This window comes from Sulfitobacter albidus, assembly GCF_018200035.1.
In the GTDB taxonomy this organism is placed as follows: domain Bacteria; phylum Pseudomonadota; class Alphaproteobacteria; order Rhodobacterales; family Rhodobacteraceae; genus Sulfitobacter; species Sulfitobacter albidus.
In genome coordinates this window covers 2,052,845-2,164,661 of the sequence record NZ_CP073581.1, presented here as the reverse complement: position 1 = coordinate 2,164,661, position 111,817 = coordinate 2,052,845, and the positions used below count along the sequence as shown (strand labels likewise).

The window sequence follows — 111,817 nt, the reverse complement described above, 5'->3', positions numbered from 1 at the left end:
GCGACAGCGCCGCCATCGCCGAAAGCGGCACGATCAAAGGCGCCCACCGCGTCCCGCGCGGCATGATCGAATTCCGCGCCGACCCGGCGGTCGAGGCGCTCTATGACCCGGTGTTCCAGAAAGATGCCGAGATCTACCTGATCTGCGGTGCCGGCGGTCAGGCCGCGCTGGCGGGCAAAACGCTCAAGGACATGGGCTTCACCAACGTCACCAACATCGGCGGGTTTCCTGCGTGGAAAGACGCGGGCGGCCCGACTGAGGCGTGAGCGCGCGACCCTCAAAAGGCACGCCGCCCTCAAGAAAAAAGCCCCCGGCGCGATACGCCGGGGGCCTGCGGCCTCAGGGAAGCCTCTGGATCAGCTTGGGGTGTAGGGCAGGGAAGAATGGTGCAACACGATCTGCAGCTCACCGTCCTCCATCTGCTGAATGCCAAAGGTGTATTCGACCTTCACCTCTGATCCATCCGTTGTGGTGAAAAAGTAGTTCCCCATGGCCAGGGCCGTATCGCCGCTGATGGTTGTGCCTTCGTTTTCCCAACGGACATCGGTGTAGGGGGCGATGGCAAAACCGCCATCCTCGGAAATGCTCCCTCCGACAAAGTATGACAGCGCCTCGTCAAACGTGCCGCGGAACTGATCTTCGCTGGCGAGTGTCGGCTTGAACAGGACGGTTTCATCCCCGTAGGCGTAGAACTTTTCGATGTGTTCGCGTGCCGCTGCCTCATAGTCGCCCTCGGCGGTATAGACGGCGCCGATGTTGACGATCCCCTCGCCCCAGGCTTTCTTCAATTCGGTGACGCGGTCCTCGGTCAGCTCGGGCGCAGCGGCCGATGCCATACCGGCGGTTGCAACGAGGACAAGGGCGGCAGTGGTTGTCTTAAGCATTGGTGTGTTCTCCTGATGGGTGCTGTCTTCAGCGGTGTACTTGGGAAATGGGGTGGCCCCGTCGATAAAACCAATTGAAATATTCTTGGATAAACATAGTTTTTGACTATGAATTACAGTGACCCTGCGCGCCCCTCTTTCCGTCAGCTGCAATACTTTGTCGCTGTTGCCGAAACCGGGGCCTTCGGACGGGCGGCCGAGGCGCTTGCCGTGAGCCAGCCAAGCCTGTCATCGCAGGTGTCGAGCATGGAAGACGAATTGGGCGTCAAATTGTTTGAGCGGACGTCCCGAAAGGTCCGGCTGACGTCACAGGGGGAAAAGCTGCTGCCAAAGGCGCGGACGCTCTTGCATGAGTTGCGGGAGTTTCGGGCCGTAGCGCGCGGCACTGTCGGTCTTTTTGCGGATCGCCTGTCGATCGGTGTGCTGCCGTCCGTGGGCGCTTACTTTATGCCGATCGCAAACCGGCGATTGCACAGGTTGCACCCGGACCTGCGTCTGGCCGTGCAGGAAGGCGCGACGATCGAGCTGCTGGACAAGCTCAAGGCGGGCCGCGTTGACGTGGTGATCGGCACCCAGACGCAAGAGCCGGACGTCGAAAGTGTGCCGCTTTTCACCGAAACGCTCTGGGCCTGTGCGGCCCCCGACGACCCCCTTTTCGCAACGCAGGAGCCGGTGCTGTTGAGCGCGCTTGCCGGTAAGCCTCTTTTGTCGCTCAGCCCCGAGTTTCGGCTGGCGCGGATCGTCGAGACACTGGCGCAAAAGGCCGGCACATTCGTCAGCCGCGACTATGAAGGCGGAAGCCTGGACGCGGTGCGGCAGATGGCGGTGATGGGGGCAGGGGTGGCGGTGCTGCCGTCGCTCTATGCTCTCGCCGAAGCTGTGCGGGATCCGGAATTCGTCGTGCGCCGCATCGATGATCCCGATGCCGTGCACGATATCTTGCTGCACTGGCGCCGTGGATCCTCCATCAAGGCGGATTGTCTGGCGCTCGCCGAGCATCTGATCGCCGTGAAACGAGAAATCCGCGACGCGCGCGACGCACAGTTTCGCTAGGCTCTGCAAACGGGGGAGGCGTGTCGCCCCATGGCACGCGCGCGTCGTCTGCGCAAAGCGCCTTGCGTCGTTGCGGCCAATGTCCTATACGCGCGCTTGTCTAAGGAGCGGTCACAGCTCCGGGCGCGATATCTCGGGCGGGGTCGGTTTTGTACCGGCCCTCTTTCTTTATCGTGCACCGATGTGACCCGCTGCGAAGTCCAATTCACCCCCAAGACCGGCGGAGACAACCGCACGGCCCGAAAACAAACCTGAAGGATACAAAACGCTACATGGCGAATATGATGGATGAGTTTGAAGCACTCCTTGAAGAAAGCTTCGAAATGGACACGCCCGACGAGGGCTCTGTTGTCAAAGGCAAGGTGATCGCGATCGAAGCGGGCCAGGCCATTATCGACGTCGGCTACAAGATGGAAGGCCGTGTCGAGCTCAAGGAATTTGCGGAACCCGGCGAACAGCCCAACGTCAGCGTTGGCGATGAAGTCGAAGTGTTCCTGCGTCAGGTCGAAAACGCGCGTGGCGAAGCCGTCATCAGCCGTGAGATGGCCCGCCGCGAGGAAGCATGGGACCGTCTGGAAAAAGCCTACGCCGCCGAAGAGCGCGTCGAAGGTGCGATCTTTGGCCGGGTCAAGGGCGGTTTCACCGTCGATCTCGGCGGTGCCGTGGCCTTCCTGCCCGGCTCTCAGGTCGATGTGCGCCCCGTGCGCGATGCGGGCCCGCTCATGGGTCTCAAGCAGCCGTTCCAGATCCTCAAGATGGACCGTCGCCGCGGCAACATCGTGGTGTCGCGCCGTGCGATCCTCGAAGAAAGCCGGGCCGAACAGCGCGCCGAAGTCATCGGCAACCTCACCGAAGGTCAGACCGTCGATGGTGTGGTCAAGAACATCACCGAATACGGTGCGTTCGTTGATCTGGGCGGCGTTGACGGGCTGCTGCACGTCACCGACATGGCATGGCGCCGCGTGAACCACCCGTCCGAGATCCTCGCCATCGGCGAGACGATCAAGGTGCAGGTCATCAAGATCAACAAAGAGACGCACCGCATCTCCCTCGGCATGAAACAGCTGCAGGAAGATCCGTGGGATCTGGTTCAGGCGAAATACCCGCTGGAATCCTCGCACACCGGTCGCGTCACCAACATCACCGACTACGGTGCCTTTGTTGAGCTGGAGCCCGGCGTCGAAGGTCTGGTCCACGTCTCCGAGATGTCCTGGACAAAGAAAAACGTGCACCCCGGCAAGATCGTGTCGACCTCCCAGGAAGTCGAAGTCATGGTTCTGGAAATCGACGCCGCAAAACGCCGCGTGTCGCTTGGCCTGAAACAAACCATGCGCAACCCATGGGAAGTGTTCGCTGAAACACACCCCGAGGGCACGGAAGTCGAAGGCGAAGTCAAGAACATCACCGAATTCGGTCTGTTTGTGGGTCTGCCCGGCGACATCGACGGCATGGTGCACCTGTCGGATCTCTCGTGGGACCAGCGTGGCGAAGAGGCCATTCAGGACTACCGCAAGGGTGACATGGTTCAGGCCGTCGTGTCCGAAGTCGACGTCGAGAAAGAGCGTATCTCGCTCTCGATCAAGGGCGTGGGCGGTGACAAATTCGCGGAAGCGGTCGGCGGCGTGAAGCGCGGCTCGATCATTACGGTGACGGTGACCTCCATTGAGGACGGTGGCGTTGAGGTGGAATACGAGGGCATGAAATCCTTCATCCGCCGCTCCGACCTCAGCCGGGATCGTGCCGAACAGCGCCCCGAGCGTTTCTCGGTCGGTGACAAGGTTGACGTGCGCGTCACCAACGTGGACAGCAAATCGCACCGCCTTGGCGTGTCGATCAAAGCCCGCGAAATCGCTGAGGAAAAAGAAGCTGTGGAACAGTACGGCTCGTCCGACAGCGGCGCGTCGCTTGGCGACATCCTGGGTGCCGCGCTCAAGGGCGACGAATAATCCACCCCACCTTCGGGTGATGTAAAAAGACAGAGCCCCGCGCAGATTGCGCGGGGCTTTTTTATGTTTGGCGGGGTGTCAGCTGCGGATCAGTTCAGAACCTTTGGCCAGTTGGCATCGCCATTGGCGATCCGGCCCGGAATGTCGCGCTCCCACCGGCGCCGGATCCGGCGCGAGTAATTGAGGTACAGCTTGCCATCCACAATCGACCACGCGTCCGGGTCGGTCGCGGCGGTGTAGCCTTCGCTGACCGCATAGGCGCAATAGCCGCCGTACTGCGGGGCATAACGGGCGGGTTCGGCGGCAAAGGCATCGCGGTTGGCCTCGGTCGCGAACCGCCACGTTGCGCCATTCCAATCATGCGTGATCGCCGGATCGCCCGGCACGGGCCGATCTTGGGTGAAATAGGCAACGACATCGGTGCCGTCCACGGCCACGCCGCCCTCTGCATAGACGGGGGGCGTGCCGGCCCGTGCGCGCTGCGGCAATACACCGGCCAGCGGAAGCGCCGCGGCCAATCCTAGAAAGCTGCGTCGGGTCAGTGTCATCGGGATGCTCCTCTCCATAGCGTATGGGGCAAAGATGGCCGGACAGGGCGCAGACGTCCACTCCGCCCACGCGATTGTGAGCATTGCACGCCTCTCTGTGCCAAGAGCGAATCACCCACTGTCATCGGGTGATAGGGACAAATTGTCGCGCTGCAGCGCAGAAAGACTATCCCACCCGCCGCCAATTCCCGAAAAACACCCAAAAAGACGCGAAAACGACTGCCGAAGCCGTCTCCTGCGCTTTCCGATGATTGGGAATCTGCCTATAGTTTTGACCAATAAACAAACCTTGCTTGGGAGGTCCTATGATCCGCTCAGAACTCATCCAGAAGATCGCGGACGACAATCCGCACCTCTATCAGCGCGATGTAGAGCGGATCGTGAGTACCATTTTCGACGAAATCACCGGCGCCATGGCGGACGGGGATCGGGTCGAGCTGCGCGGTTTCGGGGCGTTTTCGGTAAAAAAGCGCGATGCGCGTGTCGGACGGAACCCACGCACCGGTGAGACTGTTCATGTGGAAGAGAAGCATGTACCCTTCTTCAAAACGGGGAAGCTTCTCCGGGATCGTCTGAACGGGAAAGCCTGATGCGTTACATTCGCTACTTCTGCATTGCCATCTTCGCGGTGGCCCTCATCGCCGTCGCCATGGCCAACCGCAACATGGTCTCGTTGCAAGTGTTGCCGGGGGAGATCTCCAGCCTCTTTGCGGTGAATCCCAGCGTGGAGTTGCCGCTGTTCATCGTGATTCTCGGCAGTATTCTGGCGGGTCTGCTGGTTGGCTTTGTCTGGGAATGGATCCGCGAGTACGGGGAGCGTGCAGAAGCCGCCAAACAGGCGCGTGAAATGCGCCGACTTGAGCGTGAGATCGCGCGGCTGAAAGCCGAAAAGCACGAGGGCAAGGACGAAGTTCTGGCTCTGCTCGACGAAGCGTCCTGACACCACCCGTGACCGCACCCATCGCTGTCAAGATCTGCGGCCTGCGCGACCGCGCGGGCATAGACGCGGCCGCACGCGCCGGGGCGCGCTACGTCGGTTTTGTGTTCTTTCCCAAATCTCCGCGCCACCTGACGCTGGAGGCCGCCGCACCGTTGGCAGGCGAGGTGCCCGTAGGCGTGGCCAAGGTCGCGCTGACGGTGAACGCCGATGATGCCTTCCTTGACGCCCTGACGGCCCGCGTTCCCCTCGACATGCTGCAACTTCACGGCGCTGAAAGCCCCGAACGCGTGGCCGAGGTCAAGGCGCGCTATGGCCTGCCGGTGATGAAGGCGGTGGGCGTGGGCGAGGCGTCCGATCTGGCCGCTCTCGATCTTTATACAGGCGTCGCCGATCAACTGCTCGTGGACGCCAAACCGCCCAGGGGCGTGGATCTGCCCGGCGGCAACGGGCTTGCGTTCGATTGGCGCCTGCTGGCCGGGGTGACCTGGAAATCGCCGTGGATGCTTGCCGGTGGGCTGACACCCGACAACGCCCGCGAAGCGGTCGCGCGCACCGGCACCCGCCAGCTTGATGTCTCCTCCGGCGTGGAAAGCGCGCCGGGGGTCAAGGATGCCGATCTGATCGACCGTTTTGTTGCGGCGGCCTTAACCGCGGATTAACCATGCGTGGCCCAGCATGACGGCATGCACACCGTCATCTTCAAATCCCTGCGCCCGCCACACCCGCCTGCCAATGCCGCCCAATGGTTCCGCCACCTCTTTCGCGCCAAATCAGCCCTCGACGGCGGCATCGTCCGCCGCAAGACCCGCGATATGGAACGCATGGTCGGCCGCCCCGCGTTCGAGGCGGAATTGCGCCGTCGGGGCTACTCGGCGGTGGAAAACGCGGGCCAGATCGTGATCTTCTGCAACCGGGACGCCATCCGTCTGACCGTGGCTCCCCCCAAATCCTCCTAGAGGATTTGTGCCCAAACTTTCGCACGAAAGTTTGCCCCCGCAGCCTGCGTTCCCGCGTCCCATTGCCCGCTTTACGAAGCCGCAACGGGGCGGTACTGCTAGCGCTCAGATGTATTTCGACAGGGGCGTGCGCAATGGCCAACGATCTTTTCAACAGCTTCATGACCGGCCCGGACGAGAATGGGCGCTTTGGCGAATTCGGCGGGCGTTTCGTGTCCGAGACGCTGATGCCGCTGATCCTCGATCTGCAGGCCGAATACGACCGCGCCAAGGACGATCCGACCTTCTGGGCCGAGATGGACGATCTGTGGACGCATTACGTCGGCCGCCCCAGCCCGCTCTATTTCGCCGAGCGTCTGACCGAGGAACTCGGCGGCGCCAAGGTCTACATGAAGCGTGACGAGCTCAACCACACCGGCGCGCATAAGATCAACAACGTGCTGGGCCAGATCATCCTCGCCCGCCGCATGGGCAAGAAACGCATCATCGCCGAGACGGGCGCGGGCCAACACGGCGTGGCGACGGCCACCGTCTGTGCCAAATTCGGGCTGAAATGCGTGGTCTACATGGGCGCCCACGATGTAGAGCGTCAGGCGCCCAACGTCTTCCGCATGCGCCTGCTGGGCGCCGAAATCGTGCCCGTCACCTCCGGTCGCGGCACGCTCAAGGACGCGATGAACGACGCGCTGCGCGACTGGGTGACCAACGTGCGCGATACCTTCTACTGCATCGGCACCGTTGCAGGCCCGCACCCCTATCCGGCCATGGTGCGTGATTTCCAATCCATCATCGGCAAGGAAGTCCGCACCCAGATGGAGGCCGCCGAGGGCCGTCTGCCTGACACGCTGATCGCCGCCATTGGCGGTGGCTCCAATGCGATGGGCCTCTTCTATCCCTTCCTCGACGATACCGACGTCAACATCATCGGTGTCGAGGCGGGTGGCAAGGGCGTCAACGCCAAGATGGAGCATTGCGCCTCCCTCACCGGCGGGCGCCCCGGCGTGCTGCACGGCAACCGCACGTATCTGTTGCAGGACGACGACGGCCAGATCCTCGAAGGGTTCTCAATCTCCGCCGGTCTCGACTATCCCGGCATCGGGCCGGAGCACGCGTGGCTGCATGACATCGGCCGCGCCAAATACGTCTCGATCACCGATACCGAAGCGCTCGCCGCCTTCCAGAAATGTTGTGAGCTCGAAGGGATCATTCCCGCGCTTGAGCCCTCCCACGCGCTGGCCCACGTGATGAAAATCGCACCGGAACTGCCAAAGGACCACATCATCTGCATGAACATGTGCGGTCGCGGCGACAAGGATATCTTTACCGTCGCCCGCGCGCTCGGCTTTGAGATGGGCGAATTCGCCTGACCCCGTTGCCCCGCCGTCGGGCGGGGGAGATCAGCGCCGCAGCTCCAGGATGTCGAAATCGCTCTCGTTCACGGGGGCGGGAAACATCAGCCGCGCGCGGGTGTTGCTGACCCGTTCAAACACCGCCACATCCGGGTAGCGCGTCGCGGTCCCCGCAAAATCCGGCGGCAGATCGGCGTAGGGCAGGGGCTCTCTGAAGACACATAGCCGACGCCCAAGTAAACGGCGCGCCCGTCGCGCAGGGTAATCTTGCCCTTTGTGCGTTGCGATCCGGTGAGTTTTTCGAACGCCAGCCCATCGATCAGCACCGTGATGCGACAGTCAAAATCGCTGTAGACCGTCAGCGGCGCGATGCCGCCCAGCTTCATTGTGCGACAGCGCCAATCGCCGTCCAGACCGGGGTCAAACGCCACCTGCGGCGTGCCGGCCAGCGCCGCCGTAAGCGCGTCCACGTCGCCTGCCGCGCCGCCGCCCATCGCCTGCAACAATGATGTGCCCGCAACCCGTTCGAACCGGTCCAGCCGGGCCTGCTCTTGCGGGCGGATCTCCTGTGCCGCCGCCGCCCCGGCGAGGAGCGCGCAAAGGGCCGCAAGGAGTCTGCTCTTCATGCTCCGCCCTCCGCGTGCGCATGCAATACCTCCAGCGGAACAATCTCCAGCGCCGCGCGGTGCGTCGCGCTGAGATCCACGCGTGGCGCACAGCCCTCGTCGGCGGCCTGCAGGAACCGCCCCGCACACAGGCACCAGCGATCCCCGGGCTTGAGCCCGGCAAAGCCGAATACCGGGTTGGGGGTCGACAGATCGTTGCCCACGTATTTCGAGAACGCCAGAAACTCCTCCGTCATCACCGCGCAAACGGTGTGGCTGCCCTGATCGGCGGCACAGGTATTGCAATGGCCATCGCGGAAAAACCCCGTCACTGGATCCATGCCGCAGACCGTCAGCGGCCCGCCCTCGACGTTGATGCTTTCCTCCGGCTCCATGATCTTGTCTCCCCCTCAAATCCCGTTGGCGATGGCGCGAAACACCGCGATGTTGCGCGCACTGGCGCCATCCGCGCGAAAGCCCCGGTGCGCCGCGTTGCTCGCGATCACCACGCCACGTGCACGGTTGATATAGATGTATTGTCCGTAAACGCCACGGGCCATGAACTCTCCCTCGGGCGCGTCGGCGGGGATCCACCATTGATAGCCGTACCCGATTGCTCCCGGCGCCGTCGGCGCGGAGGGTACGGTTGATGCCGCGACCCAATCGGCGGGCACGATCTGCTGCCCGTTCCAGCGTCCGTTTTGCAGATACATCTGACCGAACCGGGCGTAGTCGCGGGCAATCAGGTTCAGCCCGCCCAGCACAAAGGCGGTCCCGACCCCGTCGGTGAGGTAGTACGGCTCTGCCTCCAGCCCCATGGGCCGCACGATTCGGTCGCTCAGCAGATCCGCGATCGAGCGGCCGGTGGCGCCGCGCACCACCATCGACAGCACATGCGTGTCGATGCTGACGTATTGCCACTGCGCGCCGGGGGCGGCGAAAGTCTCGCTCAGATCCGCGGCAAATCCGTCCATCTCGCCGCCCAGCGCCAGCACGCGGCCCATGCGGTTGATGTCGGACTGCGGGTCCAGATAATCCTCGTCGAACACCACACCGCTGGCCATGTTCAGCACGTGGCGTACGCTCGCCCCGTCGTAGGCGCCGCCCACCAGCGCGGGCGCGTATTGTGTCACCGGATCGTCAATCGACGCGATGGTGCCGTCTGCCAGCAACTGCCCGATCAGCGCCGAGAGATAGCTTTTTGCCACCGACCAGCTGATCCGGCGATCCTCCGGCCCCGTGCCCAGATGATAACTCTCGTGCACCAGCGCGCCGTCCTTCAGCACCACCAGCGCCGTGACCGCGTGATCCGCAATCCAGGGTGCCACCTGAGGCGGCAAATCCGCCGCTGGCCCCTCCGGAAGCGCGCTTACGGGGCCATCGCCGCGCGGCACCGGCACGCTCAAAAATGCCGCATCCATGTTCGAGAAGTTGGTGATGATCTTTTCTTCGGAAAAGAGCGAATTCACCGCCAAGAGCCGCGTGATCTCTTCGCGTTTCCACAGGCCCACGGCCACGGCGGCCAGCACCAGCACAAGGACGATCCGCCCGATCCATTTCAGAAGCCCGCGCATGATACCCTCCCCGATCCGCACTGGATGCAGTCAATCACGGCGCGCAGCTGCGCAAAACCCTGCCGCTGCGTCAGCCGGTATAGCGCCAGTCGATCCAGCGTCCGTGGAAATCCGCGCGCCCCAGATCGAGCGTGATATCGCCCGGCCACAGCCGCAGCACCAGCGCCGCCCCCTTGCCCCCGGTGGTGTCGCCGTCGCTCTCCATCGACAGCCAGGCGAGGGGACGGTCCTTGGTGGCCGTGGCCCCGCCGCCTCGATCAGCGCGCGACCGTGGGATTGGGCGGCGGCGGGAAAATACTGCCAGGCGACGGAGTGCTGGATCAGATGCAGACGCCCCTGCGGCGCCGCCGCCAGCCGCGCCGACAGCCATTCAATCGCATCGCCCTTTACCAGCGGTGCGGTCATCACCGATCCGGCGGCGCGGGTCATCGACAACCGCTCGGGCTGGTCGGGCCACAGGAACGCGGTCAGGCGCAGCATGTCCTCCCCGTCGCCGGGGGAGAGCGGGTTGAGATCGACGCCAGCCCGTGCCGCGATCTGCGGCGCCGCGTCGGGGGGCGGCGCGCCCGTCCATTCCGGCGTCAGCGTCAGCGCCGGCACCGGCGGGCCGAACCGCGCCTTGCCAATGTCGAGCGTGTAGTGATCCCACATCAGGTTCAGCCCGCCGCTCGCGCCCAGCTCGCTCAGATGCAGGGGCAGCGGGAAATGCGATACCGCCACCCGCGCGCCCGCGATCATCGCGGCAGAGCGGCGCACCTCGTTGGTCTGGGGCGGGCTTTTGCACCAATCGATCAGGAAATCACCGTGGGCTGTGATCGCGGCGAGGACGGCGGCGCGCAGATCCCGGTCGGCCACATCGGCGGGCGGGTAGGCGGCGATCAGATCGGCATCGCGCCGGGTCAGCACCAGCGCGTGCAGCCCGCCGCAGATGCGCAGCGGCAGCGAATGGCCCGCCGGTCCGATATTGCCGCCAAAGCTGGCGATGAACCGCGCCAGCGCGCTGTCAGTCGGCCAATCCTCGGCCAATATGCGCAACAGACGCCCCATGAAGGGGCTACCCAGCGCCTCGCAGCTGTCTGCCTGATGGCGGAACGCCGCCTCCAGCGCGCTCACTTGAAACGGTCCAATAATCTTTGCATCGGGGATCTGGCCTCCTCGGCCGGGGGGTCTTGTTTCGGGGGAGCGGCCTGAGGCGCCCTTGCGGGCCCCTTGGTGCCGGTCGAGGGGCGCGATGGCGCGATCCGCTGCGCCACCGCGTTCATGAATTTGGCACCGTCGCCCGCCGCCAGATGCGGCGCCCCGTCAGAGACCCCGCGCAGCACGTCGTCCAGCCAATCCTCATCGGCCTTCGCAAAATCATGCAGCACGTAGCCCGGCACGCGGTCCTTGTGGCCCGGATGGCCGACGCCCAGCCGCACGCGCGCGTACTCCGCGCCCAGATGCCCGTGAATCGAGCGCAGCCCGTTGTGGCCCGCGTGCCCGCCGCCCTGCTTGAACTTGACCTTGCCGGGCGCCAGATCAATCTCGTCGTGCAGCACGATGATGTCCTCCGGCCCGATCTTGAAGAACGCCGCCGCCGCCTGCACGCTGTCGCCCGAGCGGTTCATGAATGTCTCGGGCTTCAGGAGCGCACAGCGGTCCGCGCCAAAGCGCCCCTCGCTGATGCTGCCCTGATGCTTGCCCTTCCACGGGGCAAAGCCGTGATCCGCCGCGATGCGGTCCAGCGCCATGAAGCCGATGTTGTGACGGTGGCGGGCGTATTTCGCGCCCGGATTGCCCAGCCCGACAATCAGTTTCATGGCCATTCCTTTGATCGCTAACCCTTGGGTTGCAATATAGTGCGCGCGCGCGGCAGGGTCCAGATCACGTCGGCCCCTGCACGAAAAAGGGCCGCCCAACCGGGCGACCCTTTGCATCTCGTGCCGTCGAGGACGGCAGGATCAATCGTCGGCTTGCTCGCCGTTGGGGGGATCCATCTCGGTTGTGGGCACTTCGTCGGCGGCCACATCCTCGTCCTCGTCGTCCGATTGCGAGGCCAGACCGGACGGCGCCGAGATCTGGGCGATCACGAAATCACGGTCGATCGTCGGCTTGGCCCCTGCGGGCAGCTTCACGTTGGCGATGGTCGCGCTGTCGCCGATCTCCAGACCCGAAATATCGACGGTGATCGATTCGGGGATGTCGGCGGCGGTCACGACCAGCTCAACCTCGGGACGCACCAGCGTCAGAACACCGCCCGCCTTCAGGCCGGGGCATTCCTCTTCGCCGGAAACCTCGACGTTGATGAACAGGTTGATCTTTGTGGTGCGGCGCAGGCGCAGGAAATCGACATGCGTCGGCAGGTCCTTGACCACGTGGCGCTGAACGTCGCGGCAGATGACCCGCACGTCCTCGTGGCCTTCGACCTTCATGTTGAACAGGGTGGATTTGAATCGACCCTTGCGCAGCATTGTCAGCAGCTTGTTGAACGGGATGTTGATCGGCAGCGGCTCTTTGTCACCACCAAAAACGATCCCCGGAACCATGCCGTCACGGCGTGCCTGACGAGCGGCGCCCTTGCCTGTCCCCGTCCGTTCCTGGGCTTCAAGATCTGGAATCTCTCCGGCCATTTGTCTCTCCAATATAGTAAGGTGGGACGCCTCCAAGGCTGTCGTCCCGTATGAGCCTCGGCCTATAGACCGGATGCGCCATCTTGGAAAGGCAAAAAAGGGCGCGGGCGCTTGTGCGGATGCGGCCCGCGTGCCAAGCCTCCGGCATGAGCCTGATCCATGATCTTTCCCTGTCGCGCAAGCCTCTCGCGGGCTTTGTCGCCATTGGCCTCGCGTGGTCGGCGTATTTTGCCCAGATGCCGGTGATCAAGGCGGGCGTGGACGCCTCCGATGGCGCCTACGGTGTTGCGGTCCTCTGGGCGTCGTTCGGGGCCATCGCGGCCATGTGGCTGGCGCCATTGGCGCACGCGCGTCTCGGCGGTGCGGCCGTTGCGCTGAGCATCTGCGTGATTGCGCTGTCGATCCTGGGCACGGGTCTGGTGGGCACGCTCTGGGCGCTGGCGCTGATGCTGTTGCTGCTCTCGGCAGGCTCGGGTGTGGTGGACGTGCTGATCAACGCGCAGGTGGCGCAGGCCGAAGAGAGCAGCGGGCGCGCGTTGATGAACCTCAATCACGGGCTTTATTCGCTCAGCTACGCGGCCTCTGCCGTGGGGGTGGGCGCGCTGCGCGAAGCGGGGTGGGCCCCGCCGCAGATCTTTGCGCTGCTGCTGGTGCTTTTTGCGGCGCTCGGCTGGGCGAGCCTTGGCCGCACGGCAGCCCCTGACGACGTGACCCCAGAGGCGAAAACGCCCCTGCCCACCGCCCTGATCTGGATCGCGGGCACGGTCGTGTTCTTCGGCTTTCTGATCGAGGCGGCGTCGGAGGGCTGGTCGGCCCTGCACCTAGAACGCGGTCTGGGCGGATCGGCGCAGCAGGGCGCGCTGGGGCCCGCGCTGCTGGGTCTGATGATGGGGGTGGGGCGGTTGTCGGGCCACGCGCTCGCGCGGTTTGTGCCCGAACTGGTGCTGATGTCGGCGGCGTGTTTGCTGACCGCGGTGGGGCTCATCGCGGCGGCGCTGGCCCCCACGGTGGGCGTGGCGCTCGCGGGCTTTGCCACCGCCGGGCTGGGCGTGTCGGTGATCGCACCCTTGACGCTCGCCATCGCGGGCCGCTCCGCGCCTGCGCACATCCGGCTGGTCGTAATCGCGCGGGTGTCGGTGCTGGGCTACGGCGCGTTCTTCATGGGGCCGCCGCTGATGGGGCTGATCGCGCAGGGCTACAGCCTCAGCACGGCGTTCCTGACCGTCGCGGTGCTGAGCGTGGGGGTTGGCATTGGGGTCGTGCCGCTGCTGGCGCGCGTGGCGCGTTAGGAGATATCCGTCTCCAGATACCCGCCCGCGTCGCGCAACCGGGCGTAGAGCGCAAAATCCTCGGGCCGCGCGGCCTCCAGCAACGCCCGCGCCTCGGCGCTGACGCGCGTATCGGCGGGGGGCGAGACGTTCTTGGGCTTGAGCTTCAGCTCCATGTCCAACTGCCGCTCCAGAAATCCCCGGAACGCAGGCTGCGCCTCGTAGGCAAAGAGGTGATGCACCATCAGATCGCCCCGGTCGGTCAGAAAGCTGTGCTGGCTGCCGATGCGCGCGCGGGGCGGGGCATCCTCGCCCATGGCGACCTCGCGCACGTAGGCATCGAAACTCATCCCGTCGGTGCTCAACTCTGAGCCTTTCAGCCGCGCGCCGTTACGATAGCGATACCAGCTGCCGACCTGATCCACCGGATCGCGCATCACCGCCACGGCAGCGGGCGCCTTGCCAAAGGTATCCTGCAAAAACGGCAGCACCTTGCGGATATAGCGCTGCGCGGTCAGATGCTTGCGCCGCTTGGCAAACACGATCTCCGCACGCGGCTTCAGCGCCATCTCGACGGCGGTTGTCCCGGTTTTGGGGTTCGCCAGAAACGCTAGCTCATGGCGCAGGAAAATCAGCATCAGCTTTGCCAGCGCCCCTCGAAATCCTGCGGGATCAGCAGGTTGTGCTTGCCCAGGTTGGCCACATTGGTCTCGCCGCACAGCGCCATGGTGGTATCCAGCTCGCGGTGAATAACCTCCAGCGCGCGTGTGACGCCCTCCTGACCCATCGCGCCGAGACCGTAGATGTAGGCCCGCCCGATGTAGGTGCCCTTGGCCCCCATCGCCAGCGCCTTGAGCACGTCCTGACCCGAGCGGATGCCGCTGTCGAGGTGCACCTCGACCTCATCGCCCACCGCCTCAAGGATCGACGGCAGCGCCCGGATCGAGCTGAGCGCACCGTCCAGCTGCCGCCCGCCGTGGTTGCTCACGATGATCGCATCGGCGCCGACCTTGAGCGCCATCTTGGCGTCCTCGGCATCGAGGATCCCCTTGAGGATCACCTTGCCGCCCCATTGCTCCTTGATCCGGGCGATCTTGTCCCAATCGAGCGTCGGGTCGAACTGCTCCGCCGTCCAGGCGCCCAGATCGGCATTGTCCGAAATATTCTCCACATGGCCAACGATATTGCCGAACTCGCGCCGCTGCGCGCCCAGCATCCCGATGCCCCAGCGCCATTTCGTGGCAAGGTTCGCGATGGAACTCAGCGTGAGTTTCGGCGGGGCGCTCAGCCCGTTCTTGATGTCCTTGTGCCGCTGGCCAAGGATCTGAAGATCCAGCGTGATGACAAGGGCCGAGCATTTAGCCGCCCGGGCCCGTTCGATCAGGCGGCTGACATAGTCCTGATCGCGCATCGTATACAGCTGGAACCAGAACGGTTTGGTCGTGGCCTGTGCCACATCCTCGATCGAATTGATCGACATGGTCGAGAGGGTGAAGGGCACGCCAAAGGCCTCCGCCGCGCGGGCGGCCTTGATCTCCCCGTCGGCGTGCTGCATGCCAGTCAGCCCCACGGGGGCCAGCGCCACGGGCATCGCGACGGTCTGGCCGATCATCTCGGCGGCGGTGCTGCGGCCCGACATATCGACGGCCACACGCTGGCGCAGGCGGATCTGGTCAAAATCGGTGGTGTTCTCGCGGAACGTCTGCTCGGTCCAGCTGCCGCTTTCGGCGTAGTCATAGAACATGCGCGGCGCCCGGCGTCGGTGCAGTTTTTTCAGATCGTCGATATTGGTGATGACGGGCATCGGGGGCGCCTCCGCAAAGATTGGTCATGTTTGTTTACCAATCTCCCGCGCGGCGATCAATCACTGATGCGCGGCAGGTCCGTCAATTTGTCGCAGCCGTTCCGCCTCTGGTCGCCTTTAAGTTGAGAGCGGAATACCCATTTCCATCGCATCACAATCAAGCAAGAGGCCAAAAATGACCCGAGCTACCCTTTCAGACTGGCGTGAGGAGCAAACCGAAAAAGCGCAACCCGCCCTGCGCGCCCGCAAGCTTCTCAAGGAACTCGACGCCAAGCCATCCGTCGATATCGCAGCCAAGGCACGCCAGCAGATCCTTGCCGCCAAGCTTGAGATCGACTGACCTCAGGCGCCATGCGCCCCATCGGCCAGCGTTTTGACGAATGCCAGCACGTCGGCGGTGCTGTCGCCCGCGGCGATCTTGCTCACGATGGCGGAGCCGACGACGACCCCATCGGCGACCTCGGCGATGGCGCGTGATTTTTCCGGCGTATTGACGCCAAAACCCACCACGACCGGCAGGCCAACCGTCTCGCGGATGCGCGTGACCTCGGGGCCGACATCGCCCGCATCGGCCTCCGCCGAGCCGGTGATGCCGGTGATCGAGACATAGTAGACAAACCCGGACGTGTTGCGCGCCACCGTCGGCAGGCGCCGGTCATCCGTGGTGGGCGTGGCAAGGCGAATGAAATTCAGCCCGGCCTCCTGCGCGGGCAGGCACAGCTCGTCGTCTTCCTCGGGCGGCAGATCCACCACGATCAGCCCGTCGATGCCCGCCTCCTTGGCCGCCGTCAGAAACGCCGCAACACCCATCGAATAGATCGGATTGTAATAGCCCATCAGCACGATGGGCGTGGTGTCGTCGCCTTCCCGAAACGCGCGCGCCAGATCAAGGGTGCGCTTGAGGGTCATCCCGCCCTCCAGCGCGCGTTGCCCCGCCAGCTGGATCGTGGGGCCATCGGCCATCGGATCGGTAAAGGGCAGGCCCAGTTCGATAATGTCTACACCTGCCCCCGGCAAGCCGCGCACGATCTCGAGGCTGCGGTCGTAATCGGGATCGCCCGCCATCACGTAGGAAACGAACGCTTTGCGGCCTTCGGATTTCAGCCGGGCGAAGGTGTCGTCGATACGGGTCATGGCGGTGCCTTTGCGGTTGAGGTGGTAACGCCCCCTTTGCCCAATCGCGCGGGTGAAATCAATCCGCTCCGTTCCGACCGGGTATCGGAATTTTTCGAAAATTCCGGTCCGGAAAATTCCAAATTTTCCGATCCCCGCCGCGGATGTCGTTTGAAACGGGCAGGGGAGTGCTTATTTCCTGTGCTATGAATTACCTGCTCGCTATCCTGCTGCCGCCCCTGTCGATCTTTCTGACGGGGCATCCGATCCTCGGGATCCTTGTGTTTTTCATCTGGGTTCCGGCGCTGTTGTTCACCGGCGGGTTGACCCATCCGATGTTCATCCTGCTGGCGTGGTTCCTGATTTTCTCCGCCCGTGAACGTCGCGCGCGGGCGCAGGACTTGCGCCGCCCCGACTGACCTTTTAGGACAGCGCAACCAAACCGCAGCAAGGGGCGCATCATGGGTTTCAAAATGGGTATCGTCGGTCTGCCGAACGTCGGCAAATCCACGCTTTTCAACGCGCTTACCCGCACCGCCGCCGCACAGGCCGCGAACTTCCCCTTCTGCACGATCGAGCCGAACGTGGGCGAGGTCGCCGTGCCCGACGCGCGCCTCGATAAGCTCGCCGCCATCGCGCAATCCAAATCCATCATCCCCACCCGCATGACCTTTGTCGACATCGCGGGTCTGGTCAAAGGCGCCTCCAAGGGGGAAGGGCTGGGCAATCAATTCCTCGCCAACATCCGCGAGGTCGATGCCATCGCCCACGTGTTGCGCTGTTTCGAGGACGGCGATGTAACCCACGTCGAGGGCCGTGTCGATCCCATCGCTGACGCGGAAACTATCGACACCGAACTCATGCTCGCCGATCTTGAAAGCATCGAAAAACGCCGCGCGGGCCTCGTGCGCAAGATCAAGGGCAACGACAAGGACGCCGCCCAGCAGGACCGCCTGCTCGCCGCCGCCCAAACCGCAATCGAAAACGGCCAGCCCGCCCGCACGGTCGAAGTGGACGCCGACGACCTCAAGGCGTGGCGCATGCTGCAGCTGCTGACCACCAAACCCGTGCTCTACGTCTGCAACGTCGGCGAGGCCGAGAGTGCCACCGGCAACGCCCACTCCGCCAAGGTGGCGCAGATGGCCGCCGCGCAGGGCAACGCCCACGTCATCATCTCCGCCCAGATCGAGGAAGAGATCAGCCAGCTGGAACCCGAAGAGGCGCAGATGTTCCTGTCGGAAATGGACCTCGAAGAGCCCGGCCTCGACCGCCTGATCCGCGCGGGCTACGAGTTGCTGCACCTCGAGACCTACTTCACCGTCGGCCCCAAGGAAGCGCGCGCCTGGACCATCAAAACCGGCACCACCGCCCCCAAGGCCGCCGGCGTCATCCACGGTGACTTTGAAAAAGGGTTCATCCGCGCTGAGACCATCGCCTACGACGATTTCGTGACCCTGGGCGGCGAAGGCCCCGCAAAAGAAGCCGGCAAGATGCGCGCCGAGGGCAAAGGCTACACCGTCAAGGACGGCGATGTGCTGCACTTCCTGTTCAATACCTAGGTGCGGCGGGCGTCGATTTTCGCCAACAAGACGTCGGCCATCTCGATATAGCGTGAAGCGCCTGCCTCAACGAAGACCTCGTGGGCGTTTGCGACGTAGTCTTTTGCCCGGTCAAGATGCGTGGCATTGCCCGTTATGTCGAAGAAAGCGATTTCGACGGCGCCCAAGTTCCCGTTTGTAAACGCCCAGTTGAGCGGCACGCGGTCGCGGGTCCATTCCAGCAAAGCGTTTTCATAGGCCGTCACCGCCTGCTCCAACCGCGCGGTATCGCTTTCGCGTTCGCCGAGCGAGCGCAGCACGTTGCCAAGGTTGTTCTGCGTCATAGCCCAGTCAAGCGGCACGCGGTCGCGGGTGTATTCCAGCAAGGCATTTTCATTGGCCGTGACCGCCTGCTCCAATCGCACGGTATTGCTTTCGCGGTTCCCAAGTGTTTGGAGGGCCCTGCCAAGGTTGTTCTGCGTCATGGCCCAGTCAAGCGGTAATCGGTCGCGGGTGTGTTCCAGCAAGGCACTTTCAAAGGCCGTGACCGCCTGCTCCAACCGGGCGGTATCGCTTTCGCGTTCCCCGAGTGACCATAGCGCGTTGCCAAGGTTGTTCTGCGTCATGGCCCAGTCAAGCGGCACGCGGTCGCGGGTGCGTTCGAATAAGGCGTTTTCATAGGCCTTGACCGCCTGTTCCAGTCGCATGGTATCGCTTTCGCGTTCCCCGAGTGACCGTAGCGCGTTGCCAAGGTTGTTCTGTGTTATTGCCCAGTCAAGCGTCGCGCGGTCGCGAGTAAATTCCAGCAATGCGTTTTCATAAGCCGCAACCGCCTGTTCCAATCGCGCGGTATCGCTGTCACGCCCTCCCAAGATGGCCAGCGCAATACCAAGGTCGTTCCAAGCCGCGCCGCGCGTGTCCGGGGTGCCGGCGTGCTCCAGACTGATCTGGGCCAGATGGATCGCCACCGTGGCCTCAAACGTCACCCCCCGATCCCGGCCTTTTACGTACCATTCATCTTGAAGCGCACGCAGCGCGTCAAACACCCCTTTTGGCGCGTCGCGCATCACTTGCTCGGTCAGCAGCGTGGCGGTCGCCTCTGCATCACCGGCCAGTGTCGCCATGTCCACCGCCCGCGCCAACAGGCGCGCATCGCGGGCCTTGCCCTCTTCGCGCGCCGCGTGGATGGCATCGAGCGCCTGCGCATAGTTCCCCTCCGCCGCCAGCTGTGCCGTCCGCGCAAACACCTCATCCACAAAATCGCGGTGGTTCGACGGCGCGTGCCCCTCCTGCTGCACGCGGATCGCGATGGCCACCGCATCCTCAATCGCCGTCCACGCCGCGCCCAGATCGGTCGCGTCCTGCACGATCCGGGTGGCAAGCCGCAGGATCGCCCGCTCGGTGATCCCCTCGTCGCGCATGCGCTGCGCGCCGCCGCTGGCGTCGAGCCTTTGCAGCAGCGTCGCCGTATCCGCCGATTGCTGGTCACTGGGCGCCACGATCGGCGCCAGTGCTGCGGCCAGCACGGCCTCGAATGTGTTCAGCACGGAGGGATTCTGCCGGGCGGGGTCTTTGGCCGTCGCCGCCACGCCATCGCGGATGTTCTTCGCGATCCGCGCGGCGATATAGCTGCCTTCGGAAATATCCTCGAACGTGGGCGCGTTGGTTTTCAGCAGATCCAGCACGACTTTCTTGTGATCCGCGGGCAGGGGGGAGCGTTCGAGCTCTGCCTGCAGGATCGGCGCCATCAGCTTCGCCGCTTCCCGCGTCTGGCGGTCCGACCCCCTGAACAGCGACAGCCCCGACAAGGCCGCCCCAATCGCCATCCCCGCCCGCCAAAGAGCGTGATATCCGCCGCCGTCGCCGCCGCCCCAAAGGCCGTAGCCACATTCAACCCATGCAGTGATTTTTCAAACATACGCCACCCCTTGCACAAGGATGCCGCACGACCCGGCGGATTGCAAACGCACGTCGGACCATGGTGTTTTGACCTGAACAGGCTGTGGGAATCGACGCAGACGGGCATGTGTCGGGTGATGCCTGCGGGAAGGGTGACACGTCCAAATCGGGCTTCGCCCCCAAAAGCCGGGCCAAGGTGTGCGCGGCTGTGGTCCGGGGCGCGTTGAGCGACAGCCGCGCGTTTCCCGCAGGGTTCTGCAATACCCGCTGGTCGCTGGTCGACACGAACGGCGGGAGCGCGTCACGGTGAGCCGTTTCAGAACGGCTCCGCCATCGGCGTCGGTCCGCCCGGACGGGGGGGAGAGGCCAGTCCACCCTCCAGCAGACCGAAGTCCGATAGCATCGCCCCGACCCGCGCCTCACACCGCCCCCGATCGGGGTCCGTCCCGACGGAATACCCGCACCCGGTAGCTTTCGCGCACCCGATCCCAGCAAGCCGACTGCGCTGCTTTTCCGCACGAGCGCCAGCCTCCTTTGCGAACGCACCCCGTCAACGGCGCATGCAACCGCGCCCTCAATGCGCACACGGCAGTGTACGGCCGGTGCACACCCGGTGTACGTCCTGTGCATGCCGGTAAATTGACCCAGACAAACCACTTGCCCTCCCAAACCCCGCCCGCTAAACGGGTCAGCGGAGACGTGGCCGAGTGGTCGAAGGCGCTCCCCTGCTAAGGGAGTAGGCCCGGAAGGGTCTCGAGGGTTCGAATCCCTTCGTCTCCGCCATTACCCATTGGTTTATTGGATAAATTGGCGCTCAACCAGACCTACCCACGAACTACCCACGGCGCGAACCCGGCTTTTATCGGCCCTTACGGGCGTTGGGCGCTCACGAAGACGTTATCTGCACACAACGTACGGTGCGTCCGCAAAACTCTACCGCTTGACGTTTTGTTAATCCGATTGCACATACTTGGGACGAATAGCCCCCGTCGGACCTGGCCGTAACTGGTCCCCGGCGGGGTTTTCGTTTCTGAGGTACTGCATGGCGGAAAAACCTGTCACAAAATAAGCGACGGGTTTCTTTGACGCTCAAAACCTCTACCGGCACGCGAAAGACGCGTTCGGCCACATACATCCCAACTTTGATCCTAAGAAGCTTCACGCTGCGGTTTGCGCGGCGCACGGTTGGACGCCAAACCTGACGCACTTCTATACTGGTGTGCTGGAAATGTCGCGCAGTGAAATGTGGACCGGCTACTGGAACAACCGCGTTATGGCGCTCAAACGTGCGGGTGTGAATGTCACCACGCGGAAACTACGATACCACGACGACCACGTTGAGTTGCCCGACGGAACTTTTGAAACGGTCACTTCGGTGCAAGAAAAGGGGGTAGACGTTCGATTGGCTCTGGACGTTGTGAAGCTGGCACGCCTCAGAAACTACGACGTCGCAGTGATTTACAGCCAAGATCAAGACTTGTGCGAAGTCGTCGAAGAAGTACGAGAGATTGCCAAGGAACAAGACCGCGCCAGTGAAATATGCTGTGCGTTTCCTTCGGGTGGAGGGGCAACGTCCCGGCGTGGCATTGATCGCACCTAATGGTTCAAAATGGATCAAACCTTCTACGATGCGTACCGTGATCCACACGACTATCGACCCGCCAAGAAATAGGAAGGCCGCGCCTCATTGAGACGCGGCCCCGGCGCGGTCCATGTCGCGCCTAAGCACCGGGGAATAGGCCGCAAGCTATTCCGCGCCGATGCTGTCTGGAAACCCGCTAGGGATGCTGGCAGAGGGCTGCGACGGCCTGACGATCTGCGACAGGGATTGCCCACAGTGGGACGCACAGGCACGCCACGGCGTCTAGGTCGATATCGCCCAACCCTCCCCCGGCCAGCGCGTCCGCAATCGACTGTGAGGGCGACGACAGGGCCAGTGTCAGCACGTCGGGCAACTCAACTCCCAGCTTGTACCAGAATAGGTGCCCCAGCCGCCTGACAAGCGCCGGGTGGCCGTGCGGTTCCATTTCCAGCCGGGCCTTCGGCGTGGCGGCGGGCATCTGGCCTGTGGGCACCAATAGGGCAAGCCCGTTTTCGGCCAACTCCGAAAGGTCCGGCCAATCGGTTGACGACGGTTCGACGAGAAGCAACGTCGCGTACGGCCCGACAAGGATTTGGTCCTTGCCAAGCGGTGTACGGCGCATACGCGACGACTGCGTTAGCCAATCCGATATGGCCTTAATGTCCGATTGGGCCGGGGTCATGGCTACGCGACTTCGACGTGCGACGCGGCTTGGTCCGCAATCGTCGGGTTGTAGAAGCTGGAATGGATACCGGCGATTGCCTTGTCGTAGCGCGGCAGAAGCCCTTGCAGTTCAACGCCTTGGTCCATTGCCTTGTACGCGGACGGTGCGTGTTTCTCTACGACGTCCAGCCGCAACTTGCTGTGCGACTTTTCATTGATCCCCAACAGGAAGTTGGGCGCGTTGTACAACACGGCGGCAAGCTGCGGTTCGTCCATCGCGGTCTTGCGGATTTGCGCAACGCCGCCGTCTGTGGCCGCTTGTTCCTTCACCCAATTCATAATCTGCGCGTCGATTGCGCTGCGTTCGCCCCGCATTTCAAAAAACGCGTCGGCAACGGCCTGCCCGTCTTGCATCAGGTCTTCGGCCTTCGCTGCGAGTTGGTTGCGGGTGAAGGCCAGTTGCTTCGCCGTGCTTTCGGCAATCTGCTTTGCGGCGGCGTGCTTGGCGACGTCCGTACGGGTACGATCCTGCACAAGTGCCACGGCACGTTCGACGCCCTTGCGCAGTACCTCTTGCGCGTCGGTGATTGTCTGGCCCATGCCCTTGAACTTTTCGGCGTCTGCGTCGCCAAGCATGGCGCGACGTCCCGCGCCCGTATTGGCAAGGGTCAAGAATTTCTCTGCGGTGGGTGTATTCACGAGATAGAGCGGCATTGGTTTGTTCCTTCTATGCGGCGGAGTTAATCAGTTTCGTTTGTTAGGCGATTGCGGCTTCGGCCCATGCGTCTTCGGGCGGCCAATGCGGCACGAGCATGATGTTCTTTGCGTGCGGTAGCGGCGTCAGAATGCGGTCTGTTTTCGGATCGAAGTACACGACCGAATTGTGCATCGGTTTGGGCGGGCGATTGCGTGTTTCAAGTTTCGCAAACCGGCTCTTGAGAAAACGCGTCATTGAACTTCGCCTTTCTCAAGGGCTTCAATCCGTGCTTCCAAGTCACCCGTTTCCATGATCCGGGCAATCATCACCAGAATGTTTGAAAGCTTCGACGCTTCGGACACGTCCAGTTTCTTCGCCCGTGCCAGTCTGTAAAGCTTGGACAATTCGCGCTGCACGTCTGCGACGGTATTCAGCTTCACCCGCACTTGGACAGGGCGGGGGTATCCGTCGTTTCGCTTTGTGTGGAAGGCCAAGACATGTGTGAAAGGTGCGCTCTGATTTCCGTTACAGGCACCTAAGACGGGTCTATTTCGAGCGGTCAAACGAATTCAGGCGTCGAATTGAAACTAGACGAATATGGACAAGTTATTGATTTTGAATGCGAAGGTTGGCTACGCTCAATAGCTTCGCTGGCTCAATAGCAACCCGAAGCGCAGCGATAATTAGGGGTAGAAAGTGGGTAGATTGCACGAAGGCTGAATTTTGTGTGTAACTTCAAGATCACGCGGCGGATAAATACTCCGCCTAACTATGGCGAAGCTACGAAGCGATGCGCTTTCGTGTAGTGCCCACAGGTGGCAATCCCTTCGCAGCCCGCGTGCGGCGGTTCATCACTTCGTCGGATACCAGCGTAGGGAAATAGTCCTCTGCCCCGTCAATACCCTTGCGGCGAAGAACACGGCGCATATCGCTTCGTGCGCCCGGCAGGTGTGCGACGGCGAACAAGACCGTAACACTGAAACGTAGTTTCGCCGGATCGTCTACGACCCGTAGCGTGGTCAGGTATTCACGGGTCAACAGTTCCCCGAAATTCGGGAAGTAGAAACGAGGTCGCGCCATAAGTTGTTCTGCCATGCGTCGTCTGTGCTTGAGATAGCGCCGACGATTGAGTTGTTCACACATTTCCGTCACGAAGCTTTCGCCTGCGCAGCGTTCTTCAGCGTCAAGATATTGCAGACAATTGGCGAGGTACGATAAAACCTTGTCGATATACGCCTTGAATATGTAAATCTCTACGTCTTCGCGTTCGCAATAACCTTTCGCTAGAATTGCGTCTTCGGCCAAATCGAACAATTCGGTAAGCCGACTGTGTGTTAGTTCGTCATGTACGTACATGCCTTCGATCCTTTCTACGTCGTCTCTTTTCTCTTGGTCAGACAAACCCTCGACCGTGCCGGACATTTGGACACCCCCTAAAGGGGGATGTCCTGTCCGTCCGGGTAACTCACGGTCTCGCAAGTTGGACATGTCCGGCAATGTCCGTGTCCTGTCCGGTTGTCCGGCTTGCCGTAACCGCCTGATTTTTCACCCAAGCGAAGGTGCCTACGTACCGGAATACGTCGTCGGCTACGTCCAGTTCGCCAATCTCAACAAGGTCAGTGCAGGCGCGTCGGAAAGCCTTGCTCTTGCTATCGTCATTGTCCTGTGTCGCGATGCGATAGAACGCCTTGCGCCATTCGTTGCGGTGTACGCCAATAACCGACCCGTCGTCGGCAAACAGCCCATGTTCCTTAGCCGCGTCTTCGTACGCCTTCATTGCGCGTTGCTGCGACGGCGTAAGCTTCGTGGCCTTCACTGTCTGGGCTTCGCGTTCGATCAATACCGCCGACGTGAACGGTTCGCCGTTGGCGCGGGTGCCAAGTTCGACGCTTTCCAAGCTGAATCGTACAGGGGCGCTTTCGGGTGCGTCTTTGGCCTTCGTGTGGGAAAGGGTCACTGTGCTGTGTTCCTTTTCAACGCGGAATTCGGCGTCGGCTGCGGCCCGCAATGCGCTGGACCCGCGACCGCGTGAATTGTCGCCATGCCCGCTGTGGTGGACCACGACGACCGTGCAGCTAAAGCGTTCGATCATACGCCCTACAGCCGACACAAAGCGGTTCATATCGCCCGTGCTGTTTTCGTCGCCGTCTCCGAAGTTTCTTGCGAGTGTATCCAGCACGATAAGCTTGATATCGAATTCGCCGGTTGCTTCGGCAATGGCGTCGCAAGCCGCGCTAACGTCCACTGCGTTGAGCATTTCGATTGGCGATTGAATGACGAATAGCGGCTTGCTCTTGTCCAGTTCTTCGCCCGTGTGTTTGCTCCACGTCTGCAATCGCCGCTTGATACCCGCGCCGCCTTCGCCTGCGACGTAGACTGCGCAACCTTGCTGCACTTCCTTGCTGTGAAAATCGCGCCCTGTGGCGACACAGGCTGCGACGTCCAGTGTGACAAAAGACTTGCCGGACCCCGGCGAACCGAAAACGACGACGCAGCTTCGGGCTTCGATCAAGTCGCCAACTATGAAGTCGGGTTCGCGGGCTTCAATATCTGACACATGCTGCGCCCGGAACCGGGGGCGCTGCGCCGCGCCGTCCTGGGGGATCCAGCCGGTCAAGAGGGTCTGCGCAACCTGTCGGCCATGATCGACCCCCAGCGCCCGTTCCTGTCGCTCCGCAGCGTCCCTTTGGGCGGCTTTCCGGTATTCCCGTGCCCAAAGGCGTTCGGCCTTCTGTGCCCGCGTCTCACGGCCCTTGGGCGGGGCGTGCTGGACAAGGGGGCTTGCCATGACCACCCGCCGCACTTGCCCTTCGTCGCTGGAAAACAGACAGGCCGCGCAGATCAACGCGAAATACGCGTCGGACCAATCCGACACTTGGCCTTCGTAGTTGCGTCGGTTCGCTGTGCATTCCCGAATGCGGCCAACAAGTTCGTCGTCGGATACCTGCGGCGCTGCGTGGGCGGTACTGTGGGTATCGGATTGGGCTTTGTCCCGGAGAAGCACTCTGGGTCGTCGAACAGCGGGAACAGGGCATTGTGTGTATGATGAGCGGCCTCACCGGGCAGAAAGTCCAGCTTTACGACTATACGATCAATGAAGAGGCGGGGAGTGTACCCCTTTCCATACTTTACTGTGATCATTTCTGAGCAGGGTTTGGGTCTTGTAAAGGAACACCATCCCATTTTGCACGACCAAAATACGTCAGACTTACATGCTCATACGTTGCGCTGGTACGCGAAACCATCCAGCCCCAACGGCGCTTATGAGTATATACTATTGCGGTCATTTTGACCACGCTCCATTTTTCAAATGTGACAAATCCAATCCCTTATATTCCACCTTCTCAATTTCTTGTTTCAGCCGTGCCATGGATGCGCCTTTGCCATAGCCCCAGTGCGCAGCATCATCCGCGTGGCCGCAGAGTTGCAGAGGTGGCCCGAGAAATCTGAACAGTTGAGCTAGGTGGATTTTCCGCTCCTGATCCGGCAGCGTGCCGGGATGAAAGAGCGAAGATGGCAAGACGACCAAGACGGAACCACAGCCCTGCATTCAAGGCGAAAGTCGCGTTAGCGGCGTTGAAGGGCGATAAGACGATGAGCGAATTGGCAGCGCAGTTCGATGTGCATCCCAACCAGATCAAGCAGTGGAAGGATCAGCTTCTCGACGGCGTGACAGATGTCTTTGATGACAAGCCGAAGGCGTCAAAAGAACCTGAGATCGATGTGAAATCGTTGCACGCGAAGATTGGCCAGTTGACGCTGGAGAATGATTTTTTGGAAGGAGCGCTCGACAAGGCCGGTCTGTTGCCGAGCGCAAAGAAATGACGGATCGCGACCACAAGCTGAGCCTGGCCCGCCAGGCCGATCTGCTCGGGATCAGCCGGGGGAGCTTATACTATGAGCCGCGCCCGGTCGGCGCGGGCGATCTGAAGCTGATGCGTCGGATCGACGAGTTGCACATGGAGTATCCGTTCGCGGGCAGCCGCATGATGAAGGGTTTCTTGCGCCAGGAAGGCTTCACCGCCGGACGATTGCATGTGGCCACCTGCATGAAGCGCATGGGCATTCAGGCGCTCTATCGCAGGCCAAACACGTCGAAACCGGCACCGGGTCACAAGGTATATCCCTATCTGCTGAGAAAGCTGGCTGTGACCCGCCCGAACCAGGTTTGGGCCATGGATATCACCTACATCCCAATGGCGCGCGGATTCGTCTATCTGGTTGCCGTGCTGGACTGGTTCAGCCGAAAAGTCCTGGCCTGGCGACTATCGACAACGCTGGAAACCGGCCCGTGCATAGAAGCTCTGAAAGAGGCGATGCGCCACCATGGCAAGCCCGAGATCATGAACACGGATCAGGGCAGCCAGTTCACATCCATCGACTTTATCAAGACGCTGAAAGAGGCGGACATCCAGATCAGCATGGATGGCAAGGGCGCATGGCGGGACAACGTCTTCGTCGAACGTCTGTGGCGAACGATCAAATATGAGGAGGTCTATCTGCGCGCCTATGACAGCGTGTCGAAGGCTCGCGAAAGCCTGCGCCGATATCTGAAGTTCTACAACACGTGGAGACCGTGACCTGCCCGCCGAGGCTCCCTCGTTCATAACGAGAGTTTGCGGGTCCGGTTTTCATATTCTTCGTCGTCAGTTTGGGCAAGCGCGTCGTGCGGGGAGTGACCTGCTCCCCTGAAATGTCCGGCGTTTTTGGTTAGCCTGTACTCCAAGAAGGAGACAGACGATGAAGAGAAGCCGTTTCAGTGAAGAACAGATAATCGGGATACTGAAGGAGCATCAGGCTGGTGCGACCGCTGCTGATCTGTGCCGCAAGCATGGTGTGAGCGATGCGACGTTTTACAAATGGCGATCCAAGTATGGCGGGATGGAAGTGTCTGACGCGAAGAAGCTGAAGGCGCTTGAGGCAGAGAATGCCAAGTTGAAGAAGCTGCTGGCTGAACAGATGATGGACGTGTCGACGCTCAAGGAAATGTTGGGAAAAAACTTTTGAAGCCCGGTTCACGCAGGAAAGCTGTGACCTGGGCCATGACAGAAAGGCGATACAATCAGAAGCGGGCCTGTGCCTTGGCCGGGATCGATCCGCGTGTCTATCGGCGTGTGTCAAAGCGACCCGCGGACATTGAGTTGCGTGGGCGGCTGAAGGAACTGTCGTCCGAGCGGCGACGTTTTGAATATCGCCGCTTGCACATCCTGCTCAAGCGGGAAGGCTGGCCCCCTCTCGGCAGATTTGCCTTGCAAATCGCCTGCCGGGCAATGGGTGAACTGGAAGAAGCTGTACCGGATTTACCGCGAAGAAGGGCTAACAGTCCGTAAACGGGGCGGTCGCAAGCGCGCAGTGGGCACCAGAACGCCCATGGCGATCCCTCAGGGGCCGAACCAGCGGTGGAGCCTGGACTTCGTGTCTGACAGCCTGTCCTGTGGTCGGCGCTTCCGCATCCTGAACGTGATTGATGACTTCAGCCGCGAATGTCTGGCTGCTGTGGTCGACACATCACTCTCAGGCGACCGTGTCGCGCGGGAGCTGGACCGGATTGCCGAGATGCGTGGCTATCCCTGCATGGTGGTCTCGGACAACGGCACCGAACTGACATCAAACGCCATCCTGAAATGGCAAGAGGATCGCAAGGTTGATTGGCACTACATCGCCCCTGGCAAGCCAATGCAAAACGGCTTTGTGGAGTCTTTCAACGGACGCTTGAGGGATGAGTGCCTGAACGAAAACCTGTTCGACAGCCTCAGACATGCGCGTCATCTGATCGAGGCATGGCGTATCGATTTTAATCATCACCGCCCACACACAAGCCTCGCTGACCTGACGCCAGCAGAATATGCTAAGCGGTCATGTGAAGACCAAAACCTGCACAGAGCTAACCTAAATTAGCGGACTCAATGGGGAGCAGGTTCCGCCCATTATAGGATAGAGTGTCAAAACGTAGAGGGTTCTCCGTAGAAATACAGAAACCCAGTTACCTTCATTCCCACGAGAATGGCATTTCGACGGACTCTTTAGCCGAAATACCTCGTCAGAAGTTCGCCATCGCAAGTTTTACCAACACTTTGAGAGCTTCCGAGGCGTTGTCGACACGGTGCCAGTTCTGGCCGTTGATGATACGCCCATTCAGCACTCGTACACCATCGACATTCTGGAGGCGGATAAACCACTGATTCGAATTATTGGTTACATTCACATACACACGACCGCTTCTGAGGCGATACATTAGTTGCAGTCGACCTACTGTAAATCCATCCCCTACAGCATTGGCAAGCCTTGCACTTTGACCATGAAGATGGCCCTGCATGATAAACTGTTGGTTGGGAACGCGTAAGACGCGAACAGTTCCGCCGAGCGAGACGACAATGTTCGCAACGATAAACGCATTCCTCGCCAGATCCTCTCCGGTGTTCCCTCCTACAAGCGTGCCGATAGCGGCAAATCCCTCCGCCAGAAAATTATAGCCAGCACCGCTGTTAAGTCCGAGAACCATTGTGGCCCCTTCACCAAGCGTCGCAATCCCGACACCTGCGAGCACAATTCCTGCCCCGGTTGTAGCGGGTTCAGGCGTTACAATCCCGACAACGCCAATTGCTGTTTCGCCCGCACCAAGAATTACCAGACCGGTTCCCAAGGCAATACGCCCAAAGGCCTGCCAAAAGGTTTCATTCTGATACGCAATGTGTGCTGCAATATCCTCGAGCGCCTCATGCAGGGCATCTGCGGCTTCGTCATTCGTAAAGTTCGACCAAAACTGATCGTCATCCAGCGCGATGATCTTGTTTTCAAAATCCACGTCATATCTATGGATGATGTGGCTGCGACTCAGAATCCGGTAACCAAGCCCGCCGCCAAAGCCTTCCGGTGTCAAAACCGCAAAGAGCTGGGCGAGCAGTTGGTCCCCGTACTTCCTCTGAAAGGCATCGACAATCCCGCCTGTATCTACCTTATCGCTACCCGGAATGTTGGACGACGGCAGAATAATCGCATCGCGATAGTCTTCAACTTCAGCATCGATCGAGCTTCCGTTCGGGTCGAAGTAGACGGCCACATTCCGGTCAGGACAAGTCGGGCAATCTCTGCCGATTGGGCTGTTGTCAAGCTGCGTCAAGGCAGCCTCAGCCTCGGCTAACCCATCGTCGCTAAAGTCTTGCATCTATATCGGTTCCTTCTGTCGAAAGCGCTTCAATCTCATTCGCAAATCCGTCAGGTCAGTCGCATCCCTTAACGAGGTGACCCACACACGACGCGATGGATCAGTTAGAAAGCATGCGCCCAGAAGGCAGGCTAGCGCGCAGATGACCCCCTCGGGCCAAGGTGGCAGTTTCGGGTCCATTTCCATCCGGCCTGACACAAAGTTACAAAATTCAAAGTGTGCATCGTGTGATAATTTATGATCGACCAAGCGGCAGGCATCGAGCGGCGCAAATTTATCTGAATCCCTTTCAATGTGGTGTGCAATGACTCGTTCTACCATCTTGAGACGTTCGGCAAAGGGCGATGTGTCATGTAAATACTCCGCTGCCTTCTCCTGCAGCGCCAGAGTTCTGATGTTCGCAGGCACGTTCATATTTCCGAGTGCGGCGATCCATACTGAGAAGCGCGGGTCCATATCAAACCTGCAGCCGATCCGAAGAGCCACATTCACCAAGCGGCCGAGGTCTCTTTTTCCTGAGATGCCATAGCCCGCCGCCCAATTCGCCACTATCGCAGTGGTTCGTTCAACGTCGATTTGGGATGCGTTCGACCACTGCGGCTGACTGACGGATTTCGCAATCTCATTCACGCCCTGAAGCCATGCGACGTCTGAAAACCTCCTTCGATCTTCCTCCTCGACAATCTTGATCACCTTGCCATGCTGCCCGGTCGTCGAAGGCGCCGTCAACATCCATACGGGATCGCAATAGACCATCACCCACCGCTCAATGACCCGCTGATTGGAATCATAGCACCAGCGGGCAAAAAGTTCGTGGCGTCCAGGCAAAGACCCAAAATACACGGCGGCAATTTTCGGCTCCCAGAACCGGAATAATGCCCAGCGTTCTTCGTCAATTCGTACCCGGGTAAAATGGCGCAGGTGCTTGGCTATGGGCTCTATTGGCAGATACGAGCGGAAAAATATCCCGGGTCGCTTATTCCAGTAATGAGACGGACCGTCCCCAACTGTGAGCAAATTTCTTGCGAACGAATTGTCTTCCGACAACTCAACAAGCCATGGGCCAACGTCGCTCAGCTCTTCTCCAGCAGCGCCGGAGTAGAGAAACTGATGGGATAGACCCGATGAGTGAAGAATTTCTGCCAATCCAAAAATGACGGTTGCATCCAAAACTGCATAAGTGCGGAGCTTGGGCCCTTGGTTTTGAGTGAGTTGCCCAAACAGGGCGTTCTTCAACTCCTCCGGAATTGGTCCATGAAGTGCGTCACCATCAAGTGGTCTAATGCCTTCCAGTTCAGTTAGCTCTTTGGCTGTGGGCAGCGGATACCCGAACCCCGCGTTCTCCGATACATCAGCATGCATGTCTCTCCCGTTTTCACGCATTCAGAGAGAAAATTTTATGGTGCGCCACGTACTCCGGCTGGCGAAACAAGACTTTCGGATTCCGCTCGCCCGCCATCCTTTCAAGGAATTTCCGCGCCTCATCAATCCAGAGGTTGTCTGGCGTTTTGTGCTCGTGAAATTTGATCGGGTGCGGACGAAGCGCCAACGAGGAAAGAGCTACGATGTCTTTTGCGTAAGCGCAGAAATCAGGATAAATCGCACAATCAATCAAATCACTCTGTAAGTAATACCGGTGATGAAGCCTTAGCGGAAGCTCGTCATAATGATAGCCCGCAAGTTCTTCGGCATGCTCCATAAATGCGACGACGGGAGTGTTGATATCCAATGCGGAAATTTTGGACATACGGGCTGCCAATGCTTTGATCGCGAGGGCTGCTTCCGCGTCTTCATGCGAAGAAGTGCCGTTTGGAAAATCATCTCGAATTTCTGAACCGCTGGTCATTGGTAAGTCATATTTTTTTACATTGCTGACTGAGGTGTAATAGGCCCGCTAATTCCGCAAAATCTGTCTTCCTCTCACAGTAGGATCAGTTTTGGGTGTAGTTGCAAGATTTTTTGTGCAGGATCTCCAACCTCCTTTGAACCAGAGCGCGAAGCTTAGTCGAGCGTCTCTGAAGCGAGGGCTTGATTGCGCCGTGATGCTGACTTCGCTGATACGGCATTTATTTTGGCGGTGGTCTGATTTGCGAGGATCACGGCCAGTTCCGGTGTCCGTAGCACATGCTTGGCTCACAACACCGGATTTTTCAGGGGAGCAGGTCAGCGGTCTTCGTCTCCGCCATCAACCTTCCACATCTGATCCTTCAACCGCATTTTTTGGTGGGAGCATTCCCAGATGTGCTTTTGCGGTGCTTCAATAGCCCGTCATCTCGAGGTAGCCGATGCCTTCGTGGCTGCCGGTGACGCGGACAGGGCCTTCCCAGTAAGGTACCGAGACATCCATGTAGGCGTCAGGGTTGATTGCCTCGACCGTGATGTCGACGCCGTGGGGGGGCAGGGTGATCTGCCATAGGGTGGGGATCTCGCGTCCGTTGACACTGTGCAGGGTGCCAGGCACGGCCTTGAATACATTGGGCGGAAGGGGGGTCGCGCCGCCTTCACGGTCGATCCACGTGCCGGAGCTGAAGGTCTCCCCGTCGCTTTCGCGCAATCGGAAGCCCATCAGCTTGTCTCCATCGTCGAATGACAGCGAAAACCAGTCCCATCCGGTCTGATCGGCTGCAAGCGGCTGGCTGGACCATTCGCGGTCGAGCCAGGCCGTGCCGGTCACGGCAACCTCACCCTGCGGCAGCGACAGCGTGCCGGATAGTGCAAAAGAAGGCTGCGAATAGTAATAGCTCGCCTGTCCCTGCGCGGATTTCACTGAATAGCCTTCATCGCCGTGAAAAACCAACGGCCCGGTGGCGCGCAGATCGACGTTATAGGCGAAATCAGCCCCGGCGGCGGTTAGGGTCAGCCGGTCGAAATCCGGGCCGGCAAGCTGCCATTCATCGATCCAGGCGGCGAAAGGGGCCGCGCGCACACCCGCCTGTCCGATCCCGCCCCGGGCAAAGCGTTCGGCCACGTGATGCGCCTGCGGGGTTGTTACGGCGGCATGGGCAAACCAGACCTGCGGGCTCTCCCATCCCGGCCGCTCCTCGGGGGCGAGGGCGGAGCGGAAAAGCGTCCATTGCAATCCGTACGCCGTACCGTCCGGGCCGGTCATATTGGCTGTCAGGTACCACCATTCAATGCGGTAATCCGGGTGCGCGCCGTGATCGGCGGGAAAGCGGAACTGCGGCGCGGGTTGCGGCACGCTGAACCCTTCCGCCTCACTGCCCATCCCGGCAAAGCCTTGGGCCAGCGCGCCCTGTACAAGCATCAGCACGGCGACAAGCGCGTGCGGGACAGCGCGGAGCAGATCAACGTTCATTGGCAAAGACCTTCAGCAAAGCGGTGGGGGGGATCCGCATCAGGCGCCGCGCGGGCAGGGCGGCGGCCAGCACGGCGGCCCCCAGCGCAAAGCCCGCCAGCCGCAGATAGTCGAGCGGAAACAGATACATCGGCAAGCGCCAGCCGAAAGCCTCGACATTGACGACCGCCAGCAAAATCCAGGCCAACGCCAGCCCGAGGGGGAGTGCCAGCACCGCCGTCAGCACGCTCAGCAGCACCGCGCGCAGCATTTCGAGCAGACCCAGCTTGCGGCGCGTAATGCCCAGCGCCCAGGCGGGGGCAAGCTGCGGCAGGCGCATGGCGGCGAGGGTCAGAAGGCTCATGAATATCGCGAAACCCGCGACGGCCAGTGTCAGCACATTCAGCGCGGTGGTGACGGTGAAGGTGCGCTCGAACACCTGGAGCGAGAACGCCTTGATCTGTGCTTGATCGGTGATTGCGCTCCCGGGCAGGCCAAAATCATCGACAAGTGCCGCGCGCAGCGCCGCGGGGTCTTGCGTGCGCAGGCCAAAGCGGGTGGCGCGGACCTGCGGGTGCAGGCTGCGAAAGAGATCCTCGCCCACGATCGCCTCCCCGATGGGATTGCCGTAGTCGCCAAAGACACCCCCGATGGGCAGCGCCGTGCCGCCCCCGATCGCCAGCGTATCGCCGACCCACAGATCCGCGCGGCGGGCGAGTTGTTCGTTGATCAGCAGCGCCTCACCGGCCGCGACCCTGTCCCAGACATCCGCGCGCCCATCGAGCAGTTGCCAGCTGTCGCGGTAGGTGGCGCCGATCCGGGCGCCGTAGAGCTCGGCGGGCAGCCCGGCAAGCGGGGTCTCGACCGACAGCAGCGGCAGCACCTCGCGCGCCCGCGCGGTGGCGAAAGGCTCAAGCCGTGCGGCCTCTTCAACGCTCTGCGCCGAGACATAGAGCTCGGAGGCGAGCCGTTGATCCAGAAAGCCGACAAAGGTCAGCCGGAAACTCGACACCATGGTCGAGACGCCGACGTTCGCCGCCATGGCCAGCAGCAACGCCATCAGCGCCAGGCTCAGCCCCGGAACCTGCTGGCGTGTGTCGGCCCAGAACCATGCGCGTACCGGGCCACTCTCGCCCCGCGCCGCAAGGGCGAGAATGGCGTCGAGCAGGGCGGGCAGGGCAAGCGCGGCGCCGATCAGCAGGCAGCCCAGCAGCCCAAAGCCCATCACCAGCCCCTCCGAAAAGCTCCAGAGCGCAAGCGCCACGAGCGCCAGCACCAGCGCTGCACCGACCTGCAACCGCCGCATCCCGCCGCGCGCCAGCGACCACGCGCGGGGACGCGCGCTGGTCAAAAGCGGCAACCGCGCAATCCCCCACAGCGCGCCCGCCGCCGCCACGCCCGTGCCCGCCACCGCAATTGCCAGACCGGACAGCCACCACGCCGGGCGCAGCTGCAACGTGCCCGAGACCTGCGCACCGTACAGCCCTTCGAGGGTCGCAGCCACATCCGGCAGCAGCGCTGCCGCCACGGTATAGCCCAGCAAGACGCCCACGCCGCCGCCCACGAGCGCCAGCACCAACAGCTCTGCCGCCATGAGGGCGATCAACCGACCCAGCGGCAGACCCAGCGCGCGCAGGGTGCGCACCATGCCGCGCCGCTGCTCGAAGGCGAGACCGATGGCGCCGTGCACGATGAAAATGCCCACGGCAAAGCTCAGCAACCCGAAGGCGGTGAGGTTGAGGTGGAAGCTGTCCGTCAGCCGCGCCACATCGCTGCCGCCCTGCGCGGGCTGTCGGACGAGCCCCGGGGCGATCTCTGCCAGCGGCGGACGCCCGATGGGCTGGGTCTGGGCCACGATCAAGCGGCTGAGGCGACCATCGAGGTCGAGCAGGCGCTGGGCCACGGGAATGTCGGTGATGGCGGTATCCGGGGCGATGTCGGCCACAATTTCGATGGGGGCGTCGATGAGCCCGGCCAACCGCTCGGCGGTAGCGGCATTTGCAAAAACCGGACGCTCCCGCAGGAAGCTCTGCAAATCCACCGCACCGTCGCCGCCCACGGGGGCCAGACCGCCCGGCGCGGTCAGCGGATCCATCCCGATCAGGCGGATGCGCGCGCCGGGCGGGCCGATCCGGGCGTCAACCACCGGACCCACCAGCCAGCCAGCCCGCCGCAGATCGATATAGGTTTGCTGCGCGATGGTGTCGCCTTCGCCCGGCAGCAACTGGTCGAATTGCCCTTCGCCAAGGGTTGCCGCGGCGGCGTCATAGCTTGCCCGCGCCTCGGCGTTGACGGCCTGCACCCCCGACCACAGGGCCGTGGCCAGCGCCAAACCCGCCAGCAGCGTAAACAGCTGCACCGGTGCCCGCCGCCAGTGTGACCACAACGCGGAAAGTGCGGTGCGGTTCATGCCAGCCGCCCGCGGCTCAGGTGCAGCCGCCGGCCCAGCCGACCTGCGAGGGCCGGCGAATGGGTGACCATCATCAGTGCGGCCCCGGTCTCGGCCACCAGCGCCAGCATCTGTTCCATGACGTCGGCCGCCGTCGCCTCATCCAGGTTGCCGGTCGGCTCATCCGCGAGGATCAGGCGTGGACGCGCGGCAAGAGCGCGGGCAATGGCCACGCGCTGCTGCTGGCCGCCGGACAATTGCTCGGGGTATTTGCCCAGCTGCGCACCAAGGCCCAGCCGCTCCGCCAGCGTTTGCGCCGCCTCCGCGTCGTAGCGCCCCGCAAGCCGCGCCTGAAACGCGATATTGGCCCGCACGTCGAGAGAGGGGATCAGATTGAACTGCTGAAAGACGATGCCGACCGTGTCGCGCCGCAGCGCCGCGCGGGCGGCATCGTCCATCGCGACCACCTCGCGCCCGTCGAGGGTGATCTGGCCTGCGTCCGCTTCGTCCAGCCCGCCGATCAGGTGCATCAGCGTGCTCTTGCCCGATCCGCTTTCCCCGGTCAATGCCAGCGTCTCGCCCGCGTCGAGCGTCAGCGAAACGCCCCGCAGCACGTCAACGGGGCCATCCGCCCCGGCAAAGGATTTCTCAAGATTGTTGACCGTCAATAGCATGCCGCACCCCTCGCATGCCCCACAGCTAAGCCATTGTGCCTCAATGGCCAGAGGGGCCGGGACGGATGGTCGCGCCCCGCTGGATTTTGGCCACGCTGCCGCTAATTGCGAACTACTTATCAATGAGGACAGAACAATGCGCGGACCCCTGTTTTGTCTTGCTTTGCTTTTGCCCTCTGCCGGAGAGGCCGAAACGATGCAAGACCTGAACCCCGAATGGGAATATGTCGCCGATACGGTGATGGGCGGTGTCTCAACCGGGAGGTTGAGCCATGAGGAGGTCGCCGGTCGCGAGGCGGCGCGGCTGACCGGCGAAGTCTCGTTGGACAACAACGGCGGCTTTGTGCAGATGGCGTTCGACGTGCCGCAGGGCGCCGATCCGTCGGCGCATTCGGGCGTGGTCCTGACGGTCTACGGCAACGGCGCGACCTACGATCTGCGCCTGCGCACCACCGATCTGACCCGCCCTTGGCAAAGCTATCGCGCGACGTTCGAGGCACCTGCGGAATGGACCGAGATCCGTCTGCCGTTCACCGCCTTCGAGGCGAACAAGACCGACGCACCCTTTGACGCAGGCGCGCTGCGCCGCATCGGCGTTTTGGCCTACGGCGCCGAGATGACCGCCGACATTGCCGTGTCAAAGATCGGGTTTCATGAATGAGCTCCCCCGCCGAAAGCCTTGCCCCCGCTGACGTCGATGCCATCGTTGCCATGGCACTGAGCGACCACGTGCCGTTTGACACGATCGCGGCCGAATACGGGCTTGCGGAGAAGGATGTGAAGGCGCTGATGCGTGCCACGCTCAAACCCGCCAGTTACCGGCGCTGGCGCGCGCGGGTGCGGCGGTTCTCCGACCGGCGGGAGCACTACAAATGAGCCGTTCGCGCGGTCTGCCTGTGCCCTCCAGCCGTCTTGCGCGGCTCGGACGGCTGAGTGGCATGACGGCCGGCGTGGCCGGGAACATGGCGCTGGGCGGGGCAGCCGCGCTGGGCCGTGGGGAGCGGCCTTCGTGGCGCGGTCTGCTGATGACCCCGTCGAATGTAACCCGCATCGCTGACCAATTGGCCAAGATGCGCGGCGCTGCGATGAAGATCGGGCAGATGGTATCGATGGACACCGGTGATGTGCTGCCGCCGGAGCTTGCGCAGATCATGGCGCGCCTGCGCGATGACGCGCATTTCATGCCTCCCGCGCAGCTCTCAAAGGTGTTGTCGCAGGCGTGGCCCGAGGGATGGCGGCGGTCATTCGCGCGCTTCGACGTGCGGCCCATCGCGGCAGCCTCAATCGGGCAGGTGCATCGCGCGCGGCTGACGGACGGGCGCGATCTGGCGATCAAGGTGCAATATCCCGGCGTCGCCAAATCCATCGACAGTGATGTGGCCAATGTCGGTGCGCTGATCCGCATGTCGGGCCTGTTGCCAAAGGGGTTTTCGCTGGCGCCCTATCTCGACGAGGCGGCGGCACAGCTGCACGAGGAAACCGACTATCTCCGCGAGGCGGCGCATCTGACGCGTTTTGGCACGCTGCTGGCGGATGCCGATGGGATCACGCTGCCGCGCGCCCACCCCGATTGGAGCACCGACACCGTGCTCGCCATGGATTTTGTGCCCAGCCGCCCCATCGAGGAAGCCGTGTCGGAAAGCGAAGAGGTACGGACGCAGCTGGTTGCACGCCTGCTGGATCTGACATTGAGAGAATTGTTTGAATTCAAATTGATGCAGACCGATCCTAACTTTGCCAACTACCGCTACAGGGTAGGTACGGCAGAGGTGGTCCTGTTGGATTTTGGCGCAACGCGTAGGGTTTCTGACAGGATTTCAACGGCCTACAGGAAGATGTTGAGATGTGGCCTTGCGGGGGATCTAGATGTGGTTGAGGAAATTGCCGTATCTATCGGATTTTTTGATAAAAAAACCGAGCCCCATCACCTGACACGGATTCGGCGGATGATGGCAATGATCTTTGACGCGCTGCGCGCGGAGTCCTTTGATTTTGCCGATCCTACCCTTTCCCGACAGATGCAGGCCGAGGGCGAGGCACTGGCGCGGGGCGGTTTCATCCCCCCAGTCGTACCCACCGAAGTTCTGTTCCTGCAGCGAAAACTGGCGGGGATGTTCCTGCTGGGCGCGCGCCTTGGCGTGCGCTTGCCGGTGGCGCAGATGATGGCGCGCTACCTTGATTAGGCTCGGTCCCCTGACCCCGCTGGTCACGCTCCTCATCGGTGTGTTTCGCACGCGCTGGACCGGGCGACGCTTTTGGCTGGCGGCCGCCTATGGGGTGCTGTGCCACACGCTGTTTGCGCTCGCGGTGGGCGCGATGATCGTGATGATGTTCTTTGGGCTGAGCGAGAGTTTTGGCCGGGTGCCCCAGCCCTGGGCATGGCTCGCCAATCTGGCGCTGGTGCTGCAATTCCCGCTGGCGCATTCATTCCTGCTGAACGGACGGGGGCGACGGTATCTCGCCTGGTTTGCGCCGGAGGCGCACGCAAAGACGCTGGGCACGACCGTCTTTGCGATCATCGCCTCGGTGCAACTGGCGCTGCTGTTCCTGCTGTGGACCCCTAGCGGCATCATCTGGTGGCAGGCGGAGGGGGCCGTATTCTGGATCGTCTGCGCGGCCTACGGTGCCAGTTGGCTGCTGCTGAGCTGGGCGAGTGTGGATGCGGGCGCAGAGGTACAATCGGGCGCGCTGGGCTGGATGTCGCTGGCGCAGGGCAAGCGCCCCGTTTACCCGGGCATGCCCACGGCGGGGCTGTTCCGGGTGATCCGCCAGCCGATCTACGTCTCTTTTGCGCTCACGCTGTGGACGGTGCCGATCTGGACGCCGGATCAGCTGCTTTTGGCGGTGGTGCTGACCGCTTACTGCCTGATCGCGCCGCGCCTCAAGGAACGCCGGTTTGCCAAGCGCTACGGTCGTGAATTTGCGGACTACCGGGCGCGAACGCCCTACATCCTGCCCGGCAAATAAACCCGCCAAAGTTGAATAACCCTTTCGCAAGACCGTTATGCGGTGTTAGAATCGCGGTTATCCTATGCGTCCCAAACGTCAGTCGAGGGGGGCGGGTGCTTGACAGGTCAACCGAACGGGTCCTAAGTGAATCCATGAATAAACCGATCGAAAAACCGGCTGTTTCAGAGCATTTGACGTCGTTTCTGACGTTCCGTATCGCGCGGACGCAGAACAAGCTGAACGCCCAGATCACGCATTATCTCAAGACGCAGTCCGACATCAGCCTGGTGGATTGGCGCGTGCTGCGATTGCTGGACGCGATGGGCGACACGACGATGTCGCAACTGGCGCGCCTGTTGCAGATGGACAAGGGGCAGCTAAGCCGCAAGATCCGCGGATTGGTCGAGCGGGGTCTCATCACCTCGCGCGTCGACAAGATCGACAGTCGCCAGCAGATCCTGCGGATCGACGCGGCCGGAAAGGCGATGGTCGCAGCCACCTTGCCAGTCGTGCAGCACCGTCAGCGGCGGCTGGTCGAGGGGATCTCGGAAGCGGATCTTGAGCTGTTTCTCGATGTGCTGGGGCGCATCGACACCGCCTCCGAGGATCGCGAGCCCCTCTAGGTTTTCTTGGTGTCGTCGATAACGTTCATGCCCGCCAGCCCCGAATTGCCCAGATCGACACCTGCGAACGGGCCGCCGTGGCACATGTGATTGGGGTCGTGCGGGTCCATGCGCGGCTCATTGGCGAGCACCTCTTCGGCAAAGACTTCGGCGTTGTCCTTGGGGCGGTAGCCCAGGAAATGCGCGTTGGCGTTATCGACCGGCGCGCGGTCGTTGTCGCTGACGCCGTAGATGATGGCAAAGCCCGTGACCGGCGTGTCGATGCAGCGCGTCACCAGCTGGATCAGATCATCGTAGCTGAGCCAGGATCCCAGCGCGCGCGCGTTATTGACCTGCGCGCAGCTGAGGATGCGCATGTGCACGCTCTCCAGCCCGCGCTTTTCCCAATACATCCGGCCCAGATCCTCGGTGAAACACTTGGCGAGCCCGTAGAAGGTATCGGGACGATGCGGCACGTCGGTGCCGATGAATTCGTTCTTGGGATACATGCCGACTGCGTGGATCGAAGAGGCATAGACCACCCGCCGCACCCCGTGCCGGTGCGCGTTTTCCCACACGTTGTAAGAGCCGACGAAGTTCGGACCCAGGAGCTGCTCAAACGGGCCTTCGTCCACAAAGGCGCCCATGTGGATCACCATCTCGGCGCCCTCGATCACGGCCCCCATGGCGTCGAAATCCGCAAGGTCGGCCTGCATGTAGCTCTCACCGGGGTAGAGCGTGCCGGGTTGTTCGGCGATATCGGTCGACACCAGCGTGTCGCACAGTTGGCTCAGCGGTTCGCGCAGGTAGGATCCGAGGCGCCCGGCGGCACCGGTCAGCACGATCTTGGACAGTTTTTTCATGGGGGGCCTTTCGGGTCAGTCGGTCAAAGCGGGATGTCGTAGGTGATCCAATGGGTGCGCGTGGCCATCTGGTCATAAAGGCCACGTGCGCGGTAGTTATCATCGGCGGTGATCCAGCGCACGGTCTTCCAGCCGTTGTCGCGGGCGCGCCCCTCGACCGCCTCGATCAGCGCGCGGGCCGCCCCGGATCCGCGCGCGGCCGGATCGACAAACAGATCATCCAGAAAACAGTTGGTCACAGCACGCAAGGGCGAGCGGAAGGGGCGGAAGTGGGTCAGCCCGATCAGCGCGCCGTCGCGCTCGGCGACGTATCCGCAGACCTCGGCGGCAGGGTCGTGCAGCCAGTCCCAGACGGTTGCGCGCATCGCCTCGGTTTGCTCGACCCCGTAGAATGCGGCGTAGCCGGCGTAAAGGCGCGCCCAATCGGCGTGATCGTCGGGGTGCACGGGGCGAATGGTGAGGGGCATTGCGGTCTCCTGGAATGCCAGTAGCAACGCGTGGCGGGCGCGATGTCAACCGCGCGTCAGATCACCGCGCGTTCGATAAAATGTTTGCCGTGGCGCACGCGGTTCACGTCGAAAGGCGCCAGATCGATGCTGCGGTAGGATCCGTAGGCGATCAATTCGGCGATACCGCGCCCGATGGCGGGCGATTGCTGTAGCCCGTGGCCCGAAAATCCGTTGACGAAGACAAAATTCTCGCACCCCTCGGCGCGGCCCAGCAGGGCGTTCTGGTCAAAGGTGTTGTAGGCGTAATGCCCGACCCATTCGTTGATGACCTTCACGGCCTCGAATTGCGGGATTCGGGTGGCGAGCACGGGCCAGACCTTGTTCTCCCACAGCGAATGGTCAAAGCCGAAATCATCGGGGGCCACATCTGGGTCTTCGTCGGGCGGGCATCCGGCGAGGTAATAGCGCCCGTCGGTGCGCATGTGCACGCCCGACGGATCAATCGTCAGCGGCAGATCACGGTCCAGCGGCTGCGCCGCGTCAAAGATGAACGTATAGCGCTTGCGCGGCACCACGGGGATCTCGATCCCCGCCATACGGGCGAGCGTCGCGGCGCGCGGGCCCGCAGCATTCACCAAGGTGCCGCAGCCCACCTGCGTGCCGCAGGCAAGCGTGACCGACGCGATGCCGTCCCCGCCCCGGTTCAGGGCCACGACCTCACCGTGATGATAGGTGACGCCATTCGCCCGCGCGCCACGCTTGAACCAGTCAAACATGGTGCCGCCGTCGAAATATCCCTCGTCGATCAGGTTGTGATTGGCGCCCACGATATCGTCGAGCTGGTAGAACGGGTAGGCGGCGGCGATCTCGTCACGGCTCAGGTGCTTTGTGCCCGCGCCCAGCGATTCCTGAATGGCCTGCGCCTGTTTCAGCGTCGTCGCGAATTCGGGCGTGTCGGCGAGGTACATGTAGCCATAGCTTTGCAATGCGAGCTGCGGCACTTCCGGATCGCCCCCCATGAAGTCGCGGAAATTCTTGATGAACTGCGCGCCGAACTGACTGACGCGGATGTTCGTTTCATTCGAGAACTGCTGCCGGATGCAGCTGTTGGTGTGCGAGGTCGAGGCGTTTGCGTAGGTCGGATCCCGCTCGATCACCAACACCGAGCCGTCAAATCCCGCCATCTGCGTCAGCCACCACGCAACGGATGAGCCATAGATTGCGCCGCCGACGATCACCACGTCGTAGGATTTCTTCAGATCCGTCACAGGCCCCTCCGTTTTGCGGCACCCTAGACCCGCGGCTGGGGCACAGACTAGTCCGGAAACGGCGTCCCAAGCGCGAATTTGATCATTTCCAGCCGGTCCTGCCCGTAGAACATGTCGCCGCGCACGAAATAGGTGGGCGAGCCGGGCACGCAGCGTGCGCAGGCCTCGGCCGTATTGGCGGCGAATTGCGCCTGCACGGGGGCGGATTGTCCGGTGGCAAACAAAGCCCCACCATCCTGTCCCGCCTCATCGGCGATGGCGATCAGCGTCGCACGGTCTGCGATATCCGCATCATCCACCCAATGCGCGCGCAGAATTGCCGCGCTCAATGGCGTGGGATCGGGGCTGGCGAGGATCATGCCGCTGGCGGGTGCCAGCGCGTTGTCGTGATGCGTGGGACGGTGCCGCAGGATCGGCTGATCGCGCCAATGGGCCCATCGCACCAGTTCGCGACCGAAGAAATAATCGATATGTCCCTGCGTGCGTTTGGCAAGGGGTGGCCCACCTGCCGCCGCAACCACGGGGAGAAAGTCAAACGGGCGATGCACGATCTCCCATCCCGCCTCATCCGCGATCTGTGACAGCCGCCGCGCCCCCAGATAGGCGTAGGCGGAATGGGCGGAGTAGAAATATTCAATTTGCGGTCTGACCATCCGAGGCTCCTTTAACGCTGTGCCAGAGGGATCATTCTCCCTCTGGCGGCCAGCGTCTAGCCAAAGGTTGAATTGACATCGCCCTCGCGCGCGTCATTCTTCCCCGGGGGCAATGTGGCGCGTGGGGCGCTCACATCCTGAACGGGAGCGATCATGGACAGACAGCAGATCGAAGAATTGATCGGGCGGACCGCGTTGAACGACCGTGCAGCGTTCGATGCGCTCTATGATGCGACCTCGGCGAAACTCTTTGGCACATGCCTGCGTGTGTTGAACAACCGCGCCGCCGCAGAGGATGCCATGCAGGACAGTTTCGTGAAAATCTGGCAGAACGCCGGGCGCTATCAGGCCAACGGGCTCAGCCCGATGACGTGGCTGATCACCATCGCCCGGAATACCGCCATCGACCGGTTGCGCGCTACGCGGGGCGGACATCAGGATATCGACACGCCGGGCCTTGAGCTGGCCGCAAGTGGGCCCACGCCCGAACAATCCGCCGTTGCCGCCTCAGAGGCGCAGCGGCTGGTCGGCTGTCTCGATCAACTGGCCGAAGATCGCGGCGCCGCCGTGCGCGGCGCCTATATCGAAGGGGCGACCTACGCCGACCTCGCCGAGCGGTTCTCGGTCCCGCTCAATACCATGCGGACATGGCTGCGTCGCGGCCTGATGGCCCTGCGGGAGTGCATGAGCCAATGACAGAGACGCCCGACATCACGCCGGAGCTGCCCGAGGACGGCGACGACCTTCTTGCGGCCGAACTTGCGCTGCGCCTGCTGGAGGGCGAGGAAGAGCGTGACGCCGCCTACAGGCTGACCCGTGATCCGGCCTTTGCCGATCTGGTGGCCGACTGGCACGAACGGCTGATCCCATTGGCCGCTGAATTCAAGGAAAAGGCCCCGCCGCGCCGGGCCAAGAAACGCCTGACCAAACGTCTTTTTCAGCAGACCCGCGTGCCGCTGGGCCAGCGGGTCTGGGTTTGGAAATCGCTGGCCGCCGCGGCCTTTGTCGCTGCCGCCTATCTGGGCGTTCAGCAATTGGCCCCCGCGGGGCCGGAAGGGTCCGACACGGTCTTCGCCACGCAATTGACCGGCGAGGCGGTGCCGCTACAGGTTCTTGCCGTCCTCGATCCCGATCGCGGCGATGTCGCGCTGAGCCGCGTTGCGGGGCAGGAAGCCGTCGGCCGCGCGTTCGAGCTGTGGGCGATCGTCCCCGATCAGCCGCCTATTTCGCTGGGCGTGATGTCGCGGGAGGAGCGGTTCCGCGTGCCGCTGCCCGAAAATCTGCTGGCACGGGCGGGTGAAATCACGCTGGCCATCTCTGATGAGCCCGCGGGCGGATCGCCAACCGGCGCCCCCACTGGCGCCGTGCTTGCCGCTGCCCCTGTGACAGAACTCTAACGCTTCCGGCGCAGATCCCGAACCGCACCTCCTGTACGGCAGGCGATATTTTTGCGCGTGCAGCGAAACTCTGCGCGCGGGGTATCCGTGACTGGGATATTGGCGCGGGTCGGGCGCGGTTTGCGTACCAGTTCCATTGGTTTTATCACGATTTGCCCGCCCGCGCCGTCCGAGTATGTGGACATTGTTCGAAGGTTCGGGCGCGCCGTGTCGGCGCTTCCCCCGGAATTAACGAGTGTGGCGATTTTCCGCCCGTAAAGAGTGGCGAAAGGCCCGGTGCTTCTGGCCCGGGCCTTTCAGCTGACAGGAGGCTGTATGATCATGCTTTTCGACCGTCTGGGGCGTCTTTTGCTGGCGCTCTTGTTTCTGGCTGGTGCCGCGCAGAAAGGCATTGATCCCGCCCCCGCACAGGCGCTTTTGGCTGATTGGGGCCTGCCGGTCTGGCTGATCTGGCCTGCGCTGGTGTTCAATGCCGTGGGCGCGCTTTGCCTGATCTCGGGCGTGTGGCTGGGCCCCGTCGCCCTTGCCCTTGCGGGCTATTGCGCGGTGACCAGCCTGTTTCACTTCATTCCAAGCGATCCCTGGCAGATGAGCATCCTTGTCAAGAATCTGGCCATCGCGGGTGGGCTGCTGTGCCTGGCGGCGCGCGCGATGTCGCAGACGGACGCGCGCAATGGCGCGCCTTTTTCATAGACGCAGAGGGTTTGTTTTGCCTATCTGGGGCCATGAAGACACCGCTGATAGACAATCTGCAATACGCGCGATTCTCGCCCAAGATATTTGAACAGATGCGGGCAGGGGGCGTGGATGCTGTGCATGTGACCATCGCCTACCACGAAAGCTTTCGCGAGATGGTGCTGAACCTCGAGCAATGGAACCGCTGGTTCGAAGCGCACCCCGATCTGATCTTCAAGGGCACAAGCGCCGCCTGTGTCCGGCACGCGCAGGAGACCCGGCGCACGGCGATCTTCTTTGGCTTTCAAAACCCCAGCCCGATCGAGGATGACATCGGTCTGGTCGAGATCTGTCACCAGCTTGGCATCCGTTTCATGCAGTTGACCTATAACAACCAGTCTCTTTTGGCGACCGGCTGCTACGAGGCGGAGGATACGGGCCTGACGCGCATGGGCAAGCAGGTCGTCGCCGAGATGAACCGTGTGGGTATGGTGGTGGATATGTCGCACAGCGCCGACCGGTCGACCCTTGAGGCGATTGACCATTCGAGCCGCCCCATCGCCATCACCCACGCCAACCCCGCGTGGTGGCACAAGGCGCTGCGGAATAAATCCGACGACGTTCTACGCGCCTTGACCGAAGCGGGCGGGATGCTGGGCTTTTCGGTTTATCCACATCATCTTGCGGGCGGAAGTGACTGCACGCTCAGCAGTTTTTGCGAGATGGTGGAGGAGGCGGCGCGGCGCTACGGCGCGGCCCACCTCGGCATCGGTACGGATCTGTGTCAGGACCAACCCGACAGCATCGTCGAATGGATGCGGGTGGGCCGGTGGTCAAAAGTCATGGACTACGGCGAAGGCTCGGCGAGCGCGCCGGGTTTTCCACAGATGCCTGAATGGTTTGTGGATAATCGTGATTTTGAAAACATCCGCAACGGGTTGCTGCAGACTTCTCTGACGGAGGATGAAGTTTGCGGGATCATGGGGATGAACTGGCTTACCTTTTTCGAAAACAGCTTTGGAGCCGCGCCATGAAGGACGGTTTTGATCTGCCGCCAAGTGCACCGCTGCGGTCGCCGCAGACGGTCATGCGCCTGTCGCGCATGGGGTCGATGTTTCCCACGCGACTGTCGTTCCTGCGCAGCCTGATCCGCCGTCTGGTGGCGGAGAAAGCGACCGTCAGCTGCACGCGCTGGGACATCTGCGCCGACGGTTTCGGACAGGCGGTCCTGACGCTGCATCTGGGCGGGCGGCCCTATTCGCTGGTTGCCTGCAGCCGCGATCTGCCCCCGACCAGCGTACCGACCGTGTGATCGCAACCGCTTGGGACAGCGCCTATGTGCTCTACGACGGGATCCCCGACGCGGATGAGGTTGCGCGCATCGCCGCCAATGCCCCTCTGCAAGAGGCGGGTCGTTTCACCGAACGCGACCTGATCCTGAGCCGCGCCAACAAATCCGTGCGCCTTTTTGCCCATGTGGTGGACAGCCTGCGCGCCAGCCGTCAGCCCGACCCGGCGATGATCCGCGAGGTTGGCTATCTGATGCGCACCACCGCCGTCTATGGCAACGGCAAGTTCGGGATTGCGGACCGGGCGCTTTACGACGGCCGCCCAGAGCTCGAAGGGCCCTTTGCCGCCGAGATGCTCACAGTCTACCTGATCCGCCATTTCACCCATGCGCTGGTCGAACACGTCGGCGGGGGCACGCTGGACCGCGCGACCAAGCGGCATCTGGGCATCGGCAATTCGACCGGTCTGGGCATGGCGCCTTTTCTGGTCAACCACCCGGTTTTGCTGAACAACTGGATCCTCGCCCGCGAAACCGCGCTTGCCCGCGTGCGCGCCGTCGAGACGCTCAGCACCGCACAAGCCGCGCGGCTAGGCGCGCTTGCCGAACGCGCGGCGTGTCATCTGGACGAATGGCGCGTGCCCGACGCGCAGCACGCCGCGCGCATCGCCACGCTGCGGGCGGATTGGCAGCGCGCGATGCCCTTGCTGGCGCCCACCGCCTTGACCGGATCACGCCCGCTCGACACGGTGATGCGCGGGGTAGAGACCCACAGCGAGGACGTGCAGGAACTTATGGCCGCCCTGCTGATCGAACCTTTTGGCGATCTGGTCGATGGCCTGTGCGACTGCATGGCCGATCCGTTTGGGGCGCTGGTGGTGCCCTTTGCCGATACCGACGCGCTGCGCACCCAGATCGAGGCGGCGTTCGCATGGACGCTTGGCACCGATTACGCGCAGGCGCAGAGCTGCGGGCAGTTCTGGTACGTCTCCGAGGCCAAGATGGAGCCACGGCTGGGCCTGCGCTTTGACGAGCCGGGCGCGGAGCTCGAAAGCCCGCTCGATATCGCGCGACGGGTGGCGGCACTGCACGCTGATCTGCCGCAAACGGCGATGCCCGTCAGCGCCTTTCTCGAAGCGCACCCCGATCACGCGCTGGCGGTCACGCGGGTCGGGCTGTCGCAGCGCTATCCCTACGCAGAGATTCGCGACAACCTGATCGCGCAAAGCTGTCTGCCCATCGACATGCTGCGCTGCAAATTGTCATTTTTCGGCGCGTCAAAGTTCGATCCGAAATCCGACCGCTGGACGCGGATCACCCTGTGTCAGGGGGCGCCGCTCGCCGATGAGTTGCACGGGCAGGCCGACGACTGGTGGCTGCCCGTCAGCGGGCTATGAGCCGTTCTGCCAACGAGGTGATGACCCTCGCGGCAAAGGCCGCGCGCGGGTCCGGTGCGCCGCCCGCGCAAGCAGCGGATTTTGGGCAGGCGGCGGTGCTGCATCTTGCAGCGGGCCGGGCCGAGACGGACTTGCTTCAGGCCATGGGCCTGTTGCCCGGCGGTCCGATCATGGCATTCCCGCTGGAGCTGCAAAAGCTGTCCGAACGCGCCCGCGACGGCATCGCGCGCGGCGAGGTCGACGCGCTCGGTCTGCCCGATCTGCTGAAAAGCTATGCCGAAGCAATGGCCTGCGCCGCGACCTTTGCGCAAGGGACGCTCACCGTTGATCTGGGCACACCGCAACCGCGCCGCGCCGTCACGCGCATGACCCCTTCCGAAGCGCTGCTGGACGATTGGGCCGTTCTGGCAGCGCGGCTCTTGGTGCCGGAGACCGAAAGCTCGCGCGCCCGCGGCGCGGGGGCGGGGCTGACCGATAACGACTAGCCGAACGGACCCACCGGGTAGCCGACACCCATCAGATAGAGCCCGTGCGGCGGGCATACCGGACCGCAGGCCGCCCGGTCCCGCGCGGCAAGCGCCTGTGACACATCGTCGGGGCTCAGGCTGCCGCCGCCGACCCGCTCCAGCGTGCCCACGAAACTGCGTACCTGATTGTGCAGGAAAGACCGTGCGCGCACGTCGAAATGCACCTCGGTCCCCTGCGGGGTCTCGACCGCGCGCACGTCCAAACGGTCGAGCGTCTTGACCGGGCTTTGCGCCTGACAGACGGTCGAACGGAAGGTGGTGAAATCATGTTTGCCCACCAGACGGTCGGCGGCGGCCTGCATCGCGTCGACGTCCAACGGATGCTTGACCTGCCAGACCAGCCCCCGCGCGTGGGTGGCGGGGGCGCGGCGGGTGAGGATGCGAAAAAGATAGCGCCGTTCAAGCGCCGAGAACCGCGCGTGAAACTCCGGGTCCACCCGCGCGCAATCGACAATGGCGACAGGCGCGGGCTTGAGGTGGTAGTTCAACGCCTCCGACAGCCGGAACGGCGCCCAATCGCGCGCGAGGTCGCAATGGGCCACTTGCCCCGTCGCGTGCACGCCCGCATCCGTACGCCCGGCGGCGGCAATGGTGTGCACGCCCGGCTCGATCCGGGCGAGCGCGTCCTCGATGGCACCCTGTACCGATGGCTGATCGCGCTGGCGTTGCCAGCCTGCGAAAGGCGCGCCGTGGTATTCGATTTTCAGGGCATATCTGGGCATCCGCGCGGCATAGCGTGGCCCGCACTCCCTTTCAATCCCGCGGGTGTGGCCCTATGTTCGCGGCACGGGCAAGAACGGGGCGCCAGCGTGGTCATATCTTCAATCGCAGATGGCATCTGGCGGCAGGTCGAAGCCGTGCAGGACACCGTGTCCGAGACGTTTTTTGAGCCGGTGATCCGGTTGGGTGTCACCGGGCTGGCACGATCGGGCAAGACGGTTTTCATCACCTCGCTGGTCGCCAACATGCTTGACCGTGGCCGCATGCCCGGCCTCGTCGCCGCGCGCGAGGGCCGGATCGAGGCCGCTTTCCTGCAGCCGCAGCCCGACGACACGATCCCGCGCTTTGATTTCGAGGGGCATCTGGCCGACCTGACCGCCCGCGCACCGAAATGGCCAGACAGCACCCGCGCGGTGTCCGAGCTGCGGCTTAGCCTGCGGGTGCGGCCAAATGGCCTGCTGGCCGGATTGCAAGGGCCGCGCACGATCCACCTCGATATTGTTGACTACCCCGGCGAATGGCTGCTGGATCTGGGCCTGCTGGACGTGGATTATGACACTTGGTCGGCGCACACCCTCGACCGGATCGCGCCGCGCGATGCGGCGGCGGCCTATCTGGCGTTGGCCTCCGGCACCGACGCGCAGGCCAAGCTGGAAGAGCCGGTGGCGAGAGAGTTGGCCGACACCTATGCGGCCTATCTGCACGCGGCCCGCGCGGCCGGGTTTTCCGATTGCACGCCGGGGCGCTTCTTGTTGCCCGGCGATCTGGCCGGATCGCCCGTGCTGACCTTTGCACCGCTGCCTGCCGGAGAGGCGCCGCGCGGCAGCCTGCGCCGCGAGATGGCGCGCCGGTTCGAGGCCTACAAGCGCGAGGTGGTCAAACCGTTCTTTCGCGATCACTTTGCCCGCATCGACCGGCAGGTCGTTCTGGTCGATGCGCTGGGCGCGATCAACGCAGGCCCGCCCGCCGTGGACGATCTGCGCGCCGCCATGGGCGAGACGCTTGGCGCGTTCCGCCCGGGGCGCAACAGCTTTCTGTCGGGGCTTTTGGGGGGCAAGAGGGTTGAGCGCATCCTTTTTGCCGCGACCAAGGCGGATCATCTGCATCATTCTCAGCACGCCCGCCTGACCGCGATCATGCAGGCGCTCACCCGCGAGGCGCGCGACAAGGCGCGCTTTGCCGGGGCCAAGACCGACGCGCTGGCCATCGCCAGCCTGCGCGCCACCGTCGAAGACCGCATGACCCATCAGGGCACCGAATTGGACGTGGTGCGCGGCACCCTGCTGGACACGGGCAAGCAGGCGGCGTTCTATCCCGGTGCGCTGCCCGAAGATCCGTCCGAGATCCTGTCCCCCGCCCGCGCAGGAGAGACGGAATGGCTGGCCGAGGATTACGCGATCATGCGTTTTGCCCCCAGCCCGCTGAGCCTGCGCCCCGGTGACGGGCCGCCGCACATCCGTCTTGATCGCGCGGCGGAATTTCTCTTTGGGGATCGGCTATGACGCTGGTCGGATTGCGGGCCGCGCGTCCGCTCGACGCGGGCAGTGTCGGGGAGATCATGGCAGCCTGCAACGCCCGTCACGAGTGGCTGCCGCAGCTCTATTCGGGGGCCGAGATGATCGGTTTTGCGGGCGATATGATTGATGCGGGCTGGGTGCGGGTGGCGCAGTACGAGGGTGCCGTGCTCGGCTTTATCGCGCGCAACGCGGGTGAGGTGCACGGCCTCTACCTCAGACCGCAGGCGCAGGGGCGCGGCATCGCCCGCGCGCTCATGCACGAGGCGCAGCGTGACACCGGCGCGCTGGGTCTGTGGAGCTTTGTCGCGAACGAACGGGCGACGCGGTTCTACCGCAAGGCGGGGTTCGTCGAGGTAACACGCACGGACGGTGCGGCAAACGACGTTGGCCTGCCCGACATCCGGTATGAATGGCAAAGGGAGAGCGCCTGATGGCCCGTGGACCGGTTCTGTTCGATCTCGAAAACACGCCCGAGACGCCGTCGGTCGCTGACGCGCCCCCGGTGGTGGATCTGCCGCAAGAGGGCGCGCCGCAGGGGCAGGCGATGCAGATTGCGGCCCATCTGGGCGCGCGCAAATCCTCGCGGCTGACCCGCGTGTTCTGGGCGCTGGCGGGGGCGCTTGTTGCGGCGCTGGTGTCGCTCGCGGCATGGGGTTTTGTCACCGACCTGATGGCGCGCTATCCGCTTGTGGGGCTCGCGATGAGCGTGCTGATGGGGGCGTTCGTGCTGGTGCTTGCGCTTGTCTCCCTGCGCGAGTTGGCGGCGTTCGGGAGGCTCAGGCGGCTCGACGATCTGCACCACGCCGCCGAGGCCGCGCTGGCGGGTGCCGATCTTGAGGCCGCGCGCCGCGTGACCGACCGTCTGGTGGCGCTGTACAAGGGGCGCGAGGATACGCGCTGGGGCCGCGAACGGCTGGCGGAGTTGCGTGGCGATCAACTCGATGCCGCCGCACTCCTGGATGTGGCCGAGGAAACGCTGCTTGCCCCGCTCGACCGCGCGGCGGAGCGTGAGGTGGAGGCCGCCGCGCGGCAGGTGGCGGCTGTGACCGCGCTGGTGCCGCTGGCGCTGGCCGATGTGGCGGCGGCGCTGACGTCGAACCTGCGCATGATCCGTCGCATCGCCGAGATCTACGGCGGGCGCTCGGGCTTTCTGGGGTCTTTGCGGCTGACCCGTGCGGTCATGGCGCATCTTGTCGCCACCGGGGCCGTTGCCGTGGGCGACGATATGCTGGAGCCGATCCTTGGCGGCTCGATCCTTGGCAAGCTTAGCCGCCGGTTTGGCGAAGGGCTGGTCAATGGCGCGCTGACCGCGCGTGTGGGCGTGGCCGCGATGGAGGTCTGCCGGCCGCTGCCGTTCACCGCCGGGCGCCGTCCGGGCGTGCGCGCGCTGGTGGGCCGCGCGCTGGCGGGACTGGTGCCCGGAAAGCGCGGCGGCGCGGATTAAGGTTTCCCCTACTTCATGCGCCCGCCCGGTGGCGGTAAAGGTTTCAGCGTGTGAATGAGGAGCGTGCGGGATGGACGGATTGATTGCATTGATCGGCTTGGTGGTCCTCGCGATCCCGGTCTCGATTGTCGCGCTATTCATCATGCTGGGCAGTGCGCGCCGTCGCATCGACGCGCTGGAACAGGCCCTGCGCGCGCAGGCCGCCCCCGCACCCGCCACGCCCCGGGCGGCGCAGGCAGAGCCGCCCCGCGCCAGCCCTGCGCGGGCCGAAACACCGGTCGCCCGCCCGCCGGAGCCGGAACCCGCGCGCAAACCCGCCCCGCCCAAAACCCCGCCGAACCTGCCGCCAGCGCCGCCCGCGCCGCGCACGCCCGGACCGGTGGAGGCGGCATTGGCGCAGCTTGGTCCGTGGCTTCAGCAAAACTGGTTCTACGCCGTCTCTGCTGCCTCATTGGCGTTGGCGGGGATCTTTCTGGTGCAATACGGGATGGAGAACGGCCTGCTGCCGCCGCGTGCACGCGTCGCCGCCGGGCTCGGCTTTGGTGCGGCGCTGATCGGTCTGGGTGAATGGATCCGTCGCCGTTTCGGCGATGGGGAGCAATCGCTGACCGCCTATCTGCCCTCGGTATTCTCGGGTGCGGGGATCGTGACGCTGTTTGGGGCGATCCTGTCGGCGCGGATGCTGTATGATCTGATCGGCGGCAATGCGGCGATGATCGGGATGGTGGCGGTGGCGCTGATCGCGATGGTGCTGGGCTGGATGCACGGGCCGCTTCTGGTTGCGGTGGGCGTGATCGGCGCCTACGCGGCGCCGGTGGTGTTGGAGAGTTCCAGCAGCGACGCAAGCCCGCTGCTGGGCTACTTCGCCATCATTGCGGTGCTGGGGCTTGGCGTCGATACGCTGCGCCGCTGGGGCTGGATTTCGGCGCTGACGCTGCTGGGCGCCTATACAATGGGCACATTGGTGGCGCTGGGCCTGCCGGGGCAGAGCCATTGGGCCGGCGTCGCATACTTCGCGGCCCTGCCGGTGCTGGCGATCCTGATCCCGGCGCGCGGGCTGTGGCCGGATCACAGCGGACCGGTCACCACCGTGGGTGTGCTGGCGCGCGTGGCAATTGGCACGCGCGGCTGGCCGCAGTTTCCCACGGTCATGGCCTTCGCCAGCGTCGCGGCAAGCGCGTTCCTGCTGCTGACGTATTTTGGCGGGCGGGCGGATACATCGTGGCTGTCGCTGCTCTTGCTCACCGCGCTGACGGTGGCGTTGATCCTGTGGTCGCGGGCAGCACCCGCATTGCAGGACCAGCCGTTGTTGCCCGGCGCGGCCCTGATCGCATCGGTTCTGTTGCAGGGGCTGGACCGCAGCGCGCTGGCGCGCGGCTTTGCCAACACATACGTCGACGCGCCCGAGGCGGCGTTTCCGTGGGTCGTGACGATCCTGCTGGGCCTTGGCGTCGCGGTCTCGGTCGCGGCCTGCTGGCGCGCGCTGCGGGGGGGTGATTTTGCCGTCCTCTGGGCCGTAATCGCGGTTCTTTTTGCCCCTGCGATGGCCATGGCGCTGGAGTATGGCTGGACCCCTTCCGAGGTCATCGGCGCCTACCCTTGGGCGCTGCACGCGGCGGGGCTGGCCGCGCTGATGGTCGCCTTTGCCGAACGCTTTGCCCGCGCGGATGGCGAGAACCGCCTGCGCGCCAGCTTTGCCGTGATGTCGGCGCTGTCGTGCATGGCCTTCGCCTTTGTCGTGGTGCTGAGCGATGTGGCGCTGACGGTCGCGCTGGGGGTGACCGTTCTGGCCGCCGCAGCGCTTGATCGGATCTGGCGCCTGCCGCAGCTGACGTGGTTCATCGCGGCGGGTGTGGTGACGCTGGGCTACCGTCTGGTGGCCGATCCGGGGCTGGATTTTGGCCGCGCGGCCTCGAACGCGGATTTCACACTCGCCTATATCGGCACGCTGGTCATCCTGCTCGCGTCGCTCTGGTTCCTCCGCCCGTTGGAGCGGCCGACGGCCAAGCTGATGCTCGACAGTGCCGCGTGGTCGACGGGGGGCTGGTGCTAAGCCTGCTGATCTTCCGCGGGATCGAGGCGCGCTTTGGCGTGGCATACGACGATGCGCATTGGACGCTTGGGCTGAACGCCGCGATCTGGCTGGGGCTGGCGCTGGCGCAGCTTCAGCGGATGGGCGATCTGTCGGGTTTGCTCAACCGGGTGCGCGCTGTGCTGGCGGGCGTGTTTGGCGCAATCGGTGCGATGGCCGCGCTGGTGGCGCTGACGGCGGCAAACCCGCTCAACAATGGTAGCGAGACGCAGCACGTGCTGGGTCCGGTGCTGATCAACACGCTGGCGGCGGCCTATCTGGTGCCCGCACTGGTGTTGCTGATCGGCGCGTGGCGGCTGCGCGCCCTCGATCCGCGGGTGCGCAAGGCGATTGCCGGGGCAGGGGCGCTGCTGGCGCTGGTCTGGGGCTTTGCCACGATCCGCCACTTCTGGCAGGGCGGCGCGGCGATGCCGCTATACGAGCCGATGAGCCAGCCCGAGCTTTACACCTATACCGTCGTGCTGCTCGCCGCCGGGGCGGCGCTGTTCTACCAATCGCTCGCCCGCCGCGCGCCGGGGCTGCGCAAGGGGGGCTGGTCGTGATCGGGTTGGCCGTGGCCAAGGTGTTCTTTGTCGATATTGGCGAGCTGGATGGCCTCACGCGCGTGTTCTCGTTGCTGATCCTCGGGCTGTCGCTGGCCGCGCTTGCGTGGCTCAACCGCTGGGCGCAGGCGCGCGATGGCCGCGACGGGCCGCCCGCGCTGCCGCCCGAGCAGGGCGCGCAATAGCGCGCTTGCCCCGCCGCGCGCGCGCGCCTATAACCGCCGCGACATGATGTTGCGTGCTTTCATACGGCGAATTACGCTCCCGGCGCTGCGCTGATCTGCGCGCCGCCGGGCACAGGTGTTCGAGCCCTCGCACCGCCCCCCATTCCCATGCCTTGAGACGACAGAAAAAGGACGCTCCAGATGTGCGCCGAAACGCCCGACTATAAATCCACCCTGACCCTGCCCAAGACCGATTTTCCGATGCGCGCGGGCCTGCCCAAACGGGAACCCGCGTGGCTGGAACGCTGGGAACGCATCGGCATCTACGACCGTTTGCGCGAAAAGACGGGGCGCGAAAGCTTTACCCTGCACGACGGCCCGCCCTACGCGAACGGGCATCTGCACATCGGTCACGCGCTCAACAAGACGATCAAGGACATGATCGTGCGCTCCCACCAGATGATGGGATACGACGCGCGCTATATCCCCGGCTGGGATTGCCACGGCCTGCCCATCGAATGGAAGATCGAGGAAGCCTACCGCAAGAAGGGCCGCAACAAGGACGACGTGCCGATCAACGAATTCCGCGCCGAATGCCGCGAGTTCGCCGCGGGCTGGGTCGACATCCAGCGCGAGGAGTTCAAACGTCTGGGCATCACCGGCAACTGGGCCGAGCCGTACCTGACGATGGATTTCCACGCCGAGCGCGTGATCGCCGAGGAATTCATGAAATTCCTGATGAACGGCACGCTCTATCAGGGCTCCAAACCCGTGATGTGGTCACCCATTGAGCAGACCGCGCTGGCCGAGGCGGAGGTGGAGTATCACGACAAGGACAGCTTTACGATCTGGGTGAAGTTCGAGGTCAAAAGGAAGCCTAAACTAATCCCTGTCTCTGAAAGAGGAACAGAACCAACTGTCATGACTAAGGCAGAACAGGAAGCTTTTGATTTGGAGGGGGCAATTGTTCCGATCTGGACAACTACACCTTGGACAATCCCGTCCAATAAGGCCGTAGTTTTCTCGAATAGCGTCCGATACGATCTTTATGAAGTAACAGCAGTCGAAGAGGAGTGTTGGGCGAAAGTTGGTGAGCGATATATCATCGCCAGCAAACTTGCGGAGCAAACCTTCGAAAAAGCTAGAGTAAAGGACTGGCGACATCTTGGCGAGGTAAAGCATCAGACTCTCGAAGAAATTGAACTGCTACACCCTCTTGCGAATACTCCGGGTTCAAAAAGAGAATGGGATAAGCCCCGCGATTTCCGCGCCGCCGAGTTCGTGACCGACACCGAAGGCACCGGCTTCGTGCACTGCGCGCCCAGCCACGGGATGGAGGAATACGAGCTCTACCGCGATCTGGGGATGCTGCAGCAGGTGATCACCTACAACGTGCTCGACGATGGCTCCTTCCGGCCTGATCTGCCGTTCTTTGGCGGCAAATACATCCTCAACCGCAAGGGCAAGGAAGGCGACGCCAACACCGCCGTCATCGACAAGCTGGTCGAGGTGGGTGGCCTGATGGCGCGCGGCAAGATCAAGCATAGCTATCCGCACAGCTGGCGCTCAAAGGCGCCGGTGATCTACCGCAACACGCCGCAGTGGTTCGCCGCCATCGACAAGCCCGTGGGCGACGGTCTGGACACTCACGGCACAACCATCCGCGAACGCGCGCTGACCGAGATCGACAACGTCAAATGGACGCCCAAATCCGGGCGCAACCGGCTTCATTCGATGATGGAGGCGCGGCCTGATTGGGTGCTCTCCCGCCAGCGCGCCTGGGGCGTGCCGCTGACGTGTTTCACCAAGCGCGGGGCGCTGCCGACCGACGACGACTACCTGCTGCGCAACGAAGAGGTGAACGCCCGCATCGTCGAGGCGTTCGAGGCCGATGGCGCCGACGTCTGGTACGAGGACGGGGCCAAGGAGCGGTTTCTGAGCGGGATCGTGAACCCCGATGACTATGATCAGGTGATGGACATCCTTGATGTGTGGTTCGATTCCGGGTCGACCCACGCATTTACCCTTCGCGACCGGGCTGACGGCTCTGACGATGGGATCGCGGATGTCTATATGGAAGGCACCGACCAGCACCGCGGGTGGTTCCATTCATCCCTGCTGCAATCGGTGGGCACCACGGGGCGCGCGCCCTACCGGCAGGTGGTCACTCATGGCATGACGCTCGACCAGAAGGGTTTCAAACAGTCCAAGTCGCTGGGCAACATCACCCCGCCCGAGGACGTGATCAAGCAATACGGCGCCGATATCCTGCGCCTTTGGGTTGCGCAGACGGACTATACGCTGGACCAGCGCATCGGGCCGGAGATCCTGAAAGGCACCGCCGACAGCTACCGCCGCCTGCGCAATACCATGCGCTATATGCTCGGCGCGTTGGGGGATTTCACCGAGGCCGACCGCGTCGAGGCCGCCGAGATGCCCGAGCTGGAGCGCTGGGTGCTGCACCGTCTGGCGGAGCTGGACACGCAGGTGCGCGAGGGCTACGCGCGGTTTGATTTTCAGGGCGTGTTCCGCGCGGTATTCGATTTTGCCACGCTGGATCTGTCGGCGTTCTACTTCGATATCCGCAAGGACGCGCTCTATTGCGACGGCGACACGCTGCGCCGCCGGGCCGCGCGCACGGTGATGGATCTGCTCTTCCACCGTCTGACCACATGGCTCGCGCCCGTGCTGGTCTTCACCATGGAAGAGGTCTGGCTGGAGCGGTTCGACGCGGACGACGCCTCCGTTCACCTGCAGGACATCCCCGCCACGCCCGACGGCTGGCTGGACGCGGATCTGGCGGCGAAATGGGCGCAGGTGCGCGCCGCGCGCCGGGTGGTCACGGCGGCGCTGGAGGTGCAGCGCACCGACAAGGTCATCGGCGCCTCGCTGGAGGCCGCCCCCATCGTCTATGTCGCCGATGACACGCAGCGCGCCGCGCTGGAATCGGTGTCCTTCGAGGATGTGAGCATCACCAGCCAGATCAAGGTGACGGGCGACGCGGCCCCCGCCGATGCCTTCCGCTTGCCGGAAGTGGACGGCGTCGCGGTCGTCTTTGCCAAGGCCGAGGGTGCGAAATGCGCGCGCTGCTGGAAAGTGCTGCCGGATATCGGCACCCACGCCCACGCGGACGTCTGCGCGCGCTGCGATGACGCCGTCGGATGACCGCATCGCGGATGAGATCACCGCACAGGTGATCGACCGGGGGGCGGGCAAGACGATCTGCCCCTCGGAAGTTGCCCGCGCGCTGGGCGCGGACTGGCGCGCGTTGATGCCTCAGGTGCGGCGGGTTGCGGGCGATCTGGCCAAAGAGGGAAGGATCGCGGTGACGCAAAAGGGCGAGACCGTCGATGCGGAAACCGCGCGCGGACCGATCCGTCTGGGCCTTGCGCAGGAAACGGATTGAGCCCGCGCGCATCCCGGCGCACAGTGATCCCATGCCTGAATGTTCAATCCAGACCCAATTCGGCCCGCTTATCCTCACGGAACGGAATGGCGCGATTACCGCACTCAATTGGGGTCATGCCCCGGCCGAGGACAGCACAAAACTGTTGCAGGAAGCTTGTGCCCAGATCACCGACTATGCCGCAGGCAGGCGGGAGGTCTTTGATCTGCCGCTGCGCGTCGCTGGCTCGGATTTCCAACGCGCGGTTTGCGCGCAGATGTCCGCGATCCCCTACGGCCAGACGCTCACCTACGGTGATATCGCCCGTGCGCTGGGGGTGCCTGCGCAGGCGGTGGGGCAGGCCTGCGGGGCCAATCCGATCCCGATCATCATCCCCTGCCACCGCGTCATGGGCGCGCGGGGCATGACCGGATTTTCCGGGGCAGGTGGGGTCGAGACAAAGGTGGCCCTGCTGCGCCACGAGGGCGGCGTGCTGATCTAGTCGCGCGGATCGAAAAAGAATTGCTGCACGATCCCCGCGCCCATCAGATACACGGAGGTGACGACGAGGCCCCACTGCGCCCAGCTTTCGGGATCAAAATTCACCCAAGCGGCCCAGCCGGCAAAGAACGTCCAGGCCAGCGCCATGGGCAGCGTCACCGCGCGCCAGCGCTCTGTCCGAACGGGGTGCACGAATTTCAGCGGCGCGAACATTGTGATCGACAGGAACGTCACGAGGATAAGGCTGACCCACCACGGCAGGTTCAGCGCAAAGATCACCAGCACCAGCATGTTGAAACAGCCCGGAAACCCCCAGAAGGAATTGTCCTTTGTTTTCATGCGGGTGTCGCAGAAATACATGGCGGAGGCGAAGGTCACGATGATGATCATCACCCAACCCGACCAGCCGTCCATCAGCCCCGATTTGAACAGGGCAAAGGCCGGGATGAATACATAGGTCAGATAGTCGATGATCAGATCCAGCAGCACGCCGTCGAACTGCGGCGCGTTCGTCTTGACGTCGTAGCGGCGCGCGAGCGGCCCGTCGATCCCGTCCACAAAGAACGCAACGACCAGCCACAGAAACATCATGTCATATTTTTCGTCCACCGCCGCCAGCATCGCGAGCATCGCAAAAACGGCGCCCGTAGCGGTGAGAAGATGAACGGCGAGCGCTTTTTGCTGAACTGTCATGACACGGGTGTCGCAAATTTGGGCGGCAATGCAAAGCCCTCTCAGGCTTTGGGATGCGCGCGGTTGTAGACTTCCATCAGGCGCAGCGTATCGACGGCCGTGTAGGCCTGTGTGGTCGACAGCGAGGCATGGCCCAAAAGCTCCTGAATCGCGCGCAGGTCGCCACCCGCGTCCAGCAGATGCGTGGCAAAGCTGTGGCGCATGGCGTGCGGTGTGGCCGAGGCGGGCAGACCCAGCTGCATCCGGGCGTCCGCCATCACGCTTTGGATTGCGCGCCCGTTCAGCGCCCCCCGCGCACGCCGCGAAAGAGCGGCGCACCGGCCTCCTGCACGTGGGGGCACAGCGACAGGTAGTGATCCACCGCATCGCGCGCGGCGGGCAGGACGGGCACGTCGCGCTCTTTTCCGCCCTTGCCGAAAATCCGCAGGCTGGCCCCCAGCGGCGCATCGGCGCCGCGCAGGCCCAACGCCTCCGAGATCCGCAGACCGCAGCCCCACAGAAGTGTCAGCACGGCCACATCCCGCGCCGCAATCCACGGCGCGCGGCCCTGCGCCTCGACGCAGTCGATCAGCTCGCGCGCGGCATCAACGGCCAGTGGGCGCGGCAGCTTTTTCGTGAATTTGGGTGCGCGGGTCAGCAGCACGGCGGTCGGCTCGAAGCCTTCGCGCTCTGCCAGCCAGCGATAGAACGCCTTTACCGACGACAGCTTGCGCGCGAGCGAGCGTGGCCCCACGCCGCCCGCGCGGGTCTGCGCCATCCATGCGCGCATGTCGCCAATCGTGATGCATGACAGGGGCCCAAGCCCCTGCATCCCGCCGCTGTGCACGGCCAGAAAAGCAAGCCATTCGGTGACATCGCCACGGTAGGCAGTCAGGGTGTTTTCCGCTGCCCCCTTCAGCCCGCGCTGATGGGCAAGCCAGGCTTGCAGTGCGTCCCGCGCGGCGGGGCTGATCGCAAGCGTGTCAGGCGCCGCGCTCAAGACAGCCAGCGACGCATCGTGCGCTCGAACACCCCGGTGAAGAACGCCAGCAGATCGGTGCCCTGCTGTGGGCCGAACATATGCGGATCCTCGGCACCCATGACCAGCAGACCGGGCAGACGGCCTGCACCAAAATCCAGCTTGAGACAGGCCTCCGAGCGGATCCATTCCGCGTTGGGGCCGTAAATCTGCTCTGCCGCGTCCTGAACAGACCGCAGTGTGACCTGCCGCACCGTGCCGCCACGCCCTTGGGTGAGGTAGTCGTCAATAAACCCCGGCTCCGCCACGGTCAGAACGTCGCCAAGCCGCTGGACTGCGGGGTTGCTGTCGTTTTGCACCGATTCCAGTACCAGCCGGACGGAATCGACGCGCAGGATTTCGGCCACCTCGCCGCCCAGATCGCGCAGAAACGTCTCGAACTCCACCGGGTCCAGCATGCGCAGAATGGCGCGGTGGATCTGATTGGTGCCCGCAAGGTTTTCGTAGGCGGCAGCGATCACGCTGCGGTGCGTATCCTCAAGACGGTCAAGACGGTTCTCCAACCGCTCCATCGCGATGCCGCGCAGATCGACGATATTCGCGCCGATGGCTTTCTCATTGGCGGCGATCAGCGCCTGCATCACGTCGTTATCGTCAAGGATCACATCGGGTTGCGAGATGATAGCCTCGCGCAGGGTGTCTTCGATCTTGGGGCTGCTGCTCATGCGGATACCGGTTATCTTGATTTGCGGCACCTTAGCAGCGCGGGCGCGCGATGGCTTCCCCTTTTTTGGGGGAGGTCGCGAAATTGCGTGCCCGTGTCCTGCCTGCCCCGATCAGGCAACGCGGTTCGCGGCGACCTCCTTCACCGCTTCGGCGGCAACGCGCAGGTTTTCGGGCTCCAGCGGCTTGTTCACGTAGCCGCGCACCATGTCAAAGGATGCCGCGCGCGCCTTGTCGCGCGGGTTCAGCGATGTGGTCAGCATGATAACGACCGAGGTGTTGAAGGCCTCGCCCAGCTCCGCACAGGCCGCTTCGAGGAATTCAAAGCCCGTCATGCGCGGCATGTTGATATCAAGCAGGATCAGATCGACGGGCGGGCGATCGCCCTCCTTGAGATAGGCCAACGCCTCTTCGGCGTAGGTGAAGCCGACCACATCCTCTGCCATGCCGGAGCGATCGATGATCCGGCGGTACATCATCTGGTCGATCTGTTCGTCGTCGACCATCATTACGTGGCCCAGGGGGGTGGTTCTGCTCATGCCGCGATCTCCTTTGGAGTTGTGTCGGCCGTCGGATCATCGAGGTGCACGGTGAAGGTGCTGCCAGCGCCCTCGCGCGACGCGACCGTGATCGACCCGTTGTGATTTGCGGCGATGCGTTTGCAGGTCGCAAGGCCAAGGCCGGTGCCGCCGTAGGTCTCGCGCACGTGCAGGCGCTGGAACAGACCAAAGATGCGGTCCTGCTTGTCGGGGGCGATGCCGATGCCATTGTCCGAAACGCTCACCACGGTGCCGCCCTGCGGGTGCGGGTGCGCGCCGATTGTGATTTCGGGGCGCGCGCCCTCGGGCTGGAACTTGATCGCGTTGCCAACCAGATTGCGCAGGACCGTTACGATCTGGCGCCGATAGCCGTGGACATCGCAGGTTTGCGTGACGGTGATCTTTGCCCCCGTCGCCATCAGCTTGTCGTGCAGGGTCTCGCGGACCTCGTCGATGAGATCCGACACGGCGAGCCGCTCGGCCTCCTCGCGCTGATCGGTGGCCCAGGAGTATTCGAGCACATCCTCGATCAGCTCGCTCATCCGCGCGACGGTGCTGCGGGCGTGGGTCAAAAGCGTGCGCGCATCTGCGGCCATGGCGTCGCTGTGCGACACCTCAAGTTCGTTGAGCAGCAGATGGATCGTGTTTGCGGGTGATTTCATGTCGTGCGACACGGAATAGGTGAATTCCGCCTGTTCGCGGCGCAGGGCCTCGCTTTCCTCCCAGGCGTCCTGCAGCCGTTCGCCGTCGCGGGCCAGCGCGTCGTTCTGCTCTTTCAGGCGGGCGTTGGCGGCATCAAGGCTGCTTTGCGCGCGGGTCAGCTGCCGGTTGCGGTTCACGAGGGTGTCGAACATCGACACGAGCAGCCGATGCCCGGGCCGGAAGACGATCACAAGTTCCAACACGATGATCCCCAGGGCCAGCAGCAGCGTCATCACCTCGAATCGGCGAAGCAGTTCGATGCGCGCCCCGGATTCGGCCTCGAACGCGGAAACGACGGCGTCGAGATCGGCAAGGATCCCCGCGCGTTCCAGCGTCTTGAGCTGCGCCAGCGCATCGGCATCACCCGGATCGGCAAGCAACCTGCGGGCCATGGCGATATAGGCGCGTACGCGGTCGTCCAACGACGATCCGTCCCTCTGCGCGAAATACAGCTGTGAAATCTTGTCGGTCAGCCCTTCCTGCGTGCTCAGCCCCGTGTGCGAGCGCTCAAAAAGCGCGATCGCGCGTTCGAATTCATCAACGGCGGTCGCAAGCTCGGCGCGGATCTCGGCCGCTTGCGCGCCGGTTTGCTGCGTCATCTCACCGGCAAGGTAGATGATCCGCTGGCTCAGCATCCGCTGGCGGCCACTGACATTGATATCGCTGGCGTCGGCGCGCAGATTGCGGGCTTCGAACTGGGTCAGCGCAAAATTAGCGGCCACGGAAAGAAACAGGATCGCGAGCGCGCCGATGTAGTAGATCATCAGCCGCCGGATCATGCCGCGACTGAGGGCCGCGTCGTCGGTATCGGATGTCGGACTGTTCACACGCTTCTCCCGTCCTGCATGTTGCGCAAGGATAGATCGGTGAAGGTGAAGAAGCCGCTAACGCCCTGCAGCAAAAGAAAACCGGCTCCAGATCGGAGCCGGTAGCGGTCACAGTTTCAGGCGGGTATCAGAGGATTTTCTGACCGGTCTTGGCCCAATCCGCCATGAATTGCTCAAGCCCCTTGTCTGTAAGCGGATGCGAGGCCAGTTTGCGGATCACCTCCGGCGGGGCCGTCATCACATCGGCGCCAATGCGCGCGCAATCCTGCACATGACCCACGGTGCGGATCGAGGCGGCGAGGATTTCGGTCTTGAACCCGTAGTTGTCGTAGATCGTGCGGATATCCTCGATCAGATCCATGCCGTCGAGGTTGATATCGTCGAGCCGCCCGATAAAGGGCGAGATGAACGACGCCCCCGCCTTGGCCGCCAGCAGCGCCTGATTGGCCGAAAAACACAGCGTGACATTGACCATGCGGCCCTCGCCCGAGAGCACCTTGCAGGCCTTGAGCCCGTCCCAGGTCAGCGGCAGCTTGATCGCGATGTTGTCGGCGATCTCGGCCAGCTTGCGCCCTTCGGCGATCATCGCGTCGGCCTCAAGCGCGACCACCTCGGCCGAGACGGGGCCGGAGACGATATCGCAGATCTCCTTGGTGACTTCGAGGATATCGCGGCCGGATTTCAGGATCAGCGAGGGGTTTGTGGTGACCCCGTCGACCATGCCCAGATCGTTCAGCTCACGGATGGCGTCGACGTCTGCGGTGTCTACAAAAAATTTCATGTCCGGTCCTTCGTGGTTGGAATGGGGGCGCCAACGGTTATATCTGCCTTTGCTTTAGCGCATGATCTGCCATGCTGAAACCCCCTTGACCCGAATGCCCCTGTGCTGGTGGACCCACTCTGCCTATGACTGATTTCTTTGACGAAGGGACGCTTGTCGCGGTGCTGACCACGCAGCCGCTGGACCGCGCGCTGGATTACCGCGCGCCCGAGGGCGGCTGTCATCTGGGCGCCTTTGTCGAGGTGCCGCTGGGGCCGCGCAAGGTGCTGGGCGTGGTCTGGGGGGCCGGGCAGGGCGATTACGACTATAACAAGGTGCGCTCGGTCATCCGGGTGCTGGACGCCGCGCCACTGCGCGATGAGATGAAAGCGTTTCTGGAGCGCGCGGCGGCCTATACGCTCACGCCGCTGCCCGCGATGCTGCGGCTGGCGACGCGCGCGCCGGGGCTGGGCGATCCGCCCTCGATGCGAAAGGTCTACCGGCGCGGCGACGGAGCGCCCGATCGCGTGACCAAGGCGCGCACGGCGGTGATCGACACGCTGGCGGAATACGGCGATCTGTCCTTCACGCTCAAGGAACTGGCGGAGATGGCTGATGTGACGTCCTCGGTCGTCAAGGGGCTGGTGGCCCAAGGCGTCGTGCGCGAGGAGGACAGCCCGCGCGATCTGCCCTTTGCCCGGCTCGATCCGAGCCTGCCCAGCAAGGCGCTGACCGAGGATCAGGCGGCGGCCTCCGCGCATCTGGCGCAGGCAGTGACATCTGAGAGCTACGGCACGACGCTGCTGCGCGGCGTCACCGGATCGGGCAAGACGGAGGTCTATCTGGAGGCGGTGGCAAGCGCGCTGCGCGCGGGGCGTCAGGCGCTGGTGCTGCTGCCCGAGATTGCCCTGACAGAACAATTCCTGACCCGCGTCGAGGCGCGATTTGGCGCCAAACCCGCCGAGTGGCACTCGGGAGCGACGATGACGGAACGGCGCCGGATCTGGCGCATGGTGGGGCAAGGGCAGGCGCAGTTGGTGATCGGCGCGCGCTCCGCATTGTTCCTGCCGTATCAGAACCTTGGCCTGATCGTGGTCGATGAGGAGCACGACACGTCCTATAAGCAGGAGGACGGCGTGCTCTATCACGCGCGCGACATGGCCGTGCTGCGCGCCTCGATCTGCGGCGCGCATGTGGTGCTGGCCTCGGCTACGCCGTCGCTGGAAAGCTGGGCCAACGCCGAAGCCGGGAAATATACGCGGCTTGAGCTGACCTCGCGCTTTGGCCCCGCGGTGATGCCCAAGATGGGCACGATCGACATGCGCGCCGAAACCCTGCGCAGCGACCGCTGGGTGTCGCCCAGGCTCAAGGCCGAGGTCGACGCGCGGCTGGAGCGTGGCGAGCAGGCGATGCTGTTCATCAACCGCCGCGGCTATGCGCCGATCACGCTCTGCCGGGCCTGCGGGCATCAAATCGGGTGCGACGATTGCGACGCGCGCATGGTCGAACACCGCTTTCTCAAACGCTTGATCTGCCATCAATGCGGCGAGAGCAAACCGATGCCCACCGCCTGCCCCTCCTGCGAGGCGGAGGACAAGCTGGCCGCCGTCGGCCCCGGCGTGGAGCGGCTGGGCGAGGAGGCGGCGGCGATCTGGCCCGAGGCGCGTATCGCCACGCTCAGCTCGGACATGTACGGCAGTGCGCGCGCGCTCAAGGCCGAGATCTCGGCGATTGGCGAGGGGGCGGCGGACATCATCATCGGCACGCAGCTGGTGGCCAAGGGGCACAACTTTCCCAAGCTTACGCTGGTGGGCGTGATCGACGCGGATCTGGGGCTGACGGGATCGGATCTGCGCGCGGCGGAGCGCACGTTTCAGCTGATGCGCCAGGTCGCGGGGCGTGCGGGCCGGGCGGAGGCGCCGGGCACGGCCTTGCTGCAGACCTACCAGCCCGAACATCCGGTGATCCGCGCGATCCTCGCTGGCGAAGAAGAGGCGTTCTGGAAAGCCGAGGCCGATGAGCGGCGCGGCGCGGGAATGCCGCCCTACGGCAGGCTCGCCGGCATCATCCTGAGCGGGCCGGAGGTGGGGGCGGTGTTTGACGCGGGCAACCAGCTGGCGCGCAACGACCGCGCGCTGCGCGAGATCGGCGCGCAGGTTTTTGGCCCGGCCCCGGCCCCGATTGCGCGGGTGCGCGGGCGCCACCGCGTGCGGCTGCTGGTCAAGGCCGACAAGGGCGCACCGCTGCAACGTGCGCTGGCGCAGTGGATCAGCCAGATCCGGCTGAAAGGCGATCTGCGGCTGGCCGTGGATATCGATCCGCAAAGCTTTTACTGAGGCTGACGGATGACGCTCTTGCGCGGCTGCGCAAGTCGCCCCACCCGCCATCCCGCGCACGCCCGATGTGCAAAAATTGCGCTCGCCTTTGGGAATGGCCGGGCGTAAGGCTGAGAGATGATAGAGTTTCTGCGCCTCGACCAAGCCTCCGAACAGCCGCTGTGGCGGCGCCCGATCACGCTTTTGTTCCTGATGGCGCTGGCGATGCCGATCGCGTTTTTCACCTGGTACGCGCTGCTCAATAACTTCGTAAAAGAGGTTGCGGATTTTGATGGCGCGGACATCGGCCTGCTGCACACCATCCGCGAAATCCCCGGTTTCCTCAGCTTTCTGGTGATTTTCCTCATCATCGTGTTCCGCGAGCAGGTGCTGGGGCTGACCTCGCTGATCCTGCTGGGCGCGGCCACGGCGATCACCGCGTGGTATCCGCAGCTGACGGGGATCATGATCCTGACCTTTCTCAGCTCGGTCGGGTTTCATTATTACGAGACGGTCAATCAATCCCTGCAACTGCAATGGCTGCCCAAGGACCGCGCGCCGCAAATCCTGGGCTGGCTGATGGCGACCGGATCGGCGGCGACCTTCTGCGTGTATTTTGTCATCATGATCCTGTGGGAGCCGCTGGGCCTGACCTACAACATGGTGTTCATGGTGGGCGGCGGCATCACCGTGGCCATCGCCGCCTTTGCGCTGCTGGCCTATCCGCAATACGAATCGCCGCATCCGCAGATCAAGCGTCTGGTCCTGCGCCGCCGTTACTGGCTTTATTACGCGTTGCAGTTCATGGCCGGCGCGCGGCGGCAGATCTTCATGGTGTTCGCGGGCTTCATGATGGTCGAAAAATTCGGTTTTCAGGTCTACGAGATCGCGGGGCTGTATCTGATCAATCTGGTGATCAACATGGTGATCGCCCCGCTGCTGGGCAAGATCGTCGGCCGGTTTGGCGAGCGCAACGCGCTGATGTTTGAATACACCGGGCTGGTTTGCGTGTTTCTTGCCTACGGCGGTGTGTATTTCTTTGACTGGGGGTTTCAGGTAGCTGCCGTGCTCTATGTGCTCGATCACATGTTCTTTGGCCTCGCCCTCGCGCTCAAGACATATTTTCAGAAGATCGGTGCGCCGGGGGATATGGCGCCCACGGCTGCCGTTGCTTTCACGATCAACCACATCGCGGCGGTCTTTCTGCCGGTGCTGCTGGGGCTGTTGTGGCTGGCATCGCCCGCGGCGGTGTTCCTGTTGGCGGCGGGCATGGCGGGGGTGTCGCTCATCCTGTCGACGCTCATCCCGCGCCATCCCGTTCCGGGGGCCGAGACGATCTTTGCCGCGCGCGCCCCACAGGCGGCTGAATGAGCGCGGAGGGGCGTTTTCTGACCGGCTCGACCCTGGGCCACGTGACGCGGATGACCGCGACGGGCGCGCTGGGGATTACCTTTGTATTTCTGGTGGATGCGGCGAACCTTCTGTGGGTGTCGCAACTGGGCGAGCCGCAGCTGGTGGCGGCGGTAGGCTTTGCCTATGCGGTGCAGTTCTTTTCGGTCTCGGTGGCCGTTGGGCTGATGATCGCGGCCACGGCGGTCGTGTCGCGCAGCATCGGCGCGGGGGACAGGGCGCGGGCGCGCAGGCAAGCGGGCGCCGCCGTGGTGATCGCGGCCTCGACCTTGGCGGTCGTCGCGGCGCTGATCGTGCTGTTCCGCCACAACCTCGTCGGCATGGCAGGGGCGGAGGGGGAGACCGCGCGCCTTGCCGCGCGCTATCTTGCGATCACGATCCCCTCGCTTGTCCCGATGAGTGCGGCACTGGTCATGTCGGGCACCTTGCGCGCCGATGGCTACGGCGCAAAGGCAATGTACATCACGCTGACCGGCGGCTGCATCCTGATGGTGATTGATCCCATCATGATCGTCGGCTTTGGCTGGGGGCTGGATGGCGCGGCCATCGGCCTTGTGCTCTTTCGTTTTTCGCTGCTGGCGATGGCGGTACATTTTGCGGTCCGCCAGCTCAACCTCGTGGACCGCCCGCGTCTCGCGACCCTGCGCCGCATCGGGGCGCCCTTTGTCGCCGTGGCGATCCCGGCGATTGCCACGCAGATGAGCACGCCGGTGGGTAACTACCTGCTGACCATCGTGATGGCGCCCTTTGGCGATGATGCGGTCGCTGCCTGGGCCGTGGTGGGGCGGCTGACGGTGGTGGTGTTCGGCGGGATCTTTGCGCTCAGCGGCGCGATCGGCGGGATATTCGGCCAGAACTACGGCGCGGGGCAGCTGGACCGCGTGCGCTCTACCTACCGCGACGCGCTGATCTTTTGTCTGCTCTATACGCTGGTGGCCTGGGGCCTGTTCGTGCTGGCCGTTCCTTACATCATCGCCGCATTCGGGCTGACCGGGCAGGGGGCGGAGGTGCTGCGCGCCTTTGCCGTGATCGGCGTGGGCGGGTTCATCTTTTTCGGCGCACTTTTTGTCTCCAACGCCGCCTTCAACAATCTGGGCAAGCCTGGGCGCTCGACCCTTGTGAACTGGATCAAGGACGGCGTGCTGAGCCTGCCTGCCGCGATGCTCTTTGCCGCCAGCTTTGGCGCGGCGGGGGTGATCTATGGTCAGGCGGCGGCGGGCATTGCGGTCGGCGGGCTCTCGGCGCTGTGGGGCTGGGTCTACGTGCGCGGCCTGCAAGCGCCCGAAAGCGCTCTTGACGTGCCCGCGCCGCGGCCCTACCCGAACCCCGACCGCCACAGGAGCCGCTGATGCCGACCTTTACCGCCCTGACGACCCTGCCGGACCGCGACGCCGCCTACCGCCTTGAGCGTGCGATGGAGGCGCTGGACCCCGCGCCCACCGGCGTCGGCGTGTTCGAGATGGAGGACGAATCGGGCCTGTGGGAGGTCGGCGGCTATTTTGAAGCCGCCCCCGACGATACCGCGCTGGCCCTGCTGGCCGCCGCCACCGGCGCGCAGCCCTTCATCGTGAGCGAGCTGCCCGAGACCGATTGGGTCGCCCACGTGCGCCGCGAGCTGGCGCCGGTCGAGGCCGGGCGCTTTTTCGTCTACGGCAGCCACGACGCTGACCGCGTGCCCGAGGGCTGTGAGCCGCTGTTGATCGAGGCGGCGATGGCCTTTGGCACCGGGCACCATGGCACGACGCTGGGATGTCTGCGCGCGCTGGACCGTCTGGCAGAGGCCGGGTTCACCGGACGACGCGTCATCGACGTGGGCTGCGGCACCGCCGTGCTGGCGATGGCCGCCGCGCGGATCTGGCCGCGCGACGTGCTGGCGTCGGACATCGACGAGGTCGCGGTGGATGTGGCGCGTGCCAATGCCGCCGCCAATGGGCTGGCGGATCGCATCACCTGCGTCGAGGCGGCAGGCTTCGATCACCCCACGCTGGCGGCTGCGGCGCCGTTCGATCTGGTGTTCGCCAACATCCTCAAGGGACCGCTGATCGCGCTGGCACCCGATATGGCCGCTGCTTTGATGCCCGGCGGCTACGCGATTCTTTCTGGCGTGTTGAACGCGCAGGCCGATGAGGTGATCGAGGTTTATGCACGATCCGGCATCAATCTGCACCACCGTGAAAGCATTGGTGACTGGACGACGATAACGCTTCGGAAAAAGACCACAGACTGACCGCAAATGCGTTCGGATCGACGCATTTGCCCCATTTCGGCCACATTTGTTGTCTAAAACTTGATTCAACAGAGGTGGGGGCTTCTGTTGAGAAAGACCACTGCCATGGTTCAGACCAAAGAGAATTTTTCCGCCCGCCTTTCCTCGGTCGACAAGCGTCACGCCAAAATGGTGCGCCGCGGCTACACCACGCGCGTTGATCGCAATGGTGTGATCGTGGCCAAGCCCCGCAAGGCGCGCCTGCGTCTGCCGATCAAGGGCGCGTTTCTGATGGTGCTCAGCTTCTTCATGTTCAAGGCGTTCATGCTGTCGGCCAACGGGCCGGATGCCTACGCCGATCGTCTTGCCCAGCTTGAGGCCGGCAGCGTGATCGAAGTGGCGGGCGCCCGGGTGCTGGCGGTTGATCCGGTCACCCAATTCTTCGCCGATCAAATGGGGCCGCTGTTCCGCTAAGGCCTACTGGCACCCCGTCAATTGAAAAGGCCGCGCCCGATTTCTATCGGGGCGGCCTTTTTGCTGGTCAGGGTGGCGTCAGCGCGCGGGAGGTCACGCCGGCACCGCCGCGCGCTCAGCGGATGAAGTTGCTGCGGGCGACGTCGTCGATGGCACCACGCTCCAGACCGATATCGGCCAGCTCGCGGTCGGTCAGATCCATCAGGGCGTTGCGGGTCACGCGGGCATCGTTCCACGCGATGATGTCTGCCACGAGGTCAGCCAGAAAAACGTAAGCACGGTTCACGAATGTCGCTGTGCCGTAGGTGGTGCGGGTAGTGTCAAAAGCTGCCATGGGAGCCATCCTTCTAAGGGTTAGAGTACTGCGCTGCTGATTGTCTCAGCGGGATGACCGCCAAATAGGCAGAGTATGAACGGCGCGCAATGTACGGTTGTGCACGGCTGATATGCGTTTTCTGCATGGGTCGGTATGGTGGTTAACCGATTGACAGATCACCCTTTTTTCGCCGCAATTGGTGTCGTGTCTGGGCGTTGGAGTGTCGCGAATGCTGCATTGCGGCGCGATCGAACCGATTTCGGCAGGCGCGGCATTAAGGATTAGGTAATGTTCGCGTTTCGTGCTAGTGCTGCGCAAAAGCAACAAAAGACGGATGTGGGGCAAATGATCAGGGTAATCGGAATTGATCCGGGCCTGCGGAATATGGGCTGGGGCGTCATTGACGTGGCAGGCAGCAAGCTGAGCCATGTGGCCAACGGGATTTGCCATTCCGAGGGGGGGCACGATCTGGCGGCGCGTCTGCTGGCGCTGCACGCCCAACTCACCCGCATTTTTGCGACCTACCGACCCGATGCGGCAGCGGTCGAGCATACGTTCGTGAACAAGGACGGGGCCGGCACGCTGAAGCTGGGTCAGGCGCGCGGCATCGCGCTGTTGGTGCCTGCGCAGGCGGGGCTGAGTGTCGGGGAATACGCACCCAACGCGGTCAAGAAAACCGTCGTGGGCGTGGGCCACGCCGACAAGGGGCAGATCGCCCATATGGTGCGGATGCAGCTGCCGGGGGTCGATATTGCGGGGCCGGATGCGGCGGACGCGCTGGCGGTGGCGATCTGTCACGCGCATCACGGGGCCGCGTCCAATCTGGCAGCGGCGGTCGCGAGGGCCTCGGCATGATCGGCAAGATCTCCGGCATTATCGACATGCGCGGCACCGATCACGTGCTGATCGACGTGCGCGGCGTGGGCTATCTGGTCTATTGCTCGGAGATGACGCTGGCGCGGCTGCCAGGCGTCGGCGAGGCGGTGGCGCTTTATACCGATTTGCTGGTGCAGGAGACGAACCTGCAATTGTTCGGTTTTTCGACGCTGGTGGAGAAGGAATGGCACCGGCTGCTGACCTCGGTGCAGGGGGTTGGGGCAAAGGCATCGCTGGCGATCCTCGGTACGCTGGGCCCCGACGGGGTCAGCCGGGCGATTGCGCTGGGCGACTGGAACGCGGTCAAGGCGGCGAGGGGCGTCGGCCCCAAGATCGCGCAGCGCGTGGTGCTCGATCTCAAGGACAAGGCGCCGTCACTGATGGCGATGGGCGGCAGCCCCGCGCAGGCCATGGGCACGGCGGAGGCCGAGGTGATCGAGGCGCCCGTGCGCGCCCCGGCGCCCGCCAGCGCGCAGGCGGAGGCGCTATCGGCGCTGGGCAATCTGGGCTATGGCCCGTCGGATGCCGCATCGGCGGTGGCCAAGGCCGCAGGCGCGGCGCCCGAGGCCGACACGCCCGCCCTCATCCGTGCTGCGTTGAAACTCCTGGCGCCCCCGCAGTAGGGTAGCGTTCAACCCTCTCAGCGAGGATCCCGATGGACAGCGACCCAACCCTGCGCCCCGAGCGTCAGCCCGAGGATATCGACCGCGCCCTGCGGCCCCAGATGCTCGACGAATTCGTCGGGCAGGCGGAAGCACGCGCGAACCTCAAGGTTTTCATCCAATCCGCGCGCCAGCGCGAAGAAGCGATGGATCACACCCTGTTCCACGGCCCGCCCGGTCTGGGCAAGACGACGCTGGCGCAGATCATGGCGCGCGAGCTGGGCGTGGGCTTTCGCATGACCTCCGGTCCGGTGCTGGCCAAGGCGGGTGATCTGGCCGCGATTCTCACCAATCTCGAAGCGCGCGACGTGCTGTTCATCGACGAGATTCACCGCCTCAATCCGGCGGTCGAAGAGGTTCTGTATCCCGCGCTGGAGGATTTCGAGCTGGATCTGGTGATCGGTGAGGGCCCCGCCGCGCGCACCGTGCGGATCGAGTTGCAGCCGTTCACACTGGTGGGCGCAACGACGCGCATGGGGCTGTTGACCACGCCGCTGCGCGACCGTTTCGGCATCCCCACGCGATTGCAATTCTATACCGAGGACGAGCTGTTCATCATCGTGGACCGCAACGCGCGCAAGCTGGGTGCGCCTGCGGATGAGGGCGGCGCGCGGGAAATCGCGCGTCGCGCGCGTGGCACCCCGCGCATCGCCGGACGCTTGCTGCGCCGCGTGGTGGATTTCGCCGTGGTCGAGGGCGATGGCCGCGTCACGCAGGAACTGGCCGACATGGCGCTCACCCGTCTGGGTGTGGATCGGCTGGGCCTCGACGGGGCCGACCGCCGCTATCTGAGCCTGATCGCCGAGAATTATCAGGGCGGTCCCGTAGGGATCGAGACAATGAGCGCGGCCCTTTCCGAAAGCCGCGACGCGCTTGAAGAGGTGATCGAGCCGTACCTGTTGCAGCAGGGCCTTATCCAGCGCACCCCGCGCGGGCGCATGCTGGCGCAAAAGGCGTGGACGCATCTGGGGCTGGCACCGCCCAAAAGCGCCGATCTGTTTGGATAATCCAAGGAAGGGACGCATGACCCCCGAAACCATCGAAACCCTGTTCACCCGCGGCGACGGCCAGTTCGTCTTTGCCCGCTGGGGCCGGCCCATCGCGCCGGTGGTCTTTGGCGTCGATGACGCCACGCTTGAGGTCGTCAAAGGCGCGCTTGAAGCCGTCACCGCACTTGCAGGCCACAAGATGGCCGAGACCGACCCCGAGCTTGGCTCGAACCTGATGATGTTCTTTTTCAACGACTGGGCAGAACTGCTGGACGTGCCCGGCATGGACCGTCTGGTGCCCGATCTTGCCCCGCTGGTCGAGCGGCTGACAGGGATCGAGGCGAACCAATACCGGTTTTTCCGATTTGACGCTACGGGCGGGATCAAGGCGTGTTTCGTGTTCCTGCGCATGGATAAACACCTCAGCGAAGTGCCCGCGCAGACACTGGCGTTGAGCCAGATCGTGCAATCCTACCTTCTGTGGTCCGACACCGCGTTTCAGGATCAATCGCCGCTGGCCGTCGCGGGCGACAAGACGATCCTGCGCCCCGATGTGGCGGGGCTGATCCGCGCGGCCTATGATCCTGTGCTGCCGGGCGCTGCCACCGACGTCAGCCACGCGCTGCGCCTTTTCGCGCGGATGCAGGCGCAGGAGAGCCCGTCGTGAGCCACACCAAGCGCATCCGCGTCTATTACGAAGATACCGACATGGCGGGGATCGTCTATTACGCCAACTATCTGCGCTATATCGAACGCGCGCGCAGCGATTGGGTGCGCGATGTGGGCATCGATCAGCTGGCGATGAAAGAGGCGGGCGTGGTGTTTGCCGTGCGCCGGGTCGAGGCCGATTATATCCAGCCCGCGCAGTTCGACGATATCTTGGAGGTCCGCACGACGCTTGAAGGTCTGTCGGGCGTGCGCATGACCATGGCGCAGGAAGTCTGGCGCGACGATACGCTGCTCTTTACCGCGCGGGTGCTGATCGTGTGCATCGGGGCAGGGGGCAAACCCGCCCGCCTTCCGGCAGAACTTCGCCGACTGGAGGGGTAGCACGGGCGCGCGCCAGCTTGCGCTCGCCTTTTGTGCCGCTCTGGTCTAGCATTGGCGCAACGGAGCCCCAAATCGGGCCCATCGAGGCAGTAGAGTAGAGCAAAACCCATGCAGACAGCATTGATCGCGGCCGAAGTCGGCGGCAACCTTACCGTTTGGGGCATGTTTGCCCAGGCGACGATCCTCGTGAAACTGGTGATGATCGGGCTGATCGTGGCCTCGTTCTGGTCCTGGTCGATCATCGTGCAGAAAATCATCCAATACCGCGCCGCCCGGCGCGAGGCCGCGGCCTTTGATCAGGCGTTCTGGTCGGGGGAGCCTCTGGATACGCTCTACGACGAAATCGGGCCGGAGCCGCAGGGCGCCGCGCAAAAGATCTTTGCCGCGGGCATGACCGAATGGCGCCGCTCGCACCGCGAGGATGGCGGCCTCATTCCAGGAGCCACGGCGCGCATCGACCGCTCGATGGATGTGGCCATCGCCAAGGAAGCCGAGCGCCTGCAAAAGGGTCTGTCGGTGCTGGCCACGACCGGATCCACCGCGCCCTTCGTTGGGCTGTTCGGGACGGTCTTCGGGATCATGAACGCCTTTGTCGAGATTGCCGAGCAGCAGAATACCAACCTCGCCGTCGTGGCACCCGGCATCGCCGAGGCGCTGCTGGCGACCGGTCTGGGCCTGATGGCCGCGATCCCGGCAGTGGTGTTCTACAACAAGCTCAACGCCGACAGCGATCGCATCCTTGGCGGCTATGAGGCCTTTGCCGACGAATTCGCCACCATCCTCAGCCGCCAGTTGGACAGCTGACATGGGCGCGGGTGTGATGCAGAAAAAGAGCGGCGGGCGCAGACGGCGGCGCGGCGGGGCGCAGCCGATGTCGGAAATCAACGTGACGCCCTTTGTGGATGTGATGCTGGTGCTATTGATTATCTTCATGGTCGCGGCCCCCCTGCTGACCGTGGGCGTGCCCGTTGAGTTGCCAAAAACGGCGGCACAGGCCCTGCCGACCGAGCAGGAAGAGCCGCTGACCGTGACGCTCACCGCCGAAGGATCGGTGCAGATCATGACGACCGAAACGGCCCGCGCAGACCTGCTGCCCAAACTGCGCGCCGTTGCGGCAGAGCGTGAGGGTGACCGGGTGTTCCTGCGCGCGGATGGCGCCGTGCCCTACGCGCAAGTGATGGAGATCATGGGCGCCCTCAACGCCGGCGGGTTTTCCAACATCGGCCTTGTGACCGACATCGGCGGGCCGACCCTGGACGGCAACGAGTAGCCAGATGTCGCGCGCGCGTCTCATTGGCAATTGGGTATCCGGGGTGGGGCATGTGGGCCTCATCGGCTGGATCCTTTTTGGCGGCTGGTTTTCCAACCGGCCCGAGCCGTTGGAGGTGCGCGAGGTCGCCGTGATTTCGGGCGCCGAGTTCGATGCGCTGACGGAGGCCGCCCGGCAGCCGCAGGAAATCGCCGAGACGCCCACACCCGCCGCCCCCGAGGTGACGCAGGACGCGCCCGAAGTCGATGTGGCCCCGGAAGAACCCGCCCCCGCGCCCCCTCCGCCGCCGGAAGATCCCGCGCCCGCGCCGGTTGAGGAGCCCGCGCCCGAAGTCTCAGACGCCGCACCCGTATTGCCGCAACCGCCCGCCGAGGTCACCGTGCAGGACGCGCCCGTCGACGACACGCCCGTCGAGCGGCCCAACGACGTCGTGCGCCCCGATCCCGCACCCGCGCCGGAGCCGGAGGTCGCTGAGGCGCCCGAGCCGCAGGAAGCCGCCGTGCCCGAAGAGACCGGCGAGACGGTGGAGGAGCCGCAGGAGGCCGCGCAGACCCCCGAGGCCTCTGACCGGATCGTGACGGAGGCACCCGCACCACCCGCCGCGGCCCCCACCGCCTCGATGCGCCCGCCCGCGCGTCGCCCCAGCGCGCCTGCCCCCCGGACCGCGGGCAACATCGAAACCTCCGCCCCGCAGGAGGACACCGTGGACGATGCCGCCGTGCAGGCCGCACTCGAGGCGGCCCTCAGCTCGGCCGCCGAGGACATTCCGACCGGGCCGCCCATGACCTCCGGCGAAAAGGACGATCTGCGCCTTGCGGTGCAGAATTGCTGGAACGTGGACACCGGCGCGCAATGGCCCGTGGTCACGGTGGCGATGTCGATGACGCAGGACGGCAAGGTCGTGCAAACGAGCCTGCGCATGATCGGCAGCGACGGGGGCGACCCGTCGCGCACCGATGCGGCCTTTGGCGCGGCGCGGCGTGCGATCCTGCTGTGCCAGCGCGGTGGCTTCCCGCTGCCACCCGAAAAATACGGTCAATGGAAAGAGATCGAGATGACGTTCGATCCCAATCGGATGCGGATCCAATGATCCCGGCGGCAATCCCTTGCCATAGGGCAAAAGCCCTGCCGCTTCCCATTGCGCGCGCGCGCCTGCACCGCGATAGTAACACGATGTTCAATCCCGAAAGGATGGGAGAGATATGAGACTTCTGACCCTGTGTCTGACGCTGACGGCGGCGCTGATGGCCGCACCGTTGGCCGCGCAAAACGGCCCGCTACAGATCACCATCGAGGAAGGGATCATCAAACCCTTGCCCTTCGCCGTGCCCGATTTTCAGGCCGAAACCGGCGAGGCCGGGCAGCTGGCGCGTGACCTGGCGCGCGTGGTCGCCGCCGATCTGTCCGGCACCGGCATCTTCCGCGAAATCCCGTCGGATGCCTTTATCTCCGAGTACGCTGATTTCAACGCACCGATCCAATACGCCGATTGGAAGGCCGTGAATGCCGAGGCGCTGGTCACCGGCGCGGTCGCCGTGTCGGGCAATAACGTGAATGTGAAATTCCGCGTCTACGATGTGGTGTCGGGCACCACGCTGGGCGAGGGGCTGCAATTTTCCGGCACCACCGACGGCTGGCGCCGCATGGCCCACAAGGTCGCCGATGAAGTCTATACCCGCATCACCGGCGAGGGCGGCTATTTCGACAGCCGCGTGGTGTTCGTGTCGGAAACCGGCCCCAAGGACGACCGCAAGAAACGCCTTGCGATCATGGATTACGACGGCGCCAACGTGCGCTATCTGACCGACAGCAGCGCCATCGTGCTTGCCCCGCGTTTTTCGCCCACCGGGGACCGCGTGCTCTATACCAGTTACGAGACAGGGTTCCCGCGTATCTACGTGCTCAACGTCGGCTCGGTCGAGCGCCGGGTGCTGGAAAGCGCCGAGGGCACCATGAGCTTTGCGCCGCGCTTCTCGCCCTCGGGGCAGACGGTGGTGTTTTCGATCAGCCAGGGCGGCAATACCGACATCTACACGATGGACATCAATTCGGGCCAATCCGTGCGTCTGACCAACACGCCCGCGATTGAGACCGCCCCCAGCTACAGCCCCGACGGCAGCCAGATCGTTTTCGAGAGCGACCGCTCCGGCTCGCCGCAGATCTACGTCATGCCCGCCACAGGGGGCGAGGCGCGGCGGATCTCCTTCGGCGAGGGGCGGTACGGCACGCCGGTGTGGTCACCCCGCGGGGATCTCATTGCCTTTACCAAGCAGAACGCGGGACGCTTTCACATCGGCGTGATGCGCACCGACGGCTCCGAGGAGCGGTTGCTGACGGCGTCGTTCCTGGATGAGGGCCCGACCTGGGCGCCCAATGGCCGCGTCATCATGTTCACCCGCGAAACCCAAGGCGAGGGGGGGCGGTCATCGCTTTATAGCGTCGACATCACCGGCCGCGTGCTGCGCCCGGTCAACACGCCCGAAGGCGGATCGGACCCAAGCTGGTCACCGCTGCAGAAATGACGCTGACGCGCGCCCACTTCCCCACGGGCGCGCGGCTGTGATACAGATCAGGCAACAACAAGAATACTCCTCACCCATCGAGAAGGGCAGACAATGAAACTCATCCCCATCACGCTTCTGGTCGCTGCCGTCGCGCTGAGCGCCTGCACCAATCCCGACCGCTTCGGCGGCGACGACGGGCTGGCCGGTAGCGGCAATCCCACGGGCGGCCAGCCGCTGAACGGTGTGGTGCCGGGCAGCGCCAATGACCCAACCTCCACCGCCTATTTCAACCAGACCGTCGGCGACCGTGTGCTGTTCGAGGTCGATCAATCCAATCTGACCGCCACAGGCCGCGCCACGCTGGACGGGCAGGCGGGCTGGCTCATGACGAACACTGACTACACCGCCGTGATCGAGGGTCATGCGGATGAGCAGGGCACACGGGAATACAACCTCGCGCTGGGCGCGCGCCGGGCCAATGCCGCGCGCGAATATTTGATCGGGCAGGGCGTGCCCGCAAGCCGTCTGCGCGTTGTCAGTTACGGCAAGGAACGCCCGATCGAAATCTGCTCGAACGAGGCGTGTTACGCCAAGAACCGCCGCGCCGTGACGGTGCTGGCCGGTGGCGGCGTCAGCTAAAGGAGGATGCGGATGCGTTTCGCCCTGATCTTTGCGGTTGTGCTGGGGGCGGTGCCGATGGGCGCCGCCGCACAGGATGCGCAAACCCTCGCCGATATCCGGCAGGAGCTGGTTACGCTCAACACCGAAATGGCCAAGCTGCGGCGCGAGCTGAGCACCACCGGCACCGCCGGGCAGGGGGCGCAGCTGGCGGCGGGGTCGGTCCTTGACCGTGTCTCCGCGATGGAGAGCGAGCTGCAACGCGTCACCGCCAAGACCGAAGAGCTGGAATTCCGCATCAACCGCATTGTCGACGACGGCACCCGCCGCATCGCCGATCTGGAATTCCGTCTGGTCGAGCTTGAGGGCGGGGACATCTCCACCCTTGGCGAAACCTCGACCCTTGGCGGTAACGATCAGGCCACGGCCCCCGCGCCCGCCCCAACCCCTGCGCCGGGCACCGGCGGTCAGCAACTCGCCGTCGGAGAGAATGACGACTTTCAGCGGGCGCAGGAGGCGCTCGCATCCGGTGACTTTCGCAGCGCCGCCGCGCAGTTTGAGACCTTCAATCAGACCTATCCGGGCTCTCCGCTAGCTGCCGACGTCGATCTGCGGCGCGGCGACGCGCTGGAAGGCATGGGCGACACCCGCGAGGCCGCGCGCGCCTATCTTGCCAGCTTTGGCGCCGCACCCGTTGGCCCCAACGCCGCCGAGGCGCTGTTCAAACTGGGCCGCGCGCTAGGCGCGCTGGGCCAGACATCGGAGGCGTGCGTGACGCTCAGCGAGGTTGGCGTACGCTTTGCGGGCAGTGAATACGTGGCGCAGGCGGAAGCCCAACGCCAAGGTCTGGGCTGTTCGTGATCCCATGCGCCCCCCGCTGAGGGAGGCTGTGGCGAGGGCGCTCGGCGATCCTGCGCCGCGTGTGCTGGGTGTGGCGGTCTCGGGGGGCGGTGATTCCGTCGCGTTGCTGAGCTTGCTTCGGGACATGCCGGATCTCTGCCTGCATGTGGCCACCGTCGATCATGGTTTGCGCGCCCAATCGCGACAGGAGGCCGCTGCAGTGGCAAAGCTCTGCGCCGATTGGGATCTACCGCACACGACGCTGCGCTGGACCGGATGGGACGGTGCGGGCAATCTTCAGGATGCCGCGCGCCGCGCGCGCTACGCGTTGCTCGCCGAATGGGCGCAGGGCCGGGGGATCGAGGCGGTAGCACTGGGCCACACACAGGACGATCAGGCCGAGACCGTGCTGATGCAACTGGCCCGGCACGCCGGCGCCGACGGGCTGAGCGGCATGGGGCGGGAGACAGACAAACACGGCGTGCGTTTCCTGCGCCCCTGTCTTGAATTACGCCGCGCCGATCTGCGTCGACATCTCGGGGAGCATGGCATCGGCTGGGCCGAGGATCCGAGCAATGACAACCCGGAGTTTGCCCGCATCCGCATGCGACAGGCGTTGCCCGCGCTTGCCGATGCGGGGCTGGACGCAGCGGCATTGGCGGGGCTTGCCACGCGCATGCAAGGCGTGTGCGCCGCGCTCGACTACACGCTTGCCGACGCGCTGGAGGGGCGGGTTGAAACGCTGGCGGGCGCGTTGTGCATCCCGACCGTTGCGGTCGCCGCGCTGCCCGACGCGCTTGCGCACAGGTTCTGGCGCCGGGCAATCCGCTGGGTCAGCGGCGGCGCTTACGGCGTGCGTCAGGCGCCGCTGGAACGCTTTGCCGCCACAGCGCGCGCCGGGGGCAAGACGACGCTGGGCGGCTGCGTCGTCGAAAGCGTCGCGCAAAATCTGTGGCTCTACCGGGAGGCGGCTGCCGTGACAGATCACCGCGCCGAGGCAACCGGCGTCTGGGACGGATGCTGGCACCTTGACGGCACCGCCCCTGCGGGATCCTATATTGCCGCGATGGGATTTAATGGTCTGAAAAAAATACACAATTACCGTGATTTTGGCCTGCCGCGGGACATGTGCGCAGGCCTCCCTGCGCTCTGGCACGAGGGGGAGGCACTGCACGTGCCCGTGCTTTATGCCGCGTCCCAAAGCACCGCGCGGCTGATCCGCAGGCCGGGCATCTTCAAACTGACCGGATTATGACATTGAACTGACCGGTGTGGTGTCTATCTTGTAGCTTAACGCGGGCAGGTGCCAGCCACCGCCCCTCATGCAGTCAGGAGTGCTTCCTTGGGCAATTTTCGTAACCTCGCTTTCTGGGCCGTTCTGCTGGTCCTTGTTTTCTCGTTGTTCAATCTGTTCAACGGCGGACCGAGCGGGATGCAGAACCGTGAAATCAGCTATTCCGATTTTGTCAGCGCCGTCGAAGGCGGCAACGTCAGCAACGTCACCCTCGACGGAGAGCAGGTGCGCTTTCGCCAGTCGGACGGTCAGGATTACGTCACCATCCTGCCCACGGACGCCGAGATCACCTCGCTGCTGATCGACAACAACATCCCCGTGCGCGCCGAAAGCCAGCAGGAAAGCGGGCTGCAGACGTTCCTCGTGTCGCTGTTGCCGATCCTGCTGCTGATCGGTGTCTGGATCTACTTTATGAACCGGATGCAGGGCGGCGGTAAGGGCGGGGCCATGGGGTTCGGCAAATCCAAGGCCAAGATGCTGACCGAAAAGCACGGGCGTGTGACGTTTGACGACGTGGCGGGTATCGACGAGGCCAAGGAAGAGCTCGAAGAAATCGTGGAATTCCTGCGCAACCCGCAGAAGTTCTCGCGCCTTGGCGGCAAGATCCCCAAGGGCGCGCTGCTCGAAGGCCCTCCGGGCACCGGTAAGACGCTTCTGGCGCGCGCCATCGCAGGCGAGGCCGGCGTGCCTTTCTTCACCATATCCGGCTCCGACTTTGTCGAGATGTTTGTGGGCGTGGGTGCCAGCCGCGTGCGCGATATGTTCGAGCAGGCCAAGAAAAACGCGCCCTGCATCGTGTTCATCGACGAAATCGACGCCGTCGGTCGCCACCGTGGCGCGGGCTATGGCGGGGGCAACGACGAGCGTGAGCAGACGCTGAACCAGCTGCTGGTCGAGATGGACGGTTTTGAAGCCAACGAAGGCGTCATCATCATCGCCGCGACCAACCGCAAGGATGTGCTGGATCCCGCACTGCTGCGCCCCGGTCGTTTCGACCGTCAGGTCACCGTCGGCAACCCGGATATCAAGGGCCGCGAAAAGATCCTGGGCGTGCACGCGCGCAAGACGCCGCTGGGGCCCGACGTTGATCTGCGCATCATCGCGCGCGGCACACCCGGCTTTTCCGGTGCGGATCTGGCGAACCTCGTGAACGAGGCGGCGCTGACCGCCGCACGCGTGGGCCGCCGCTTTGTCGCGATGATGGATTTCGAATCGGCCAAGGACAAGATCATGATGGGCGCGGAGCGCCGGTCGATGGTTCTCACACAGGACCAGAAGGAAAAGACCGCTTATCACGAGGCCGGCCACGCCATTGTCGGCATCAAACTGCCAAAATGCGATCCGGTCTACAAGGCCACGATCATTCCGCGCGGTGGCGCGCTGGGGATGGTGATGAGCCTGCCCGAGATGGACAAGCTGCAGATGTTCAAGGATGAGGCCGAGCAGAAGATCGCCATGACCATGGCGGGTAAGGCGGCCGAAATCTTCAAGTATGGGGCCGAAACCGTATCGTCCGGCCCGATGGGTGACATCATGCAGGCCAGCCAACTGGCGCGCGGCATGGTGATGCGCATGGGCATGTCGGACAAGGTCGGCAATATCGACTATTCCGAGGCCGCCGCCGGCTATCAGGCGAACGGCGGGGCGGGGGGCTTTTCGGTCTCTGCCGCGACCAAGGAACTGATCGAGAGCGAGGTCAAACGCATCATCGACGAAGGCTACGACCGTGCCTACAAGCTGATCGAAGAGCATGAGGAAGAGTTCGAACGTCTGGCGCAGGGTCTGCTGGAATACGAAACACTGACCGGCGAAGAGATCCAGCGCGTCATTGCGGGCAAGCCGCCACAGGCACCCGAGGATGAGGACGACACGCCCGACAGCGGCTCCGCCCCCTCCATTACGGCGATCCCGAAGGCGAAGGGCAAGAAATCTCCGCCCTCCGGTGGAATGGAGCCTGAACCCTCCGTGTGATGAAACGCACCCCGAAAGATCATCGGCCCCGCCTCACGCGGGGCCTTTTCTTTTGCGCGCGCCGCTCGCACAGTCGCCGGGCAAGGAGACCCGGAAAATGCCCGCACTTATCCCCACAGACTATACCGCAACCGTCACCTGGCTGGGCGTCGTGCCCGACCGTGCCAAAGGGTTGCAGGCGCAGGCTCGCGACCACCTGACGCTTGGTTTTGCCGGGCCTGAGGGGGAGACCCACGCGGGGCTCACCCGGCCGTCGTGCAGCCGCGTGACCTCGCAGCACCCGCGCGGGACCGAGATCGCCAATACCCGCCAGCTCTGCGTAATGAGCGCCGAAGAACTGGACGCGGTGGCGCGGGCAATGGGGATCGAGACCCTTGATCCGCGGTTCGTCGGCGCAAGCGTTGTGCTGAGCGGTTTGCCCGATTTCACCCATATCCCCCCTCGTCGCGCCTGCAGGGGCCGGATGGTGCCACCATCGTCGTCGATATGGAGAATCGCCCGTGCCAGCTGCCCGCCCGCGAGATCGAGGCCGAGATGCCGGGGCTCGGAAAAGGCTATAAGGCGGCATCGAAGGATCGGCGCGGCGTGACGGCCTGGGTCGAGCGGCCCGGAACGCTTAATGTCGGTGACACGCTGCGCCTGCACGTGCCGGATCAACGCGGCTGGCAACCGGCCCTGCCGCTTTAGCGTCATTCCCGCAGACCGGCGGCAGCATAACGCGGCGTAATCACTGCAATCCGCCAGCCCTGTGAGCGCCGACGGTTTCCAAAAAGAAACCTCAACGGTGCCGCGCGCCGCAAGCTGGTTGGAAAATGTCGGAAAACGTCCCTTTGCGACTGGCATGCCCGCGTATGCAATGCGAGACCATCCGCCGCACCGGCGCTTACACGGGGAACACCATGGCCTATAAAACCGACATTCAAATCGCACGCGAAGCGTCCAAGCGTCCCATTCAGGAGATCGGCGAAAAGCTGGGCATCGGCAGCGATGATCTGCTGCCCTACGGCCACGACAAGGCAAAGGTGAGCCAGTCGTTCATCAACTCCGTGCAGGACCGCAAGGACGGCAAGCTGATCCTCGTGACCGCGATCAACCCGACGCCCGCGGGGGAGGGCAAGACGACCACAACCGTGGGTCTGGGCGACGGTCTGAACCGCATCGGCAAGAATGCTTGCGTCTGTATCCGTGAAGCCTCGCTGGGCCCGAATTTCGGGATGAAGGGCGGGGCTGCCGGCGGTGGCTATGCGCAGGTTGTGCCGATGGAAGAGATGAACCTGCACTTTACCGGGGATTTCCACGCCATCACCTCGGCGCACAACCTGCTGAGCGCGATGATCGACAACCACATCTACTGGGGCAACGAGCTGGAGATCGACCAGCGCCGCGTCGTCTGGCGCCGGGTCGTGGACATGAACGACCGCGCACTGCGCCAGATCACGGCGTCGCTGGGCGGTGTGTCCAACGGCTTCCCGCGCGAGGCCGGATTTGACATCACGGTCGCCTCCGAGGTGATGGCGATCCTGTGTCTGGCAAAGGATCTGTCGGATCTGCAGAAGCGTCTGGGTGACATGATCGTGGCCTACCGCCGCGACCGCTCGCCGGTCTACGCGCGCGATATCAAGGCGGACGGCGCGATGACCGTCCTGCTGAAAGACGCGATGCAGCCGAACCTTGTGCAAACGCTGGAAAACAATCCCGCCTTCGTGCACGGCGGTCCGTTTGCGAATATCGCGCATGGCTGCAACTCGGTGATTGCCACGACAACGGCGCTGAAGCTGGCGGATTACGTGGTGACCGAAGCGGGCTTCGGCGCCGATCTGGGGGCCGAGAAATTCATGAACATCAAATGCCGCAAGGCGGGGCTGGCCCCGTCGGTGGTGGTCGTTGTTGCGACCGTGCGCGCGATGAAGATGAACGGCGGCGTGGCCAAGAAGGATCTGGGCGACGAGAACGTCGAGGCCGTGAAGAAGGGTTGTGCCAACCTTGGCCGTCATATCGAGAACGTCAAAAGCTTTGGCGTGCCGGTGGTCGTGGCGATCAACCATTTTGTCACTGACACCGACGCCGAGGTGCAGGCGGTCAAGGACTATGTGGCCGAGCAGGGCGCCGAGGCGATCCTGTCGCGCCACTGGGAACTGGGCTCTGAAGGCTCCGCCGATCTGGCGACCCGCGTGGCCGAAATCGCCGATGCGGGCGAGGCTGACTTTGCCCCGATCTATCCCGACGACATGCCGCTTTTCCAAAAGATCGAGGCGGTCGCCAAACGCATCTACCGCGCCGACGAGGTGCTGGCCGATCAAAAGATCCGCAACCAGCTGAAGGATTGGGAAGCGCAAGGATACGGTAACCTGCCGGTCTGCATGGCGAAAACGCAGTACAGCTTTACCACCGACCCCGACCGCCGCGGCGCGCCCGTCGGCTTCTCGGTGCCGGTGCGTGAAGTGCGTCTGAGCGCGGGTGCGGGATTTGTCGTGGTGATCTGCGGTGAGATCATGACCATGCCGGGCCTGCCGCGTGTGCCGTCTGCCGAAGCGATCAAGCTCAACGCCGATGGCGACGTCGAAGGGCTGTTCTGAACCAAACGGGCGGGACGACGCGCGGCTGCGCCGACGCCCCGCCCACCCTCCCGTATCCGGGAGCAATGCAATGAACCGAGGAAGACATAATGACTGCGACCGTAATCGACGGTAAGGAATTCGCCGCGCGGGTGCGCGGCCAGGTGGCCGAACATGTGGACCGTTTGAAAGCCGATCACGGGATCACGCCGGGGCTGGCCGTCGTGCTGGTGGGTGAGGATCCCGCCAGTCAGGTCTACGTCCGCTCAAAGGGCAAGATGACGGTCGAGGTCGGTATGAAATCGGTTGAACACCGGCTTGAGGCGGACACCTCTGAGGCCGATCTGCTCGCGCTGATCGACCAGCTGAACAAGGATGCAGAGATCCACGGGATCCTCGTGCAGCTGCCGCTACCCAAGCACCTCAACGAGGATCTGGTCATCAACAGCATTGATCCGGCGAAAGATGTCGACGGGTTCCATATCTCGAACGTGGGGCTGTTGGGGACGGGGCAGAAATCGATGGTACCGTGCACGCCGCTGGGGTGTCTGATGATGCTGCGCGATCATCACGGCTCGATCTCCGGTATGGATGCCGTGGTGATCGGGCGCTCGAATATCGTCGGCAAGCCGATGGCGCAGCTGCTTCTGAATGACAGCGCGACGGTGACGATCGCGCATTCGCGCACCAAGGATCTGGCCGAGATCGTGCGCCGCGCGGATATTGTCGTCGCCGCCGTGGGCCGGCCCGAAATGGTGCCCGGCGATTGGATCAAGCCCGGTGCAACGGTGATCGACGTCGGTATCAACCGTCTTGACGCCCCCGAGCGTGGCGCGGGCAAGACCAAGCTGGTGGGCGATGTCGACTATGACAGCTGTGCCGCCGTGGCCGGTGCGATCACGCCCGTGCCGGGCGGTGTCGGTCCGATGACCATCGCCTGCCTTCTGGCCAATACGGTGACGGCCTGCTGTCGCGCCAATGGTCTGGCGGAACCCGAAGGGCTGACAGCCTGAATATCAGCGGGGCACCGGCACCATGGTGCCCTGCAGCACGGCGATGAGTGTTTGTGTGCCTGCCTCCTCGGCGTGGACCTCCGCTGTGACCACACACAGGCGCCTGCCGGGCTTTACGACGCGCCCGGTCGCGATCAGCCGCGATCCGCGGGCCGGTGCGAGCAGGTTGATCTTGATCTCCGCGGTGACGACCTCATTCTCGGGCGGCAGCACGGTTAAAGCGGCGTAGCCCGCTGCGCTGTCTCCGATTGAGAACGTCAGCCCCGCGTGACCGAACCCCTGCTGCTGACGCGCACCGGGAAGGATCGGGGCCGTAATGCGCACGAGACCTTCGGCAACGTGCAGGATTTCCGCGCCAAGGGTTGCCATCATGCTCTGTCGCGCAAAGCTTTTGTGGATGCGGGCGGTCAGCGTATCCATAGGCTACCGCGGGATCGGGATGGGCGTCGGCTGAGGGCCGGTCAGAACGGCCAGGGCCTCAGGGCGCATCAGCTGCCTCAACACCGGCGTCTCCACCCGCAACCCACCGGTATAGGTCCCGTAGGCCGGCAGGATGACGCGGTTACTGTCGATCAGAAATGCCGGGCGCGTGACGGTGCGACCTCGGGCGGTGAGCCCGGCCTTGGGATGAAAATGACCGGATATTTCGCCACGGGCCCCCGGCTGCGCGATATGTCGGAAAACGAGCGGGGGCGCGGCGAGTTCGAACAGTGTAGCACCCTCGAAGCCTGTGGCGCCCGGATCATGGTTTCCCTCAATCCACATCCACTGCCGCCCGGCCTGCAGCCGTGCGATCCACCTGCGCTCGATCTCGGGCAGTCCTTGCGCCGCGGCAAGATCGTCAAAACTGTCGCCGAGACAGATCACCTGGCGCGGGCGGGTTGCAGCGATGTCCGTCTCCAAACGTGCCAGTGTGTCGCGCGTGTCGTAGGGCGGCAGCTGCGCGCCGCCGCGTCGCGAAATCCGTTCGGATTTACCAAGATGGAGATCGCTGACGACAAGGGTGCTTTCTCTCGGCCACCAAAGAGCACCGGAGCCCAGTGCCTGTAACGTCGCACCCGCAAGAGAGAAGTCGAAACTCTTCATATCACGTGTTTGGAACACTTGGTGAACATAGACAAGGCAAAAACGAAAGCCATGCGCGTGCAGCGGCACGCGGATCAGGTATTTCGAAAAGGGTGCAGGGGGATGTGTGTTCCCTTTAACGATTTGTTTACCTTGATTTGTCAGGGTGGAGAAGCGGTACAGGCTGAGGAGCCGATGGCCGTAAAGGGTGCAGGGCGTCTCGTCCTGGATAAACACTTTTTGTCTGGACGAGACACCTGCATTTCCTGCACCCTTTATTAAATACCTCTGCACGTCATCGGCGGTCCGCACCGCGCTCGCTAGAGGTCACCAGCCTACCCGCCACTTTGGCTTGTCAGCCGGAGGTGGTGTTATTTGGTTGAGGCCCGAGGTTTCCATGAGCCTCGCGGCCTCCTCAGCGATCAGCCGTTCTTCGGCACCGCCTTTCACCGGTACGCGCCCCGCCTCGAGCAAGAGTGGAGCGGCGAGGGGGGTGACGCGATCGCGGCTGATATGGTCGATACGGCCTTGCGTCCGGGCGAGCATTTCCTCGATCCGGCCAAAGTCGACGAGGCCGCGCAGCGCTTCTTCCCGGGTGATGTCGAGCATCAGGTGATCAGGGTCGTATTTCGTCAGGGTGTCGTAAAGGATGTCAGAGCTGAACGTTGCCTGCCGACCTGATTTTCGGGCTTGCGGTGTGTTGCGCTCGATCAGCCCGGCAATCGTGGCGGAGGCGCGGAAGGTGCGTTTCATCACCGCATTGCCAGCGAGCCATGTCTCGACGCCGTCGTATAGCGCTTGGGGATCCAGCAGGGCATTCGCATCCGTCACGGGCTCAAGCCCCCAGATCAGCGTGGCGTAATCGGTCGCCACGAAGCCCAATGGATCAAGGCCCAGTTCTTCCATCCGCTTTGTCAGCAACAGGCCCAGCGTCTGCTGTCCGTTGCGCCCGGCAAAACCGTAGATGGCGGTATGCGGGCGGTTGTCGTGGGGAAAGCTCTCGATCAGCAATTCGCCGGGTTGCGGCAGCTTGCTGACGCGCCGTTGCAGGGCGAGCCAGTCAGCGGTGTGCGGCGGCAGATCGGGCCAGTCGTCTTGGGTAAAGAGCTGCTGCACACGGGCGCTCAACTGGGTGGAGGTGGCGAATTTGGTGCCCAGAAACGTCGCGATCTTGGGCTTTTTGGCAGCATCGCGGGAGACCTCGACGACGAGTTCGCGCAGCCCTTCGTATTTCACGATCTGCCCGCCTATGAGGAAGGTATCGCCGGGTGTCAGTGTCGCGGCAAAGCCTTCCTCGATCTCGCCCAGCGGCTTGCCGCCACGGTTGCGGCGCATGCGCACCTTGAGCGTGTCGGTATCCTGAATAGTGCCTATATTCATACGGATACGCTGTGCCGCGCGCGGGTCGCGCAGCTGCCAGTGCCCGTCGGGGCGTTGGATCAGCCGCTGCCAGCGGTCGTAGGCGCGCAGGGCGTAGCCGCCCGTGGCGCAGAAATCGAGGCAGCTGTCGAATTCGGCGCGGGTGAGGTCACTGTAGGCCCCGGCGGAGCGGAATTCGGCAAAGAGGCTATCTGCATCGAAGGGCCCCGCGCAGGCGGTGATGAGGATGTGCTGGCACAGCACGTCGCGCGGGCCCCGGCCGCGCGGCTCCCCGTCCAGATCGCCCGCGAGCACGGCGTCGAGGGCGGCGATACATTCGACCACTTCAAAGCGATTTGCCGGTACTAACAAGGCCTTGGAGGGTGCGTTGTAGCGGTGGTTGGCGCGGCCGATGCGCTGGACCAGCCGTTTGACATTCTTGGGCGCGCCGATCTGGATCACCAGATCCACGTCGCCCCAGTCTATCCCCAGATCGAGGCTGCCGGTGCAGACGATCGCGCGCAGCTCGCCGCGCACCATGGCGCCTTCGACGCGCTCGCGCTGCTGGCGGTCGAGGGAGCCGTGGTGGATGCCGATGGGCAGGCTATCTTCATTCGCAAGCCACAGATTATGAAAGAAAATTTCCGCCTGCGCGCGGGTGTTGTGAAAGATCAGCGTGGTGTTGTGCTGTTTGACCTGTTCGAGCACGGCGGGGATGGCGTAGGCCGCGCCGCCCCCGGCCCAGGGGGGGCTTCCTCGGTGCGCAGCATCCGGATGTCGGGGGCGGGCCGGGATCGGCCATCAGGATCTCGCAGGGATCGGGGTGGCGGGCCATGAAATGTGCAATGCTTTCAGGGTCTTCGACGGTGGCCGACAGGCCTACGCGTTTGAGGTCGGGGCACAGGGTTTGCAGCCGCGCGAGCGCCAACATCATCTGATCGCCGCGTTTGCTTTCGGCGAGGGCGTGGATCTCATCAATGACCACGCGTTTGAGGCCGCGAAACATGCGCGGCGCGTCCTCGTAGCTGACCAGCAGGGCGAGGCTTTCTGGCGTCGTCAGAAAGATATGCGGGGGGTCGGCGCGCTGGCGTTTGCGACGTGTCGCAGGGGTGTCGCCGGTGCGCTCGTCGATGCGGATGGGCAGGTGCATCTCTTCGACCGGGGTTGTCAAATTGCGTTTGATATCAGCGGCTAACGCCTTGAGCGGGGAGATGTAGAGCGTGTGCATCCCCGCGTGATCGCCGTTCGCCAGATCAATGAGCGTCGGCAGAAAACCCGACAGGGTTTTACCGCCACCGGTGGGTGCGATCATCAGCGTGGCGGGGGCGTCGGCGCGATCGAGCATCTCTTGCTGGTGGGGATGGATGTCCCAGCCCTTGCTGGCAAACCAATCGGCGAATTTGGGGGGGAGTGTGGTCATGGCAGAGAGGTAGCGTGCTCGGCGTGCGCTGCCAGTTGCGCGCAACACCCAGAGGCGGGATCGGGCGATAGGGGCTTAATGCCCCGCAAAACAGGCCTTTGGCGTTGTCACAACCCGTACACCGCGCGTGCACAGCGCGTACACCGGTTGGCACCAGTAGGCGGGATTAACGGGGCGCGCGCCGGGGTGTGTCGATAAGGTGTTAACGCCACCGCCAAGGTTGCCGTGACAGGAGTGCGAAGGCAGCGGCGAGGGCCACGGCGACGCAGAGCAGCGCCTTTGACCACGGCTCCATCGTGCCGTCGATCAGCAGGGCGTGGGCGATGGTGCCGCCCGCGATCACCAACGCCAGCGCGCGGTGCCCCCAGCGCCAAACGCGGGGGCGCAGGTGGCGGCGGAGAGCCGCCGCGAGGGCGGTGGCGAACACCGCCCACATGGCAATCACGCCCCAAAGCGAGAATTGCGTGGGCGAGCGCAAGAGCAGCGCGTCGACCACATCGGGCGGGCTGGTGATCCACAACCCGCCCACGTGCACGAGGGTCAGGCCGACGAGGCTGGCACCGGTGATCCGGTGCAGCCAGCGGGAGGTGATGGGCGAGAGGCACAGCGCGCCGCCGGCCAGCAGCGGCTGGATCAACAGCGCGCAGAGCGCAAGCACCCCGGCAAGACCGGCGGCGATATAGACGGGCTGACGGTAGGCCAGCAGCGGACTGGCGAGCGACAGGACGACCGGCACGGCGAGTGCAAGGGCGACCGCGCTCCAGATCAGCCAGCGCACGCTGTCTTACGCCGGTTGCAGCACAAAATCCGCGTGCAGGGTGGTGGCGGAGGGATCGGACATCACCGGGCGCAGGAACACCGTCTGAAATTCAGCCGAGTCGTAGGCGAGATGCCCGTGCGCCTGACCAAAGGCGGGCACGATCTGCGGCATCTCCAGCCGGAAATTGCCGTCGGCGTCGGTGAGCGTGGCGCCGTGGCTTTGCGGATCGCGCTCGTGCCCTTCGGTGGTGTGCGCCCAGATCTGGATGCGCTGGCCGGGCAGGGGCGCGCCGTCGCCCGCGCGGCGCACGGTGCCGGTCATGAAAAATCCGCCGCCGCCGATCCGCTCCACGATGGGTGCGCCGGGGCGGTAATTGTTGGCGCCGCCGCGCATGGTGGGCGTTGGGGCGACGCCCGCCGCCCGGGCGGGGACGGCCAGCGCGCAGGCGCCGGTTGCAATCAGGGTGCGGCGGGTGATCAGGTGGGATGGCATGATATGTCTCCTCTGTCTGCCTCCAAGATAGGTGCAGACAGCCCGCCGAAAACCCCCGCTACTTTACAATATGTTCATCTTTCACAAACATGTTCGCCCACGCCCGGTCGATCAGCTCGGGGCTCATCTGATAGGGGATCCCTTCGAATTCGCAGACCGAGATCATCTGGTCGATCAGGAAGATCGGCTGATAGTTGGCGTAGATGTTGTCGATCGTGGGATATTTGTTTTTCAGCAGGTGAATGAGCGATGCCTCATCCAGCGGCATGCCGCGTTTCTTGGCCACCATGGAAAAGATCTTGAGGAAGTTCGCCTGGTTCGGCCCGTCGATCTTGATCTTGAAGAAGATCCGGCGCAGGGCGGCCTGGTCAAAGATCTCGTTGGGGTGGAAGTTGGTCGAGAAGATCACGAGCGTGTCGAACGGCACCTCGAATTTCTCGCCCGACTGAAAGGCGAGGATGTCGCGCGATTCCTCCAGCGGGACGATCCAGCGGTTGACGATGGCCTGCGGCGGTTCTTTCTGGCGGCCAAGGTCGTCGACGATAAAGATCCCGCCGGTCGATTTCAGCTGCAAGGGCGCCTGATAAGTGCGCGCGGTGGGGTTGTAGACCAGATCGAGCATGTCGAGCGACAGCTCACCCCCCGTGACCACGGTGGGGCGTTCACAGCAGACGTAGCGCGCATCGAACCGGGTGACGCGGCGCAGGGAGGTGGGATCCTGCTCTGCCTGGGCGACGGCGGTGTGCACGATGGGGTCATAGACGGTGATGACCTGGCTTGAGTATTCAATCGCGCGCGGCACGTAGACCTGATCGCCAAGCGCGTCGCGGATCCCGTTTGAGATCGAGGATTTACCGTTACCCGGCGGGCCGTACATCAGGATCGAGCGGCCTGCGGAGACGGCGGGGCCAAGATTGCTCAGCAGATCGTCGGGCAGCACCAAATGGCCCATGGCGCCGGTGAGCTGGTTGCGGGTGATCTGCATGTTGCGCACCGATTGGCGCGCGACCTGTTCCTTGTAGACCTCAAGCGGCACGGGCATTGCGCCGAAATATTCCGACTGCGCCAGCGCATCGAGCGCGCGGGCCTTACCGCCGTCGGTCAGCTGATAGCCCATCTCGTTGGCGCCATCGGCGCTTTGCGTGCCGGTCGCCTCGATCAGGCGCTGGGTGCGGCACATGTCGACCAGTTCCTGCGTCACCGGGATCGGCAGGGCGATGGCGCGGGAAAGCTCGCTCACCATCTCGAGGTTCATGCGGAAGATCGTTTTCAGCAGGATGTCCCGCATCATCACGACGGGCAGGCGCATTTCCTGCAATGTCTTGGGCGGTGGCGGAGCCATTACGGCGGTGGTGGGCGCGTTCATGTCATTATCCCTCTGCTCGGGTGGGGGTGTTTTGCGAGCAGACTAGAGGGGGATCATGGCATTAATCAGGCGCCGTAAAGGATTCCGAGGATCAAATACAACGCCAGCGTGGTGCCGAGCGCGAGGCCCATCGGAAATTTCTTGCCCTGCTCCCAGGACGCCCAATCGGGTGCGAGGCGGCGCAGGGGCGTCATCCTTATTCCGCGGTGGGTGACAACGGCCGCGATCAGCGTCGCGGTAAAGAGCCACATCAAAAGCCGCAGATCGCCGAGCGCGATAAACGGTGCGGCGGCGGCGGCGAATTTACTGTCGCCCGCCCCCATCGCCCCGGCCATATTCAGCACGAAGCCCACGACGAGCACGATCACCATGCTCAGAAGCCGCCAAAGATACGTATCGAACGGCAGTGCGATCAGGCCGACCGCGATAAAGACGCCCGCCAGCAACAGATTGGCGCCATTGGTGATCTTCATCCGCGCCATATCGGTGTAGCAGACGTATAGGCAGATCGGCAGGACGAAAGGCAAAAACCACGCGGCCGAATAAACGGTGATCGACATCCTCAGCTCTCGAGAGCGGAGAGCGAGCGTGCGGCGGCCTCGAAGTGCTGCGGATGCGTGTCGATGGCGTCGCGCAGCAGCCCCTTGCCGGTTTCCACATCGCCTTGCTTGATCGCCGAGAGCGCCATGGTGTGCAGCAGCTGCGCGCGTTCGGTCTGGCTCATGGGAACGACGGGCAGGGCATAGTTGCGCTGCGCCCCGCGCGCCAGCACCAGATTGTTCTTTGCGGTGAACAGCGCGCTATCCTGCGCGACGGCCTGGGTGAACAGACGTTCCGCATCGGCATAGGCGCCGCGTGTCAGCTTGGAATAGCCCCAGTTGTTGAGCACGGGCGCGGGTTTGGTCGTCAGACCCACGGCGGTCTCGTAAAAGCTGTCGGCTTTTTTCCACTGCTGCTTGCTATCGGCGACGATCGCCTCGAGGCGGTAGCGCTTGAATGTTTCGTGGGTGGGCGGGATCGCGGTCAGCGTCTGCTCTGCACCCGACCAGTTGCCAGAGCGGATCATCGCATCGGCCAGCTCGACCCGGTCTGCATCGGTGGCGCCGGGCAGGGCCACCGTGCGCTGCCACGCGGCGGTGCCCTCGTCAAAGCGTTTGGCGCGGATCAGCGAAAGGGCAAGGCCGCGGTTGCTGTCGATATTGTCGGGGGCTTCCTGCAGGGTCCGCTGGAAATAGGTGACGGCCTCGTTGGGGTCACCCACTGTCAGCATCACCTCGCCAAGGTTGTTTTCGTCGATGACGTTGACGTCCTGAAAGGCGCGTTCGACGGTTTCATCGGCGTTCTGCTCGGCGCAGGCGCTCAGGAAAAGCGCGCCTGTCAAAACGGTGCTCACAACGGAAAAATGGCGCATTTTTGCGTCCCTTTACTGCTTCTGCCTCAGGTGGTGCGGCCCTTTTTGGCCCCCGCGCCTATGTTTAGGTCACAAGGAAGAGCGGATGACGAAATCGCCGGTTCCGCGACGCACCAGTTTATATTCTTCATCGTTAGCAGAAACCGTCCCGGAGTTCTGCGATTTTTCTTGCGCCAGTCGCAGATTGTCCCGGATTGAGACACTTTCGCCATTATCGAGCGCGAAGGCGCGGCGAAACACCTGTGTCGCGTCGACAATTTTGCCACGCTCCATCAGCACAACGCCCAGATTGTTCCAGATTTCGGGCTGCGTGCTGTCGCGCTCCAACGCGCGGCGCAGCAGCAGTTCGGCCTGACCCAGACGGCCAAGCCCCAGGTTTGCGGTGCCCAGACCCGACAGGATTTCGGCGTCCACGGTGCCGCGGTCGATGGCGGCGCGGTTGAAGCTCTTGATCGCCAGCTCGTACTGGCCCGCCGCGACGAGCCGGTGCCCCACGTCAAGGTTGTCGGCACCGGTGGCCCGGCGGTTCACGCCCGGCGCATCCAGCTGATCGGGCGTGCGCGCGCCGAAAACGGACGCACCAAGGCCGCCCGTGGAACAGGCGGCCAAAGCCATCGGCGTGAGGAATATCAGAGCGCGGAATAGCCCGCGCCCCCATGTGCCGTTCATTATTGTCCAGGTCCGCTCATTTCGCCCAGTTTTGCGATGCCCATGGCCGATGGTCCCACGAGGATGACCAGCAGGGGCGGCACCGTGAGCATCATAGTGGCAAGTGTCATCTTGGTTGGCAACTTGTTTGCGGCTTCCTCGGCGCGCATCACGCGCTTGTCGCGCATTTCCCCGGCGTAGACGCGCAGGGCGTCGGCGATCGAAGTCCCGAAGGCCGCCGATTGCACCAGCACGGTCACAAAGGACGATACATCCTGCACCCCGCAGCGGGTGCCCATGTCATTGAGCACGCTGACCTTGTCCTTGCCGGCCTTCATCTCGTGCGCGACCACCTGGAATTCATCCGCAAGCGCGGCGTAGGAGGCTTTCAGCTCCTTGCCGACCCGGTTGATGCACTGATCGAGCGATTGGCCCGCCTCGACGCAGACGAGCATCATGTCGAGCGCGTCGGGAAAGCCCTGTTCGATCTCTTCCTTGCGCGCGGCCACGCGGCGGGTGATCCAGTATTTGGGCAGCCAATAGCCGATGGCGCCGGGGCCCAATGTCCACATCACGGTTTTCTGTGTGCCCATGTCCCCTTCGACGATGAAGTTCACGTAGACCACCCCGATCACCAGCCCCAGCACCCCCAGCGCCATCTGCGCAAAGTAGAAGATGCGGACGGCATCGCGGGACTGATAGCCGGCCTGACGCAGTTCCAGCTGTTTCTGGCTCAGCTCGCCCACGTCCTTGGGTTCAAGGAAGGTTGCGAATTTCTCAAGCTGGGCGTTGCCATCCTTTTGGCGCAGCGCGGCCTGTTTGCCATCTCCCTTCTGGCTGCCGCGCGGCGATTTCGCGTCGCGTGCCAGCTTGTCGAGCGGGTCTTCGGGCTGGTTCATCATCATCGCGACGGTCGCGAGGACAAGCACCACGCCGAGCACGCCGAGGGCAATGATCATGCCGAAGGGGCCCAGGGCGTTGGTCAGTGAATCGAGCATGGGGAATCCTCAGACTTTGATGTTGGTCAGCATGCGCATCACGAAGAGGTTCAGCGCCAGGAAGATGCCCACGAAGAAACACGCAGGGATGAAATACGGGGTCTCCTTGACCTCGTCGTAGTAGTTCGGATCGCCGATATTGATGACGATCAGCGCCATCACCGGGAAACCCGACAGGAATTTGCCGGACCATTTCGCCTCGGCCGTGATCGCCTTCACGCGGCGGAAAAGGCGAAAGCGGGCGCGGATCACCTTGGCCAGACCGGCGAGGATTTCCGCGAGGTTACCACCCGATTGCTGCTGGATGGTCACGGCCACCGCGAGAAAGCGCAGATCCTGCATTTCGAGCCGTTCGGCCATATCCTTGAGCGCTTCGCCCACGTCGCGCCCGTAGGCGGCCTCATCCGCGATCACCCCGAATTCGGAGGCGAGCGGATCCTGAATTTCCTTGGACACGATCGAGATCGCGTTCGAGAACGGGTGGCCGACGCGCAAGGAGCGCACCATCAGCTCGACCGCGTCGGGCAGCTGCTCCTCGATCATCGCCATGCGTTTGTTGGCCTTCGATGAGATCCAGAAGAATACCGCCCCCACACCCATGCCCACCGACAGCACCAGACGCACGGGCGCCTCGGTGGCGGTGCCCACGGTCAGACCCATGAACACCATCGCCGACACGCCCGCCATCACCATCAGCAATTGCTGCGGGGTAAAGGCAATCGCGGCCTTCTGCGCCTTGACGCTCAGCAGCGAATACAGCGGGATCGATTTGGCGTTCATGTGCTGCTGCATTTCCTTGCGCAGCTTGTCGAGCACCTCTTCGCGGCGCTGGCCCTTGTCGAGCATCTCAAGACGCCGGTTCACGCGGGAGTTCAGCGAGATGGATTTCCCGAAAGCCACCAGATAGAGGCCCTCGACCAGCACGAGTACGCCGACAAAGATCAGCCCGTAGATAATTGGTTCTGCACTCATTTTTCTGCTCCTACTCGGCCGCGACCGGCTCATAGATGGATGCGGGCAGATCGTAGCCCCACATCCGGAACCGCTCGGCGTAGTGGCTGCGCACGCCGGTGGCGGTGAAATGGCCGATGATCTTGTTTTCCGGCGTGAGGCCAACGCGCTGGTAGCGGAAGATCTCCTGCATGGAGATCACGTCACCCTCCATCCCGGTGATCTCGGTGATTGAGGTCATGCGGCGCGAGCCGTCCTGCAGGCGCGAGGCCTGCACGATGAGGTTCACAGCCGAAGAGATCTGCGAGCGCACGGCCTTGAGCGGCATTTCGATGCCCGCCATGGCGATCATGTTTTCGAGGCGGGAAACCCCGTCGCGGGCGGAGTTGGCGTGGATCGTGGTCATTGAGCCGTCGTGGCCGGTGTTCATGGCCTGCAGCATGTCGATGACTTCCTCCCCGCGGGTCTCACCCACGATGATGCGGTCGGGGCGCATCCGCAGGGCGTTTTTCAGACAGTCGCGGGGGGAAACCTCGCCCTTGCCCTCGACGTTGGGCGGGCGGCTTTCCATGCGGCCCACGTGGGTCTGTTGCAGCTGAAGTTCCGCCGTATCCTCGATCGTCAGGATGCGTTCGGCGTTGTCGATGAAGGAGCTGAGCGCGTTGAGTGTGGTGGTTTTACCCGAGCCGGTACCGCCCGAGACGATGACATTCAGGCGCGTGGCCACGGCGGCCTGCAGATAGGCGGCCATTTCCTCGGTGAAGGCGCCGAATTGCACCAGATCGTCGATCCCGAGCTTGTCCTTTTTGAACTTACGGATGGAGACGAGCGAGCCGTCGACGGCCACGGGTGGGACCATCGCGTTGAAACGCGAGCCGTCTTTCAGGCGGGCATCGACGTAGGGGTTGCTTTCGTCCACGCGCCGACCGACGGCGCTCACAATCTTGTCGATGATGCGCAGCAGGTGACGCTCATCCTTGAAGGTGACGTCGGTCAATTCCAGCTTGCCGGAGCGTTCGACAAAGATCTGCTGCGGGCCGTTGACGAGAATATCGTTCACGCTTTCATCTTTCAAAAGCGTCTCGAGCGGGCCCAGGCCGGTGACTTCGTCGTAAAGTTCTGAATTCAGCGTCAGCCGGTCCTCGCGCCCCAGCACGATTGAATTCTCGGACAGAAACTCCGCCGCGATGGCGTTGATTTCCTGGCGCAGGTCCTGTTCGGTCGCGTGTTCAAGCGCGGCAAGGTTGAGATTGTCGAGAAGCGCGCGGTGCAGCTCAAGCTTGATGTCGCCCATGCGCTGCTTGCGCTTGACCTCCTTGTCGACCGGCGTGGCGGCCGCGGGGGCGGACGCGCGGCGCATGCTGGGCTTTGCCTCGGTGATCGGCGTTACCTTTTGCGGCGCGGGGGCCGCGGGCGCGGGGGCTGCGTCGGGCTTTTTGTACTTGGAAAACATCGCGTGTCTCTTTTCTATATGGATCAGGCCGCGGCGGCCTCATCGTCCCGCAGGGTGTGGATGGACGCGGCAAGTTTGGCGATTTCGCGGCGCAACGGGCTTTTCGCGGCAGAGCTTGCCAGCGGCAGCCCGTGGTCGTTGGCCTGCGTGATCGGCTTGCCGCCGTCGGGCAGTTGCAGATCAATCGCGATGCCAAGGCTTTCGGCCAGACGCTTTACCCGGCTCTTGGCGCTCAGATCGGTGAACTTGGGCGCGCGGTTGAGCACATATCGCAGCTTTTCAACCGGCAGCTCCTCGGATTGCAGCGCGCGTTTGAAGCGCAGCGTGTTCTGGGCCGACCGCATGTCGAGCTCGAGCGTGGCGAAGTAGATATGCGCGTTGGTCAGCACGGTTTCGGACCACTGCACCAGCGTCGAGGGCATATCGACGATCACGTAGTCGAACTGGTTGCGCGCCATGTTGAGCACGCGGTTGATGTCCTCGGCAGTGATCAGATCCAGCGGCAACATGTCCGACGGGGCCGTCAGCACGTGCAGCTTGTCCTCATAGGTCAGCAGCGCCTGGCCAAAGATCTCTTCGTCCATGCTTTCGGTATCCGACAGCATTTCATAGACCACTTCGCGGCGCGGCAGGTCGAGGAAGGTCGACACCGACCCGTATTGCAGATCGAAATCCAGCAGGCAGACCTTGGGATTGTCGCGCTTGGCGACGGTTGCGAGTTCCCACGCAAGGTTGACGGCAAGCGTCGTTGCACCGGTGCCGCCGGCAAGGCCGTGCACCACGATCAGCGCGCCGTCCTTTTGCGCCCCGGCCTTCAGCGACGGGCCGTCGGCGGCGGCGGGCACGGGGGCGGGATCGGGGGTGCGGATCCGTTCGACGGCCTGCGCCAATTCGCCTTCTGGCAGCGGGTAGGGCACGAATTCATCCGCACCGCCGCGCAGCAGCGAATGCAGCGCGCCCGGTGTGACGTCCTCGGCGATCAGCACGACCTTGATGTTTCGCTTCTTGGCCGCCGTGATGATCTCGCTCATCATCGGCAGGTTGTCTTCGTCCTCTTCGTCCATGGCGAGGGCGATGAATTCCATGCCGGCGGCTTCGGGCTGGCCGAAGAAAGCGAGCGCCTCGGCAAATCCCAGATCGCCCCAGCTTTCGCCGAGGATGGTTTCCATATCCTCGATCAACAGATCGAAGTTCTGAACGTCGCGGCTGACGGTACAGGCAAGAATCGCGGCCTGTTCGGGTTGTGGCATGGTGCTGCTCATCGCCAAATATCCTTCTGTTTCCGTGGCCAAGGTACTGATCTGGCGCGATTATATGTCCGCGTTTCAATCAGGGGCCGTGGGGTGCCCCGATCCGTGAACGCACGGGGGAGGGGCTTTCTGCTAGGGATATCTATGGCGTCGCTTTGGGGCGAGATTTGGGCCGGATTGCCGCCATTGTTTGATTTGGTGAAACCATGACGGGTAATGCGGGGGGATTGTTCATCCCTTTATCCGGTTGTTGAAACGTCAAGGACCGCAGGCGATGCTGCGGTCCTTGCTCGTTCGTGTGGTGCGGTCGATCTATTCGGCGGCGTTGCCGATGCCGCTCACTTCGGTCGACGACAGGGTCGAGACGGGCGTCGCGCTGGCCACATAATCGCGGTAGATGATCTGCGCGTATTTGCCATCCAGAACGGTGGGGTGGCGTTTCACAAACCCGCTGACTTCGGTCACGGTGCGGCGATTCTTGCGCTCGCGGCCTTGGGTGACGACAAGCGGTTGTGTCTCGCCAAAGGAGACAACGGCCTCAAGCCGGCTGGTGCTGATGCCTTGCGTCGACAGGTAATGCACGACAGCGCGGGCGCGGCGCAGGCCGAGCGATTTGTTGAAGCGGTTGGAGCCGACGGCATCCGTGTGCCCGTAGACCTTGAAACGGATCTCCGGGAATTGACGGATCCAGCCCGCCTGGCGGCGCAGGATCGTCTGCGCCGTAGCATCAAGCTGGGCAGAGTTGAACGCAAAGTTCACCGTGCTGTCCACTTCGGCGGCAAAGCGTTTGGCCAGATCAAAGGTGTACTGACGCTCGCCGGTCATCACCAGCCTGTTGTTGAGCGTGGCATTCCCGAAATCGCCCGAGTCGACCAGTGCACCGGCTTCGGAGTAGAACTGGGTGTAGACCGCATCATCGCTGGTGGTCGAACACGCGGCCAATCCCAGCACCGCAGTGCACAGGCCGATTGCCTTGAGTTTCGGAGCTTTCACGCTGTGCATCTCATCAATCCAGTACATAGCCATAAGACCCGGTAAAGTCCTGTTTGGCAACCTCGCCCGCGGCCCCCTTGCTGGGGGTGCGCGTGCCGGCGGCGGTACGGCCGTTCAGGAACAGGTCTTTTTCGGTGGGGGGTCTGATGCGATCGGTCGGCAGGGCAAGCGCTTCACCCCGTGTCGGCGTCACCAGATGGGCGCTGATGATGATGACCAGCTCGGTCTGGCTGCGCTGGTAGGCGGCACTGCGGAAAAGCGCGCCCAGCACCGGCACATCGCCAATCCACGGCAGCTGCGACGAGCTGTCGGTGAAATCATCCTGCAACAGCCCCGCGATGGCAAAGCTTTCGCCGTCGCGCATCTCGACCGTGGTGGAGGTCTCGCGGCGCGAGAAGGCGTTGATCGAGAATCCGCCGTCCAGCGTGATGCCGTTCGAGGGATCGATGGCCGACACGGCGGCCTTGAGCTCAAGATTGATGAGGTCCTTGTCGACCACCCGTGGCACGAACGCGAGCTCAACGCCGAAGGGTTTGAATTCAACGGAAATCCGGTCATCCGACTGGGCGACCGGGATGGGGAATTCACCGCCCGCGAGGAATTTCGCCTCCTGACCCGAAAGGGCCGTCAGGTTCGGCTCCGCCAGGAAGCGCACGACGCCCTTGGCCTCAAGCGCCTCAAGCAGGATGCCCACCTGTGTGGAGCCTGCGTTGAACCCGAACAGGATCGCGCCATTGTTGGTGTTGGCCGCGGGCAGGGAGCCCGTCAGCCCACCGGCTGCCGCACCGCTGGTGACAAGGCTTCCGGTGCCGCCCCGCACGCCAAGATCGCTGCCGATCCCGCCACCGAGCGCCAGCGAAGAGCTGAGCGATTTGGAGACCGACCGCTGCATTTCAGCAAAGCGTACCTTGAGCATGACTTGCTGGATGCCGCCGACGCTCATCAGATTGGACACGCGTTGTGGCGCGTAGCGTTCCGCCAGATCCAGCGCGCGCTGAAGCTTTTGCGAGGACGACACGATGCCCGACAGAACGATGCCGTCGTTGGCCGAGCGGACCTCGATGCGCTCACCGGGCAGGATCTGCCGCAGGCGCTGTTTGAATTCCGACAGATCGGGAGTGACCTGAACCTCGACGTTGGTTATCAGCCGGCCGGCTGCATCGAAAAGGGTCAATGTGGTGGTGCCCGGCGACTTGCCCAGAACGTAGATCGTGCGGTCCGACAGGGACGACAGATCGGCAATCGCGGCGTTGGCGATGCTGAGTTCGGCAAAGGGTGTATCGCTTTCGACGACAATCGCGCGGTTCAGAGGCACTTGCAACTTGCTGCTTGTGCCGCTTTTGACGACCCGCAGCTGGTCTGCCTGTGCCACGCTGGGCAGGGTCATCGCGAACGCGGATGCACCGATCGTCAGCCCCAGCAGGGCTGCCTTCAGAAATCTATCAATTTTCATGTGACCTGCCTTTTATGATCACGCCTCAGGGTAGGGTCTTTTCGCCCGTCGTTTCTATCACCCTGCGGCAATTCCCGATTTTTTGCAATATTCAATAGATTCGGGGGCAAAGCTTATGTGGATAAATGGCAACAACCCCAAAAAGCAAAGGCGCCGACCCTGGGAAGGGGCGGCGCCTCATTGTGTCGGGATGCGATCCCGGCGGATCAGTTGGTGCAGGGGATCGGCAGATTGACCACCTCGGCCCCGCGACGGGTACGGATCGTGCAGACCCGCTCCTTGGGCGCTTCGGGGGCTTTCGCCTCTTCGGTGATGCCCAGGAGGTCGCGCTGGTCGACCTCGATGCTTTCGGCGATCACGTCGTCACCCGCGCCGACCAGAGCCAGCGACAGACGGCCCGTGGATTGCGCCTGTGCCAGCGATGCCACCTGATTGGGGCTGACGGCCACGGTCACCGTCCGAGCGATCAAGGCGCCTTCAAGCTCGCCGGAGCGCTGGTCGATAGCGATCAGTTGCACATTGTTTTCGATCAGCTTGGTGACGTCGCCACGGTTTTGTCCGCCACCGGTGCGACCGGTCCAGTAGACGTCAACGGTATCGCCCGGTCGCAGGAAGCCGGACACGCCCGAGGACACATCGACCTTGATCGCAAAGGCGCGCATGCCGCGCTCGAGCCGCGATGTCAGGCCCGCATCCTCGCCGGGCAGGGTCACCTTGACCGCCAGCAGCGCCTCGTCCTTTTCGATCGGGCGCAGCACGATGCGGTGCTCGTCGGTGTTTTCCGGGAAGATCGACGTCTCGTCGCCAAATGTGCCCTCGGGGATGGCGGTGACCGGGAATTCCACCGGCCGCACATCTTCTTTTTCGAGTTTCTCGCCGTATTTCAACTGGCGCGTCGCGACATAGACGGTCTGTGTCGGGACGATCTTTTGCTTGGCCGCTTCGGCGCGGGCAATGGCATTCTTGTACTGGCCGATCTGATCTTTCGCGAGATATACCGCACCGCCCGCCAAGGCGATACCGACCAACAGCACGAGCCCAAATATCATACGCATGTTCGTGTTCCTCTTACCTCAAGAACCGGCAGGGCCGGAACAATTATCACTCTCAGGCAAATCTGGCCCGGAATTTTGGTTTTTTTGGGCCGCTGGCGGGGTATTGGCGTGCCTATTCGCCAACCAGACCCATCACTGTTTCGACATCGGTGTCGGTCAGATAGGTGCCGACATTGTCGCCCACGCTACGGCTGCCTTGCTGGATCGACGCAAAGGATGCCAGGGCCAGTCCACAGACGGCAGCGGTCAACACGACCCAATCAACTGTTACGGCACCTTCTTCGTCTTTATGAAACGACGTGAGCATTTTTGGCATTGCTTTTCTTTCACTCGGTGGCACCGCTGAAAACGCGGGCGCCTGATACGGAAAAAGGGGGCTGCATTCCATGCAGAACGCAGCCCCCCTCTGAAGTCACGTGCTAAGCGATGCTTAGCTGACGTTCTTAATCTTCGGCAGCAGGTGCGCCAACGGTACCGATTGTCTGGTCGCCGAGGAATGTCGCGGTGTTCTCGGTCATGCTGGATGCACCGGTCTGGATCGAGCCGTAAGCGGCGATCGCCAGGCCAACAACGGCAGCTGTCAGAACAACCCAGTCAACAGTCACGGCGCCGGATTCGTCATTGCGGAAGTTTTTCAGAAATTTCATCATTGTAGTGTCCCTCCAAAGGATCAGTAAGTTAGGTTTCCAACCTTGCCCTGCGTTCCGGCCCGCTCTCATTCAGGCCTGCTTGACTTGGTATGACGCTATATAGCCGGATGAATGGGGCAGGAGTTTGGCGGCAAATATGGCATTTGGCCTATCAACCATTTTTTCCGCGATTTTCTTTCAAACATCTGATTTGAAATGGTTTTTGATTTCTCGGCGTTCCGAGAAAGTTAACGGATGCGGCTCAAACACCTCAATTGAGGCAAATTCGTCAGGTTTGGGTGCCGCATTTGCTGGTTTGGGAGGGCTTTTTCAGGGATGCTGGAGGAAAGATCGGACAAAAGTCCTTCAGCCAGAGCAGGTAAATCATGACCCTTCGCCAGATCCTGGCCCTTTGCGCCTGTGCCGCGATGATTCCGGCCGGGCCGCTGCGGGCCGAAACCCCCGCACCCTTTCCCCAGTTCGAGCCAAAGTTCGTCAAACCGCCCAAGGCGGGCACACGCAAGAAGGCCAAGGTGCGCATCAACCGCCCCAGTTTTGGCGCGCCCGCCGCGGTGCCGGTGCCCGCAGCGCAGGCGCCGACGGTTGCCGCTGATCCATCGGGTGCAATCGCCCGACCCAAGGCGGGCGCCTACACTTGGTTCTGGAATGAGGTGTCGCCCGAGGCGGCGCAGTCCGGCCCCGGCAGGTTGGAAGTCGCGATGACGGCGCTGGCGAGCGCCACGTCAAAGGTGCCGGCGCCGCGTCTGCAACAGATGCAGGAGATCGCGGTGCAGCACGGCGTCGATATTCTGCGCGCCTCTGTCGGCACGCAGGTCTCGCCCGCGCTGGCGCTTGCGGTGATCTCGGTCGAGTCGTCGGGACGCACGGAGGTTGTCAGCTCTGCAGGTGCGCAAGGTTTGATGCAACTGATGCCCGCGACGGCAGAGCGTTTTGGCGTCACCGACCGCACGGTGCCTGAGCAGAATATCTCCGGCGGGATAAAGTACCTCGATTGGCTGATGGGCGAATTCGCGGGCGATCCGATACTGGTGCTGGCAGGATACAATGCGGGCGAGGGATCGGTGCGCAAACACGCGGGCGTGCCGCCCTTTGCGGAAACGCGCGATTACGTGCCCAAGGTGCTGGCGGCGTTTCAGGTCGCGCGGGGCCTGTGCAAGACGCCGCCGCAGCTGATCTCGGACGGCTGTGTGTTCCACACGATGAAATAACCGCGCTGGTCAAAATTTCAAAGAAATTTTGGGCCCAAAGTTTTACGTAAAACTTTGCGGCGCTCAGACGTTGAAGGCATCGCTCCAATCAGGATGGCGGCGGCGCATCGCGTTGACGAAGGGGCACAGCGGCACGATCCGGAACCCTTCGCTATGGGCATCGGCCACCAGACGCTCCACCAATCGCTGGCCCGCCCCCGTTCCCGACAGCGCCTCTGGCACCGCGGTGTGATCCGCGATGACCTGGGTTGCGCCAAGCTGCGAGTAGGTAAGCTCCGCCTCATGCCCGTCCACGCGCAACACGTAGCGCCCACCCGAGCCGGTCGTCTCGCGCGTGATCTCGGGCTCAGTCGACAAGCGTGGCCTCGGTCGCGGCGCGCAATTCGTCTTCGGTGACGCCCTCGGCACATTCGACGATGCGCAATCCGCCCTCGACAACGTCGAGCACCCCCATATTGGTGATGATGCGGTCGACCACGCCTTTACCGGTCAGCGGCAGGGTGCATTCGCGCAGCAGCTTGCTTTCCCCGTGTTTGTTGGCGTGATCCATCACGACGATCACGCGGCCGACGCCGGCCACCAGATCCATCGCGCCGCCCATGCCCTTGACCAGCTTGCCGGGGATCATCCAGTTTGCCAGATCGCCGTTTTCGGCCACTTCCATGGCGCCAAGGATGGCCGCGGCGATCTTGCCCCCGCGGATCATGCCAAAGGAGGTGGCACTGTCGAAATAGGCCGTGCGGTTCAGCTCGGTGATGGTCTGCTTGCCCGCGTTGATCAGGTCGGGGTCTTCTTCGCCCTCGAAGGGGAAGGGGCCCATGCCCAGCATCCCGTTTTCCGATTGCAGGGTGATGTCCTTGTCACCCACGTAGTTGGCCACCAGCGTCGGAATGCCGATGCCGAGGTTGACGTACATGCCGTCCTCAAGCTCTTGTGCCGCGCGTTCGGCCATTTGATTGCGGTCCCACATGGATCAGGCCTCCTCTTTCTTGCGCGTGGTGCGCTGTTCGATGCGCTTTTCGTGCGTGCCCTGTACGATGCGGTGCACGTAGATGCCGGGCAGGTGGATATGATCGGGATCAAGGCTGCCCTTGGGCACGATTTCCTCGACCTCGGCGATGCACACGCGACCACACATGGCGGCGGGCGGGTTGAAGTTGCGCGCGGTCTTGCGGAAGATCAGGTTGCCGGTCTCATCCGCCTTCCAGGCCTTCACGATCGACAGATCGGCAAAGATCCCCTCTTCGAGGATGTAATCTTCACCCCCGAATTGCTTGACCTCTTTGCCCTCGGCGATCTGGGTGCCGACGCCGGTCTTTGTATAAAAGCCGGGGATGCCGCAGCCGCCGGCGCGCATACGCTCGGCCAAGGTGCCCTGCGGGTTGAATTCCAGCTCGAGCTCACCGGAGAGGTACTGGCGCATGAATTCCGCGTTCTCGCCCACGTAGGAAGAGATCATTTTCTTGACCTGCTTGGTCTGCAGCAGGATCCCGATGCCAAAATCATCCACGCCCGCATTGTTGGAGGCAAATGTCAGATCCTTGGTGCCCGCATCGCGGATCGCGGCCAGCAGCAGTTCGGGAATGCCGCACAGACCGAAACCGCCCGAGGCGATCAACATGCCGTCCTCAAGAACCCCCTCCAGGGCCTCGGCGGCGGTGGCGTAGACTTTCTTCATCGGAAGGGGTCCCCCTGTTGTGACGTGGTGCAGGGGTTGTGCCGCATCGCATGGCGGAAAGTCAATTGGATGCGGCGCTGCGGCGAAGGTCGCCGCAGCGGGGGTGCGATCAGATGATGCGCACCTGCGTGCCCACGGGGGCCAGTGCGAAGAGCTCTTCGACCATGTGGTTATACAGGCCAATGCAGCCCGATGACGACTGCCGCCCGATCTTGCGCGTGTCGTGCGTGCCGTGAATCAGATAGGCGGGCCAGCTGAGATACATCGCGTGGGTGCCCAGCGGATTGCCGGGGCCGGGGGGCATGTATTCCAGTGTCGGATCTTCCTTGAGCATGTTGGGCGTGGGCGTCCAGTCGGGGCCGACACGCTTGCGCACGATCTCGGTATAGCCGCGCTTGGTCAGCTCGTCGGTGCGGGGCACGGAGGTGGGGTAGACGTTGTAGATCTGGCCGTCCCCGCTCCAGAAATGCAGCGCGCGCGACGTGGTGTCGGCGACGATGCTGGCCGCGCCAAGCTTGTCGAAGTGGTCCTGCCAGCGCTGGGGCACAAAGCTGGCGGTGTTGCGGCGCACGCCGGTGTTGCTGGGGCGCACATCCTGCGCCAGCGCAAGCGACGGCGCGCTGAGCGCGGCGGTGGTCAGGCCGATCATGTGCCGGCGGGTGAGGGGCGGTCGGGTCATTTCTGCTCCTTCGTCAATAATCTTCGCTTTGACGCGTATATAGGGAGCGGGCGGCTGAATTGCGCCTGACATTCGCGTGATCCATGCGCCCGTCGGCGCTTATTTGCCGGCATGTGCGGCGCGCATACCGTCCATCCCCGCCTGCATGAACGGCCCGAAATCGCGGCGCAGGTAGCTGGCGATAAACGGACGCGCGACAAATACAGCAGGCTTGACGTTGTAGTCCCAGATCACCTCAACGCTATCGCCCTGCGGGACATAGCGAAACTCACCCTTGATGTGATCGACGAACCGGCCCGCGGGCGCGGTGATGTTCCAGATCTGATAGGTGAATTGGTCCGGCTCATTGATCAGCACCCGCTCCAGCACTCTATCGCCACCGTCGAGATCGACGCGCCGCACGGCGCCGACCTGCGGCCAGTCGCCCGAGAGCACTTCGATGCCGATCAGCGCCGGGATCGCGTCGGTGGGGGTGACAAAATCGGTGATCGGGTTGGCGTCAAAGAACGCGCGCACCTGCGCGACGCTGCCGGGAAAGACCGCCCGTTCGGTGTTGGTTTGATAGAGCTTGTCGGCGGCCAGCGGGGGCGGTGGGACATCCGCCTGCGACGGGCTGGCGAATGACACGAAGGCGGCGGCAACGAGAGCGCGGGGGCGAAGGGGCATGGGGGATCTCCTTTGATACGAATGTCGTAGTATATTGTACGAATACCGTAGTAAATGAGATCACACCTTGCGTATTCAAGGACCATTGGCGAAAAAACCCGATGAGCCGCGAACAAGACCTTCTGGAAATTGTGCAACTGCTGATGCGTGTCATGCTGGTGAGCGAACGCACCGCGCCCGCGCATCAACACGTCGTCAAATTCAATATGCTGGATTTTCAGCTGCTTGGTGCGCTGCGTGAGGCGCCGTCGCTGCGCGCCACAGCCTTGGCCGAGCGTCTGGGCATCGCCCCCACCACCATGAGCAGCGTGATCGCCCGCCTCAGGGGCCGGGGTCTGCTGGCGCGCGAAAAGTCAAAGGACGACAGGCGCGCGTTTGATATTTCGCTGACGACAGACGGGCGGCGGGTCGCGGATGCCATTGCCCAACAGGACATCGCCAACATGCGCCTGTTTTTGTCCGCGTTGCCTGAGGCGGATCAAGACAGGCTGCTGCACCTGCTGGGGCAGGTCGCCCAGCGGGTGCAATCGCTCGAAGAAGGGGGCTCAACCGCCTAGTCGTCGCTGGTTTTCTTGGCCGCTGGTTTCTTTTTGGCGGCGGGTTTTTTCTTGGCCGCCGGTTTCTTTTTCGGCGCGGCCTTCTTCTTGGGCGCAACCTTCTTGCCGGATTTTGCGGCCCGTTCGTCGATCAGATGCACGGCCTGGGCCATGGTGATCTCTTCGGGGTCGACCTCTTCGGGGATGGTCGCGTTGATCTTTTCCCATTTCACGTAAGGGCCGTATTTGCCCTTCATCACGTTGACCGGGCCGCCGACCTCGGGGTGCTCGCCCAGCTCGCGCAGGGGTTTTGCCGCCTGTCCGCGCCCGCCACGGCTCGCCACTTTTTCGGCCAGCAACTGCACGGCGCGGTTCATGCCCACGGTCCAGACCTCGTCGATGCCTTCAAGATTGGCGTTGGTCCCGCCCTTGTGAGACGTCGACTCGGCGTGCTTGAGGTAGGGGCCGTAGCGCCCGATATTGGCCCAGACCATCACGCCGTCCTCGGGGTGTGGCCCGATCTCGCGCGGCAGGCTCAACAGCATGACGGCGCGGTCCAGCTCCAGCTCCTCGGGCTCCCAGTCTTTTGGGACCGACTGGCGCGGCGGTTTCTTGACCTCTTCGGTGACGTCGCCGCGCTGCACGTAGGGGCCAAAGCGGCCCTTGAACACGCGGATCTCGTCGCCCTGATCCTCGCCCAACAGCTTGCCTTCGGGCGGGATGGCCGAGGCTTCGGCTTCCGGATCCGGCGGGCCGAAGGGGCGGGTATAGCGGCACTCGGGGTAGTTCGAGCAGCCGATGAACGCCCCGCCCGATCGCGCGGTGCGCATGCTCAGCCGTCCCGCGCCGCAGTTCGGGCAGAGGCGCGGGTCGGTTCCGTCCTCGGTCGGCGGGAAGAGATGCGGCGCCAGCACGTCGTTGATCTTTTCCAGCACTTCGGTGATGCGCAGATCGGCCGTTTCCGCAATCGCGGCGGAGAAATCGCGCCAGAAGCGATCCAGCACCTTCTTGTAATCCGCATCCCCGGCGGAGACATGATCCAGCTGATCCTCAAGATCGGCGGTGAAATCATAGCCGATGTAGCGTCGGAAGTAATTCTCAAGGAAGGCCGTCACCAGCCGCCCCTTGTCCTCGGGGATCAGCCGCTGGCCCTCGCGGCGCACGTAGCCGCGGTCCTGAATGGTGGTGACGATGCTCGCGTAGGTCGACGGACGCCCGATACCGAGCTCTTCCATGCGTTTGACCAGCGTGGCCTCGGTGTAGCGTGGGGGTGGTTGGGTGTGGTGCTGGCTGCCCAGCACGGCTGCGCCCTCTGCCAGCAGCGCGCCGGATTTGCGGTGCATGCCCTTGGACGCGCCGCCGGTGTCGCCATCGTCGAGCACGTCGCCGTCCACGACCCCTTCGGCCTTGTCGAAATCCGCCCGAAGCGCTGTCGCGGGCGCCTTGCCCAGCTTGTCGCCCTGATCGATCTGCGGCAGGCGTTTGTCATCGTCGTCGCCCGAGACGTCGTCGCGCCCTTCTTCATAGACCTTCAGAAACCCGTCAAAGATCATCACCTGACCGCTGGCGCGCAGGCCGACCTGACGGTCTGCGCTGCCGATCTCGACGGTGGTGCGCTCGAACCGCGCGGTTTCCATCTGGCAGGCGAGGGTGCGTTTCCAGATCAGATCATAGAGCTTGCGCTGATCGTCGTCCTTGAGGCTCAGCGATCCGGCGTCCTTTGTCATGTCGGTGGGGCGCACACATTCGTGGGCCTCCTGCGCGTTCTTTGCCTTGTTTTTGTAGACGCGCGGCTTGTCGGGCACGTATTTGCTGCCGTAGCGGTCGGTGATCGCATCGCGCGCCATGGTCACGGCCTCGGGCGCCATGTCGATGCCGTCGGTCCGCATGTAGGTGATGTGCCCGGCCTCGTAGAGGCGCTGCGCCGTGCTCATGGTCTGGCGCGCGCCCATGCCGAATTTGCGGCTCGCCTCCTGCTGCAGGGTCGAGGTCATGAAGGGGGCCGACGGGTTGCGCGAGGTCGGCTTTGCCTCGACGCTGGTGACGGTCAGATCACGCGAGGCCACGGCCTGCACGGCCATTTCGGCCTGCGTGGCGTCGGCAAGGTCGAATTTATCGAGTTTCTTGCCGGTCAGCTCGGTCAGCCGCGCCTCGAACTCCTGTCCCGAGGGGGTGGTCAGCAGCGCCTTGACCGACCAGTATTCGCGGGGCCGGAAGGCTTCGATCTCCATCTCGCGCTCGACGATGAGGCGCAGGGTGACCGATTGCACGCGGCCCGCGGATTTTGCGCCCGGCAGCTTGCGCCACAGCACTGGCGAGAGGTTGAAGCCCACCAGATAATCGAGCGCGCGGCGCGCCAGATACGCCTCCACCAGCGGCATATCGACCTGGCGCGGGTTCTTCATCGCGTCCGTGACGGCCTTTTGCGTGATCTGGTTGAACACCACGCGGCTGACGGGCGTGTCCTTCTTGATCGACTTGCGTTTCGTGAGCGCCTCTTGCAGGTGCCAGCTGATCGCTTCGCCCTCGCGGTCGGGGTCGGTGGCGAGGATGAGTTCGTTGTCGTCTTTCAGCGCATCTGCGATCGCCTTGACGTGTTTTTTGCTGTCCGACGCTATCTCCCACAGCATGTCGAAATCATTATCGGTATCGACCGAGCCATCCTTGGGCGGCAGATCCCGCACGTGGCCGTATGAGGCGAGAACGGTGAAATTATCCCCCAGATATTTGTTGATCGTCTTGGCCTTGGCAGGAGATTCGACAACAACTACTGGCATTTAATTCATGTCCTTGGGTCAGGGTCTGGGCTGCGTCTAAGGCCACTCAGATGTGCTGCGCAAGGGGGAATTGTCAATCCCCCGCACCGAGAGCGTGCCGGGAAGAGCGGCGTCAGAGCCTGTGCAAAGGGTCAGTCGATCCGCGACAAAAGCCCGCCCGCGCTGCGGTTGATGCGCCCGTCAAGCTCAAGCTCGACAAGGGCGGGGGCCACGGCGCCGGGAGGCACGGCCAGATCACGAATGAGCTGATCCTCGGCCACCGGGGAGGGGCCAAGCCGCTGCAGGATCGACAGGTGCAGTGCCGCCGCTTCACGCAGGCCGCGCGGCTTTCTTGCGGGGGTCGGGCGCGGTTCGGCAAAGGGCAGTTCGGGCGTGTCGCGGTCCAGCGCGCTGAGCGCCT

111 protein-coding genes, 1 tRNA gene and 9 pseudogenes (2 of these 121 cut by a window edge) are annotated in these 111,817 nt (G+C 63.5%); 58 read left to right on the top strand and 63 right to left on the bottom strand.

All coding sequences use genetic code 11. The annotated features are described in order from the left end of the window. Nucleotides 1–266: the 3' portion of a rhodanese-like domain-containing protein gene (locus KDD17_RS10450; RefSeq protein WP_212703605.1), read on the top strand. The gene continues 112 nt to the left of window position 1, outside the view; the window shows 266 of its 378 coding nt (coding positions 113–378); its start codon lies beyond the left edge, outside the window; its stop codon occupies nt 264–266. Between the two features lie 90 nt (nt 267–356). On the opposite strand, the gene KDD17_RS10445 is transcribed toward KDD17_RS10450, so the two are convergent. Beyond that, a complete protein-coding gene (locus KDD17_RS10445) occupies nt 357–884 on the bottom strand; it encodes a phosphoribosyl-AMP cyclohydrolase (protein WP_212703604.1) in 528 nt (175 codons plus the stop codon). Between the two features lie 108 nt (nt 885–992). Here KDD17_RS10445 and KDD17_RS10440 point away from each other — a divergent pair, with 108 nt between their 5' ends. After that, nucleotides 993–1,937, top strand: a complete 945-nt coding sequence (locus tag KDD17_RS10440) for a LysR family transcriptional regulator (protein WP_212703603.1) — start codon at nt 993–995, stop codon at nt 1,935–1,937. 272 nt (nt 1,938–2,209) lie between these two features. Next, nucleotides 2,210–3,883 (top strand): 30S ribosomal protein S1, encoded by a 1,674-nt coding sequence (rpsA, locus tag KDD17_RS10435; RefSeq protein WP_212703602.1) that lies wholly within the window; start codon nt 2,210–2,212, stop codon nt 3,881–3,883. 89 nt (nt 3,884–3,972) lie between these two features. Here the strand turns inward: rpsA and KDD17_RS10430 are convergent, their stop codons facing one another. Further along, nucleotides 3,973–4,431 carry a YHS domain-containing (seleno)protein gene (locus KDD17_RS10430; protein ID WP_212703601.1) on the bottom strand — a complete coding sequence of 153 codons (459 nt, stop codon included), beginning with the start codon at nt 4,429–4,431 and terminating at the stop codon, nt 3,973–3,975. 305 nt (nt 4,432–4,736) lie between these two features. Between KDD17_RS10430 and ihfB the strand changes: the two genes are divergently transcribed. The 5 genes from ihfB (at nt 4,737) to trpB (ending at nt 7,694) form a co-directional block, all read left to right on the top strand. Beyond that, entirely contained in the window at nt 4,737–5,021 is a 285-nt protein-coding gene (gene ihfB / locus KDD17_RS10425; RefSeq protein WP_212703600.1) for an integration host factor subunit beta, read from the top strand. Next, entirely contained in the window at nt 5,021–5,371 is a 351-nt protein-coding gene (locus KDD17_RS10420; protein ID WP_212703599.1) for a LapA family protein, read from the top strand. The genes ihfB and KDD17_RS10420 overlap by 1 nt, the downstream gene beginning before the upstream one ends. An 8-nt stretch (nt 5,372–5,379) precedes the next feature. After that, nucleotides 5,380–6,030, top strand: a complete 651-nt coding sequence (locus KDD17_RS10415) for a phosphoribosylanthranilate isomerase (protein ID WP_212703598.1) — start codon at nt 5,380–5,382, stop codon at nt 6,028–6,030. A 6-nt stretch (nt 6,031–6,036) separates the two neighbouring features. After that, nucleotides 6,037–6,327: an N-(5'-phosphoribosyl)anthranilate isomerase gene (locus tag KDD17_RS10410; RefSeq protein ID WP_348541449.1), complete on the top strand. Its 291-nt coding sequence runs from the start codon at nt 6,037–6,039 to the stop codon at nt 6,325–6,327. A 134-nt stretch (nt 6,328–6,461) separates the two neighbouring features. Further along, a complete protein-coding gene (gene trpB / locus KDD17_RS10405) occupies nt 6,462–7,694 on the top strand; it encodes a tryptophan synthase subunit beta (protein ID WP_212703597.1) in 1,233 nt (410 codons plus the stop codon). Between the two features lie 86 nt (nt 7,695–7,780). Here trpB and KDD17_RS10400 read toward each other — a convergent pair whose 3' ends face one another. The 6 genes from KDD17_RS10400 to KDD17_RS10375 form a co-directional block, all read right to left on the bottom strand. After that, nucleotides 7,781–8,302 (bottom strand): DUF4893 domain-containing protein, encoded by a 522-nt coding sequence (locus tag KDD17_RS10400; protein WP_254796774.1) that lies wholly within the window; start codon nt 8,300–8,302, stop codon nt 7,781–7,783. After that, on the bottom strand, nt 8,299–8,676 hold the full coding sequence (locus tag KDD17_RS10395; protein ID WP_212703596.1) for a DUF2237 family protein: 378 nt from the start codon (nt 8,674–8,676) through the stop codon (nt 8,299–8,301). The genes KDD17_RS10400 and KDD17_RS10395 overlap by 4 nt, the downstream gene beginning before the upstream one ends. Nucleotides 8,677–8,691: 15 nt before the next feature. Then, a complete protein-coding gene (locus KDD17_RS10390) occupies nt 8,692–9,855 on the bottom strand; it encodes a serine hydrolase domain-containing protein (protein WP_212703595.1) in 1,164 nt (387 codons plus the stop codon). Nucleotides 9,856–9,885: 30 nt separating this feature from the next. Next, complete coding sequence (locus KDD17_RS10385) at nt 9,886–10,968, bottom strand: DUF2332 domain-containing protein (RefSeq protein ID WP_431358120.1); 1,083 nt, start codon at nt 10,966–10,968, stop codon at nt 9,886–9,888. Continuing rightward, nucleotides 10,965–11,654: an aminoacyl-tRNA hydrolase gene (gene pth, locus KDD17_RS10380; RefSeq protein WP_212703594.1), complete on the bottom strand. Its 690-nt coding sequence runs from the start codon at nt 11,652–11,654 to the stop codon at nt 10,965–10,967. The genes KDD17_RS10385 and pth overlap by 4 nt, the downstream gene beginning before the upstream one ends. A gap of 141 nt (nt 11,655–11,795) precedes the next feature. Further along, nucleotides 11,796–12,464 (bottom strand): 50S ribosomal protein L25/general stress protein Ctc, encoded by a 669-nt coding sequence (locus KDD17_RS10375; protein ID WP_212703593.1) that lies wholly within the window; start codon nt 12,462–12,464, stop codon nt 11,796–11,798. Nucleotides 12,465–12,610: 146 nt separating this feature from the next. Between KDD17_RS10375 and KDD17_RS10370 the strand changes: the two genes are divergently transcribed. Continuing rightward, nucleotides 12,611–13,753: an MFS transporter gene (locus tag KDD17_RS10370; RefSeq protein WP_212703592.1), complete on the top strand. Its 1,143-nt coding sequence runs from the start codon at nt 12,611–12,613 to the stop codon at nt 13,751–13,753. Here the strand turns inward: KDD17_RS10370 and KDD17_RS10365 are convergent. After that, nucleotides 13,750–14,370 carry a hypothetical protein gene (locus KDD17_RS10365; protein ID WP_212703591.1) on the bottom strand — a complete coding sequence of 207 codons (621 nt, stop codon included), beginning with the start codon at nt 14,368–14,370 and terminating at the stop codon, nt 13,750–13,752. The genes KDD17_RS10370 and KDD17_RS10365 overlap by 4 nt on opposite strands. Beyond that, the gene (locus tag KDD17_RS10360) at nt 14,370–15,536 is read right to left on the bottom strand and encodes an alpha-hydroxy acid oxidase (RefSeq protein WP_212703590.1); all 1,167 of its coding nucleotides are present in this window, start codon (nt 15,534–15,536) and stop codon (nt 14,370–14,372) included. The genes KDD17_RS10365 and KDD17_RS10360 overlap by 1 nt, the downstream gene beginning before the upstream one ends. Nucleotides 15,537–15,711: 175 nt before the next feature. Between KDD17_RS10360 and KDD17_RS10355 the strand changes: the two genes are divergently transcribed. Then, the gene (locus KDD17_RS10355; protein WP_212703589.1) at nt 15,712–15,876 is read left to right on the top strand and encodes a hypothetical protein; all 165 of its coding nucleotides are present in this window, start codon (nt 15,712–15,714) and stop codon (nt 15,874–15,876) included. A gap of 2 nt (nt 15,877–15,878) precedes the next feature. Here KDD17_RS10355 and trpA read toward each other — a convergent pair whose 3' ends face one another. Next, nucleotides 15,879–16,670, bottom strand: coding sequence for a tryptophan synthase subunit alpha (gene trpA / locus KDD17_RS10350; protein WP_212703588.1), 792 nt, complete (start codon nt 16,668–16,670; stop codon nt 15,879–15,881). A gap of 185 nt (nt 16,671–16,855) precedes the next feature. On the opposite strand from trpA, the gene KDD17_RS10345 reads away from it, so the two are divergent. Next, nucleotides 16,856–17,068, top strand: a complete 213-nt coding sequence (locus KDD17_RS10345) for a hypothetical protein (RefSeq protein WP_212703587.1) — start codon at nt 16,856–16,858, stop codon at nt 17,066–17,068. 42 nt (nt 17,069–17,110) lie between these two features. Further along, a complete protein-coding gene (gene ychF, locus KDD17_RS10340; RefSeq protein WP_212703586.1) occupies nt 17,111–18,208 on the top strand; it encodes a redox-regulated ATPase YchF in 1,098 nt (365 codons plus the stop codon). Here ychF and KDD17_RS10335 read toward each other — a convergent pair. Continuing rightward, nucleotides 18,205–20,013: a tetratricopeptide repeat protein gene (locus KDD17_RS10335; protein WP_212703585.1), complete on the bottom strand. Its 1,809-nt coding sequence runs from the start codon at nt 20,011–20,013 to the stop codon at nt 18,205–18,207. The two genes, ychF and KDD17_RS10335, sit on opposite strands and share 4 nt — an antisense overlap. A 176-nt stretch (nt 20,014–20,189) precedes the next feature. Here KDD17_RS10335 and KDD17_RS10330 point away from each other — a divergent pair, with 176 nt between their 5' ends. The 3 genes from KDD17_RS10330 (at nt 20,190) to KDD17_RS10320 (ending at nt 21,686) form a co-directional block, all read left to right on the top strand. Continuing rightward, a complete protein-coding gene (locus KDD17_RS10330; protein WP_212703584.1) occupies nt 20,190–20,396 on the top strand; it encodes a hypothetical protein in 207 nt (68 codons plus the stop codon). A 383-nt stretch (nt 20,397–20,779) separates the two neighbouring features. Beyond that, a tRNA-Ser gene (locus KDD17_RS10325) sits at nt 20,780–20,869 on the top strand. Between the two features lie 346 nt (nt 20,870–21,215). Beyond that, nucleotides 21,216–21,686 carry an NYN domain-containing protein gene (locus KDD17_RS10320; protein WP_254796959.1) on the top strand — a complete coding sequence of 157 codons (471 nt, stop codon included), beginning with the start codon at nt 21,216–21,218 and terminating at the stop codon, nt 21,684–21,686. Nucleotides 21,687–21,864: 178 nt separating this feature from the next. On the opposite strand, the gene KDD17_RS10315 is transcribed toward KDD17_RS10320, so the two are convergent. The 7 genes from KDD17_RS10315 to KDD17_RS10285 all read right to left on the bottom strand — a co-directional run bounded on the left by KDD17_RS10315 (nt 21,865) and on the right by KDD17_RS10285 (nt 26,578). Next, nucleotides 21,865–22,290 carry a hypothetical protein gene (locus KDD17_RS10315; protein WP_212703583.1) on the bottom strand — a complete coding sequence of 142 codons (426 nt, stop codon included), beginning with the start codon at nt 22,288–22,290 and terminating at the stop codon, nt 21,865–21,867. A 62-nt stretch (nt 22,291–22,352) separates the two neighbouring features. After that, nucleotides 22,353–23,045: a hypothetical protein gene (locus KDD17_RS10310; RefSeq protein WP_212703582.1), complete on the bottom strand. Its 693-nt coding sequence runs from the start codon at nt 23,043–23,045 to the stop codon at nt 22,353–22,355. Between the two features lie 43 nt (nt 23,046–23,088). Beyond that, nucleotides 23,089–23,283, bottom strand: a complete 195-nt coding sequence (locus KDD17_RS10305; RefSeq protein WP_212703581.1) for a hypothetical protein — start codon at nt 23,281–23,283, stop codon at nt 23,089–23,091. Next, the gene (locus KDD17_RS10300; protein WP_212703580.1) at nt 23,280–23,468 is read right to left on the bottom strand and encodes a hypothetical protein; all 189 of its coding nucleotides are present in this window, start codon (nt 23,466–23,468) and stop codon (nt 23,280–23,282) included. The genes KDD17_RS10305 and KDD17_RS10300 overlap by 4 nt, the downstream gene beginning before the upstream one ends. Before the next feature lie 340 nt (nt 23,469–23,808). Next, entirely contained in the window at nt 23,809–24,450 is a 642-nt protein-coding gene (locus KDD17_RS10295; protein ID WP_212703579.1) for a hypothetical protein, read from the bottom strand. Nucleotides 24,451–24,493: 43 nt separating this feature from the next. Continuing rightward, nucleotides 24,494–25,816, bottom strand: coding sequence for an AAA family ATPase (locus tag KDD17_RS10290; protein WP_212703578.1), 1,323 nt, complete (start codon nt 25,814–25,816; stop codon nt 24,494–24,496). Between the two features lie 495 nt (nt 25,817–26,311). After that, nucleotides 26,312–26,578, bottom strand: coding sequence for a hypothetical protein (locus tag KDD17_RS10285; protein ID WP_212706287.1), 267 nt, complete (start codon nt 26,576–26,578; stop codon nt 26,312–26,314). On the opposite strand from KDD17_RS10285, the pseudogene KDD17_RS10280 reads away from it, so the two are divergent. Both KDD17_RS10280 and KDD17_RS10275 read left to right on the top strand, forming a co-directional pair. Continuing rightward, a pseudogene (locus tag KDD17_RS10280) lies at nt 26,542–27,605 on the top strand (IS3 family transposase); the annotation flags it as partial. The gene KDD17_RS10285 and the pseudogene KDD17_RS10280 sit on opposite strands and share 37 nt — an antisense overlap. A gap of 163 nt (nt 27,606–27,768) precedes the next feature. Next, nucleotides 27,769–28,926: pseudogene (locus KDD17_RS10275) on the top strand (IS3 family transposase). A 142-nt stretch (nt 28,927–29,068) separates the two neighbouring features. Here KDD17_RS10275 and KDD17_RS10270 read toward each other — a convergent pair. From KDD17_RS10270 to KDD17_RS10245, 7 genes and pseudogenes are all read right to left on the bottom strand, one after another. Further along, a complete protein-coding gene (locus tag KDD17_RS10270) occupies nt 29,069–30,193 on the bottom strand; it encodes a hypothetical protein (protein ID WP_212703577.1) in 1,125 nt (374 codons plus the stop codon). Then, the gene (locus KDD17_RS10265; protein ID WP_212703576.1) at nt 30,194–31,555 is read right to left on the bottom strand and encodes a DUF4123 domain-containing protein; all 1,362 of its coding nucleotides are present in this window, start codon (nt 31,553–31,555) and stop codon (nt 30,194–30,196) included. Between the two features lie 13 nt (nt 31,556–31,568). Then, on the bottom strand, nt 31,569–32,039 hold the full coding sequence (locus KDD17_RS10260) for a hypothetical protein (RefSeq protein WP_212703575.1): 471 nt from the start codon (nt 32,037–32,039) through the stop codon (nt 31,569–31,571). 411 nt (nt 32,040–32,450) lie between these two features. Next, nucleotides 32,451–33,509, bottom strand: a complete 1,059-nt coding sequence (locus tag KDD17_RS10255) for a lipocalin-like domain-containing protein (RefSeq protein ID WP_212703574.1) — start codon at nt 33,507–33,509, stop codon at nt 32,451–32,453. Beyond that, on the bottom strand, nt 33,499–33,852 hold the full coding sequence (locus KDD17_RS19265; protein ID WP_431358153.1) for an FtsX-like permease family protein: 354 nt from the start codon (nt 33,850–33,852) through the stop codon (nt 33,499–33,501). Before KDD17_RS19265 ends, KDD17_RS10255 begins: the two co-directional genes overlap by 11 nt. Before the next feature lie 1,056 nt (nt 33,853–34,908). Further along, nucleotides 34,909–35,583 (bottom strand): annotated as a pseudogene (locus tag KDD17_RS19260) (FtsX-like permease family protein); the annotation flags it as partial. A gap of 311 nt (nt 35,584–35,894) precedes the next feature. Then, a complete protein-coding gene (locus tag KDD17_RS10245) occupies nt 35,895–36,551 on the bottom strand; it encodes an ABC transporter ATP-binding protein (RefSeq protein WP_212703572.1) in 657 nt (218 codons plus the stop codon). A gap of 136 nt (nt 36,552–36,687) precedes the next feature. Here KDD17_RS10245 and KDD17_RS10240 point away from each other — a divergent pair, with 136 nt between their 5' ends. The 5 genes from KDD17_RS10240 (at nt 36,688) to KDD17_RS10220 (ending at nt 40,123) form a co-directional block, all read left to right on the top strand. Then, nucleotides 36,688–37,212, top strand: coding sequence for a CIA30 family protein (locus KDD17_RS10240; RefSeq protein WP_254796773.1), 525 nt, complete (start codon nt 36,688–36,690; stop codon nt 37,210–37,212). Next, a complete protein-coding gene (locus KDD17_RS10235; protein ID WP_212703571.1) occupies nt 37,209–37,427 on the top strand; it encodes a DUF2805 domain-containing protein in 219 nt (72 codons plus the stop codon). The genes KDD17_RS10240 and KDD17_RS10235 overlap by 4 nt, the downstream gene beginning before the upstream one ends. Next, the gene (locus KDD17_RS10230; protein WP_212703570.1) at nt 37,424–38,734 is read left to right on the top strand and encodes an ABC1 kinase family protein; all 1,311 of its coding nucleotides are present in this window, start codon (nt 37,424–37,426) and stop codon (nt 38,732–38,734) included. Before KDD17_RS10235 ends, KDD17_RS10230 begins: the two co-directional genes overlap by 4 nt. After that, entirely contained in the window at nt 38,727–39,518 is a 792-nt protein-coding gene (locus tag KDD17_RS10225) for a methyltransferase family protein (RefSeq protein ID WP_431358119.1), read from the top strand. The genes KDD17_RS10230 and KDD17_RS10225 overlap by 8 nt, the downstream gene beginning before the upstream one ends. Nucleotides 39,519–39,652: 134 nt before the next feature. Beyond that, nucleotides 39,653–40,123, top strand: a complete 471-nt coding sequence (locus KDD17_RS10220; RefSeq protein ID WP_212703569.1) for a MarR family winged helix-turn-helix transcriptional regulator — start codon at nt 39,653–39,655, stop codon at nt 40,121–40,123. Here KDD17_RS10220 and KDD17_RS10215 read toward each other — a convergent pair. Genes KDD17_RS10215 through KDD17_RS10200 form a run of 4 tightly spaced genes read right to left on the bottom strand, consistent with a single transcriptional unit; the run spans nt 40,120 to nt 43,335 of the window. Continuing rightward, on the bottom strand, nt 40,120–40,956 hold the full coding sequence (locus tag KDD17_RS10215; RefSeq protein WP_212706208.1) for an NAD-dependent epimerase/dehydratase family protein: 837 nt from the start codon (nt 40,954–40,956) through the stop codon (nt 40,120–40,122). The two genes, KDD17_RS10220 and KDD17_RS10215, sit on opposite strands and share 4 nt — an antisense overlap. 32 nt (nt 40,957–40,988) lie before the next feature. Next, nucleotides 40,989–41,432 carry a GNAT family N-acetyltransferase gene (locus tag KDD17_RS10210; RefSeq protein ID WP_212703568.1) on the bottom strand — a complete coding sequence of 148 codons (444 nt, stop codon included), beginning with the start codon at nt 41,430–41,432 and terminating at the stop codon, nt 40,989–40,991. A 56-nt stretch (nt 41,433–41,488) separates the two neighbouring features. Beyond that, entirely contained in the window at nt 41,489–42,682 is a 1,194-nt protein-coding gene (locus KDD17_RS10205) for an NAD(P)/FAD-dependent oxidoreductase (protein WP_212703567.1), read from the bottom strand. 47 nt (nt 42,683–42,729) lie between these two features. Continuing rightward, entirely contained in the window at nt 42,730–43,335 is a 606-nt protein-coding gene (locus KDD17_RS10200) for a 2-hydroxychromene-2-carboxylate isomerase (protein WP_212703566.1), read from the bottom strand. 153 nt (nt 43,336–43,488) lie between these two features. On the opposite strand from KDD17_RS10200, the gene KDD17_RS10195 reads away from it, so the two are divergent. From KDD17_RS10195 to KDD17_RS10170, 6 genes and pseudogenes are all read left to right on the top strand, one after another. After that, nucleotides 43,489–44,031 carry a sigma-70 family RNA polymerase sigma factor gene (locus tag KDD17_RS10195; protein WP_212703565.1) on the top strand — a complete coding sequence of 181 codons (543 nt, stop codon included), beginning with the start codon at nt 43,489–43,491 and terminating at the stop codon, nt 44,029–44,031. After that, entirely contained in the window at nt 44,028–44,732 is a 705-nt protein-coding gene (locus KDD17_RS10190; RefSeq protein WP_212703564.1) for an anti-sigma factor, read from the top strand. Before KDD17_RS10195 ends, KDD17_RS10190 begins: the two co-directional genes overlap by 4 nt. 315 nt (nt 44,733–45,047) lie before the next feature. Continuing rightward, the gene (locus KDD17_RS10185; RefSeq protein WP_212703563.1) at nt 45,048–45,425 is read left to right on the top strand and encodes a DoxX family protein; all 378 of its coding nucleotides are present in this window, start codon (nt 45,048–45,050) and stop codon (nt 45,423–45,425) included. 32 nt (nt 45,426–45,457) lie between these two features. After that, nucleotides 45,458–46,441 carry a membrane dipeptidase gene (locus KDD17_RS10180; RefSeq protein WP_212703562.1) on the top strand — a complete coding sequence of 328 codons (984 nt, stop codon included), beginning with the start codon at nt 45,458–45,460 and terminating at the stop codon, nt 46,439–46,441. Beyond that, nucleotides 46,438–48,092, top strand: a pseudogene (locus KDD17_RS10175) (hypothetical protein). The gene KDD17_RS10180 and the pseudogene KDD17_RS10175 overlap by 4 nt, the downstream one beginning before the upstream one ends. Beyond that, a complete protein-coding gene (locus tag KDD17_RS10170) occupies nt 48,089–48,577 on the top strand; it encodes a hypothetical protein (protein ID WP_212703561.1) in 489 nt (162 codons plus the stop codon). The pseudogene KDD17_RS10175 and the gene KDD17_RS10170 overlap by 4 nt, the downstream one beginning before the upstream one ends. Here KDD17_RS10170 and truA read toward each other — a convergent pair. After that, the gene (gene truA / locus KDD17_RS10165; protein ID WP_212703560.1) at nt 48,574–49,341 is read right to left on the bottom strand and encodes a tRNA pseudouridine(38-40) synthase TruA; all 768 of its coding nucleotides are present in this window, start codon (nt 49,339–49,341) and stop codon (nt 48,574–48,576) included. The two genes, KDD17_RS10170 and truA, sit on opposite strands and share 4 nt — an antisense overlap. 87 nt (nt 49,342–49,428) lie before the next feature. On the opposite strand from truA, the gene KDD17_RS10160 reads away from it, so the two are divergent. The 7 genes and pseudogenes from KDD17_RS10160 (at nt 49,429) to KDD17_RS10130 (ending at nt 58,985) form a co-directional block, all read left to right on the top strand. Beyond that, the gene (locus tag KDD17_RS10160; protein ID WP_212703559.1) at nt 49,429–50,841 is read left to right on the top strand and encodes a YcjX family GTP-binding protein; all 1,413 of its coding nucleotides are present in this window, start codon (nt 49,429–49,431) and stop codon (nt 50,839–50,841) included. Beyond that, nucleotides 50,838–51,287: a GNAT family N-acetyltransferase gene (locus KDD17_RS10155; RefSeq protein WP_212703558.1), complete on the top strand. Its 450-nt coding sequence runs from the start codon at nt 50,838–50,840 to the stop codon at nt 51,285–51,287. Before KDD17_RS10160 ends, KDD17_RS10155 begins: the two co-directional genes overlap by 4 nt. Next, the gene (locus KDD17_RS10150) at nt 51,287–52,300 is read left to right on the top strand and encodes a YcjF family protein (protein WP_212703557.1); all 1,014 of its coding nucleotides are present in this window, start codon (nt 51,287–51,289) and stop codon (nt 52,298–52,300) included. The genes KDD17_RS10155 and KDD17_RS10150 overlap by 1 nt, the downstream gene beginning before the upstream one ends. 70 nt (nt 52,301–52,370) lie before the next feature. Next, a pseudogene (locus tag KDD17_RS18860) lies at nt 52,371–55,119 on the top strand (DUF2339 domain-containing protein). A gap of 180 nt (nt 55,120–55,299) precedes the next feature. Beyond that, on the top strand, nt 55,300–58,263 hold the full coding sequence (gene ileS / locus KDD17_RS10140) for an isoleucine--tRNA ligase (protein ID WP_212703556.1): 2,964 nt from the start codon (nt 55,300–55,302) through the stop codon (nt 58,261–58,263). Beyond that, on the top strand, nt 58,247–58,504 hold the full coding sequence (locus KDD17_RS10135; RefSeq protein WP_212703555.1) for a DUF3253 domain-containing protein: 258 nt from the start codon (nt 58,247–58,249) through the stop codon (nt 58,502–58,504). Before ileS ends, KDD17_RS10135 begins: the two co-directional genes overlap by 17 nt. A 31-nt stretch (nt 58,505–58,535) precedes the next feature. Then, complete coding sequence (locus tag KDD17_RS10130) at nt 58,536–58,985, top strand: methylated-DNA--[protein]-cysteine S-methyltransferase (RefSeq protein ID WP_212703554.1); 450 nt, start codon at nt 58,536–58,538, stop codon at nt 58,983–58,985. Here the strand turns inward: KDD17_RS10130 and KDD17_RS10125 are convergent. The 6 genes and pseudogenes from KDD17_RS10125 to fsa all read right to left on the bottom strand — a co-directional run bounded on the left by KDD17_RS10125 (nt 58,982) and on the right by fsa (nt 64,207). After that, on the bottom strand, nt 58,982–59,677 hold the full coding sequence (locus tag KDD17_RS10125) for a CDP-alcohol phosphatidyltransferase family protein (protein WP_212703553.1): 696 nt from the start codon (nt 59,675–59,677) through the stop codon (nt 58,982–58,984). The genes KDD17_RS10130 and KDD17_RS10125 overlap by 4 nt on opposite strands. 41 nt (nt 59,678–59,718) lie before the next feature. Next, nucleotides 59,719–60,656: pseudogene (locus tag KDD17_RS10120) on the bottom strand (tyrosine recombinase XerC). Then, nucleotides 60,653–61,360, bottom strand: a complete 708-nt coding sequence (locus KDD17_RS10115) for a DUF484 family protein (protein WP_212703552.1) — start codon at nt 61,358–61,360, stop codon at nt 60,653–60,655. Before KDD17_RS10115 ends, KDD17_RS10120 begins: the two are co-directional and overlap by 4 nt. 111 nt (nt 61,361–61,471) lie before the next feature. After that, nucleotides 61,472–61,897 carry a response regulator gene (locus KDD17_RS10110; protein WP_254796770.1) on the bottom strand — a complete coding sequence of 142 codons (426 nt, stop codon included), beginning with the start codon at nt 61,895–61,897 and terminating at the stop codon, nt 61,472–61,474. After that, complete coding sequence (locus KDD17_RS10105; RefSeq protein ID WP_212703551.1) at nt 61,894–63,426, bottom strand: sensor histidine kinase; 1,533 nt, start codon at nt 63,424–63,426, stop codon at nt 61,894–61,896. The genes KDD17_RS10110 and KDD17_RS10105 overlap by 4 nt, the downstream gene beginning before the upstream one ends. Before the next feature lie 127 nt (nt 63,427–63,553). Further along, nucleotides 63,554–64,207, bottom strand: a complete 654-nt coding sequence (gene fsa, locus KDD17_RS10100; protein WP_212703550.1) for a fructose-6-phosphate aldolase — start codon at nt 64,205–64,207, stop codon at nt 63,554–63,556. Between the two features lie 125 nt (nt 64,208–64,332). Between fsa and KDD17_RS10095 the strand changes: the two genes are divergently transcribed. The 5 genes from KDD17_RS10095 to KDD17_RS10075 all read left to right on the top strand — a co-directional run bounded on the left by KDD17_RS10095 (nt 64,333) and on the right by KDD17_RS10075 (nt 70,591). Then, entirely contained in the window at nt 64,333–66,522 is a 2,190-nt protein-coding gene (locus KDD17_RS10095; RefSeq protein WP_212703549.1) for a primosomal protein N', read from the top strand. 117 nt (nt 66,523–66,639) lie between these two features. Next, complete coding sequence (locus KDD17_RS10090; RefSeq protein WP_212703548.1) at nt 66,640–67,872, top strand: MFS transporter; 1,233 nt, start codon at nt 66,640–66,642, stop codon at nt 67,870–67,872. Continuing rightward, nucleotides 67,869–69,260 (top strand): MATE family efflux transporter, encoded by a 1,392-nt coding sequence (locus KDD17_RS10085; protein ID WP_254796769.1) that lies wholly within the window; start codon nt 67,869–67,871, stop codon nt 69,258–69,260. Before KDD17_RS10090 ends, KDD17_RS10085 begins: the two co-directional genes overlap by 4 nt. After that, nucleotides 69,260–70,138, top strand: a complete 879-nt coding sequence (locus tag KDD17_RS10080) for a 50S ribosomal protein L11 methyltransferase (protein WP_212703547.1) — start codon at nt 69,260–69,262, stop codon at nt 70,136–70,138. Before KDD17_RS10085 ends, KDD17_RS10080 begins: the two co-directional genes overlap by 1 nt. Before the next feature lie 105 nt (nt 70,139–70,243). Beyond that, complete coding sequence (locus KDD17_RS10075; RefSeq protein ID WP_212703546.1) at nt 70,244–70,591, top strand: hypothetical protein; 348 nt, start codon at nt 70,244–70,246, stop codon at nt 70,589–70,591. A 115-nt stretch (nt 70,592–70,706) separates the two neighbouring features. Here the strand turns inward: KDD17_RS10075 and KDD17_RS10070 are convergent, their stop codons facing one another. Continuing rightward, nucleotides 70,707–70,925, bottom strand: coding sequence for a DUF1127 domain-containing protein (locus KDD17_RS10070; protein ID WP_212703545.1), 219 nt, complete (start codon nt 70,923–70,925; stop codon nt 70,707–70,709). Nucleotides 70,926–71,255: 330 nt separating this feature from the next. On the opposite strand from KDD17_RS10070, the gene ruvC reads away from it, so the two are divergent. From ruvC to folD, 16 genes and pseudogenes are all read left to right on the top strand, one after another. Next, a complete protein-coding gene (gene ruvC, locus KDD17_RS10065) occupies nt 71,256–71,762 on the top strand; it encodes a crossover junction endodeoxyribonuclease RuvC (protein WP_212706205.1) in 507 nt (168 codons plus the stop codon). After that, on the top strand, nt 71,759–72,406 hold the full coding sequence (ruvA, locus tag KDD17_RS10060; RefSeq protein WP_212703544.1) for a Holliday junction branch migration protein RuvA: 648 nt from the start codon (nt 71,759–71,761) through the stop codon (nt 72,404–72,406). The genes ruvC and ruvA overlap by 4 nt, the downstream gene beginning before the upstream one ends. A 32-nt stretch (nt 72,407–72,438) precedes the next feature. Then, nucleotides 72,439–73,452 (top strand): Holliday junction branch migration DNA helicase RuvB, encoded by a 1,014-nt coding sequence (gene ruvB, locus KDD17_RS10055; RefSeq protein WP_212703543.1) that lies wholly within the window; start codon nt 72,439–72,441, stop codon nt 73,450–73,452. Nucleotides 73,453–73,468: 16 nt separating this feature from the next. Then, nucleotides 73,469–74,101 (top strand): hypothetical protein, encoded by a 633-nt coding sequence (locus tag KDD17_RS10050; protein WP_212703542.1) that lies wholly within the window; start codon nt 73,469–73,471, stop codon nt 74,099–74,101. After that, entirely contained in the window at nt 74,098–74,484 is a 387-nt protein-coding gene (ybgC, locus tag KDD17_RS10045; protein ID WP_212703541.1) for a tol-pal system-associated acyl-CoA thioesterase, read from the top strand. The genes KDD17_RS10050 and ybgC overlap by 4 nt, the downstream gene beginning before the upstream one ends. Nucleotides 74,485–74,592: 108 nt before the next feature. Beyond that, nucleotides 74,593–75,288, top strand: coding sequence for a protein TolQ (gene tolQ, locus KDD17_RS10040; protein WP_212703540.1), 696 nt, complete (start codon nt 74,593–74,595; stop codon nt 75,286–75,288). A 1-nt stretch (nt 75,289) separates the two neighbouring features. Continuing rightward, a complete protein-coding gene (tolR, locus tag KDD17_RS10035; protein WP_212703539.1) occupies nt 75,290–75,754 on the top strand; it encodes a protein TolR in 465 nt (154 codons plus the stop codon). 4 nt (nt 75,755–75,758) lie between these two features. Beyond that, a complete protein-coding gene (locus KDD17_RS10030; RefSeq protein ID WP_254796768.1) occupies nt 75,759–76,844 on the top strand; it encodes a cell envelope integrity TolA family protein in 1,086 nt (361 codons plus the stop codon). A gap of 112 nt (nt 76,845–76,956) precedes the next feature. Further along, nucleotides 76,957–78,276, top strand: coding sequence for a Tol-Pal system beta propeller repeat protein TolB (tolB, locus tag KDD17_RS10025; protein ID WP_212703538.1), 1,320 nt, complete (start codon nt 76,957–76,959; stop codon nt 78,274–78,276). A 93-nt stretch (nt 78,277–78,369) separates the two neighbouring features. Beyond that, nucleotides 78,370–78,897 carry a peptidoglycan-associated lipoprotein Pal gene (gene pal / locus KDD17_RS10020; protein ID WP_212703537.1) on the top strand — a complete coding sequence of 176 codons (528 nt, stop codon included), beginning with the start codon at nt 78,370–78,372 and terminating at the stop codon, nt 78,895–78,897. 12 nt (nt 78,898–78,909) lie between these two features. Further along, complete coding sequence (locus tag KDD17_RS10015; protein ID WP_212703536.1) at nt 78,910–79,737, top strand: tetratricopeptide repeat protein; 828 nt, start codon at nt 78,910–78,912, stop codon at nt 79,735–79,737. A gap of 4 nt (nt 79,738–79,741) precedes the next feature. After that, complete coding sequence (tilS, locus tag KDD17_RS10010) at nt 79,742–80,971, top strand: tRNA lysidine(34) synthetase TilS (protein WP_212703535.1); 1,230 nt, start codon at nt 79,742–79,744, stop codon at nt 80,969–80,971. Between the two features lie 87 nt (nt 80,972–81,058). Beyond that, on the top strand, nt 81,059–82,981 hold the full coding sequence (ftsH, locus tag KDD17_RS10005; RefSeq protein WP_212703534.1) for an ATP-dependent zinc metalloprotease FtsH: 1,923 nt from the start codon (nt 81,059–81,061) through the stop codon (nt 82,979–82,981). A gap of 97 nt (nt 82,982–83,078) precedes the next feature. Continuing rightward, nucleotides 83,079–83,668: pseudogene (locus KDD17_RS10000) on the top strand (MOSC domain-containing protein). A 212-nt stretch (nt 83,669–83,880) separates the two neighbouring features. Further along, on the top strand, nt 83,881–85,557 hold the full coding sequence (locus tag KDD17_RS09995) for a formate--tetrahydrofolate ligase (protein ID WP_212703533.1): 1,677 nt from the start codon (nt 83,881–83,883) through the stop codon (nt 85,555–85,557). 89 nt (nt 85,558–85,646) lie between these two features. Continuing rightward, nucleotides 85,647–86,549: a bifunctional methylenetetrahydrofolate dehydrogenase/methenyltetrahydrofolate cyclohydrolase FolD gene (gene folD, locus KDD17_RS09990; protein WP_212703532.1), complete on the top strand. Its 903-nt coding sequence runs from the start codon at nt 85,647–85,649 to the stop codon at nt 86,547–86,549. A 3-nt stretch (nt 86,550–86,552) separates the two neighbouring features. Here the strand turns inward: folD and KDD17_RS09985 are convergent, their stop codons facing one another. From KDD17_RS09985 to KDD17_RS09900, 18 genes and pseudogenes are all read right to left on the bottom strand, one after another. After that, nucleotides 86,553–86,969, bottom strand: a complete 417-nt coding sequence (locus KDD17_RS09985) for a PaaI family thioesterase (RefSeq protein WP_212703531.1) — start codon at nt 86,967–86,969, stop codon at nt 86,553–86,555. 3 nt (nt 86,970–86,972) lie between these two features. Continuing rightward, nucleotides 86,973–87,557 (bottom strand): annotated as a pseudogene (gene pdeM, locus KDD17_RS19255) (ligase-associated DNA damage response endonuclease PdeM); the annotation flags it as partial. 384 nt (nt 87,558–87,941) lie between these two features. After that, a pseudogene (locus tag KDD17_RS09975) lies at nt 87,942–90,393 on the bottom strand (ligase-associated DNA damage response DEXH box helicase). Between the two features lie 202 nt (nt 90,394–90,595). Beyond that, nucleotides 90,596–91,171, bottom strand: a complete 576-nt coding sequence (locus KDD17_RS09970) for a ferric reductase-like transmembrane domain-containing protein (RefSeq protein WP_212703530.1) — start codon at nt 91,169–91,171, stop codon at nt 90,596–90,598. A gap of 6 nt (nt 91,172–91,177) precedes the next feature. Then, nucleotides 91,178–91,645: a peptidase associated/transthyretin-like domain-containing protein gene (locus KDD17_RS09965; protein WP_212703529.1), complete on the bottom strand. Its 468-nt coding sequence runs from the start codon at nt 91,643–91,645 to the stop codon at nt 91,178–91,180. A 58-nt stretch (nt 91,646–91,703) separates the two neighbouring features. Then, nucleotides 91,704–93,011 carry a DUF8689 domain-containing protein gene (locus KDD17_RS09960; RefSeq protein ID WP_212703528.1) on the bottom strand — a complete coding sequence of 436 codons (1,308 nt, stop codon included), beginning with the start codon at nt 93,009–93,011 and terminating at the stop codon, nt 91,704–91,706. 65 nt (nt 93,012–93,076) lie between these two features. Next, complete coding sequence (locus tag KDD17_RS09955; RefSeq protein WP_212703527.1) at nt 93,077–93,571, bottom strand: prepilin peptidase; 495 nt, start codon at nt 93,569–93,571, stop codon at nt 93,077–93,079. Between the two features lie 2 nt (nt 93,572–93,573). Continuing rightward, nucleotides 93,574–94,422 (bottom strand): tetratricopeptide repeat protein, encoded by an 849-nt coding sequence (locus KDD17_RS09950; RefSeq protein ID WP_212703526.1) that lies wholly within the window; start codon nt 94,420–94,422, stop codon nt 93,574–93,576. 69 nt (nt 94,423–94,491) lie between these two features. Beyond that, entirely contained in the window at nt 94,492–95,091 is a 600-nt protein-coding gene (locus KDD17_RS09945; RefSeq protein WP_212703525.1) for a tetratricopeptide repeat protein, read from the bottom strand. After that, complete coding sequence (locus tag KDD17_RS09940; protein WP_212703524.1) at nt 95,091–96,068, bottom strand: type II secretion system F family protein; 978 nt, start codon at nt 96,066–96,068, stop codon at nt 95,091–95,093. The genes KDD17_RS09945 and KDD17_RS09940 overlap by 1 nt, the downstream gene beginning before the upstream one ends. 9 nt (nt 96,069–96,077) lie before the next feature. Next, nucleotides 96,078–97,040 carry a type II secretion system F family protein gene (locus KDD17_RS09935; RefSeq protein ID WP_212703523.1) on the bottom strand — a complete coding sequence of 321 codons (963 nt, stop codon included), beginning with the start codon at nt 97,038–97,040 and terminating at the stop codon, nt 96,078–96,080. 10 nt (nt 97,041–97,050) lie between these two features. After that, nucleotides 97,051–98,472: a TadA family conjugal transfer-associated ATPase gene (locus KDD17_RS09930; protein ID WP_212703522.1), complete on the bottom strand. Its 1,422-nt coding sequence runs from the start codon at nt 98,470–98,472 to the stop codon at nt 97,051–97,053. A 23-nt stretch (nt 98,473–98,495) separates the two neighbouring features. After that, a complete protein-coding gene (locus KDD17_RS09925; RefSeq protein ID WP_212703521.1) occupies nt 98,496–99,734 on the bottom strand; it encodes a CpaE/TadZ family protein in 1,239 nt (412 codons plus the stop codon). A gap of 300 nt (nt 99,735–100,034) precedes the next feature. Then, nucleotides 100,035–100,742, bottom strand: coding sequence for an OmpA family protein (locus tag KDD17_RS09920; protein WP_212706202.1), 708 nt, complete (start codon nt 100,740–100,742; stop codon nt 100,035–100,037). Continuing rightward, on the bottom strand, nt 100,729–102,168 hold the full coding sequence (locus KDD17_RS09915; RefSeq protein ID WP_212703520.1) for a type II and III secretion system protein family protein: 1,440 nt from the start codon (nt 102,166–102,168) through the stop codon (nt 100,729–100,731). The genes KDD17_RS09920 and KDD17_RS09915 overlap by 14 nt, the downstream gene beginning before the upstream one ends. 206 nt (nt 102,169–102,374) lie before the next feature. Beyond that, a complete protein-coding gene (cpaB, locus tag KDD17_RS09910) occupies nt 102,375–103,223 on the bottom strand; it encodes a Flp pilus assembly protein CpaB (RefSeq protein ID WP_212703519.1) in 849 nt (282 codons plus the stop codon). A gap of 112 nt (nt 103,224–103,335) precedes the next feature. Next, entirely contained in the window at nt 103,336–103,539 is a 204-nt protein-coding gene (locus KDD17_RS09905; protein ID WP_212703518.1) for a Flp family type IVb pilin, read from the bottom strand. Nucleotides 103,540–103,666: 127 nt separating this feature from the next. After that, complete coding sequence (locus tag KDD17_RS09900) at nt 103,667–103,873, bottom strand: Flp family type IVb pilin (RefSeq protein WP_212703517.1); 207 nt, start codon at nt 103,871–103,873, stop codon at nt 103,667–103,669. Nucleotides 103,874–104,238: 365 nt separating this feature from the next. On the opposite strand from KDD17_RS09900, the gene KDD17_RS09895 reads away from it, so the two are divergent. Beyond that, a complete protein-coding gene (locus tag KDD17_RS09895; protein ID WP_212703516.1) occupies nt 104,239–105,081 on the top strand; it encodes a lytic transglycosylase domain-containing protein in 843 nt (280 codons plus the stop codon). Between the two features lie 63 nt (nt 105,082–105,144). Here the strand turns inward: KDD17_RS09895 and KDD17_RS09890 are convergent, their stop codons facing one another. The 5 genes from KDD17_RS09890 to KDD17_RS09870 form a co-directional block, all read right to left on the bottom strand. Next, complete coding sequence (locus KDD17_RS09890; RefSeq protein WP_212703515.1) at nt 105,145–105,438, bottom strand: GNAT family N-acetyltransferase; 294 nt, start codon at nt 105,436–105,438, stop codon at nt 105,145–105,147. Continuing rightward, nucleotides 105,428–106,051, bottom strand: a complete 624-nt coding sequence (locus KDD17_RS09885) for a CoA transferase subunit B (RefSeq protein WP_212703514.1) — start codon at nt 106,049–106,051, stop codon at nt 105,428–105,430. The genes KDD17_RS09890 and KDD17_RS09885 overlap by 11 nt, the downstream gene beginning before the upstream one ends. A gap of 3 nt (nt 106,052–106,054) precedes the next feature. Then, the gene (locus KDD17_RS09880) at nt 106,055–106,759 is read right to left on the bottom strand and encodes a CoA transferase subunit A (RefSeq protein ID WP_212703513.1); all 705 of its coding nucleotides are present in this window, start codon (nt 106,757–106,759) and stop codon (nt 106,055–106,057) included. Between the two features lie 109 nt (nt 106,760–106,868). Further along, nucleotides 106,869–107,438, bottom strand: a complete 570-nt coding sequence (locus KDD17_RS09875) for a L,D-transpeptidase (protein WP_212703512.1) — start codon at nt 107,436–107,438, stop codon at nt 106,869–106,871. Nucleotides 107,439–107,537: 99 nt separating this feature from the next. Then, nucleotides 107,538–108,104 carry an SRPBCC family protein gene (locus KDD17_RS09870; protein WP_212703511.1) on the bottom strand — a complete coding sequence of 189 codons (567 nt, stop codon included), beginning with the start codon at nt 108,102–108,104 and terminating at the stop codon, nt 107,538–107,540. Nucleotides 108,105–108,205: 101 nt separating this feature from the next. On the opposite strand from KDD17_RS09870, the gene KDD17_RS09865 reads away from it, so the two are divergent. After that, a complete protein-coding gene (locus KDD17_RS09865; protein WP_212703510.1) occupies nt 108,206–108,661 on the top strand; it encodes a MarR family winged helix-turn-helix transcriptional regulator in 456 nt (151 codons plus the stop codon). Here the strand turns inward: KDD17_RS09865 and topA are convergent. Continuing rightward, nucleotides 108,658–111,417 carry a type I DNA topoisomerase gene (gene topA / locus KDD17_RS09860; protein ID WP_212703509.1) on the bottom strand — a complete coding sequence of 920 codons (2,760 nt, stop codon included), beginning with the start codon at nt 111,415–111,417 and terminating at the stop codon, nt 108,658–108,660. The two genes, KDD17_RS09865 and topA, sit on opposite strands and share 4 nt — an antisense overlap. 131 nt (nt 111,418–111,548) lie before the next feature. Further along, nucleotides 111,549–111,817, bottom strand: partial view of a DNA-processing protein DprA gene (dprA, locus tag KDD17_RS09855; protein ID WP_212703508.1) — the final stretch only. Its footprint extends 883 nt past the window's final position; only the last 269 of its 1,152 coding nucleotides appear in the window; its start codon lies off the right edge, out of view — the gene reads right to left on this strand; its stop codon occupies nt 111,549–111,551.

Excerpts from the sequence above, each read along its gene's own strand:
- KDD17_RS10445 (WP_212703604.1), bottom strand. The coding sequence starts at position 884 with ATGCTTAAGACAACCACTGCCGCCCTTGTCCTCGTTGCAACCGCCGGT.
- KDD17_RS10440 (WP_212703603.1), top strand. The coding sequence starts at position 993 with ATGAATTACAGTGACCCTGCGCGCCCCTCTTTCCGTCAGCTGCAATAC.
- rpsA (WP_212703602.1), top strand. The coding sequence starts at position 2,210 with ATGGCGAATATGATGGATGAGTTTGAAGCACTCCTTGAAGAAAGCTTC.
- KDD17_RS10430 (WP_212703601.1), bottom strand. The coding sequence starts at position 4,431 with ATGACACTGACCCGACGCAGCTTTCTAGGATTGGCCGCGGCGCTTCCG.
- ihfB (WP_212703600.1), top strand. The coding sequence starts at position 4,737 with ATGATCCGCTCAGAACTCATCCAGAAGATCGCGGACGACAATCCGCAC.
- KDD17_RS10420 (WP_212703599.1), top strand. The coding sequence starts at position 5,021 with ATGCGTTACATTCGCTACTTCTGCATTGCCATCTTCGCGGTGGCCCTC.
- trpB (WP_212703597.1), top strand. The coding sequence starts at position 6,462 with ATGGCCAACGATCTTTTCAACAGCTTCATGACCGGCCCGGACGAGAAT.
- KDD17_RS10400 (WP_254796774.1), bottom strand. The coding sequence starts at position 8,302 with ATGAAGAGCAGACTCCTTGCGGCCCTTTGCGCGCTCCTCGCCGGGGCG.
- KDD17_RS10395 (WP_212703596.1), bottom strand. The coding sequence starts at position 8,676 with ATGGAGCCGGAGGAAAGCATCAACGTCGAGGGCGGGCCGCTGACGGTC.
- KDD17_RS10390 (WP_212703595.1), bottom strand. The coding sequence starts at position 9,855 with ATGCGCGGGCTTCTGAAATGGATCGGGCGGATCGTCCTTGTGCTGGTG.
- pth (WP_212703594.1), bottom strand. The coding sequence starts at position 11,654 with ATGAAACTGATTGTCGGGCTGGGCAATCCGGGCGCGAAATACGCCCGC.
- KDD17_RS10375 (WP_212703593.1), bottom strand. The coding sequence starts at position 12,464 with ATGGCCGGAGAGATTCCAGATCTTGAAGCCCAGGAACGGACGGGGACA.
- KDD17_RS10370 (WP_212703592.1), top strand. The coding sequence starts at position 12,611 with ATGAGCCTGATCCATGATCTTTCCCTGTCGCGCAAGCCTCTCGCGGGC.
- KDD17_RS10365 (WP_212703591.1), bottom strand. The coding sequence starts at position 14,370 with ATGCTGATTTTCCTGCGCCATGAGCTAGCGTTTCTGGCGAACCCCAAA.
- KDD17_RS10360 (WP_212703590.1), bottom strand. The coding sequence starts at position 15,536 with ATGCCCGTCATCACCAATATCGACGATCTGAAAAAACTGCACCGACGC.
- KDD17_RS10355 (WP_212703589.1), top strand. The coding sequence starts at position 15,712 with ATGACCCGAGCTACCCTTTCAGACTGGCGTGAGGAGCAAACCGAAAAA.
- trpA (WP_212703588.1), bottom strand. The coding sequence starts at position 16,670 with ATGACCCGTATCGACGACACCTTCGCCCGGCTGAAATCCGAAGGCCGC.
- KDD17_RS10345 (WP_212703587.1), top strand. The coding sequence starts at position 16,856 with ATGAATTACCTGCTCGCTATCCTGCTGCCGCCCCTGTCGATCTTTCTG.
- ychF (WP_212703586.1), top strand. The coding sequence starts at position 17,111 with ATGGGTTTCAAAATGGGTATCGTCGGTCTGCCGAACGTCGGCAAATCC.
- KDD17_RS10335 (WP_212703585.1), bottom strand. The coding sequence starts at position 20,013 with ATGGCGATTGGGGCGGCCTTGTCGGGGCTGTCGCTGTTCAGGGGGTCG.
- KDD17_RS10315 (WP_212703583.1), bottom strand. The coding sequence starts at position 22,290 with ATGCGCCGTACACCGCTTGGCAAGGACCAAATCCTTGTCGGGCCGTAC.
- KDD17_RS10310 (WP_212703582.1), bottom strand. The coding sequence starts at position 23,045 with ATGCCGCTCTATCTCGTGAATACACCCACCGCAGAGAAATTCTTGACC.
- KDD17_RS10305 (WP_212703581.1), bottom strand. The coding sequence starts at position 23,283 with ATGACGCGTTTTCTCAAGAGCCGGTTTGCGAAACTTGAAACACGCAAT.
- KDD17_RS10295 (WP_212703579.1), bottom strand. The coding sequence starts at position 24,450 with ATGTCCGGCACGGTCGAGGGTTTGTCTGACCAAGAGAAAAGAGACGAC.
- KDD17_RS10290 (WP_212703578.1), bottom strand. The coding sequence starts at position 25,816 with ATGGCAAGCCCCCTTGTCCAGCACGCCCCGCCCAAGGGCCGTGAGACG.
- KDD17_RS10285 (WP_212706287.1), bottom strand. The coding sequence starts at position 26,578 with ATGCAGGGCTGTGGTTCCGTCTTGGTCGTCTTGCCATCTTCGCTCTTT.
- KDD17_RS10270 (WP_212703577.1), bottom strand. The coding sequence starts at position 30,193 with ATGCAAGACTTTAGCGACGATGGGTTAGCCGAGGCTGAGGCTGCCTTG.
- KDD17_RS10265 (WP_212703576.1), bottom strand. The coding sequence starts at position 31,555 with ATGCATGCTGATGTATCGGAGAACGCGGGGTTCGGGTATCCGCTGCCC.
- KDD17_RS10260 (WP_212703575.1), bottom strand. The coding sequence starts at position 32,039 with ATGACCAGCGGTTCAGAAATTCGAGATGATTTTCCAAACGGCACTTCT.
- KDD17_RS10255 (WP_212703574.1), bottom strand. The coding sequence starts at position 33,509 with ATGAACGTTGATCTGCTCCGCGCTGTCCCGCACGCGCTTGTCGCCGTG.
- KDD17_RS19265 (WP_431358153.1), bottom strand. The coding sequence starts at position 33,852 with ATGAGCCTTCTGACCCTCGCCGCCATGCGCCTGCCGCAGCTTGCCCCC.
- KDD17_RS10245 (WP_212703572.1), bottom strand. The coding sequence starts at position 36,551 with ATGCTATTGACGGTCAACAATCTTGAGAAATCCTTTGCCGGGGCGGAT.
- KDD17_RS10240 (WP_254796773.1), top strand. The coding sequence starts at position 36,688 with ATGCGCGGACCCCTGTTTTGTCTTGCTTTGCTTTTGCCCTCTGCCGGA.
- KDD17_RS10235 (WP_212703571.1), top strand. The coding sequence starts at position 37,209 with ATGAGCTCCCCCGCCGAAAGCCTTGCCCCCGCTGACGTCGATGCCATC.
- KDD17_RS10230 (WP_212703570.1), top strand. The coding sequence starts at position 37,424 with ATGAGCCGTTCGCGCGGTCTGCCTGTGCCCTCCAGCCGTCTTGCGCGG.
- KDD17_RS10220 (WP_212703569.1), top strand. The coding sequence starts at position 39,653 with ATGAATAAACCGATCGAAAAACCGGCTGTTTCAGAGCATTTGACGTCG.
- KDD17_RS10210 (WP_212703568.1), bottom strand. The coding sequence starts at position 41,432 with ATGCCCCTCACCATTCGCCCCGTGCACCCCGACGATCACGCCGATTGG.
- KDD17_RS10200 (WP_212703566.1), bottom strand. The coding sequence starts at position 43,335 with ATGGTCAGACCGCAAATTGAATATTTCTACTCCGCCCATTCCGCCTAC.
- KDD17_RS10195 (WP_212703565.1), top strand. The coding sequence starts at position 43,489 with ATGGACAGACAGCAGATCGAAGAATTGATCGGGCGGACCGCGTTGAAC.
- KDD17_RS10190 (WP_212703564.1), top strand. The coding sequence starts at position 44,028 with ATGACAGAGACGCCCGACATCACGCCGGAGCTGCCCGAGGACGGCGAC.
- KDD17_RS10185 (WP_212703563.1), top strand. The coding sequence starts at position 45,048 with ATGATCATGCTTTTCGACCGTCTGGGGCGTCTTTTGCTGGCGCTCTTG.
- KDD17_RS10180 (WP_212703562.1), top strand. The coding sequence starts at position 45,458 with ATGAAGACACCGCTGATAGACAATCTGCAATACGCGCGATTCTCGCCC.
- KDD17_RS10170 (WP_212703561.1), top strand. The coding sequence starts at position 48,089 with ATGAGCCGTTCTGCCAACGAGGTGATGACCCTCGCGGCAAAGGCCGCG.
- truA (WP_212703560.1), bottom strand. The coding sequence starts at position 49,341 with ATGCCCAGATATGCCCTGAAAATCGAATACCACGGCGCGCCTTTCGCA.
- KDD17_RS10155 (WP_212703558.1), top strand. The coding sequence starts at position 50,838 with ATGACGCTGGTCGGATTGCGGGCCGCGCGTCCGCTCGACGCGGGCAGT.
- KDD17_RS10150 (WP_212703557.1), top strand. The coding sequence starts at position 51,287 with ATGGCCCGTGGACCGGTTCTGTTCGATCTCGAAAACACGCCCGAGACG.
- ileS (WP_212703556.1), top strand. The coding sequence starts at position 55,300 with ATGTGCGCCGAAACGCCCGACTATAAATCCACCCTGACCCTGCCCAAG.
- KDD17_RS10135 (WP_212703555.1), top strand. The coding sequence starts at position 58,247 with ATGACGCCGTCGGATGACCGCATCGCGGATGAGATCACCGCACAGGTG.
- KDD17_RS10130 (WP_212703554.1), top strand. The coding sequence starts at position 58,536 with ATGCCTGAATGTTCAATCCAGACCCAATTCGGCCCGCTTATCCTCACG.
- KDD17_RS10125 (WP_212703553.1), bottom strand. The coding sequence starts at position 59,677 with ATGACAGTTCAGCAAAAAGCGCTCGCCGTTCATCTTCTCACCGCTACG.
- KDD17_RS10115 (WP_212703552.1), bottom strand. The coding sequence starts at position 61,360 with ATGAGCAGCAGCCCCAAGATCGAAGACACCCTGCGCGAGGCTATCATC.
- KDD17_RS10110 (WP_254796770.1), bottom strand. The coding sequence starts at position 61,897 with ATGAGCAGAACCACCCCCCTGGGCCACGTAATGATGGTCGACGACGAA.
- fsa (WP_212703550.1), bottom strand. The coding sequence starts at position 64,207 with ATGAAATTTTTTGTAGACACCGCAGACGTCGACGCCATCCGTGAGCTG.
- KDD17_RS10095 (WP_212703549.1), top strand. The coding sequence starts at position 64,333 with ATGACTGATTTCTTTGACGAAGGGACGCTTGTCGCGGTGCTGACCACG.
- KDD17_RS10090 (WP_212703548.1), top strand. The coding sequence starts at position 66,640 with ATGATAGAGTTTCTGCGCCTCGACCAAGCCTCCGAACAGCCGCTGTGG.
- KDD17_RS10085 (WP_254796769.1), top strand. The coding sequence starts at position 67,869 with ATGAGCGCGGAGGGGCGTTTTCTGACCGGCTCGACCCTGGGCCACGTG.
- KDD17_RS10080 (WP_212703547.1), top strand. The coding sequence starts at position 69,260 with ATGCCGACCTTTACCGCCCTGACGACCCTGCCGGACCGCGACGCCGCC.
- KDD17_RS10075 (WP_212703546.1), top strand. The coding sequence starts at position 70,244 with ATGGTTCAGACCAAAGAGAATTTTTCCGCCCGCCTTTCCTCGGTCGAC.
- KDD17_RS10070 (WP_212703545.1), bottom strand. The coding sequence starts at position 70,925 with ATGGCAGCTTTTGACACTACCCGCACCACCTACGGCACAGCGACATTC.
- ruvA (WP_212703544.1), top strand. The coding sequence starts at position 71,759 with ATGATCGGCAAGATCTCCGGCATTATCGACATGCGCGGCACCGATCAC.
- ruvB (WP_212703543.1), top strand. The coding sequence starts at position 72,439 with ATGGACAGCGACCCAACCCTGCGCCCCGAGCGTCAGCCCGAGGATATC.
- KDD17_RS10050 (WP_212703542.1), top strand. The coding sequence starts at position 73,469 with ATGACCCCCGAAACCATCGAAACCCTGTTCACCCGCGGCGACGGCCAG.
- tolQ (WP_212703540.1), top strand. The coding sequence starts at position 74,593 with ATGCAGACAGCATTGATCGCGGCCGAAGTCGGCGGCAACCTTACCGTT.
- tolR (WP_212703539.1), top strand. The coding sequence starts at position 75,290 with ATGGGCGCGGGTGTGATGCAGAAAAAGAGCGGCGGGCGCAGACGGCGG.
- KDD17_RS10030 (WP_254796768.1), top strand. The coding sequence starts at position 75,759 with ATGTCGCGCGCGCGTCTCATTGGCAATTGGGTATCCGGGGTGGGGCAT.
- tolB (WP_212703538.1), top strand. The coding sequence starts at position 76,957 with ATGAGACTTCTGACCCTGTGTCTGACGCTGACGGCGGCGCTGATGGCC.
- pal (WP_212703537.1), top strand. The coding sequence starts at position 78,370 with ATGAAACTCATCCCCATCACGCTTCTGGTCGCTGCCGTCGCGCTGAGC.
- KDD17_RS10015 (WP_212703536.1), top strand. The coding sequence starts at position 78,910 with ATGCGTTTCGCCCTGATCTTTGCGGTTGTGCTGGGGGCGGTGCCGATG.
- tilS (WP_212703535.1), top strand. The coding sequence starts at position 79,742 with ATGCGCCCCCCGCTGAGGGAGGCTGTGGCGAGGGCGCTCGGCGATCCT.
- KDD17_RS09995 (WP_212703533.1), top strand. The coding sequence starts at position 83,881 with ATGGCCTATAAAACCGACATTCAAATCGCACGCGAAGCGTCCAAGCGT.
- folD (WP_212703532.1), top strand. The coding sequence starts at position 85,647 with ATGACTGCGACCGTAATCGACGGTAAGGAATTCGCCGCGCGGGTGCGC.
- KDD17_RS09985 (WP_212703531.1), bottom strand. The coding sequence starts at position 86,969 with ATGGATACGCTGACCGCCCGCATCCACAAAAGCTTTGCGCGACAGAGC.
- KDD17_RS09965 (WP_212703529.1), bottom strand. The coding sequence starts at position 91,645 with ATGCCATCCCACCTGATCACCCGCCGCACCCTGATTGCAACCGGCGCC.
- KDD17_RS09960 (WP_212703528.1), bottom strand. The coding sequence starts at position 93,011 with ATGAACGCGCCCACCACCGCCGTAATGGCTCCGCCACCGCCCAAGACA.
- KDD17_RS09955 (WP_212703527.1), bottom strand. The coding sequence starts at position 93,571 with ATGTCGATCACCGTTTATTCGGCCGCGTGGTTTTTGCCTTTCGTCCTG.
- KDD17_RS09950 (WP_212703526.1), bottom strand. The coding sequence starts at position 94,422 with ATGCGCCATTTTTCCGTTGTGAGCACCGTTTTGACAGGCGCGCTTTTC.
- KDD17_RS09945 (WP_212703525.1), bottom strand. The coding sequence starts at position 95,091 with ATGAACGGCACATGGGGGCGCGGGCTATTCCGCGCTCTGATATTCCTC.
- KDD17_RS09940 (WP_212703524.1), bottom strand. The coding sequence starts at position 96,068 with ATGCTCGATTCACTGACCAACGCCCTGGGCCCCTTCGGCATGATCATT.
- KDD17_RS09935 (WP_212703523.1), bottom strand. The coding sequence starts at position 97,040 with ATGAGTGCAGAACCAATTATCTACGGGCTGATCTTTGTCGGCGTACTC.
- KDD17_RS09930 (WP_212703522.1), bottom strand. The coding sequence starts at position 98,472 with ATGTTTTCCAAGTACAAAAAGCCCGACGCAGCCCCCGCGCCCGCGGCC.
- KDD17_RS09925 (WP_212703521.1), bottom strand. The coding sequence starts at position 99,734 with ATGAGCAGCACCATGCCACAACCCGAACAGGCCGCGATTCTTGCCTGT.
- KDD17_RS09920 (WP_212706202.1), bottom strand. The coding sequence starts at position 100,742 with ATGTACTGGATTGATGAGATGCACAGCGTGAAAGCTCCGAAACTCAAG.
- KDD17_RS09915 (WP_212703520.1), bottom strand. The coding sequence starts at position 102,168 with ATGAAAATTGATAGATTTCTGAAGGCAGCCCTGCTGGGGCTGACGATC.
- cpaB (WP_212703519.1), bottom strand. The coding sequence starts at position 103,223 with ATGCGTATGATATTTGGGCTCGTGCTGTTGGTCGGTATCGCCTTGGCG.
- KDD17_RS09905 (WP_212703518.1), bottom strand. The coding sequence starts at position 103,539 with ATGCCAAAAATGCTCACGTCGTTTCATAAAGACGAAGAAGGTGCCGTA.
- KDD17_RS09900 (WP_212703517.1), bottom strand. The coding sequence starts at position 103,873 with ATGATGAAATTTCTGAAAAACTTCCGCAATGACGAATCCGGCGCCGTG.
- KDD17_RS09895 (WP_212703516.1), top strand. The coding sequence starts at position 104,239 with ATGACCCTTCGCCAGATCCTGGCCCTTTGCGCCTGTGCCGCGATGATT.
- KDD17_RS09885 (WP_212703514.1), bottom strand. The coding sequence starts at position 106,051 with ATGTGGGACCGCAATCAAATGGCCGAACGCGCGGCACAAGAGCTTGAG.
- KDD17_RS09880 (WP_212703513.1), bottom strand. The coding sequence starts at position 106,759 with ATGAAGAAAGTCTACGCCACCGCCGCCGAGGCCCTGGAGGGGGTTCTT.
- KDD17_RS09875 (WP_212703512.1), bottom strand. The coding sequence starts at position 107,438 with ATGACCCGACCGCCCCTCACCCGCCGGCACATGATCGGCCTGACCACC.
- KDD17_RS09870 (WP_212703511.1), bottom strand. The coding sequence starts at position 108,104 with ATGCCCCTTCGCCCCCGCGCTCTCGTTGCCGCCGCCTTCGTGTCATTC.
- KDD17_RS09865 (WP_212703510.1), top strand. The coding sequence starts at position 108,206 with ATGAGCCGCGAACAAGACCTTCTGGAAATTGTGCAACTGCTGATGCGT.
- topA (WP_212703509.1), bottom strand. The coding sequence starts at position 111,417 with ATGCCAGTAGTTGTTGTCGAATCTCCTGCCAAGGCCAAGACGATCAAC.